At 48.3% G+C, this 115,343-nt stretch carries 101 protein-coding genes (2 of these 101 only partly in view); 67 read left to right on the top strand and 34 right to left on the bottom strand.

Annotation, left to right across the window (positions count from 1 at the left end; translation table 11 throughout):
- Window positions 1-27, bottom strand: partial view of a Leu/Phe/Val dehydrogenase gene (locus tag FHS16_RS05240; protein ID WP_183559735.1) — the start only. The gene continues 993 nt to the left of window position 1, outside the view; 27 of the gene's 1,020 nt are visible here — the first part of the coding sequence; its start codon is at window positions 25-27; its stop codon lies beyond the left edge, outside the window.
- A 150-nt stretch (window positions 28-177) separates the two neighbouring features.
- On the opposite strand from FHS16_RS05240, the gene FHS16_RS05235 reads away from it, so the two are divergent.
- Complete coding sequence (locus FHS16_RS05235; protein WP_183559538.1) at window positions 178-972, top strand: phosphotransferase family protein; 795 nt, start codon at window positions 178-180, stop codon at window positions 970-972.
- A 27-nt stretch (window positions 973-999) separates the two neighbouring features.
- Entirely contained in the window at window positions 1,000-1,530 is a 531-nt protein-coding gene (locus FHS16_RS05230; protein WP_183559536.1) for a hypothetical protein, read from the top strand.
- 35 nt (window positions 1,531-1,565) lie between these two features.
- Here the strand turns inward: FHS16_RS05230 and FHS16_RS05225 are convergent, their stop codons facing one another.
- The 6 genes from FHS16_RS05225 to FHS16_RS05200 all read right to left on the bottom strand — a co-directional run bounded on the left by FHS16_RS05225 (window position 1,566) and on the right by FHS16_RS05200 (window position 7,258).
- Complete coding sequence (locus FHS16_RS05225; protein ID WP_183559534.1) at window positions 1,566-2,108, bottom strand: TraR/DksA C4-type zinc finger protein; 543 nt, start codon at window positions 2,106-2,108, stop codon at window positions 1,566-1,568.
- Window positions 2,109-2,219: 111 nt separating this feature from the next.
- Complete coding sequence (gene ptsP, locus FHS16_RS05220) at window positions 2,220-3,968, bottom strand: phosphoenolpyruvate--protein phosphotransferase (RefSeq protein WP_183559531.1); 1,749 nt, start codon at window positions 3,966-3,968, stop codon at window positions 2,220-2,222.
- Window positions 3,969-4,018: 50 nt separating this feature from the next.
- Window positions 4,019-4,273 carry an HPr family phosphocarrier protein gene (locus FHS16_RS05215; protein ID WP_183559529.1) on the bottom strand — a complete coding sequence of 85 codons (255 nt, stop codon included), beginning with the start codon at window positions 4,271-4,273 and terminating at the stop codon, window positions 4,019-4,021.
- 13 nt (window positions 4,274-4,286) lie between these two features.
- The gene (locus FHS16_RS05210) at window positions 4,287-5,852 is read right to left on the bottom strand and encodes a PTS transporter subunit EIIC (protein ID WP_183559527.1); all 1,566 of its coding nucleotides are present in this window, start codon (window positions 5,850-5,852) and stop codon (window positions 4,287-4,289) included.
- A 19-nt stretch (window positions 5,853-5,871) separates the two neighbouring features.
- Window positions 5,872-6,378, bottom strand: a complete 507-nt coding sequence (locus tag FHS16_RS05205) for a PTS sugar transporter subunit IIA (RefSeq protein ID WP_183559525.1) — start codon at window positions 6,376-6,378, stop codon at window positions 5,872-5,874.
- A 28-nt stretch (window positions 6,379-6,406) separates the two neighbouring features.
- Complete coding sequence (locus FHS16_RS05200; protein ID WP_183559523.1) at window positions 6,407-7,258, bottom strand: PRD domain-containing protein; 852 nt, start codon at window positions 7,256-7,258, stop codon at window positions 6,407-6,409.
- 549 nt (window positions 7,259-7,807) lie between these two features.
- Between FHS16_RS05200 and FHS16_RS05195 the strand changes: the two genes are divergently transcribed.
- From FHS16_RS05195 to FHS16_RS05175, 5 genes are all read left to right on the top strand, one after another.
- Window positions 7,808-9,163 (top strand): extracellular solute-binding protein, encoded by a 1,356-nt coding sequence (locus FHS16_RS05195; RefSeq protein ID WP_183559521.1) that lies wholly within the window; start codon window positions 7,808-7,810, stop codon window positions 9,161-9,163.
- Window positions 9,164-9,271: 108 nt separating this feature from the next.
- The gene (locus FHS16_RS05190) at window positions 9,272-10,165 is read left to right on the top strand and encodes a carbohydrate ABC transporter permease (protein WP_183559519.1); all 894 of its coding nucleotides are present in this window, start codon (window positions 9,272-9,274) and stop codon (window positions 10,163-10,165) included.
- A 16-nt stretch (window positions 10,166-10,181) separates the two neighbouring features.
- Window positions 10,182-11,027 carry a carbohydrate ABC transporter permease gene (locus tag FHS16_RS05185; RefSeq protein ID WP_183559517.1) on the top strand — a complete coding sequence of 282 codons (846 nt, stop codon included), beginning with the start codon at window positions 10,182-10,184 and terminating at the stop codon, window positions 11,025-11,027.
- A 26-nt stretch (window positions 11,028-11,053) separates the two neighbouring features.
- Window positions 11,054-17,251, top strand: coding sequence for an alpha-N-acetylglucosaminidase TIM-barrel domain-containing protein (locus tag FHS16_RS05180; RefSeq protein WP_183559515.1), 6,198 nt, complete (start codon window positions 11,054-11,056; stop codon window positions 17,249-17,251).
- A gap of 288 nt (window positions 17,252-17,539) precedes the next feature.
- Window positions 17,540-18,103 (top strand): nucleotidyltransferase family protein, encoded by a 564-nt coding sequence (locus FHS16_RS05175; RefSeq protein ID WP_183559513.1) that lies wholly within the window; start codon window positions 17,540-17,542, stop codon window positions 18,101-18,103.
- Here FHS16_RS05175 and FHS16_RS05170 read toward each other — a convergent pair.
- Window positions 18,100-18,624, bottom strand: a complete 525-nt coding sequence (locus tag FHS16_RS05170; RefSeq protein WP_183559511.1) for a hypothetical protein — start codon at window positions 18,622-18,624, stop codon at window positions 18,100-18,102. The two genes, FHS16_RS05175 and FHS16_RS05170, sit on opposite strands and share 4 nt — an antisense overlap.
- Before the next feature lie 170 nt (window positions 18,625-18,794).
- On the opposite strand from FHS16_RS05170, the gene FHS16_RS05165 reads away from it, so the two are divergent.
- Entirely contained in the window at window positions 18,795-19,148 is a 354-nt protein-coding gene (locus tag FHS16_RS05165; protein ID WP_183559509.1) for a DUF3221 domain-containing protein, read from the top strand.
- Between the two features lie 11 nt (window positions 19,149-19,159).
- On the opposite strand, the gene FHS16_RS05160 is transcribed toward FHS16_RS05165, so the two are convergent.
- Both FHS16_RS05160 and FHS16_RS05155 read right to left on the bottom strand, forming a co-directional pair.
- Entirely contained in the window at window positions 19,160-19,672 is a 513-nt protein-coding gene (locus tag FHS16_RS05160) for a hypothetical protein (protein ID WP_183559507.1), read from the bottom strand.
- Window positions 19,673-19,711: 39 nt separating this feature from the next.
- Window positions 19,712-20,197, bottom strand: a complete 486-nt coding sequence (locus tag FHS16_RS05155; protein WP_183559505.1) for a YfbM family protein — start codon at window positions 20,195-20,197, stop codon at window positions 19,712-19,714.
- Between the two features lie 112 nt (window positions 20,198-20,309).
- On the opposite strand from FHS16_RS05155, the gene FHS16_RS05150 reads away from it, so the two are divergent.
- Window positions 20,310-20,597: a 4a-hydroxytetrahydrobiopterin dehydratase gene (locus FHS16_RS05150; protein ID WP_183559503.1), complete on the top strand. Its 288-nt coding sequence runs from the start codon at window positions 20,310-20,312 to the stop codon at window positions 20,595-20,597.
- Window positions 20,598-20,701: 104 nt separating this feature from the next.
- On the opposite strand, the gene FHS16_RS05145 is transcribed toward FHS16_RS05150, so the two are convergent.
- The 6 genes from FHS16_RS05145 to FHS16_RS05120 form a co-directional block, all read right to left on the bottom strand.
- Window positions 20,702-21,667 carry a serine hydrolase domain-containing protein gene (locus FHS16_RS05145; protein WP_183559500.1) on the bottom strand — a complete coding sequence of 322 codons (966 nt, stop codon included), beginning with the start codon at window positions 21,665-21,667 and terminating at the stop codon, window positions 20,702-20,704.
- Between the two features lie 221 nt (window positions 21,668-21,888).
- Window positions 21,889-22,743, bottom strand: a complete 855-nt coding sequence (locus FHS16_RS05140) for an SDR family oxidoreductase (protein WP_183559498.1) — start codon at window positions 22,741-22,743, stop codon at window positions 21,889-21,891.
- Window positions 22,740-23,831, bottom strand: a complete 1,092-nt coding sequence (gene uxuA / locus FHS16_RS05135; RefSeq protein ID WP_183559496.1) for a mannonate dehydratase — start codon at window positions 23,829-23,831, stop codon at window positions 22,740-22,742. Before uxuA ends, FHS16_RS05140 begins: the two co-directional genes overlap by 4 nt.
- A gap of 21 nt (window positions 23,832-23,852) precedes the next feature.
- Entirely contained in the window at window positions 23,853-24,530 is a 678-nt protein-coding gene (locus FHS16_RS05130; protein ID WP_183559494.1) for a GntR family transcriptional regulator, read from the bottom strand.
- Between the two features lie 177 nt (window positions 24,531-24,707).
- Window positions 24,708-24,878: a hypothetical protein gene (locus FHS16_RS05125; RefSeq protein WP_183559492.1), complete on the bottom strand. Its 171-nt coding sequence runs from the start codon at window positions 24,876-24,878 to the stop codon at window positions 24,708-24,710.
- A gap of 109 nt (window positions 24,879-24,987) precedes the next feature.
- Window positions 24,988-25,869, bottom strand: coding sequence for an alpha/beta fold hydrolase (locus FHS16_RS05120; RefSeq protein ID WP_183559490.1), 882 nt, complete (start codon window positions 25,867-25,869; stop codon window positions 24,988-24,990).
- Window positions 25,870-26,102: 233 nt separating this feature from the next.
- Between FHS16_RS05120 and FHS16_RS05115 the strand changes: the two genes are divergently transcribed.
- From FHS16_RS05115 to FHS16_RS05090, 6 genes are all read left to right on the top strand, one after another.
- Entirely contained in the window at window positions 26,103-26,267 is a 165-nt protein-coding gene (locus FHS16_RS05115) for a DUF1328 domain-containing protein (protein ID WP_138755342.1), read from the top strand.
- A gap of 56 nt (window positions 26,268-26,323) precedes the next feature.
- Window positions 26,324-26,722, top strand: a complete 399-nt coding sequence (locus FHS16_RS05110) for a YflT domain-containing protein (RefSeq protein ID WP_183559488.1) — start codon at window positions 26,324-26,326, stop codon at window positions 26,720-26,722.
- 149 nt (window positions 26,723-26,871) lie between these two features.
- Entirely contained in the window at window positions 26,872-28,014 is a 1,143-nt protein-coding gene (locus FHS16_RS05105) for a fused response regulator/phosphatase (protein ID WP_183559486.1), read from the top strand.
- Between the two features lie 124 nt (window positions 28,015-28,138).
- Window positions 28,139-28,756 (top strand): hypothetical protein, encoded by a 618-nt coding sequence (locus FHS16_RS05100; RefSeq protein ID WP_183559484.1) that lies wholly within the window; start codon window positions 28,139-28,141, stop codon window positions 28,754-28,756.
- 79 nt (window positions 28,757-28,835) lie between these two features.
- Window positions 28,836-29,168 (top strand): STAS domain-containing protein, encoded by a 333-nt coding sequence (locus FHS16_RS05095; protein WP_183559482.1) that lies wholly within the window; start codon window positions 28,836-28,838, stop codon window positions 29,166-29,168.
- Window positions 29,165-29,602, top strand: a complete 438-nt coding sequence (locus tag FHS16_RS05090) for an ATP-binding protein (RefSeq protein WP_183559480.1) — start codon at window positions 29,165-29,167, stop codon at window positions 29,600-29,602. The genes FHS16_RS05095 and FHS16_RS05090 overlap by 4 nt, the downstream gene beginning before the upstream one ends.
- Window positions 29,603-29,684: 82 nt before the next feature.
- Here the strand turns inward: FHS16_RS05090 and FHS16_RS05085 are convergent, their stop codons facing one another.
- A complete protein-coding gene (locus FHS16_RS05085; protein WP_376769649.1) occupies window positions 29,685-30,551 on the bottom strand; it encodes a CheR family methyltransferase in 867 nt (288 codons plus the stop codon).
- Entirely contained in the window at window positions 30,548-33,307 is a 2,760-nt protein-coding gene (locus tag FHS16_RS05080) for a response regulator (RefSeq protein ID WP_183559475.1), read from the bottom strand. Before FHS16_RS05080 ends, FHS16_RS05085 begins: the two co-directional genes overlap by 4 nt.
- Window positions 33,308-33,479: 172 nt before the next feature.
- Here FHS16_RS05080 and FHS16_RS05075 point away from each other — a divergent pair, with 172 nt between their 5' ends.
- The 3 genes from FHS16_RS05075 to FHS16_RS05065 are packed head-to-tail and all read left to right on the top strand — an operon-like array spanning window position 33,480 to window position 35,166.
- The gene (locus FHS16_RS05075) at window positions 33,480-33,908 is read left to right on the top strand and encodes a DUF948 domain-containing protein (RefSeq protein ID WP_183559473.1); all 429 of its coding nucleotides are present in this window, start codon (window positions 33,480-33,482) and stop codon (window positions 33,906-33,908) included.
- Between the two features lie 38 nt (window positions 33,909-33,946).
- The gene (rsbW, locus tag FHS16_RS05070) at window positions 33,947-34,387 is read left to right on the top strand and encodes an anti-sigma B factor RsbW (RefSeq protein ID WP_183559471.1); all 441 of its coding nucleotides are present in this window, start codon (window positions 33,947-33,949) and stop codon (window positions 34,385-34,387) included.
- Window positions 34,384-35,166 carry a sigma-70 family RNA polymerase sigma factor gene (locus tag FHS16_RS05065; protein ID WP_183559469.1) on the top strand — a complete coding sequence of 261 codons (783 nt, stop codon included), beginning with the start codon at window positions 34,384-34,386 and terminating at the stop codon, window positions 35,164-35,166. The genes rsbW and FHS16_RS05065 overlap by 4 nt, the downstream gene beginning before the upstream one ends.
- Before the next feature lie 77 nt (window positions 35,167-35,243).
- Here FHS16_RS05065 and FHS16_RS05060 read toward each other — a convergent pair whose 3' ends face one another.
- Both FHS16_RS05060 and FHS16_RS05055 read right to left on the bottom strand, forming a co-directional pair.
- Entirely contained in the window at window positions 35,244-35,384 is a 141-nt protein-coding gene (locus FHS16_RS05060) for a hypothetical protein (protein WP_183559467.1), read from the bottom strand.
- A gap of 4 nt (window positions 35,385-35,388) precedes the next feature.
- Entirely contained in the window at window positions 35,389-35,745 is a 357-nt protein-coding gene (locus tag FHS16_RS05055) for a YtxH domain-containing protein (RefSeq protein WP_183559465.1), read from the bottom strand.
- Window positions 35,746-36,055: 310 nt separating this feature from the next.
- Between FHS16_RS05055 and FHS16_RS05050 the strand changes: the two genes are divergently transcribed.
- The 21 genes from FHS16_RS05050 (at window position 36,056) to FHS16_RS31625 (ending at window position 60,771) form a co-directional block, all read left to right on the top strand.
- Window positions 36,056-36,634, top strand: coding sequence for a hypothetical protein (locus FHS16_RS05050; RefSeq protein WP_183559463.1), 579 nt, complete (start codon window positions 36,056-36,058; stop codon window positions 36,632-36,634).
- A gap of 50 nt (window positions 36,635-36,684) precedes the next feature.
- Entirely contained in the window at window positions 36,685-38,169 is a 1,485-nt protein-coding gene (locus tag FHS16_RS05045) for a methyl-accepting chemotaxis protein (protein WP_183559461.1), read from the top strand.
- Between the two features lie 351 nt (window positions 38,170-38,520).
- Window positions 38,521-38,706 (top strand): YezD family protein, encoded by a 186-nt coding sequence (locus FHS16_RS05040; RefSeq protein WP_183559459.1) that lies wholly within the window; start codon window positions 38,521-38,523, stop codon window positions 38,704-38,706.
- Window positions 38,707-39,084: 378 nt separating this feature from the next.
- Window positions 39,085-39,675 carry a PadR family transcriptional regulator gene (locus FHS16_RS05035; RefSeq protein ID WP_183559457.1) on the top strand — a complete coding sequence of 197 codons (591 nt, stop codon included), beginning with the start codon at window positions 39,085-39,087 and terminating at the stop codon, window positions 39,673-39,675.
- On the top strand, window positions 39,672-41,498 hold the full coding sequence (locus tag FHS16_RS05030; protein ID WP_183559455.1) for an ABC transporter ATP-binding protein: 1,827 nt from the start codon (window positions 39,672-39,674) through the stop codon (window positions 41,496-41,498). Before FHS16_RS05035 ends, FHS16_RS05030 begins: the two co-directional genes overlap by 4 nt.
- A 33-nt stretch (window positions 41,499-41,531) precedes the next feature.
- Entirely contained in the window at window positions 41,532-43,295 is a 1,764-nt protein-coding gene (locus FHS16_RS05025; protein ID WP_183559453.1) for an ABC transporter ATP-binding protein, read from the top strand.
- A complete protein-coding gene (locus FHS16_RS05020) occupies window positions 43,270-45,153 on the top strand; it encodes an ABC transporter ATP-binding protein (RefSeq protein ID WP_183559451.1) in 1,884 nt (627 codons plus the stop codon). Before FHS16_RS05025 ends, FHS16_RS05020 begins: the two co-directional genes overlap by 26 nt.
- Before the next feature lie 74 nt (window positions 45,154-45,227).
- Window positions 45,228-46,172, top strand: a complete 945-nt coding sequence (cysK, locus tag FHS16_RS05015; protein ID WP_183559449.1) for a cysteine synthase A — start codon at window positions 45,228-45,230, stop codon at window positions 46,170-46,172.
- Window positions 46,172-46,303, top strand: coding sequence for a hypothetical protein (locus FHS16_RS32225; RefSeq protein ID WP_281378997.1), 132 nt, complete (start codon window positions 46,172-46,174; stop codon window positions 46,301-46,303). The genes cysK and FHS16_RS32225 overlap by 1 nt, the downstream gene beginning before the upstream one ends.
- Window positions 46,304-46,382: 79 nt before the next feature.
- A complete protein-coding gene (locus tag FHS16_RS05010) occupies window positions 46,383-47,330 on the top strand; it encodes an AEC family transporter (protein WP_183559447.1) in 948 nt (315 codons plus the stop codon).
- Between the two features lie 143 nt (window positions 47,331-47,473).
- The gene (locus tag FHS16_RS05005) at window positions 47,474-48,166 is read left to right on the top strand and encodes an ABC transporter ATP-binding protein (RefSeq protein ID WP_183559733.1); all 693 of its coding nucleotides are present in this window, start codon (window positions 47,474-47,476) and stop codon (window positions 48,164-48,166) included.
- Window positions 48,141-49,175: an efflux RND transporter periplasmic adaptor subunit gene (locus FHS16_RS05000; protein WP_183559444.1), complete on the top strand. Its 1,035-nt coding sequence runs from the start codon at window positions 48,141-48,143 to the stop codon at window positions 49,173-49,175. Before FHS16_RS05005 ends, FHS16_RS05000 begins: the two co-directional genes overlap by 26 nt.
- 57 nt (window positions 49,176-49,232) lie before the next feature.
- Entirely contained in the window at window positions 49,233-52,112 is a 2,880-nt protein-coding gene (locus tag FHS16_RS04995; RefSeq protein WP_312890777.1) for an ABC transporter permease, read from the top strand.
- A gap of 3 nt (window positions 52,113-52,115) precedes the next feature.
- On the top strand, window positions 52,116-53,000 hold the full coding sequence (locus tag FHS16_RS04990; RefSeq protein WP_183559442.1) for an ABC transporter ATP-binding protein: 885 nt from the start codon (window positions 52,116-52,118) through the stop codon (window positions 52,998-53,000).
- Between the two features lie 277 nt (window positions 53,001-53,277).
- Window positions 53,278-54,393 (top strand): NADH:flavin oxidoreductase, encoded by a 1,116-nt coding sequence (locus tag FHS16_RS04985; protein WP_183559440.1) that lies wholly within the window; start codon window positions 53,278-53,280, stop codon window positions 54,391-54,393.
- Between the two features lie 180 nt (window positions 54,394-54,573).
- A complete protein-coding gene (locus FHS16_RS04980; protein WP_183559438.1) occupies window positions 54,574-55,335 on the top strand; it encodes an SDR family NAD(P)-dependent oxidoreductase in 762 nt (253 codons plus the stop codon).
- Window positions 55,336-55,352: 17 nt separating this feature from the next.
- Window positions 55,353-57,224: a sensor histidine kinase gene (locus FHS16_RS04975; protein WP_183559436.1), complete on the top strand. Its 1,872-nt coding sequence runs from the start codon at window positions 55,353-55,355 to the stop codon at window positions 57,222-57,224.
- Entirely contained in the window at window positions 57,221-58,510 is a 1,290-nt protein-coding gene (locus FHS16_RS04970; RefSeq protein WP_183559434.1) for an ABC transporter substrate-binding protein, read from the top strand. Before FHS16_RS04975 ends, FHS16_RS04970 begins: the two co-directional genes overlap by 4 nt.
- Before the next feature lie 14 nt (window positions 58,511-58,524).
- Window positions 58,525-59,613 carry a LacI family DNA-binding transcriptional regulator gene (locus FHS16_RS04965; RefSeq protein ID WP_183559432.1) on the top strand — a complete coding sequence of 363 codons (1,089 nt, stop codon included), beginning with the start codon at window positions 58,525-58,527 and terminating at the stop codon, window positions 59,611-59,613.
- Window positions 59,614-59,620: 7 nt separating this feature from the next.
- Window positions 59,621-60,268 (top strand): hypothetical protein, encoded by a 648-nt coding sequence (locus FHS16_RS04960; protein ID WP_183559430.1) that lies wholly within the window; start codon window positions 59,621-59,623, stop codon window positions 60,266-60,268.
- 29 nt (window positions 60,269-60,297) lie between these two features.
- Window positions 60,298-60,771, top strand: coding sequence for a hypothetical protein (locus FHS16_RS31625; RefSeq protein ID WP_246431594.1), 474 nt, complete (start codon window positions 60,298-60,300; stop codon window positions 60,769-60,771).
- Between the two features lie 178 nt (window positions 60,772-60,949).
- Here FHS16_RS31625 and FHS16_RS04950 read toward each other — a convergent pair whose 3' ends face one another.
- From FHS16_RS04950 to FHS16_RS04940, 3 genes are read right to left on the bottom strand one after another with little or no spacing between them, the layout of a single operon-like run.
- The gene (locus FHS16_RS04950; protein ID WP_183559428.1) at window positions 60,950-62,125 is read right to left on the bottom strand and encodes a glycoside hydrolase family 130 protein; all 1,176 of its coding nucleotides are present in this window, start codon (window positions 62,123-62,125) and stop codon (window positions 60,950-60,952) included.
- A 26-nt stretch (window positions 62,126-62,151) separates the two neighbouring features.
- Window positions 62,152-63,363 (bottom strand): AGE family epimerase/isomerase, encoded by a 1,212-nt coding sequence (locus FHS16_RS04945; protein ID WP_183559426.1) that lies wholly within the window; start codon window positions 63,361-63,363, stop codon window positions 62,152-62,154.
- Entirely contained in the window at window positions 63,360-64,334 is a 975-nt protein-coding gene (locus FHS16_RS04940) for a glycoside hydrolase family 113 (RefSeq protein WP_183559424.1), read from the bottom strand. The genes FHS16_RS04945 and FHS16_RS04940 overlap by 4 nt, the downstream gene beginning before the upstream one ends.
- A gap of 314 nt (window positions 64,335-64,648) precedes the next feature.
- Here FHS16_RS04940 and FHS16_RS04935 point away from each other — a divergent pair, with 314 nt between their 5' ends.
- From FHS16_RS04935 to FHS16_RS04915, 5 genes are all read left to right on the top strand, one after another.
- Window positions 64,649-65,965, top strand: coding sequence for an ABC transporter substrate-binding protein (locus FHS16_RS04935; RefSeq protein ID WP_183559422.1), 1,317 nt, complete (start codon window positions 64,649-64,651; stop codon window positions 65,963-65,965).
- An 81-nt stretch (window positions 65,966-66,046) separates the two neighbouring features.
- Window positions 66,047-66,937 carry a carbohydrate ABC transporter permease gene (locus FHS16_RS04930; RefSeq protein WP_183559420.1) on the top strand — a complete coding sequence of 297 codons (891 nt, stop codon included), beginning with the start codon at window positions 66,047-66,049 and terminating at the stop codon, window positions 66,935-66,937.
- Between the two features lie 3 nt (window positions 66,938-66,940).
- On the top strand, window positions 66,941-67,771 hold the full coding sequence (locus FHS16_RS04925) for a carbohydrate ABC transporter permease (protein WP_183559418.1): 831 nt from the start codon (window positions 66,941-66,943) through the stop codon (window positions 67,769-67,771).
- A gap of 79 nt (window positions 67,772-67,850) precedes the next feature.
- Entirely contained in the window at window positions 67,851-68,609 is a 759-nt protein-coding gene (locus FHS16_RS32405) for a response regulator transcription factor (protein WP_183559416.1), read from the top strand.
- 138 nt (window positions 68,610-68,747) lie between these two features.
- Window positions 68,748-70,556 (top strand): ABC transporter ATP-binding protein, encoded by a 1,809-nt coding sequence (locus tag FHS16_RS04915; protein WP_183559413.1) that lies wholly within the window; start codon window positions 68,748-68,750, stop codon window positions 70,554-70,556.
- Window positions 70,557-70,618: 62 nt separating this feature from the next.
- Here FHS16_RS04915 and FHS16_RS04910 read toward each other — a convergent pair whose 3' ends face one another.
- Entirely contained in the window at window positions 70,619-71,458 is an 840-nt protein-coding gene (locus FHS16_RS04910; RefSeq protein ID WP_183559411.1) for a M23 family metallopeptidase, read from the bottom strand.
- A 233-nt stretch (window positions 71,459-71,691) separates the two neighbouring features.
- Between FHS16_RS04910 and lacZ the strand changes: the two genes are divergently transcribed.
- On the top strand, window positions 71,692-74,799 hold the full coding sequence (gene lacZ, locus FHS16_RS04905; RefSeq protein ID WP_183559409.1) for a beta-galactosidase, LacZ type: 3,108 nt from the start codon (window positions 71,692-71,694) through the stop codon (window positions 74,797-74,799).
- Between the two features lie 48 nt (window positions 74,800-74,847).
- Here lacZ and FHS16_RS04900 read toward each other — a convergent pair whose 3' ends face one another.
- The 4 genes from FHS16_RS04900 to FHS16_RS04885 form a co-directional block, all read right to left on the bottom strand.
- The gene (locus tag FHS16_RS04900) at window positions 74,848-75,537 is read right to left on the bottom strand and encodes an AIM24 family protein (RefSeq protein ID WP_183559407.1); all 690 of its coding nucleotides are present in this window, start codon (window positions 75,535-75,537) and stop codon (window positions 74,848-74,850) included.
- Window positions 75,534-76,022 (bottom strand): hypothetical protein, encoded by a 489-nt coding sequence (locus FHS16_RS04895; RefSeq protein ID WP_183559405.1) that lies wholly within the window; start codon window positions 76,020-76,022, stop codon window positions 75,534-75,536. Before FHS16_RS04895 ends, FHS16_RS04900 begins: the two co-directional genes overlap by 4 nt.
- Before the next feature lie 137 nt (window positions 76,023-76,159).
- Window positions 76,160-77,155: an aldose 1-epimerase gene (locus tag FHS16_RS04890; protein ID WP_183559403.1), complete on the bottom strand. Its 996-nt coding sequence runs from the start codon at window positions 77,153-77,155 to the stop codon at window positions 76,160-76,162.
- Between the two features lie 151 nt (window positions 77,156-77,306).
- The gene (locus FHS16_RS04885; protein WP_183559401.1) at window positions 77,307-77,669 is read right to left on the bottom strand and encodes a LytTR family transcriptional regulator DNA-binding domain-containing protein; all 363 of its coding nucleotides are present in this window, start codon (window positions 77,667-77,669) and stop codon (window positions 77,307-77,309) included.
- 164 nt (window positions 77,670-77,833) lie between these two features.
- On the opposite strand from FHS16_RS04885, the gene FHS16_RS04880 reads away from it, so the two are divergent.
- Together FHS16_RS04880 and FHS16_RS04875 are read left to right on the top strand one after the other, a co-directional pair.
- The gene (locus tag FHS16_RS04880; RefSeq protein WP_183559399.1) at window positions 77,834-78,931 is read left to right on the top strand and encodes a lactonase family protein; all 1,098 of its coding nucleotides are present in this window, start codon (window positions 77,834-77,836) and stop codon (window positions 78,929-78,931) included.
- A gap of 67 nt (window positions 78,932-78,998) precedes the next feature.
- Entirely contained in the window at window positions 78,999-80,228 is a 1,230-nt protein-coding gene (locus FHS16_RS04875) for an MFS transporter (RefSeq protein ID WP_183559397.1), read from the top strand.
- 104 nt (window positions 80,229-80,332) lie between these two features.
- Here the strand turns inward: FHS16_RS04875 and FHS16_RS04870 are convergent, their stop codons facing one another.
- Window positions 80,333-80,962 carry a transglutaminase-like domain-containing protein gene (locus FHS16_RS04870; RefSeq protein WP_221226257.1) on the bottom strand — a complete coding sequence of 210 codons (630 nt, stop codon included), beginning with the start codon at window positions 80,960-80,962 and terminating at the stop codon, window positions 80,333-80,335.
- Window positions 80,963-81,194: 232 nt separating this feature from the next.
- On the opposite strand from FHS16_RS04870, the gene FHS16_RS32400 reads away from it, so the two are divergent.
- From FHS16_RS32400 to FHS16_RS04850, 4 genes are all read left to right on the top strand, one after another.
- The gene (locus FHS16_RS32400) at window positions 81,195-82,574 is read left to right on the top strand and encodes a DUF2087 domain-containing protein (RefSeq protein WP_183559395.1); all 1,380 of its coding nucleotides are present in this window, start codon (window positions 81,195-81,197) and stop codon (window positions 82,572-82,574) included.
- 31 nt (window positions 82,575-82,605) lie between these two features.
- Window positions 82,606-83,850, top strand: coding sequence for an MFS transporter (locus FHS16_RS04860; RefSeq protein ID WP_183559393.1), 1,245 nt, complete (start codon window positions 82,606-82,608; stop codon window positions 83,848-83,850).
- Window positions 83,851-84,237: 387 nt separating this feature from the next.
- Entirely contained in the window at window positions 84,238-85,221 is a 984-nt protein-coding gene (locus FHS16_RS04855; RefSeq protein WP_183559391.1) for an S-layer homology domain-containing protein, read from the top strand.
- A gap of 5 nt (window positions 85,222-85,226) precedes the next feature.
- Complete coding sequence (locus FHS16_RS04850; protein WP_183559389.1) at window positions 85,227-91,709, top strand: Athe_2463 domain-containing protein; 6,483 nt, start codon at window positions 85,227-85,229, stop codon at window positions 91,707-91,709.
- Between the two features lie 2,045 nt (window positions 91,710-93,754).
- Here FHS16_RS04850 and FHS16_RS04845 read toward each other — a convergent pair.
- Complete coding sequence (locus tag FHS16_RS04845; RefSeq protein ID WP_246431593.1) at window positions 93,755-94,984, bottom strand: ROK family protein; 1,230 nt, start codon at window positions 94,982-94,984, stop codon at window positions 93,755-93,757.
- A gap of 229 nt (window positions 94,985-95,213) precedes the next feature.
- Between FHS16_RS04845 and xylA the strand changes: the two genes are divergently transcribed.
- Both xylA and xylB read left to right on the top strand, forming a co-directional pair.
- Window positions 95,214-96,527: a xylose isomerase gene (xylA, locus tag FHS16_RS04840; protein WP_183559385.1), complete on the top strand. Its 1,314-nt coding sequence runs from the start codon at window positions 95,214-95,216 to the stop codon at window positions 96,525-96,527.
- A gap of 20 nt (window positions 96,528-96,547) precedes the next feature.
- A complete protein-coding gene (xylB, locus tag FHS16_RS04835) occupies window positions 96,548-98,044 on the top strand; it encodes a xylulokinase (protein ID WP_183559383.1) in 1,497 nt (498 codons plus the stop codon).
- Between the two features lie 107 nt (window positions 98,045-98,151).
- Here xylB and FHS16_RS04830 read toward each other — a convergent pair whose 3' ends face one another.
- Window positions 98,152-99,057, bottom strand: coding sequence for a helix-turn-helix domain-containing protein (locus FHS16_RS04830; protein ID WP_183559381.1), 906 nt, complete (start codon window positions 99,055-99,057; stop codon window positions 98,152-98,154).
- Between the two features lie 181 nt (window positions 99,058-99,238).
- Here FHS16_RS04830 and FHS16_RS04825 point away from each other — a divergent pair, with 181 nt between their 5' ends.
- The gene (locus FHS16_RS04825; RefSeq protein WP_183559379.1) at window positions 99,239-99,649 is read left to right on the top strand and encodes a hypothetical protein; all 411 of its coding nucleotides are present in this window, start codon (window positions 99,239-99,241) and stop codon (window positions 99,647-99,649) included.
- A gap of 105 nt (window positions 99,650-99,754) precedes the next feature.
- Here the strand turns inward: FHS16_RS04825 and FHS16_RS04820 are convergent, their stop codons facing one another.
- Window positions 99,755-101,008, bottom strand: coding sequence for a BaiN/RdsA family NAD(P)/FAD-dependent oxidoreductase (locus tag FHS16_RS04820; RefSeq protein WP_183559377.1), 1,254 nt, complete (start codon window positions 101,006-101,008; stop codon window positions 99,755-99,757).
- Window positions 101,009-101,071: 63 nt separating this feature from the next.
- Here FHS16_RS04820 and FHS16_RS04815 point away from each other — a divergent pair, with 63 nt between their 5' ends.
- The 9 genes from FHS16_RS04815 to FHS16_RS04775 all read left to right on the top strand — a co-directional run bounded on the left by FHS16_RS04815 (window position 101,072) and on the right by FHS16_RS04775 (window position 108,579).
- Window positions 101,072-101,908, top strand: coding sequence for an alpha/beta hydrolase (locus FHS16_RS04815; protein ID WP_183559375.1), 837 nt, complete (start codon window positions 101,072-101,074; stop codon window positions 101,906-101,908).
- A 121-nt stretch (window positions 101,909-102,029) separates the two neighbouring features.
- Window positions 102,030-103,697 (top strand): ATP-binding protein, encoded by a 1,668-nt coding sequence (locus FHS16_RS04810; RefSeq protein ID WP_183559373.1) that lies wholly within the window; start codon window positions 102,030-102,032, stop codon window positions 103,695-103,697.
- Between the two features lie 129 nt (window positions 103,698-103,826).
- A complete protein-coding gene (locus FHS16_RS04805) occupies window positions 103,827-103,967 on the top strand; it encodes a hypothetical protein (RefSeq protein WP_183559371.1) in 141 nt (46 codons plus the stop codon).
- 13 nt (window positions 103,968-103,980) lie between these two features.
- Window positions 103,981-104,352 carry a DUF3905 domain-containing protein gene (locus tag FHS16_RS04800; protein WP_183559369.1) on the top strand — a complete coding sequence of 124 codons (372 nt, stop codon included), beginning with the start codon at window positions 103,981-103,983 and terminating at the stop codon, window positions 104,350-104,352.
- A gap of 102 nt (window positions 104,353-104,454) precedes the next feature.
- Window positions 104,455-104,889 (top strand): BrxA/BrxB family bacilliredoxin, encoded by a 435-nt coding sequence (locus tag FHS16_RS04795; protein ID WP_183559367.1) that lies wholly within the window; start codon window positions 104,455-104,457, stop codon window positions 104,887-104,889.
- Window positions 104,890-104,904: 15 nt separating this feature from the next.
- A complete protein-coding gene (gene nadE, locus FHS16_RS04790) occupies window positions 104,905-105,714 on the top strand; it encodes an NAD(+) synthase (RefSeq protein WP_183559365.1) in 810 nt (269 codons plus the stop codon).
- Between the two features lie 189 nt (window positions 105,715-105,903).
- Window positions 105,904-106,290: a ribosomal maturation YjgA family protein gene (locus FHS16_RS04785; protein WP_312890775.1), complete on the top strand. Its 387-nt coding sequence runs from the start codon at window positions 105,904-105,906 to the stop codon at window positions 106,288-106,290.
- Window positions 106,291-106,310: 20 nt separating this feature from the next.
- Complete coding sequence (locus FHS16_RS04780; protein ID WP_183559364.1) at window positions 106,311-107,261, top strand: hypothetical protein; 951 nt, start codon at window positions 106,311-106,313, stop codon at window positions 107,259-107,261.
- 127 nt (window positions 107,262-107,388) lie between these two features.
- Window positions 107,389-108,579 (top strand): MFS transporter, encoded by a 1,191-nt coding sequence (locus tag FHS16_RS04775; protein ID WP_281378996.1) that lies wholly within the window; start codon window positions 107,389-107,391, stop codon window positions 108,577-108,579.
- A gap of 58 nt (window positions 108,580-108,637) precedes the next feature.
- Here the strand turns inward: FHS16_RS04775 and FHS16_RS04770 are convergent, their stop codons facing one another.
- Complete coding sequence (locus FHS16_RS04770; RefSeq protein ID WP_183559361.1) at window positions 108,638-108,856, bottom strand: YczO family protein; 219 nt, start codon at window positions 108,854-108,856, stop codon at window positions 108,638-108,640.
- 321 nt (window positions 108,857-109,177) lie between these two features.
- Here FHS16_RS04770 and FHS16_RS04765 point away from each other — a divergent pair, with 321 nt between their 5' ends.
- Entirely contained in the window at window positions 109,178-109,522 is a 345-nt protein-coding gene (locus FHS16_RS04765) for a DUF3243 domain-containing protein (RefSeq protein WP_183559360.1), read from the top strand.
- 88 nt (window positions 109,523-109,610) lie between these two features.
- On the opposite strand, the gene FHS16_RS04760 is transcribed toward FHS16_RS04765, so the two are convergent.
- Window positions 109,611-110,777 (bottom strand): SGNH/GDSL hydrolase family protein, encoded by a 1,167-nt coding sequence (locus FHS16_RS04760; RefSeq protein WP_246431592.1) that lies wholly within the window; start codon window positions 110,775-110,777, stop codon window positions 109,611-109,613.
- Between the two features lie 151 nt (window positions 110,778-110,928).
- Here FHS16_RS04760 and FHS16_RS04755 point away from each other — a divergent pair, with 151 nt between their 5' ends.
- The 3 genes from FHS16_RS04755 to FHS16_RS04745 all read left to right on the top strand — a co-directional run.
- Complete coding sequence (locus tag FHS16_RS04755; RefSeq protein ID WP_183559357.1) at window positions 110,929-112,560, top strand: hypothetical protein; 1,632 nt, start codon at window positions 110,929-110,931, stop codon at window positions 112,558-112,560.
- Window positions 112,561-113,121: 561 nt separating this feature from the next.
- Entirely contained in the window at window positions 113,122-114,969 is a 1,848-nt protein-coding gene (locus FHS16_RS04750; RefSeq protein ID WP_183559355.1) for a cache domain-containing sensor histidine kinase, read from the top strand.
- Window positions 114,944-115,343, top strand: partial view of a response regulator transcription factor gene (locus tag FHS16_RS04745; protein ID WP_183559353.1) — the 5' end (the start) only. The gene runs 647 nt beyond the window's last position; the window shows 400 of its 1,047 coding nt (coding positions 1-400); its start codon is at window positions 114,944-114,946; its stop codon lies off the right edge, out of view. The genes FHS16_RS04750 and FHS16_RS04745 overlap by 26 nt, the downstream gene beginning before the upstream one ends.

Below are 115,343 nucleotides of genomic sequence, written 5' to 3'. Positions count from 1 at the left end.
GATGAGCTGCTCATAATTTTGATTCATAAGGTTCAAGTTGACTCCTCCTTTGAAGCAGGTTTGCCATGCTTCCTGCTCTCAGCATATTCAAGCCTAGCGGTCGATGGCACATGAGAGACGACCTGCATTATCGCAGGCTGTTAGGAGGAGCAAGCATTCTGAGAGGGGGCTACGAATATGGTTATGGGAGAACGTATAGGCAAGGGAATGACCGCCGAGGTGTTTGGATGGGGAGAGGGTCAGGTTCTGAAGCTCTATTATGATTGGTTCCAGCTGGAGTGGGCCCAGCATGAATGGCGAATAGCAAAAGCCGTCAATGATGCGGGATCACCTTCTCCAAGGCCAATCGAATTGATGGAGATCGATGGGAGGCTTGGGCTAATATATGAACGAATTAAAGGGTCTTCTATGCTAGCCCTCATGCAAGCCTCCCCGCAAGAAGCGGTGAAACTCGCACGTGAAATGGCCAGATTGCATGATGAAATACATCGCTGCGCAGCTACAGGGCTTCCGCGCCAGAAGGAGATCATGGATAAGGCCGTACGTGATTCCGCTAGCCTATTGAAGGATAGAGCGTCGAAGGTTTGTGCATACCTCGATGCCTTGCCGGAAGGAAATCAGATTTGCCATGGAGATTTTCATCAAGGCAACATTATGTTGTCAGACATCGGTCCGGTTGTAATCGATTGGAATAATGCGACCAGCGGTCAACCAGCCAGTGATGTCGCGCGAACGAGCTTAATGCTGCGTTCACCTTTCGTATCTGAATTAGCAGGTGAAGGAATAAAAGCTGTGCAATATGAGATGCACCGGGCCTACATCGAACAATATATGGAGCTGTCTGTGACTTCATTGGCTGAGGTAGAGGCATGGATGATGCCAGTTGCTGCCGCAAGGCTTCGAGAAAATATACCAGGCGAGCGAGTTTGGCTGTTGGGCATGATTGAGGAGATGCTGCAAGGCAAAGGCTAAAAATAGATGAGTGAGAGGAGTGTATATATGGACTACTTGAGAGATTATGCTATGTATGCGGCGATATTCGGCATGTTTGGTTTTTGTTGGTTTGGCTGGGCGCAGGAGAATCCAAGAAGCAGCTGGCGCAAGTATATTGGAATGGCGTCAGCATTGCCGTTGTTAGTCAGCCTGGTGGGTATCTATTTGAGCGTGACAAACTGGCAGGAGGCTACGGCATTATCCGAGTCCGATACATTCAAGAACTATTTAATATTCGTGTTCATCGAGTTCTTATTAGCAGCAATTGGCGCTGTTCTTTTCATTATATTCAAAAAAACCGATTATGTAGCGCCATGGATTCTATTTATCGTCGGCATTCATTTTTTCTGGTTAAAGGATGTATTCAAGGATGCTAGCCTGTACGTATTAGGTACCCTTCTTGTGGTGATATCCATCTTTTCTTTATGGTCAGCCAAAAGACTGGGTGTGGCTAAGAGCGCCATCACAGGAATTGGCGGCGGCACTGTGCTCCTTGGCTTTGCAATTCTTGGACTCGTTCGTTTTTTTTCGATATAGCTCGCTCTTCCACCTCAGGCAAGAAAAACCCGATGCTAATCAGCATCGGGATTCACGGTGTCGCTAGCGTTTCCATACTGCTGGACGGAGCTCCATGCATCGGCTTCATCGAAGTGGCCGGCTGCCCGCTGCCTTCCCGCCCCTACGCCTGCCGGCGGCGTGGTCATGACTTGCTCTTCCACGGGCCTGGCGTTAGTCATTCCAGTATGTTCGGCATGCTCTATGCAGCGCGTCGTGGTAGGAACGGCTAGCAGCCGCTCGTAAGGAATAGACGTTTCGCATACGTCGCAGCTGCCATATCGTCCCATATCTATCCGCTCGAGTGCGCCGTTCACCTCTTCAAGCTGTCCGCTAAGCGTCTCATCGATGGCCATATCCCTGCTCTTCTCGAACGTCTCGGTTCCAAGATCAGCAGGGTGATTGTCATAGGATGAGAGCTCGCCCGCATCATCGGCAGACAAGCTGTTGATGATGCCCCCTGTTCCGTCATTTCCTGCGAAATGAGCAGACAGCTCGTTTTTTTCCTCCATGAGCATATGCTTCAAATCTCTCAATTGCTTATCTGTCAGTTGTTCCATTTGAATCGCTCCCTTCAGGCTTCATTCTCTTACTTACCACGAACTCAGGGAAGTGAAGCAGACAAAGGGGCAAGCTTAGTACCTAATTCCGACTTGCCTCTTCTTTTTGGTTTATCGTTTAAAAGGCTGCATGAACAATTCCGGAAAGCGGTGCTCGACATATCGGCGGACATCTGATGCATGGTCAAGGTCCATGACCTCCAAAGCGGACTGACGCAGATACTCTTTGTCCCAACGCTCCGACTGCAGGCTTAGTTGCCTACTGACGGACGATAATGCCTCGTTGCTTACACTGAAGGCGTCCAAACCCATTCCCAGCAGCAACGGCACAGCCGCCGTCTCGCCCGCCATTTCGCCGCAAATGCTCACCTTTTTGTTTCTGTCATGCGCAGCGCGGATGACACGGTGAATCAACCGCAGCACGGCCGGCTGCAGCGGATCGTGCAATTCACGGAGAGAGGGGGAGTTTCGACTGGCCGCCATCGTGTACTGAATTAAATCATTGGTGCCGATGCTGAAGAAGTCTGCTTCTTGCGCCAGCCGGTCCGCCATAATGGCGGCAGAAGGCACCTCAATCATAATCCCCGTTTCAATATGATGGTTAAACGCGGTGCCAGATCGTGAAAGTTCCGTTTTTACCTCCTCCACAATGGCTGTCGCCTGTTTCCATTCACCCATTGTAGCTATCATCGGGAAGAGCAGCTTGATATTGCCGTAAGCGCTTGCCCTGAGTGCCGCGCGTAGTTGTGTGCGAAGCAGATCCTGCCGCATCAGAGATATTCTCATACCGCGATTGCCGAGAAACGGGTTGTCCTCATCCTCCAACATTAACAACGCAAGCGGTTTGTCCCCGCCTACATCCATTGTGCGAATGATAATCGGCGATCCTGGGCCAAATGAGGAGACAATGGCGCGATACGTTTCAAATTGCTCTTCTTCCTCCGGGAAGCTATCCCTGCCCATAAATAAAAATTCCGTACGGAACAAGCCGATGCCGTCGGCTCCGCAGCTTTGTGCGGTTATGGCCTCGGATAGAGAGCTGATGTTGGACATCAGCAACGGTCTGTCACCGCCCATTGCTTGCATCGGCATGGGGCATACAGCCTGTTCACATGCAAATTCCGTTTCGGTTCGTCCATACTCTTCGAGCAGTCCTTCAGATGGATCTACGATTACGGTGCCGCTCGTTCCGTTGAGCAGCACTGGCTGCCCGTCAAGGATGTCATGCAAACCCATGCCGATACCGACTACGGCAGGTATGCCGATGGATCGTGCTATGATGGCGAAGTGAGAGGTAGCGCTTCCATAAACGACTGCTACTCCAACGATCGTCCGGGGATTTAGCAGTACTGCTTCGGAAGGCGACAAATGATCGCAAATGAGAACCAGACCTTCCGTACCGACGATTCCTTCCAGAACGCCTTTCTCTCCCCTCAATACGCGGATGATGCGATGAATGACATCTTCAATATCCATAGCCCGTTCTTTGAAGGTAGCATGATCAAGCTGACGTATGGTATCAAGTACCTCGGTCATCGCTTCCTCAAGCGCCGCTTGGGATGTATATTGCATTTGCACGATTTTGTCACGGGCCTTCCCGACCAGCTCCCGATCTTTCAATAGAAATAATTGAACCTCTATAATTTCAGCTTCTTCTATGCGGCCTTCCACAAGCAGAGAATGCTGGATAGACGCCAAGGCTTCGCCGGCTTGCCCCACTGCCGCATCGAACCGACTTAACTCAGCGGGAACGAGCAGCGGCGTAATCCTATGGGTATCGTGCTGCAGCTCCGATGCCTGTATTTGCAGCGCGCGACCCCAAGCGACACCGGCGGAAGCCGGAATTCCTTTCAATTGCATAAGCCAATGCCTCCCAGAATATATTTTGAACGGACTGCAAGAACCGATGCTTAATGCCGAGCCGTCAGCACGGCGCCAATCGCTTCGACAGCCGCTTCCGAATCCTCGCCCTCCGCTATGACCTCAATTTCATCTCCGAATTTGGCTCCGATGGAAATCATGTTGACCAGACTTTTGGCGAAGAACAAGCTGCCATCCTTGACCAAATAACTGTCCGATAGGTGCCGTGTGGCAGCTTCTACGATTTTGAGTGCGGGGCGCGCATGAATGCCCGTCGGATTCATTACGGTATATGTTTTTTTCATTCCACATGCACTCCTACAAAATGGCTTTAATACGATCTTTCAATTTCTCTGCTTCCATTCCGAAAATAGCATGAATCGAACCTTTGCCCAAGCGAATGACCCCGAGCGCTCCCAATTTCTTTAACCGGACATCATCGACCAAACTCTCATCATGCACGGTCAGACGCAAGCGGGTAATGCAGGCGTCGATGCTGTTAATGTTGGCTGCACCTCCCAAGGCTCCCGCAACGGCGACGGCGATGTCGTGCTGGTCGGCAGCCCCGCCTGTGTAAGTACTCAGACTTCCTTGCCGGCTTTGGTCAGCAGTGAAGCCTGCAACACCGCTTGAGCCGCCGCTTTGTGTATACGTTTCCTGTCCATTGCCTGAGCTGTCTGAAGCGTCAGCAAGCATTATTTCGTCCGTACTGTCTTCTGCATCGCGACCAGGGGTCATTAAATTAAATTTCGAGATGATAATTCGAAACAAGGTGTAATAGAAAACGGCGAACAACAGGCCGATCGGCAGAATGAGCAAAGGTTTGGTGGCCAATGGATAATTGATGACGTAATCAATGAAGCCAGCAGAAAAGCCGAAGCCGTGCCGCACGCCTAGCTCGACTGCAATGAAACCGCTGATCCCCGACAATATGGCATGTATGACGTACAATAATGGCGCGACAAACATGAACGCGAATTCCAGCGGCTCGGTAATCCCAGTCAAAAATGACGCCAGCCCAGCGCTCAAAAAGATAGCAGAAATCTTTTTGCGTCTTTTTCGGCTGGTGCTGTGAATGATGGCAAGGGCTGTTGCGGGCAGCGCAAACATCATAATGGGGAAAAAACCGGCCATCAACAGGCCGGCATCCTTGTCGCCAGCAAAAAAGCGATCTAAGTCTCCCTTATACATTTGACCGGACGGGTCGACGTAAGAGCCGATCTGGAACCATGCGATGTTGTTCAGCACATGGTGGAGACCGAAAGGAAGAAGCAGACGATTGGCGGTTATATAAACAAATGCGCCTATGCCCCCGAGGTCAATCACCCAGTTGCCGAAGTTATCCAGCGCAAGCTGGATGGGGCCCCAAATCATACCAAAGCCGACTGAGATGACAATCATAGAGGAAGCGGTGACGATAGGAACAAACCTTTTTCCGGAGAAAAACCCAAGCCAACCCGGGAGCTGAATTTGATGATAACGCTTGTAAAAATAAGAGGCCACAAGTCCCGACAATAAGCCGCCCATCGCACCCATATTCAGTTCTTTGTCCATTTGCGACCAGTCCGCAAACACAATCGGCATCTGCAGCAGCACATAGTCCAGCACAAGATAGCCGATGACCGCCGCCAACGCTGCAACGGCATCGCCTCCGATCCCGATTCCGATTCCGATCGCAAAGATGAGCGGGAGATTGTCAAAAATCGCGGACCCGCCCGCATCGAGAAACGGAGCGATATACCGGTTCAGCCACACGCCAAATTCACCCAGCCGAAAATCCTGTTCATAATCGATGTTGCCGAACCGGAGCAGCAGCGCAGCCGCCGGTAGCACCGCAACGGAGAGCATAAGTGATTTACCAATTTTTTGCAAAAAAGCGAGCATGCTCAGACCTCTCCTCAGCTCAGGTAATTTGCTTCAGCATAATCCGAAACGCGTCAGGCTCCCCGATGTATACATCCCGATAGTTGCATTCGATGGATGCAACAAGCTGTCCTCCTCCAATGACGATGAAGATGGCGCAAGTTGAAAAACCTGCCTTGCGAATAAGGGTAAGATCAAATTGGACAAGCGGCTGTCCCAACCGCACGCGATCGTTAACGTTAACCAGCATGTCAAATCCCTCGCCGCGCAAGTCGACTGTATCGATCCCGATGTGGATAAGCAGCTGCAGACCTGACGCATGCTTAAGCAGCAGTGCATGCTTGGCCTCGGCGATATGGCTGATAATTCCGTCAAAGGGCGCAACCACGCAGTCGCTTGCCGGTTCAATCGCTACTCCATCTCCCAGATAACCATGGGAGAAGTTGACGTCATTTACCTCTCGCAGCGGGAACAATCGGCCTGTAACTGGTGCAGCCGCACCGATGAGGACAGGCCGCTGCTTCCTAGCCCATTTATTCTGAAACACCGGCTATCCCTCTCTCTCTGTATGATCTCTAGAGCGGCTGGAATAAACGATGCAGGTGAATCGCCATATAGCCGATTTCGTCTTGCGATATTTCAACTTGCATTTCCTCATGGATCAAAAATGCAATATCGGAAGCCAGCGCAAAGGCTTCTGGATAATTCGCTTTCAGCTCGGTAATGATTGGATTAATAACCCGGCGCTCCTGCATTAACCGTTCAATAACCGCCCGCATATGCATCACGAGTCTAGCGTAGTCCTGACTTGTCCGATGAAGCGGAATGCCCCTGTTGCGTTCGATGTATTCGACAATTCGGTTGACTAGCCCATTCAGTTTGACCAATTGGCCGACGGATGCTGTGCCGACGCAGGAGTGAACGTGAAGGGCGAGAAAACCGATCTCGTCCTCGGGTATGGGGATGCTGAAGCGTTCACTGATCATGATGGCCGCTTGCGCTGCGATTTCATATTCCAGCGGGAAATTAATCTTTGTCTCATGCAGAAAAGGGTTATTGATCTCCATGCCGTTTCTAAGTCGGTACAAGGCGAACTGAATATGATTGGGGAGCGCGAAATACACCTTGGGCTGTACCGGCGTGCCTAGACGCTCCTTCACATTTTCTACAATTTTTTCAGAGATAGAAATGACTTCGGGATCAATGTTTTCTATTAAATCCTGATATTCTTTAATAGGCTGCTCATCATCCAGCCGATAACGTTTTTCAATTCGGGGATCGGTAGTGCTGATCCAGTCGCAGCCTTTGGAAGCAAAGCCGAGACCTTTGCCGAATAGCACATATTCTTTGGTCGTGCGGGGATCCACGGTCAGAATAACGTTGTTGCCAACGATGCGATCAATGCGCTGTATTTCTTTCCCGGCCAACTTTACCCCTCCTGAGGATGTATTTAAAGTTGAAGAAAAAACGGCTTGCGAAAAAACAGAAAAGCCGAAGATGCCTGCTTCACAGAAGGGAAGCGCAGCACTTTCGGCTCATGCCTAGTTAAACTAGTAGCACGCCTATAAGATTTACAATTATCTTTATGATAGATTAGATGACGTTAATCTGTCAATTGAAAATAACACATAATTGTAAGCGTTTGAATAAATTTGTAAGCGATTTATTTTGCTGAAATTATCAAAGATTTAATGTGTTGACAATATAGAAAATACAAGTTATGATTTTTTCAGCTGAATACGTCAGGAAACATAACGTGCTACCGAAAGGGCATGAGTTATGCAAGCAATGATCTGCTTGCGTGACTCATGCCCTTTTTTTCTTTGAAATATAGGAAAGTATTTGATTTCGCCATACTTTCTCTATGCTTCTCGGAACGAAACGCGCCACGCCGTTAATGGACGGCGCAGCCGTTTCGCCTTGCCGCACGTATTCCGGAGTTGAAGGCAATTAAACGAATGAGGGGTGCTTGGAATATGAAATTGAAACAAACTTTAGGTGGCGGACTTGCATTGATGCTGGTGCTGTTATCGGCAGCTTGCGGCGGTACGAACAGCGGAAATACAAATGGGGGAACACCAGATGCTTCGCCGACAGAGGTAGCGAGCAATAACGGTGCCGATAGCAGTAAAGGTCTGACGGGTGAGTTTGAAATCCAGTATTTCGTTGGCGGCTACGGAGATTCCTGGTGGAAGGAAGTGATTAGTGGTTTCCAGGCAGCCAATCCAGAGCTTAAAATTACGCAATCGGCAGGACCTAATATTAACGATCAGATGAGACCGCGTTGGATTCAAGGCGATACGCCGGATGTAGTATTCATTGACGGCGCAGGCTCCAATGAGCGTCAGATGATCGACGACGGTCAGTTGATGGATTTGACAGAGTTTCTAAAAGAGGCTGAAAACACAGATGGCGAGAAATTAACGGATATTCTGATTTCGCAGCCGACAGCTTACGAAGGAACCAAAAATTATACACTTCCGCTCGTGTTCGGTTCTTGGGGATTGTTCTACGACAAAGCCTTTTTCAATGAAAAAGGATGGAAGGCTCCTACTAACTGGAGCGAGTTTGTCGCAACGAACGAGCAAGTAAAGGCTTCGGGTATTTCGTCCTTGATCCATACCGGCGTATATCCCTATTATATCAATGGCGGTTTGGTAGATTCCGCAATAGTAGCTGGTAATGGGGGAGACGGCTCTATATTGACACAGCAAGCTAATTTGGAGGAGGGCAGCTTCTCCGGTCCTGCTGTACAGAAGGCGCTGGCTCAGGTTGTAGAGCTGGTTGATAAAGGGATGATCGATCCAGGAGCGGTATCGCTCAACCATACCGATGCGCAGATTCAGTGGCTGCAGCATAAAGCCGCTTTTATCCCGAGCGGGTTGTGGCTGGAGAATGAAATGAGCAAGGATATTCCGGAAGGATTTGAATTTGGCTTTATTCCTTCCGTTGCTCAGGGGGCAGGCGAGAACAACATCGTCATTCCTTATACCAATACAATTGCGATTGCCGAAAAGGCAAAAAATGTGGAAGCAGCCAAAGCGTTTGTGCAATATGCGTTTACGAAAGCCAACGCAATTCGCTGGGCCGAGCTGACAGGAGCTCTTATGAATATCAAGGCGGACCTGACCAACACGTCCGCGAGCGAAGTTGTAAAGGAAGCGATGGCGTTCTTTAACTCGGACACCACTACGGTTGCTCCGGTTGCCGTGTTGAATGCTGATGTGGAAAAAGCGAAGCAGGATGCGACAATCGCCCTGACAACAGGTCGGATAAAGGCAGAGGAATGGATGCAGCGCCTTGAAGCGGCTGCTGCCAAAGTTCGCAAGTAACGCAGTTGCGTAAAGCTAGGTTAATCAAATAAGGGAAGACGTCCCGAACGGGACGTCTTCCCTCACTGGCAGTCCGATTCAACGAATGCACGAAAGAAGGTAGACATTATGACGCAATCTGCTAGACGTAGAACTTTTTTTATTATTTTTTTACTTCCGACATTTTTGTTCTTCTGCCTTTTCACGCTATATCCTATTGTCAAAGGTGTCCAAATATCGTTCTTTGACTGGTCGGGCGGAACGAAAGAGATGGACTTTATCGGATTAGACAATTACAAGCAGCTGCTTCGCGATCCTATAGTCGGGACAGCAGTCGGTAATGACTACTTTCTTGTTGTAGGTAAAGTAATTGGCATCATGCTTCTGGCCACTTTTTTTGCGGTAGCCGTCACCAGACTGAATGTTTGGGGGAAAAACGTATATCGAGTGCTCTTTTTTATTCCGAATGTGATTTCCGTCGTCGTTATCGGTGTGCTGTGGAGATATGTTTACAATCCTAATCTTGGCTTTCTCAACTCGTTTCTCTCGCTGTTTACCTCTGAACGGGTGCAGACGGCTTGGCTGGGCGAACCCCATACAGCGATGATGTCGCTGCTGTGGCCGTCTATTTGGGCAGGGATCGGTTTTTATATGATATTGCTAGTAGCAGCAATTCTCTCCATTCCTGGGGAGTTGTACGAAGCAGCCGATTTGGACGGCGCCTCCCAATGGCGGCAGTTCCTATCGGTCACGTTGCCGCTTATGTGGGAACAGATGAAGGTGAGCATCCTGCATATTGTGATGACTACCCTGAACGGTTCGTTTATTCTCGTATGGATCATGACGGAAGGAGGGCCGGATAATTCAACTCAGGTAATGGGCTCCTACTTGTATCAAATGGGCTTTAGACAATACCATATGGGTTACGCGGCAACCATCGGCGTGCTTATTCTGGTGCTCTCCCTGCTGACCACCATCATTTTGCAGCGGGTATTGAAACGGGAAACGATTGAAATGGCATGAGGAGTGAAAATAACCGATGATGTTAACCAAGCAAAATCCTGCAGCTCGACTGGTCACATACATTCTGCTGTTACTGTGGACGATAGCTGTCGTGTACCCAATGGTATGGACGCTGTTCGGCGCACTGAAAGACAATCCGCAATTTATGCAGAAGCAGCCTTGGGCATTGCCCGAGTTTCCGCTTCTTTGGCAAAACTTCACTTATGTATGGGAAAGATACGGTTTTCAAAGCTATTTTGCGAATTCCATCCTAGTAACGGTTGGCAGCATCTTGCTCTCGTCCATTCTCGCTGCGACGACCGCATATGTATTAGCCAGATTTGCCATTAAGGGCGGACAAGTGCTGTATTACTTATATTTGTCGGCCATGATGATTCCGATGATTCTGGGGCTGATCCCGTTGTTTTTTCTATTGAACGACATGGGATTGATCAATTCGATTCCCGGCCTAATCTTGGTGTATACGGCAAGCGCGCTGCCCTTTGGCATCTTTGTATTGGTCAGTTTTTTCAAAACGCTCCCGAAGGAACTGGAGGAAGCAGCGTATATCGATGGCGCGGGATATGCCCGCACCTTCTGGTCGGTTATGCTGCCGCTGGCCAGGTCGGGCTTGATTTCCGTCGGCATCATGAACGGCTTGACTATTTGGAATGAGTATATTATGGGCTCGGTTTTTGTCAATAAGCCTGAATTGTATACATTGCCAGTCGGACTGGCCGTCATGCAAAATGAGATGCAATACCGCACGGAATGGGGGCCGTTGTTTGCAGGTCTGCTATTATCCATTGTGCCCGTGCTCATCATTTATATCATTTTCCAAAGACAGATAGCCGAAGGCGTCACGGCCGGCGCCGTGAAATAACCTTGTAAAGAAAGGAAGATGGGTTGATGCATACAAGATTCAAGTCATTAATCATAGGCTTAATCGCTGCTGTCTGTTTTTCAAGTATTCCCGTATATGCTGCTCCCGAAATTACATCTAATCCCGTAGATTTTCCTGTATTTGAAGATGGTTATGTTCGAAAATCAAGGAGTGCTACCAATTCCACCTACGAGAGTATTACGACAGCTCACGGGGCTCAATATGCGGGTCTAGGCTATACGGTCATCAATTCCAAATATACAGGATCAGATGAAATTATAGCGGCTATGAAGGTGAAATTGCCTACGAAGGAGGAAATAGAAGAAAAGGATTTGGACCGGTTTGATTTTGTTTTTAGTATATTCAAAAACCCAAATTATACATTGGGAAACCAATCCTATGTCTTTCATTACTCCTCAAACACGACCTGGAGTGAAGCATCCTTAACTTGGAGTAATAAGCCTTCCTTTATAGACAGAGCCGACACGAATTTGTTGTTTAAGTTCGATATTAAACAGAATGATGAATATGAAGTCAAGTCCAATGCGGCCAAAACGATCACGACGGATATAACCAACACCATTATGGGATTGGTCGATGAAGGCTTCGAAGAAATTACCGTATTCGCGACAGCGCAAAATAGTCTGGATACCTCCCTAATGATTCATAGCAAAGAAACCGGGGATGTGACAAAAAGGCCAAAAATCGTAGGGTCCAAAGAATCGGTCATCGATCCTGAGCCCACTGGTCCCCTTGATCCAAACGATCCTAATAATATCGCATACCAAAAGCCTGCAAGAAGCAATATTGCCAAGAATCTGGCGGAAAACGTTACGGATGGAAATTTGAGCACATCATGGTCCGGCATTTTTTATCCGTCTTATGTGGACATTGATTTAATGGATCAGTATGATTTGAGCGAGATTCAGCTGAATGTGCCGACTGGCAAAATCACCTACTATACGCTATATGGCAGTAATGATGGCGTAGATTATGACAGGCTTTATCAAAAGAGAACAAGAGCGGCCGCGACGGAAAGCGGAGACCGTATTGTTCTGGAGGAAGGGACTTCCTACCGTATTATTCGCGTCTACATGGAATATACGCAGGGTGAGAATACCGCATATCTGTCCGAAGTGAAGGCGTATGGCACCAAGACGGATACCAATACGGAGCCTTTAAGAACGGGAAGCATTGAAGAGATTCTGGGAATGAAAGACTTTAAGGACACGGATTACGCCAATGCCATTACGAATGAAGAAACCTATGACAATATTTATGGCATAGTCGAGCGTACGGTCGGCCCGCAATATCGCAATTGGTTTTCATTTGAAGTTGCGCCTAATACGGCCAATGACGATGATTACTTCGAGTTAAGCGACAGGGACGGAAAGATCCATATTAAAGGAAACAAAGGCATCTCGATCACAACGGGATTAAATTATTACTATAAAAATAATTTGAACGTTCATATCTCCGAACAGACGATGCAGGTAAACATGCCGTCCAGCCTTGTACCAATTGGGAATGCCGTGCGGAAAGAAACGGAATACAAAATCCGTTATGCCTTTAACTATTGCACGCTCAGTTATACTTTTGCTTTCTTTGGAGTAGAAGATTGGCAAAGAGAAAATGACTGGCTGGCACTTAATGGCGTCAATGTCGTATTGGATCTAGCGGGGCAAGAAGCGACTTGGGTCAAATTTTTAATGAATTTCGGTTACTCCTTTGATGATGCTAAGGACTGGCTGACAGGTCCAGCCTATAACGCATGGCAGTTCATGGCCAACATGGAGGCGTTCGGAGGCCCTGTTCCAGACGGTTATGTTATTGACCGTGCTGAGTTGGCCAGAAGTTCGCAACGATGGAAGAACTCTCTGGGCATGCAAACCGTTCTACAGGGGTATGCCGGTGTCGTGCCTACTAACTTTAATGAGTTTCAGCCTGCGGTAGAGGTCATTAAGCAAGGGTTATGGAACGGGTTCAGCAGACCGGATATGATCGCTACAGATTCGAGCTTGTATGACCAATATGCCAAGTTATTCTATGAAGCACAGGAATTTGTTTATGGTCAAACATCTGATTACTATGCAGCGGATCCGTTCCACGAAGGCGGTAAAAGGCCTTCTGGACTAAGCGATGGAACGATTGCGCATGAAGTGCTGAATTCCATGCTTGATTACGATAAAGATGCCGTATGGATTGTACAAGGATGGCAAAGCAATCCTACCAATGCTCTATTAAATGGTATGGGGGATCGAAGAGACGATCACGTATTGATTGTGGATTTGATTAAATACCCTCTTGCAAGCTTTACGAAATACAATCGAACCTCTTATGACAGCACAAAATTGGATGCAGTAGAGTTCAACGGCACGAAATGGGTATGGGGGCTTCTGGCTAACTTTGGAGGAAATCCTTCCATGCACGGCCAGATGGAGGTTATGGTTAACGATATTCAAAATGCCAAAAAGACAAGCAACCATATGGCAGGTCTGGGTATTATATCGGAAGCGCAATACGATAATCCCATCATCTATGATTTGATATTTGACCTAGCTTGGGCGGATGACGATTTTAATCTGGATCAATGGATAAATAAATATTTAGAAAGACGATATGGCGGCATTTCCGAGAATGCTAAACTGGCATGGGACATCATGAAGGATGCCAATTATAATTACGGAGTTCGATTTACGACTCAAATCTTCGGCATGAAAAATACGACTCCGCAAAACTATGGAAAACAAAACATAGCTTATGGAGCCGACAAGCTGGAGATGGCATTCCGTTTGCTGGCACAGGATTTTGATAAATTTAAAAACAGCGAAGCCTATCTGTATGACTTGACGGAAATTATGCGTCAGCTTGTAAGCAATTATTCCGTACTTGTCTATAATGATTTGCTGACAGCAAGAGATGGCAGAAACGTTGAGGCATTCAAGGAAGCAAAAGCTAAGTTTTTGAAGTCCTTCGATGTGTTAAACGCCGTACAAGCCACTCAGCGGGATCAGCTTGCCGGAGAATGGATTGGAAAAGCGCAGGATTTGGCAGCGCCTTACGATGACTTCTCCAATGATGCTTTTGAAATGAATGCCAAAACCTTGATTACCACTTGGGGTTCGAGGCAATCCCACGGAAGCCTGAAGGAGTATGGCTGGAGAAATTACGAGGGTATGTTTAACGATATTTATAAAAATGTCTGGGAAGAGTATCTGAACAAGGTCGAAGCCAATTTGGAGACAGGTGCTGCGATTCAGACTATCAGCGCTTCGGGATACTTTGATAAGTATTGGGACTGGGTTGTAGGCGTACAGAATTACACCAGGGATGCCAAGGATTCCGCGGAAGAGCTCATTGAAGTCGTAGATATGGTCATCGAAAATGTGATGTTGTCCGGAGAGCTTGACCCGAATATCGGAAACAGAGCACTTGGTCGCGTGACCAGTACGAATACAACGGATGTTCTTGGCAAATTGGTTGCAGCGACGGATGGGAAGACGGATTCAAAGGTATCGCTGCACGCAACTGACGAGATCAAGGAACCTGAGTTGATTGTCGACTTGGTAGGAAACTTCCAATTTTCAGAGATTCAGGTGTTGGTTGACGGCTTTTCGTTCGACGGTTATGAGGTGTATGTAAGCAGCGATATGAACACGTGGAAAAAAGCGGGCGAAATAGCTGCAAGTGAAATCTCGGACACTGTAGATAAATTTGTATTGTCCGACATAGAAGGAAGGTACGTAAAACTTGCAGCTGTATCAGCAGATGCTGAAGATGGCTTGGGTAAGGAGCTTGCCGTCAAGGAAATAAGAGCATACGGAGAACGAATCTTGCCTAATTTGGATCTGTTAAGTACTTTGGTGGGCTTTGCGGAAAAGATAAATCTTGGCGCAAGTGAACCAAATGCTGTTCAATCATTTAATACAGCCTTGCAGAATGCCAAAAATGCCATTGCAAATAGTGCTGCTGTAGATGAAGTGAACAGTGTCTACTGGAACTTATATGAGACAATCTTAAAGCTTAATCTAATGGGCTTGAAGAATCTGGGATTAGATAAACCGATAAAAGCACATAACGATCCTGGCGGCAATTCTCAAAGAGCGGTAGACAATAACAGGGATACTGTGTGGGATTCAGGAAGATTGAGTGCAACTGGTCAGCCATATGAAACTACAATTACACCAGGATGGGCTGCCATAGAGCTTGGCAATGTTTACAACGTTGGTGAAATTCAAGTGATATTTGGCAATAGCAATCAAGGCTACTGGCATAATTATGAGCTATATAGCAGCCTGGATGGAACCGCATGGACGAAAGTTGCGGAAAAAACATCAAGAACAATCCCGAATGAAGCGGAAGATTATCACGTCTTAGAAAATGTTAAAGCAAGTTATATTCGGATCGTTACAACAAATATACAAGAAGCAAGCGGCAGAAGATCCCCTTATCAGGTTGCTGAATTGCGGGTATTGGGAACAGAATTGGATGCAGTGACGGCAATCGCTGACGTTATCGATGTGCCTGTGCCTCAAGGCACGTCCGCCGAAGAATTGTTGGCGCAGCTGCCGACCACTGTCGAAGCGACGCTGGAGAGCGGCTCCACCAGATCGGTAGCTGTAAACTGGGACATCGCCGGCTCGGAATATGACGGCACATCTCCGGGAGAGTATACGGTAAACGGCACGCTCTCGTCCGACTTATACAACCCGGAAGGACTGACGGCGAGCGTGAAGGTCATTGTAAGCGAACCGGGCGAAGCGGAACCGCCGGTATGGCCGCAGGGCAGCGAATTGCAGGCCTCGAACATCGGCAGTACAGGACTGGTGTTGACATGGGCGGCGGCTGAAGATCAAGACAGCGTCACGGCTTACAACATTTATCGCGGAGCTGGACTTGCGGGTACGACAACAGGAGATGCCACAACCTATACGGTAACAGGACTGTCTCCCGGCACGACGTATACATTCAAAGTTGAGGCCGGCAACGAGCATGGCAAGTGGACGGCTGATGGACCATCAATCACCGTTACAACGGAGCGGGACAGCAATCCGGGCAACCCGGAACCGCCGGTCGTCACACCAGGGCCAAAACCAACAGAAGAGCCCGGGAAACCGAATCAGATTAACGTGAAGCCGGAAGCGGACGCTGATGGAATCGCGAAAGCTCGAATCGGTACAGAGGCTTACAACAAGGCGGCTGCCGGCGATGCCGAAGTCGTAATTACGGTAGATGAGGCGCCGAAATCAATAGGATATGAAGTCATCCTGCCGCCGATCGCGTTGGCAGATGGCGACAAGAAACAGGTGCTGGTCATTCGCACCCCGCTGGGCACGATTAAAGCCAATTCCGATCTGCTGCCTTCGGCAGCGGTCACGGGAGCGAAGGAAGTGTCCTTGTCGGTTGCAAAGGCAGAACGGGGAGCAGCAGTAGACATTGCGTTGAAAGTTGATGGCAAGGAGCAGTCATGGCATAACGCGAAGTCACCGTTGAATGTCATCCTTCCGTATACGCCAACAGGGGTGGAATTGCTTGATCTAGACCATATTATCGTGTGGTATATTGACGAAGAAGGCGTAGCGAAGGCAGTAGCATCAGGCAAGTACAACGCTGAACAGAAAGGCGTTACCTTCCTGGCAGAGCGTACTGGACGCTATGAAATTCAATATATCCATAAAACCTTCAAAGATCTTGAACGTTATGATTGGGCGAAACAAGCGATAGAAGCCATGGCATCACGCGGCATTATTCATGGCACGACAGCTGAAACGTACAATCCCTCTGCTGCAATCAAACGGGCAGACTTCATTGCTTTGCTGGTGCGCGCGCTAGATTTGAAGTCGACGTCGGAAGAAAGGTTCGATGACGTTGCGGCAGATGCTTATTATGCAGAGGAAGTGGCTGTTGCGAAGGCGCTGGGTATTGCGCAAGGCAAAGGCAATAATCAGTTCAAGCCGGAACAAACCATCTCCAGACAAGAGATGATGGTGCTCATCGATCGCACACTGACGCTGCTTGGTAAATCGCATGCGAGTGGAACATGGAGCGATCTGGATAAATTCAATGATCGTGAGGAAATAGTCGGTTATGCCGAGCAAAGCATCGCGAATCTAGTAAGTAGCGGCATTGTAAAAGGCAAAGGCGATGGCATCGACCCGACTGGGCGGGCTACACGGGCTGAAATAGCGGTGTTAATCGAACGGTTGTATTATTACGTATCATAGATGATTACATGGCAAGAGGCTGCCCTGGGGGTGAACTGCACCCCGTCAAGTATGCAGTAAAAAAAAATGAAATGAGTTTAAGCGGCCTTCGTCCTGTATTCCATAGGACTGAGGCCGTTTCATGTTGCTTGCAATCGTTCGTCATTGTAAAAGATATAGTCCACAATGTCCAATTCGTGCTCTTCAAAATCTTTTTATTACGCTAGAGAATAGAATGCTGGATTGGCTTTACAACGGCGGTCGCCTTTTATAAGATGGGAATACATGTTCTTGTTAAGGGGGAGTTATATGTTGCTTAGCAGTAGAGAGGATATTGTTCGGCTTATTCGTGCTGATGAATGGATGATGGATATCCTGAGGGCGTCCCAATCGTTGAACCTCCCTGATTGGTGGGTTTGTGCAGGTTTTGTGCGTTCGAAAGTCTGGGATACGCTTCACGGGTTTACGGAACGCACGCCGCTTTCGGATGTGGATTTGATTTATTACGATGCATTCAATACAGATGAAGCTGCCGAGAAACAACTTGAAATGCAATTGAAACAAATGCTGCCTTACGTACCTTGGTCCGTCAAAAATCAGGCGCGCATGCATCTAGTCAACAATATCCCGCCCTATTTGTCTTCCGTTGACGCCATTTCAAAGTTTCCAGAAACCGCGACCGCTTTAGGGCTAAAGCTAGACGACCAAGGCCATATTGTGCTGGCTGCTCCGTGCGGAATAGACGACGTTCTTCAAATGATCATTAAACCGACCCCTTTTTTCTCGGCTAGCAGCGATCGTAGAGCTATATATGAAAAACGAATCTTTCAAAAGAAGCTAAAAGACAAATGGAACCAGGTTACGGTCGTCTAGCTCCAGGCTACAAACGAGTCTGGCGAATGACGGATGGTTGCACTTAAGCGCTCCATTGTTCCAATACTGGCTTGGGCGAAACGTACATAGGCCGACTCAAAGTAAATACGAAGCTCAGTGTCCGTCTCCAGGTCAGCACGGGATATATCGGTAATGTCAGCCAGAAGTATAGGATGGTTGCGGGTGCGAAGCATAACTTCAATGTCTTGTAAAAGCGAGAATAGTTGGAGATCCCCTAGCTGTCGCACTTTCTCGTTAAGCGCAGTCCATCTCGCCTCGTGAGCGAGAAAATAAGCGCTCCACCAGTATAGTTCCTGTACCGACTCTATGACATGGCTGTAATAGGTTTTGAAAACGAATAAAGCTTGTTGACCGGAAGTCAGCTTGTCATAAAAACCGGCTATATTCCCATTTTTGCTGCTTACTTCTTTGTATGTTTGAATCAGTGGCGTAAAACAGGCAGTTAGCAAAGATTTATCATCCATCCTGTCAAAAATCTCACGCTGCATGGTTGCTAACATGTTCCAACCGCTCCTTTATTCCGATAGTAGATGCACTACTTCGTCATCGTCAAGTCAATGGTCATTCTATGGCGGGTAACCATTTGCATGAAAACGCAACAAATGTACGCGGAATTCGTCTACTGAAGTGAGTGTAATGAAAATTCGGGTTGCAAAGAGGAGTGACGTTATTGCGGAAATTTGCTTTAGGAGCAGTCATCATACTTGCCATATGCATGCTTAGCGTGTGCACTTCGTCCGAAGCCAAAAAGGGCAATTATATTATTTCGAAGGAAGATCAAAGAGTCTTAGTAGCGAACCGGATTTCCCAAAAGGATTCTGAAACAAAGACCTTTGCTGCCCTCAAAAAGAATAACGTCCAATTAATCAACTATATCATTGAAGATATCGCGCTCTATAATGAACTTAGGGAAGGCGACAGAGTCATTGTAACGCCGGAAACAAATGGTACAGGTTTATATGTTGTGATGCAATCATACCCACCTCAGATTGTAGCTGGTGAAATTGTCGTACAAAAGGATTGATACGCTTATGGCTATCGATGCTCATAGCTCCATAACTCAAATAAAGGACCGACCGTTCCATATACGGGGTCACGGTCAGGAACCGGTACCTTTGCGATTTCGATTAAGTCGGCAGAGCGTTCCGCAAGCGTCCCTCGCCTCGTATTGTAATTCATCCCATTTGGATAAGCGCCTACGACTTTGAAGTCCGAACTTGCTTTCATCCGTTTATGGCCAGTCCCGGCAGGAAGCAGAATAACATCTCCTGCTTGCACCGCAAAGGTCTGGCCTTTCTCGCCGCCAATGAGGAGATCAGCTATGCCGCTATATATGCCGAGCACTTCATGGCTGTTGCTATGATAGTGGTGGAAGTCATACACGCCATTGATCCAGCTGTTTCTCCAGTTGTTTCTATTGAAAATCCTTTCTATTTCATCGGTCTGATCGGATAAAGCTCCTCTATAAACAATAAGCGGCAATCTTGGATGATTCGGTATATGTCCGTCATCTTCGAAATAATACGCGGCATGGCTTGTTTCAGGCATAGCGCTTCCTCCTCTTCCTCATTACGATAATCAAAGAACTTACAGCAGATATAGCAGCATCCCATAGCCTTTGCTCGCTGCGCTTCTATAGTAGTCAGCGACCGCTGTGTAGTAGCTGAGCACATACTCTTTATCATCCTCATCATTCCAGTCCGAATTGGATGGATAAACGGATTCGGCGCTAAGTCCCGCGGGATCAAAACGTGATTCAAGCTCATCGCTGCTAAGCTGTGCGAGAGCTGCCGATACGTCATTCACTTGCTCTGCTGTTAAATATCGAGCTGGTCCGTAGCCCTCGTCCGCCCCGATCGGAGTGCCTCCGAGTATGACATTCTCGTAGGGCTCTTTTCTCCCGAAGGAGCTGCCATTAAGCAGAAAATGAATGCCGTGCCAAGCTTTGTCGATGTCAAGCACCTCTTCTTCGAACGGCTCGTGTATGATTACGCCGCCAAGCTCGTCAACACGAGCAATCAGCGAATTCAGCTGTGTCATTGGAAGCTGCTGCAAGTATCCTATCATTCCCATTTCATATCCCCCTCTATCATCGATAGTCCCATTTATTAATATCCGAATTATACCATATTGAATCTGATCGCTTATCGTATAATAGACCTAAATGAAGGAGGGATATCCGGGCATGAGACTAACGGATGTTGAAATAGACGAGAGCTTGTCAGCAAACGAAGGATGGAAGCGGGAGGATGGCAAGTGGATAGCGAAGAAGTATCGCTTTGCTGCTTTTATGGACGCCATTGCATTTGTAGATCGGGTAGCGATAGCGTCCGAGCTGCTCAATCATCACCCCTTTATTGCCATCGATTATAAAATAGTCACACTTCGTCTGACGACATGGCGCGGAGGCGGGCTTACAGCGCTGGATTTCCAGGCTGCTGAAGCTTTCAACAACGTATACACTTCGGAATAAGCGATCACAAGGGCACTTTTTTCTAGTGAAAAGCTTAATGGATAACGCATGCCAATGATGGAGCTGCTCCCATCCACTTTGAATCTGCTTATCAGAGTAGCAGCTTATTTCAAATTCCTAAGCAGCAGAGGAGCGATCAATTCACGGAACACATTGGATGGATGCCGATCCTTTTTCCGTTTATCATCTGTGAGAACGACAACGATATCCAAGCTGGGAATATTATAAATGAACTGACCGGCATATCCTCTAGCATAATAGTAGTCAAAAGAATTCGACGATGAGGAGCTGGCAATTGCTTCGTTCATTTCCGAGCTAACGCTTTCTGTCCACCAATGCCAGCCGTAAAAACATGAATTCGGCGAACTTACCAGGATGGATGGCTGCACGGAACGAATCACACGGGTACTGGAAATCAGGTGCCGTTGTCCCCAACGTCCCTGCTGCAGGTATAACTGTCCGAAGCTGAGCATGTCCGCTGGACGCAGCCGCAAGCCGTATCCGCCTGTATGAATGCCTTGTGGATCGGCCTCCCACTTATAGTCAACGATGCCCAGCGGGGAAAACAGATGCTCCTCGGCAAAACGGGCAGTAGACATGCCAGATCTTTGCACAAGGATGGCAGACAGCAGCTGGGATACTCCGGAACTGTACTCCATGCGCGTTCCAGGAGAGCCTTCCATAGGCTGCTTTAATACAAAATCAACCCAATCATCGGATCTTGTCATTCGTGGAAACGACTTTTGGCCGCCGAACTCGGTCCAGTCAATGCCAGATGTCATCGTCAAAAGATGCTCTAGCGTGATTTCCCGTTTCCTTGGATCGGAATCCGCGAGAAGCTGCGGGAAAAACTCGGTAACCTTCGTATGCGGGCCTGGTATGATCTCAAGATCCATAGCGATACAAATCAAAGCCGACAAAATGCTTTTGGTGCAGGAGTTAATTTTGGCGATTTCTGCCGGAATGGATGAATTTCGATAATGCTCAAACAGCATCCGGTCGTTTTGGGTGATCAGGCAGCTTCTTAAGTTTATAGGCTCAAGCGCTGATGATAGTTCTGATAGATTCATGCATTCCATTCCTTTAATCTCGTTTTATGCAAAAGTACATTAAGAATAGCTCAAAGGAGATAGGGGATCAAGTTGTTTGGGGGAGAGTGAAGCGAATGCTTGCTCGACAGGGATGTTTGTGTGGCCCTTATTTATTCGTATGGATGTGACATGTTTACAAATAGAACAGCGGAAACCAAAGGCTCTACTTTCAAGTCTAGGGCTTCCGCTGATCGTCATGCTTAGACGCCGGAATAAGCTAGAAACCCGCCGTCGACAGGAATGGTTGTCCCGGTTACGAATCCAGCCGTTGTTTCGTCTGCGAGCCATAGCAATGCGCCAAGAAGGTCCTCAGGCTTGCCGAAGCGGCGCATAGGCGTATGGGAAATGATTTTACCCGAGCGTTCCGTCAATGAGCCGTCTTCGTTCAAGAGGAGCTTGCGGTTCTGCTCCGTGAGAAAAAAGCCAGGTGCAATGGCATTGACGCGAATGCCCGAATCCGCGAGATGCACAGACAGCCATTGGGTAAAATTGACGATGGCTGCTTTGGCTGCGCTGTATGCTGGCACTTTGGTCATGGGAGAAGGAGCGCTCATGGAAGATATGTTAATGACAACCGCTCCTTGTCGATCGAGCATTTGCTCTGCGAATACCTGGGTAGGTATAAGCGTGCCGACGAAGTTTAAATCCATAACGCTGCGGAAGCCTTCCACGCTGAGATTGAAAAAAGTAGTCGTATCGGCAGCATGAAGATGTTCGGGCTTGAAGGTCTCATTCGTTGTATTCGCACTCGGATGGTTGCCGCCGGCGCCATTAATCAAGATATCGCAAGGGCCAAGCTGGTCCAACACGGCAGCACCAGCTGCTTGGGTGCTTTCTGTGCTCGTTACATCGCATGCCACAGCGATTGCTATGCCGCCGGCTGCTTTAATTTCCTCGGCAACTGCCGCGCCTTTCTCCAACGTACGGTTTAGAATCGCAATACTTGCTCCCTGACGGGCAAGCTCAAGCGCCATAACCCGGCATAACACGCCCGCGCCGCCGGTAATGACAACGACTTTTCCCTTGTATGACTCATGCTTCGGAAATGGGGTCATGAACCTGCCTCCTTGTCGCCGTTCGTAGCGGCTGCGTGCACATAACCATCCCATAATCCCCACAAATACATGATTCCTAGCGCACGGTCATAAAGACCGTAGCCAGGCCGGCATTGCTCATCCCAAATATGGCGGCCGTGATCAGGCCGGGCATAACCGGTAAATCCGATGTCGTGATAAGCCTTTACGATGCCGGAGATGTCGACTGTGCCGTCCTGCGTACGATGCGAGGTTTCAATAAAATCGCCGTTTTCATATACCCGCACGTTGCGAATATGGGCAAAGGGTATGCGGTCCCCGAACTCATGAATCATTGAAACAATATCATTGTTCGGATTGGCGCCAAGCGATCCGCTGCACAGCGTAATTCCGTTGGAGGGGCTGTCATAAAGCTTCAAAAAGGTTCTGAAGTTTTCTTGACTGGTCATGATTCGCGGCAAGCCGAACACGGGCCACGGCGGATCATCCGGGTGAATAGCCATCCGAATGCCGCTGCGTGCAGCGACGGGTATAATTTCATTCAGAAAATAACGTAAATTTTCCCATAAGTGTGTCTCTGTGACGCCTTTATACGCTTCGAATAGACTAGTCAGATGCTGCAGCCGCTCTGGCTCCCAGCCTGGCATCGTAAGGGCGGAGTTCGCATTGATTTCCTCTACTAATTGAAAGGGATCGGCGTTTGCAATCCTGCTGTTCTCATAAAACAATGCCGTAGCGCCGTTGCCCATCGGCCTATGAAGATCGGTTCGCAGCCAATCGAAAATCGGCATGAAGTTGTAGCAGATTACTTTGACTCCGACGCTTCCGAGCTTCTCAATCGTCCGTTTATAGTTCTCGATATACAAGTCGCGGGAGGGAAGCCCAAGCTTAATATCTTCATGAACGTTAACGCTTTCAACGACATCGATATGTAAACCGGCTTGCTCGGCTTGCTGCTTTACTTCCATAGTTCGCTCAATCGGCCATTCTTCGCCTGCCGGTACATCATGCAGCGACCAGACGATGCCGTCCGTGCCGGGTATTTGTTTAATGTAGCTGAGCGGTACAGTATCATTGCCTTCGCCAAACCATCTGAACGTCATTTGCATGCGTGGTGATCCTCCTAATGGTTACTTATAATAGTCCGGATATTTCTCTTTCAGCAGTGCTTGATCGGCGATGTTCAAACTGAGATGCTCGACCATTAATTCCTGAGCGCCAATGCCGTCCTGCTTCTTAATGGCTTCAGCCATCCGGGCATGCTGCTCGAAGAGATCCTTCCAATCGTGGTCGTCAACGAGCCTTAGCATGCGGCTGCGGTTCAAATGCGCGTTCATTTGCTGCATAATCGACCAAATATTCATTTTGCTGCACCCATCAAACAAAATGCGGTGGAAAGCCTCATCAAGCTCGAACATGCTCTTGTCATCCTTGCTGCTGACGCATGCCTGCTGCTCAAGCAGGTTTTGTTCAAGGGCATTAAGGGAAGCCGGAGGAAAATGGCTGCAAGCAAGAAGGATAACTGCCTTCTCCAGCTGTTCCCTCATAAAGCGGGCTTCTTCTACGAGCGCGGTATCGATCAAGGAGACGAAGGTGCCGCGCTGTGGAAGCACCTGTACAAGGCCTTCTTGGGCGAGCCTAAGAAAGCTCTCCCTGACTGGCGTGCGGCTGACCTTGAACAAAAGCGAGGTTTCGTTCTCCGAAAGGGGCGTGCCGGGTGGCAGTTGAAGCTTTAATATTTGCTCCCTGAGCTCCATATAGACTGCTTCTCTTGTAGAAACCGGCTGAAGGCGTTGATTGAAATTCATGTACTCATTCCTTTCGGATTCACACTACCATACTACCATACAAGTTCAAAATTGGGAAATAGAAATCAAATAGAACATCCATAGAACATCCATAAAAACGACGGAAGGGCTGCCCTGAAAGTAGACTTTCTACTCTCTGGGCAGCCCTTCAATATCGTTCATTTTCGTTATTTTACGCTAATCGGCATTACTCCAATTTGTTTCATTACCGCTAATAGGACAAGCAGGGAATCTTTCTCCCTCTTGCAGCTTATTTTCCTTGCCTGATTCTGAAATGTAAGTCCCAGCATGCTTTACAATTTCTCCCGTTCGATAAGAAGTATCTGTACTATTCTTTGTCTGGCTCATAGTAGCTAGCACCTCCAGTTATTTTGTAGCGGATAGATAGGGGGTTATCCGCACATGGCTATTTACCCTTTATTTGCGATTATGAAACAGTGCAGCAGTTTCAATTCCTTTATTTCTCTGTTTGCAGCTCTTTTTTCCCTTCGGTTCTCGTCTTCTCACGCTCATCCAATGTTTTCAAATAAGTGGACATGACCCGGGCAAGCTGATCGGATACCTCGACTAAGCTCATATGCGCCACATCCTCGAAGGTTGTTTCGAGAATATGGGGATATTTGTAGGTGGTTTCTGGCTGATCAAGGCTCGTCACTGTGAACGTATCGTCGGGCTTAATGACGGCATCCTCGGCACCAGCGACAAGCAGTACCGGATATTTAGCTTCTGCCAGCACATGGCTACGGTCGGGACGCTGCATCATGCCTTCTAATGTCGCAATGACGGCGCGAGCTTCCATCTCTTGGCCTACGCCAATGAGATCGTTGACCTCGCTGCGCAGTTCGGCAAGCTTTTCGTCCGTAAAAAGATTAGGGATGATGCCATAAAGGTATTTGGAAATGCCTTTCTCGCGAATCGCTTCCATATCAGCCAAGCGCTTCTCTTTCGTTTCCTCGGAATCCGGCATGACGGTGGAATGAATAAGGCCGAAGCCGGAAAGCTTGTCTGGATATTTTTCTGCAAAGGCAGCCGTGACATAGCCGCCTAAGGAGTGGCCGAACATGACTACCTTCTCAATATGAAGCGCTGCCAAGAGCTCTGCCATGTCATCAGCCATTAGATCCATGGTGTACGTTCCCTCGGGGGCCGAGGAACCGCCGTGACCACGAAGGTCTGGCATAATGACGCGATATTGCTCACTAAGCAAAGGACATATTTTTGACCAGTACCCCGATGAGCCGCAAAAGCCGTGGAGCAATACGATCGCTTTCCCATTACTACTTCCACATTCTTCATAGACTAAATCGATGCCGTTAACGTGAACACGTTGCTTTTCCATCGATCATCACCAGCCTTTTCTATTATCGATTTGTTTGGTGTAGTTTCTTAACCTCATCCAAAGCATCTGAAACAGTATAAAAAAACATATATTTATTTCTTCATTAATAGCTGTGTATGAGCATATGAAGCTTGAAATTCGGCTGTTTCAAAGGTACTGGCACTGGTTAATAACATGACAAGTTAGCAAAACAAGCAATCAAAAACAAGAATGAAGAGGGAAGGATGATTCCAATGTTAGGATGGGCATTATTATTTTTTATCTTTGCAATTGTCGCTGGCATATTCGGCTTTCTCGGAATTGCTTCCGCGTTAGCTGGTATAGCGAAAATATTGTTTGTCGTATTTATCGTACTCTTTATCGTATCGCTTATTGTAGGCAGAAGACGAGTCAGTTAACGACGCTCCTGAAATGAAATGTACGCAATAATAAGAAAATAATAGGAGGAATTAACATGAATAATCTATCCAATACGAAGGTGCACACTGTAAATAATGTCGTTGAGGTACAGGAACAGGTTTATAAATTCCAAACAGAGGGTTACCACAAGGACAAAATCTTTGTTCTCACCCATGACAAGGATCGGACGAAACGGATCGTGGAAAACACGGATGCCGAAAAAATCGGGGTAGCTGAGGAAGGCTTCGGGTCGGCGATTGCGAACATTTTCCGATCCAACGGGGATGAGCTCCGCGCTAAGATGAGGTCGCTCGGCATTTCGGAGCAAGAATCGCAGCGGCTTGAACGCGAGCTGGATCAAGATAAAATTCTCGTTATCGCATGGGGCGGCAAGGAGTATACGGGCGAAGAGTTCGACCCGGCCGTTTACTACTACCCTCATTACGTTGTTTAAGAGCAAGAGAAGCTGCTTAAAGAACGACAATTCAAGACCTATCCGCGAGGGTAGGTCTTTATTGGTCTATTTTCCTATAAAAAGTTGACTCTCCTTGCGGTTAAGCTCAAAATATGAGTAGAAGGTATTGGAGTTAAAGGAGCCTAGATATGAGTATTATAATCGTAGATGATAACACTACAAACCAGATTATTATCAAAGCCATATTGAACAAAGAGGGCTATCAGGACTTGAAAATCGCCTCCTCGGCAATGGAACTTTACGATATGCTGGACATAGATAACGCATGTACGGCAGAAACTAACGTAGATCTTATTCTCATGGATATGATGATGCCTGAGATCGACGGCCTGGAAGCATGCAAGCGCATATTGCAGGTAGAGAGATATAAGGATGTACCCATTATATTTGTTACCGCGCTAGGCGATTCGAACAAGATGGCAGAAGCGCTCGATGCTGGTGCAAGCGACTATGTTATGAAACCGATCAACAAGATGGAGCTCTTAGCCCGTATTCGTTCCTCTCTTCGACTGAAGAGGGAGATTGATTGGCACAAAGAGAGAGACATGCAGATGAAGACGAAGCTGGAGCTTGCCAAAAAAGTTCAGCGGAATGTATTGAGCCAGCCTATCAATGACGATCAAATAACGGTAAGCGCGGTCTACCAGCCTTCCTCAGAGCTGGCCGGCGATTTTTATGCATGGTACCGCATAGACCAGAGCCGATATGGTGTCATCCTACTCGACATGATGGGCCATGGCATTTCTTCTTCACTTGTATGCATGTACATATCGTCGGTACTCAAAGATACGATTATGCGCATTACGGAGCCAGACCTAGTCATGCATGAGCTGAACCGCTACATGAACCAGCTCTATAAAAAGGAAGAGCTGCTGAACTATTATTTCACGGCTATTTATATGGTTATCGATACGGATAAGAAAATTATCGAGTACGTTAACGCGGGACACCCGCCAGGAAAAGTGCTAACGGGCGGCGATGAGCTTTTGCTGACGGAGGGCTGTTGTGCGATTGGATTATTCGAGAATATTGACATCAGAAAAGGGACCTTTGCATACGAAGGGCAAATGAAGCTATTTCTATACACGGATGGATTAAGTGAAGCGCTTGGGGATAATGAAGAGGTTAAGCTTCATTTGCTCGTTGAACGGTTGCGAGGTGAGGAAGTATGTGAGCATACGGCAATTGTAAGTGATTTTCTATCGGAATTTAACAATGAAAGCCAGAAGGACGATATTTGCGTCGTCATGATCACGACCAAAGAAAGATGAGCCCGCTCAGCGGGTTCATCTTTCTATTTAATTAAATATCAATGACCTGTTTCAAACTCTTCGGATTGGTTTATACATAAATATGTGAAACAATAAGGACATTCCCGCATAGGAGGGAGACCATATGAAGAATTTCATTTTAATTGGCTGTTTGATTGGAGGAATTGTTGCTTACTCAGGTAACTTGGCTCCAATTGCTTCGAGCTATAAGCAAGCGTTGGTTACGAACGCCGTTGAAGCGCCGCCGTCCTCTGTTCAGTCAGTTCATGAAATAGAAATAGCTTCTATGCCTCCCGCAACCGTAGCTAATACGACCTATTCGGTAGAAACAACGAAGGTAAAGGAAGCAGTGAAACCAAGCTTTAAGCTTCAAAGTGTAAATGGTATTACTCTCTTTGATGACCCAAGCGCAGTAATCAAGAAGCTTGGTGAGCCTGTGCAGATCGTAGAGGATCCTTATCTCAAGGAATTGTACACGTACCAGTATCCGAATATGGCGATTGTCTTCAACGACGGAATTCTTTATTCGCTAGAAATTCCGGAAAATGCCCAGACGATAATCATTGATGGCATCCAGCTTGCTGCGACGGTCAAAGCGTTAGAAGAAGCACTGGGACAACCGGATTATGAGACGGAGGATGGAATCGTATTTGAAAGCGGCGATGCATTGTTGAAGCTATTCATCGATGTCGATTCGAATAAGCTGACGTCCATTCATTATTTCCATCGTGCCTCGATGTAGGTGTTCGTTTGTACAGCTTGTACAATCAGCAGGATCTTGATAAGCTATTTATTAAACAAACGCGAGCGGAGTGAATGAAATGAAGGCTGAGCAATTTCAAGTAGTACAGGAAGAAACATTAGACCAATTTATTCTACATGTAAGCGGTGAGTTGGATTTGTCCATGGTTCCGCAGCTGCGAATGGCTTTGGAACCGGTTATGAACCGCACGGACAAAGCATTGATCCTAAATCTCAAACAATTAAAATATATCGACAGTACCGGTATCGGCATTATCGTTTCGGTGCTTAAGCTGCGCGATGAGCTGAAGGCTCCTTTTTTCGTACGCGAAATACCGCCTTCCGTCAAACGGTTATTTGATTTGACAGGGATTTCACGATATCTAATAGAGGGGACAGAGGCCCAAGCATGAATGCCATTCGCTTACAAATACCGGCCCATGCGGACTATATCGATATGGTCAGAATCTGTCTTTTTGGCATCGCATCAAAAATGAACTATGCATATGAGGAAATGGAAGATATGAAGGTTGCTGTGTCGGAAGCCTGCAACAATGCAGTCATTCACGGAGAATTTCGTGAAACGTCCAATGTGATCGACATCAGCTTCGAGCCTAAGGATTCCGGCCTGACCATAAAAGTGAAAAACAACGGTGTCTCTACGTTTGTCGGTGAAGCGCTTGAGAAAGCATCGCCGCTTCCAGACGTTGATGTCAGCGGGCTCCGCGTCGGCGGGTTAGGTATCTATCTGATGCAGGCGCTGATGGATGAGGTGGAGGTAAACGCCTCCGAGAGCGGCACCGAGGTCGTTCTAACCAAATATTTGGATGCTGCGGCAGAGCATTAGACCATGCATTGCTGTTTATTTTAACAAAAGGGAAATGACGCTATTACGTCATTTCCCTTTTTGTTGTGTAAGCTTAATTAAGTTAAACAATTATTTTCCTGAAAATGCGTTCTGAGGTGTTGACATCCTCATACTGCGATTTGTGAAGGGAGACGATCGATTCCATATTGCCTAAAGTTAAGAAGCCTTGGGCAGCTAAGCTTTCAAAAAACAAATCATGAACGCGGCTTTGCAATTGCGAATCAAAATAAATAAGGACATTGCGGCATAAAATAACGTGGAATTCATTAAATGATCGATCCGTAGCCAAATTATGCTGTGCGAACATCATGTTCTGTTTGATAGATGCATGGAACATTGCATGTTCGGCATCTGTCGTATAGTAGGAAGAAAACTCCTTGCTGCCCCCAGCCTGCAAATAGTTTTTCGTAAAGGTTTGCATGCGTTTAAGCGGGAACTTGCCTGTTTTTGCACTCTGAATGACCTGCTCGTTCATGTCTGTTGCGTAAATTTTTGTTTTCTCCAGCAAGCCTTCTTCATGCAGCAGGATAGCCATCGAATAAACCTCTTCTCCGGTCGCACAGCCGGCATGCCATATACGGATTTCAGGCAGGTCCCGTAAAAAAGGGACAACCTGGCTGCGAAAAGCGGAAAAAAAACTTGGATCTCGGAACATTTCCGTTACTTTAATCGAGAAATCATTTTGTAGTTTTTCGATAAAACCCGGTACATGAAGAACCTTTTCTAGCAAGGAGGTAATCGTACTCAGGCCTTCTAGGTTCATTCGGTGCTGGATGCGCCGGCGTAGCGAAGAACGCAAGTAATTCCTGAAATCGGAGCCATACACTTGGTATATGCCATCAAGGAGCAGCCCGATTTCGATTTGCTCCAATTCACTAAATGATAATTCATCTATTCCTTCTGTATCTTCATGTGATGCTTGATTCAATGTTCCACCTGCTTTGTCAGCCATACTCGCATAAGCGAGAAGAGCTGGTCCATATTTAGAGGTTTGCTAATATAATCGGATGCTCCGGCTTCTAAACATTTATCACGATCGCTCTTCATGGCTTTGGCTGTGAGCGCGATAATGGGCGTATATTTAATTGCTGAATCAAGCCGTATAGCTTTCATCGTCTCATAACCATCCATGATCGGCATCATTATATCCATAAGAATCAAGTCAAAATCAGTCTGCTTGCTCATTACTTCCAAGCACTGTTTGCCGTTATTGGCTACAGTTACGTTCATGCCCTTGTTCTCTAGCGCTTTCACAAGCGCGAATATATTGCGTGAATCATCCTCAACGAGCAGGATTTTTTTGTCTTTGAACAATTGGCCCTCATATTCAGTAGATTCCGACACGGTATAATCCACAATATCCGGTGCAGATACAACTGCGGGAGGTTCAAGCTTAGTCTCCACAGCCGCTGCAACCTCTTGATTTCGTGCGACGAGCTGTTCCTTCTCCATGTCGGGAAGACTTGGGACAAAGAGCGTAAAGACGCTTCCCTTGTCCGGGGTGCTGTCTAGAATAATGCGTCCGCGCAGAAGCTTCGTAAATTCGTTGCAGATGGACAAGCCGAGACCGGTGCCGCCATATTGGCGGTTCGTTTCGCCGTCTACTTGCTGGAAGGCTTCGAATATAAGCTGCTGCTTGTCCAGTGGAATGCCTATTCCTGTATCGGAAACGGAAATAGCTAATACATGCTTGTCGATTTGATCTGGGATATACTTCTGTATGTCCTTAGGGTCAGCGTTTTGAATATTCATGGCTACTGAGCCTGTTTCCGTAAATTTAATAGCATTGGACAATAGGTTTTTCAGAATCTGCTGAAGCCGCTGACCGTCCGTATAGAGCACCGGTGGCACGTTGGCGTCTACATGGATATCAAATGATAAGTTTTTATTATCGGCTACGGGATTAAAGAGAAGATGCATATGCTCAGGTATTTCACTGATATTCACTTCGTCCATCGTCAATATCATCTTGCCTGCCTCGACCTTAGATAAATCAAGGATATCGTCGATAAGCGCTAATAAGTCATTGCCTGACGTGTGGATTACTTTAGCATACCCTGCTTCATCTGAATTAAGCGTGTTGTTCTCATTCTCGGCAAGCATCTGGGATAGTATAAGAATGCTGTTCAATGGCGTACGAAGCTCATGCGACATATTGGCAAGGAAATTTGATTTGTATTGCGAGCTGCGTCGCAACTGCTCCGAATACGTTTCAAGCTCTTCCTTCGCTTTTTCCAATTCCTTTGTTTTCTGCTCGGCGAATAGGTTTTGCTCCTCCAAATGTTCGGTAGTCATGCGCATTTCCTCTTGCTGCATCTGGAGCTCCTCGGATTGCGTTTGGAGTTCCTCCGTTTGGGTTTGAAGCTCCTCCGTGAGCACTTGCGACTCGCTTAGCAGTCTCTCGACCTCCATACGGCCTTGTACGTTGTTGATCGCAACGCCGAAATGGCTTTCGAGCTGCTCAAGCAGCTTCAAATGCTGTGAGGTGAACGATTCCACAGATGCAAACTCAACGATTGCCTCCACCTTTCCTTCGAACTCGAAAGGGATGATTAGAATGCTCTTTGGCTCAAGTTTGCCGAGCCCCGTTTGTAAGCTTACCTTATGATCAGGAGCGGCATTTAATAAAAATGTCCGTTTCTCAAGTGCTGCTTGTCCGATTAAGCCTTCACCCAGCCGGAAGCTTGCATGACCTGCCTCGTCACCGAACGCGGCGTAGGAGGCGGATTTCACAAGCCGCTGCTGATCACCCGTGCCTGTTCGGATATAGAACACGCCGTAGGCCGCATCAAGCATAGGAGCAAGCTTAGTAAGGAAGGATTTGGCTAATGTTGGAATATCATTGATGCCTTGGTTCATCGTGGCCACTTCAGCCACCTTTTCTTGAATCCAATATTGGTCGTTTAAATTGCTAAGCAGATGGTTGGTTGCTTCGGCAAGATCCTTAATTTCATCGCGTGTGTTAACCTTTATCCTTGTTGACAAATCTCCGCTTGAGGAGGCAATTTCGGAAATGGTCTTTACGACATCCTTAATCGTTTTGACAATCGTGCCGGACACGTACGACACGATAATAAAAGAAATAATGGAAACGATAATCAACATGAGATATAAGCTAATGATTAACATATCATTTCGATTCTTCAGGTCCAGAATATGATCTCTCGTAGATGTTATTTCCTTTTGACGGAGAGTCTCCAATTGCGTACGAAGGTCATCAACTTGCTGTTTGCCTGTGTCTTCATTGAAAAAGTCGATGATACCCTGCGTATTATTAGCTTTTCTCATGGCAATCGTCGGCTCTCCGGCTTCGGATATCCAATTTTGTATCGTAATCTTGATTTCCTCCAAGCTTTTGCGAGAGCTTGGGTCATCTGAGAGATATTGGTAGAGTGTATTATAGTTGGCTTCCCATTCTGCTTTCCCTCGGGTATAGGGCTCGAGGTAAATCTCGGTTCCTGTGATGACAAAACCGCGCTGGCTTGTCTCCATGCTCACTGCATTGTATCTAAGGGTAGTAATAAGATTGTGAATTTCTATGTCCCGGCTGGTGATGGTCTCAATCTCGAGCTGAAGCGAAGATATTCGGTTGCTGACGACTAGGATGGAAGTGCCGACGCAGCATATGATCAAGAAATAGCCGATTAATATTTTCCACTTAATATTTATCCGTAGATTACGCAATTTAATAGGCTCCTTTTATATGATTGAATATCTATTTTACTATATCTATCATTATACCATGAATAAGCGAAAGGACAATTTCCGTCCCAATAGAATGATAATCGAGCTGGTTGTTTCAAACGGCCCAGGAGCGGGTAATTAATGAAAAAAAGAAAGTAAGGAAGTGATGAGAATGGATTTGTTAATGCAAATCAGTGTTGCAGTCATAGCAGTTGCGTTTCTAGTTCTTTTATACTCTCTCATTCAAACGTTGAAGGTTCTTCGTGGAGCACTGGATGAGATGCGTCAAACAGTAGGCTCACTCCGGACAGAGGTAACGCAAATTAGTGTTGAAGTAAAGGAGGCTATTCACAATACGAACGCAATGACGCTGGATGTGCGGACAAAGCTAAGCTCGTTGGATATATTGTTTGCTTCGGTTAACGATTTGGGACATGCCCTTCATTCGTTTACGGGCGCGGCGAAGGAATCGGCTGCAAGCGTAGTTGCTACGATCAAGGGACATGGCAAAAAAACAGCAGGCGAGCCCAGCATGATTAGTTCTTTGTACGATGGTGTCATATCAACGATTAGGGTGTGGAATAAAGTTAAAAAAATATGAGGTATAATAGGAACATACAAGAGAGGATAGAAGAAACTATGAACTCATTCATTCATTTGACGATACCGGCAAGAGCCGAATTTATCGATATTGTCAGACTTACATTGTTTGGTATCGCGAACAAAGCAGGGTTTTCCTACGAGGAGATCGAAGATATGAAAGTAGCGGTAACGGAGGCATGCACGAATGTTGTGCTTCATGCCTACAGTAATGCACAGCCCGGCGTGATCGATTTGAGCTTCGAGCTTGAGCATAATGGAATCACTATCCGCATCAAGGATGAGGGAAGCAGCTTTAAATATAAGCCTGCCGACAGCAAAGCCGCTACGCTCCATGACAAGGAATTAAGCGAAGTAACAGCAGGCGGACTCGGCCTTTTCATGATGCACGCATTGATGGACAAGGTGGAAGTGTTCTCTGAGAGAGGTACAGAGGTGATTCTCACCAAGCTATTTGGTAGGAAAGAGGAGATGGCATGAACGCGAATTCATCCTTCCTGGATCCGAAAGAAACGATTGCTAAGATGAAGATCTATCAAGAAACGAATTGCAATGATATCGCAACGGAGCTGCTGCAGCATTATGAACCGATCGTAAAGATGGCAGCCTCCAAAATGTCACGTAGCCGCCCTGATCTGTACGAGGACTTGTATCAGGTCGGCCAGCTGTCCATGCTCCGCTTATTCAGGCAGTTTGACAGCTCGCGTGAAATCCCGTTTGAGGGCTATGCGATGAAGAGCATCATTGGGCATCTGAAAAACTATTTGCGAGATAAATCTTGGTATATCCAGGTACCTAGGCGTATCAAAGAAAAGGGCCTGCTCATCCAGCAGGCTATCGATCACTTAACCGTTGAGCTTGGGCATTCGCCTAAAATGGAAGAGATAGCTGCTCATCTGGGGCTTTCGGTGGAAGAGACGATTGAAGTTCTTTCCTGCCGTGAATCCTACCACTATGTTTCGCTGGATACGCCGCTGTCGAGCGAAGGGGAAAGCGCCGCTACGATAGGCGATCTTATCGGCTCAGACAAAGACGATTATCAGAACGTTGATAATCGTCTTGATCTAGAGGAAGCGCTCGACCAATTGAAATCGGAAGAGAAGACGGTGCTGCTGCTGGCTTACCATAATGGCAAGTCGCAGCGTGATATCGCTGACCAGCTGGGGGTATCGCAGATGAGCGTTTCTCGTATCCAGAAGCGCGCAATCGAGAAGCTTAAACTTCTGCTGGCCGATCATCAGCCGGAATTTGGTACGTAAACGTTCTTTTGTTCTAAATAGGTTTCAAAAAAGCACCCTCTCCATCTTGATGATGGAGAGGGTGCTTTACTGTGTATTTATTGAGCCGGGTCAGGAACCAACCCTTTCTCGATAACCTCAGCGTTCGTGTCCATGTTTTCCATATCCTCGCCGAGCTTAATCATTTCTTCCTCGGTGGGGGCCATCGAGTTTGTCGTTGCATCAAGATCGGCTTTCATTTCATTACCTCCCAGTAGTGGCAAGTTCGTCCTTGACATCTTCTTTCTTAGAGGAAAAGTTGTCCATGATTGTTTGATTCGATTGTTTGGCATGGTCGATTAGATCGCCGGCCTCGTCCTTAATGTTGGTTGCCAGATCCTTCGTATTCTGACCGACAGTAGCTGCCAGGTCTTTGGTCGTATGACCGACTGTAGTGGCGATATCCCTTGTTTTGTCGCTAATCGCCTTAAACTTGCTTGCAAGATCCTCGCGAAGATCCGTGCCCGTTTTTGGTGCAAAAAGCAGAGCCGAAATGGCACCGATTGCACCTCCTACAATTGCGCCTACCAATACGCCGTTACTAGAGTTTTCTCGTGACATTTGTCATCTCTCCTCAATTTTTATTTGTCGATCTGGATGATCAACGTTTATGGATTTCTTAGTTATATATAAACGAAAGGTCGATTTTTGAAACAAAATAAACAGGAAATTATTGACAACTGACTAGCGGGAATGTTACGATCTGTTTCAAATTCTCACTTTCTCACTAGGAATAATAAGGGAAGCTTCATATGTTATTTCTGTGAAAATGGTAAATTATTGCGTATATTATTCCGATAAATAGGTTGCCTACATCTAATTTAACTTCAAAGAAACCTGCGAGAAATTAGAGAGATAAAGGAGAAAAATCATGTTTAAAAAAGTGGAGAACGAGCTGGAGTTGGCTATGTTTAATGGCATCTGGACTACGGTCTGGATGGAGAAGGGCTTTGAACTTGAATTTTCCGAACAGACTCTTGAGAAATTCATCGTTGTGACGGCAGAAGGACATTATGTAGGGACGTCCGAGATTAAGCCATACAGCTTAACCTCGAGCGTTATTAATGAGGCATGGCCTTTCCAAAAGAACCAAAAGGTTATCGATGCTGGCGGTGCCGTCGCGGAAATTGACAAAATGGCGCTGCTCAGACCATACCGTGGGCATTATCTTTCGGATTTGCTTTCTTCGGCTGTTTATATCGCCGAGAAGCTGCAGCTGAAATATTTCGTTTCTCTGCTTGAGCCGATATTTCTGCGGGCGCTTCGCATTTCTTACCAAGTTCCTTTAGAGAAGGTGGGAGAGAAAATATTTTATAAGGGCGACGACGTTGTTCCGGTTTTATTCGACATGGAGCAGATGTATCGCAACAAACAACGCTACGAGTGGCTTGTTTATCCGCAAGAGGCCGTGCTAGCTGCAAATGGAGCGGGAGGAGCAGGGCACAGGTAGGCGGTTAAGCTTGCGCAACAAATAGTTTAATCAGAAAAGGCGGAAATGTCGTGAAAAGAGAATTGACAGAACTAGACAAACGCAATCGATTGTTAATCAAAATTCTATGGAGCCTTCTAGCTCTTGGAATCGCAACGGATCTTGCTATCGGGCTTGGGGCAAACATGGTTCTCTTGCTTGCCGGAGTCGGTACATTTTTGTGCGGGGCAGCCACTTTCATGACATACCGGGGCATTCTGACGGCCTATATCAAGTATTTCGTGCCGATTATTCTAACCATTATCGTAAGTCTATTAATTTTGTCTGATCCGAACCCGATCGTAAGCACCTATTTCTTAGTTTATGTAAATCTAGCTATTATTACGTTATATGCCGATCATAGACCGATCATATTTACAGGCATACTCGGATCAGCGCTGAGCACCTATTTATTTCTAGATCCTGTGCTACAACCGAAGCTGTTTCCTAACGAATCACTCGTTTATTTATTCTTGTATTTGGTTTTTGCTACGGTTGCGCTTGCATTCTCCGCGGGCTTCAGCGGAAAGCTCCAGCGGCAGGTAACAGATAAGCAGCGGGAGGCGTTGACCTCGAAAGACATGGCGGAGGCTTTGCTCGCTAAACTCAATTCCTCGATTGCCGTGTTATCGGAATTCAGCAGCAGCCAGCAATCGACCGTTCGCTCCACAGGTGAGATTTCCAAGGAAGTTACGGTTACGTTCTCCGAGATGTCGGCAGCAATTGAGAAGCAAACCGGAACCATATTAAACATTAGCGAATCCTCGCAAATTATTGATGCTTCAGTCAAGCAGCTTCTAGAAGGCACCGAGCTTCTGCAGCAATACTCGGCTGACAACGCTGGGTTGACGGTGCAAAACCGCGAGCAGATGTCAACACTGTCCAAAGAGGTGGAGAGCGTTCGCTCGATTATTACACATACCGTCGAGATGATGAAGCAGCTAAACGAACAAAATGACAAGGTCAGCTCCATTGTGAGCACAATAAGCGATATTGCAGAGCAAACCAACCTGCTTGCACTTAATGCGGCTATTGAAGCCGCTCGCGCCGGTGAGCATGGCCGCGGGTTCGCAGTCGTATCCGGCGAGGTTCGGAAGCTGGCGGACAACTCGAGAATTGCCACAAAGGAGATCACGGATATTTTAACCGATATCCGCTACCAGATCAGCGCCGTGCATGAGCAAGTTGAGAATGGACAAGCGGCTGTAGCGACAAGCCGTGACGTATCCAATCAAGTGGAGCAGCTTATTGATCGCATCAATGAAAATACAGAGCTTGTGAAACGACACTCTGATGCGGTAGGCAGCTCTGCCTACGAGCTTCACAGCCGTTACTCCAGCATGGCGGATGAGATGGTTAATATCGCTGCTACAACGGAGCAAAACATGGCTTCCGTTCAAGAGGTGCATGCGAGCATGGAAACGCAGGATATCAAAATTCATACGATGGTAGAAGAGTATGAGCAGCTTGATCAATTGCTGGTAGAGCTCAAGCAGCTGGCAGGCACCAAATCATAGAGGCATGAAGGAAAGCGCCAAGGGCGACGCGAGACTGCTTAAGAATACAGCAGCCTCGCGTCGACTAACAGGCGTTTTTTTAATTTGTTTTACAGAAATGCCCGCTAAAAAAGTGGGATAAGTGTTGACGAATGAAAAACATCATGTTAAATTTAATTTATCCTATTGAATTAGTCGGAAATAAATAATGTTGCTTGCATAAGCCTTTATGGCATAACGAACGCTATAGGCTCAGCAAGTTGCGCCCGCTAGAAAACTGGAGGCGCATGCCAATCGAAGCTACATTCGTTTGACGTGCGCCTCCTTTATTTTCTATAAGCTACACCCATTACTTTAGAGAGGATGTTGATTATGTCCCGAACGGTTGAGGTTGCTGATGAATGGCTGCAACGAATTAAAGAGCAGTTGGTAGGCGTACAATATGGCGTTGTTCAGATCACGATTCACAATGGTCAAATCGTGCAAATCGATCGGACCGAGCGCAGCCGCTTTGATACGGAGAAATCCCCTTCCTCCGTTAAACGGCAAAAATCCTAATCATCGATTCCCATTTCCCGGAAAAACGAGAGGTAGCGTATGGCGAAGGGAGAAAAAAAGTTTCTATCCTTCGGCAGAAGAAACCTCGTTATGGAGTTAGGCTGTTTCGTTGCCTAGTAAGACAAAGAAGCAAGTGCCGTATTGGCAGCTTGTTAACTATATATGGCTGTATGTAAAATCGACAGGATTACCGGAGACATGCTTTGAGAGATGTCTCTTTTTTTTGCCGAAAAACCATATATTATCAAAGTTTCGCCGCGGTTTCCACCATTGATGAAATAGGAATTGGTTTCTTCTGTAAGTCGATATTGTAAGTTAACGATATATCGTTTAGAATCTAAATCAATACGATATATCGTTAATGAAGGAGATTTCACAATGACAGATGAATGGCAGCAAGAGGAACGATTATTTCTACATCATGGTCATGGAAGAGAGGCAAACGGCTCCGGCAGACGTTTTTTTAGCCGCGGCGGGGTGAAATATGCGCTGCTGGAGCTGCTGGAGCAGGAGAGCATGCACGGCTACCAGATGATGAAGGCGTTGGAGGAGCAGTCGGGTGGGACCTATAAGCCGAGCGCTGGCTCGATTTATCCAACGCTTCAGATGCTGCGAGATCAAGGGCTGGTGGAATCCTCGAAGCAGGACGGCAAGAAAATATTCGAAATTACCGATAGTGGCCGCGATTATTTGCTTGAGGAGAAGGAAAATGGTATCCCGTCGCCGGATCGGCGCGAGCATATGTTTCTGGATGAGGAAGGCGTTCCATGCGAGCAGCGCAAACCGAACCGCCGGCTAACGCCAGCAGGCAAAGAATTGCTGCATTTGCTGAAGGCGGCGGAGCGCGCTGTTGTCAGCGACAGCAGGAAGGCAGCCCAGCTCCGTACAGTGCTAGACCATCTGCGTGTATCGCTTAGGCAAATCGCGGTTGACACGGAAGGCAACAGCGTAGAAGGTGACGGCTCATGAGTGATCCATACACTCCAGCACCCACATTTAGACCTGGAGGCGGAGCAAAAAGATTCGGAACCGGAGAAAAGGCGAAGCCGGCCAGCATTTACAATATGTTTGCCCGGATATATACGCATGCAAGGACGCAGCTTCCTCTGCTCATCGGTGCAGTTCTTTGCGTAATCGCCATCTCGCTCCTCGAGTTCATCGTCCCGCAATTAACGCGCTATACGATCGACCATATCATTCCGAATCGGCTGTTTAACAAGCTGCTGCTCATCGGCGGCGGCGTATTGGGTGCTGCGGTTGCGCTTGGCGCTCTGCGCTATGCAAGCACCTCGCTGATGGCCTCCATCGGCCAGCGTGTGCTTTATAATCTTCGCAATGATTTATACCGCCACATGCAAAGCTTGGATGTGTCCTTTTTCGACCGCAACCGAACGGGCGATCTCATGTCGCGCGTTACGAACGACGTAAGCATACTTCAGCAAATGATTTCCTCAAGCATGATGCAATTATTTACTGACTTCTTCACCTTTACCGCTATTGCCGTATACATGCTGTGGATCGATTGGAAGCTCACGCTAATGCTGCTAGCAACCTTTCCGTTCATGCTGCTTACGACTAAGGTGTTTGGCAAGAGGATGCGCTCCTCCTTCCGTACGGTACAGGAGTCGGTGGCAGACGTCAGCGATCATCTTCAGAATACGTTGACCGGTATCCGGCTCATTAAAGCGTTTACTGCCGAAGAGTACGAATCGGAGCGCTTCTCAGAGCGGACCCAAAAGAATATGGATGCGAACATTCAAGTGACCCGCTTGCGGGCAGCTTATGAGCCTATTATTGATTTTTTAAACTTTCTCGGCCTTGCAATCGTGCTCGTGTTCGGCGCGTGGCTCGCGATGAAGGATCAAATGACAGTAGGTACAATCGTCGCGTTCATCGCGTATTTGCGCCTTCTGCAAAATCCGATCCGCCATTTCAGCCGCATCATGAATACAGTTCAGCAATCAGCAGCCGCATATGAGCGAATAATGGAGGTCATGAACACCAAAGCGGAAATCGTGGAGAAGCAGCACGCAGCCATCCTCCCGCCGGTGAACGGGCATATCGTTTTCGATCATATCGACTTTGCTTATTCCAATGATTCAACCTTGCTTGAGCGTTTTAGCTTGGAGCTAGAAGCTGGCAAGGTAACGGCGCTTGTCGGCTCATCGGGCTCGGGCAAAACGACAATCGCACATCTTATTGCTAGATTCTATGATCCGCAGAACGGAGAAATAACGATTGACGGCTATTCGATCAAAGATATTACCTTGGCTTCATTAAGGGAACAGATCGGAATCGTCTCGCAGGATATCGTGTTGTTCAACGGCACTATCGCGGAGAACATCCGTTATGGCAGCCTGCAGTCGACAGACGAGGAAGTCATGGCAGCGGCCGAAGCGGCGAATGCCGCAGGTTTTATCGAAAGTTTCCCCCACGGCTATGGGACGCAGATCGGCGAACGGGGAGTAAAGCTGTCCGGCGGGCAGAAACAGCGGCTCTCGATAGCGAGGGCAATTTTGAAAAATCCGCGGATCATCATTTTGGATGAAGCGACCGCCTCGCTCGATACAGAATCGGAACAGCATATCCAAGACGCTTTGGCCATGCTGCTTAAAGGGCGTACCTGCATGGTAATTGCCCATCGCTTGTCTACGATTCAGAAGGCGGACCGGATTTATGTGCTGGAGAAGGGGAAAATCGTCGAGTTTGGCGCGCATGACGAACTGCTGCGGCTGGAAGGACGCTACAGCCAGCTGTATGAGCTGCAGTTTCCGCAAACGGATGTATCTTAAGACAAATCCTTCATTATAGGAAGTGATCGTTTTTTGAAACCAAAACGGATACTGGCAGATTTTTTTCGGAAAACGTGGCCGATTTACCTGATCTCTACTTTGTTTCATTTGCTTTCTAATTTAATCAACGTTTTTTATCCGAAGGTGTTGGGACAGTTTACGGATAAGCTGCAGATGAACGGGCTGACAAGCAGCCTGATTGTTGACTATAGCTTGCTGCTGCTTGTCATCGGAATAGGCCATGTGCTGTTCAACGGCATTGCGATGTATTTGATCATGTATGTCGGTAGAAAGTTCGAGTTTCTGGTACGCAGAGGCCTATTCAAGCATTTCACTGAAATGGGCGAGCGGTTCTATTCGAAGAATGGTGTCGGCAAGCTGCTGAGCTACTTTATGAATGACGTAACAGCGGTTCGAGAGTCGATCTCGATGGGCTTCAACGCAACTGCGAATGCTACCATGCTGCTTATCGCGGCGGTTACCATGATGCTGCTGAGCCATATTCCCTACTATCTGATATTGGCATCGGTATTCCCACTGCTTCTCATTCCAATCATCGTCGTATACCTAGGCCCGGTTATCCGCAGAAGATCGCTTGAGGTGCAGGAGGCGCTTGGCAAAATGACCGAAACCGCCGAGGAGCAATTCGGCGGCATTCGGGTTACCAAGAAGTTCGCGGTAGAAACGATTATGAACGAGCGGTTCGGCAAAACCGTCGACCAAATCAGGCATCACCAACTACGGCTGGTGCGGGTCTCTTCCTTCTTCCAAGCGTTGATTCCGTTTCTTGGCGCGATTGCGCTGGTCGTAGCGCTTGCTTTCGGCGGATATTTAACGATTACGAAGCAAATTACGCTTGGGAACTTTGTCGCTTTGACGCTGTATATCCGCATGCTGATGAATCCGCTGCAGCAAATTGGCAACGTGATCAATACGATCCAGCGCTCGCGAGCTTCTCTTGAGCGATTGAATGGACTGCTATCGCAGCAAGCGGATATTGTTGAGCTGGAGAATGCCAAGGAAATGGATTTGGCTGATGCCAGCATTTCGATTCAAGGTCTTACGTTCGCATATGAGCAAGGCTCGAATCCGGTATTGAAGGATATTAACCTAAGCGTCAAAGCAGGCGCTATGCTTGGTATCATCGGACGAACAGGAAGCGGGAAAACGACCTTGATGAAGCTGCTGCTGCGCACGATCGACCCTCCGCAAGGAGCGATTCGGTACGGAAATACTGATGTAAGAGAGCTTACGCTTGCGAGCTTGCGCAGTCAGCTTGCCTATGTTCCGCAGGACGGATTCCTGTTCAGTACGACGATTAGAGAAAATATCGCTTTTTCCAATCGGGAGCTTCCGCTGGACACCGTTGAAGCCGCCGCGAAGCATGCACAAATCTATGACAATATTGCCGAGCTGCCGAATCAATTCGAAACGAGGCTCGGTGAGCGGGGATTAACGCTATCAGGCGGTCAACGCCAGCGAACGAGCCTTGCGAGGGGGATCATTAAGGATGCCCCGATTATGATTTTGGATGACAGCGTCAGTGCGGTAGATGCCGTGACCGAAAAGGATATCATCGACGCGCTCCAAAAGCAGCGGAAGGATAAAACGACGATTATCATTGCCCATCGCATTAGTGCGATCAAGCATGCGGATGAAATCGTCGTGCTCGATGACGGTGTGATCGTGCAGCGCGGCACGCATGCCCAGCTGCTCACGCAGCAGGGACTCTATGCGACACTTCATGCGATACAGGAGGAGGGGAGCCAACATGCGACCGGCACAAGCCATTCATAATTGGCAGGCGGATCAGAAGGGCGATCCGGGCTTGCCTGAACAAAAACCGGAATACGTATCGGCGTTTCGAACGCTTTACGGCTACGCGAAGCCTCATATGTGGGGATTTATCGGCGTGTTCTGCTGTACGCTGATCGCGATTCTTTCTGATTTGCTTCAGCCTTTTTTAATGAAAATCGCGATTGACGATAATCTATTATCCGGTAAAAACGATTATAAAGGGCTGCTTACGATTTGCGCGATTTATTTGGGGCTATCGCTGTCAAGCCTGCTTTTTACTTATTTGCAAAGCAATATGCTGCAAAATATAGGGCAAAGCATCGTATCACGCATTCGCAAGCAGCTTTTTGGCCATATTCTGAAACAATCGATGCGCTATTTCGACCGCATGTCGAGCGGAAGCCTCATCACCCATGTCTCAAGCGATACCGAGGCGTTGAATCAGTTTTTCAATCAAGTGCTGCTCAGCCTGTTCCGGGACGGCTTGACACTGATTTTCATCATCGTCTTGATGTTCCAGCTGGATACGCAGCTTGCGTTGTACTGCTTGATACTGCTGCCAATAATATGGGCCATTGCCATTGCCTTCCGTTCCTTCATGCGCACGACCTATCAATTAGCGAGAACGAGACTGTCGCGATTGGTCGCGTTCGTAGCAGAAAACCTGTCAGGCATGAATTTGGTGCAGGTGTTCCATCAGCAGAAGGAGCAGGAGAAGCAGTTCAATGAGCGCAATAGCCAATACTTTCAAGCGAACCTTAGAGAAATTCGCACGAATGTCGTGTTTGGCCGAACGTTTGATATTTTAAGCAATTTATCGATTGCTTTTGTGACCTGGATCGGCGGGAACGCGGTGCTTGGCCAGCATCTGGAGTTCGGGGTGCTGTATGCGTTTATTACGTATATTCGCCAGTTTTTCCAGCCGATTAATACCATAACGCAGCAATGGAATACCTTGCAATCCGCAACGGTTGCGATTACGAGAATATGGAGCGTATTCGCCAACAAGCCCGATGTAATGGATCGCGAGCTGGCGCCTGTCGATCTTCGCAAGGAAGAGCTGAACGAAGACGAGGATGAACGCCAAGCCTCGCTGTCGAGCTTTAGCCTGGAGCAGGTAAAGGGCCGAATCGACTTCAATCGTATTTCCTTCTCCTATGAAGAGGGGATTCCGATTATTCGCGATTTGGACCTGCATATAAATTCCGGCGAGCTGATTGGCGTCGTGGGGACGACCGGAGCGGGCAAAAGCTCGTTGATCAGCCTGCTATGCCGATTCTACGATGTAAAAGCAGGCAGCATTCTGATTGATGAGACGGATGTGCGAGATATACCGCAAGCGACGCTGCACCGGCTTGTGGGGCTGGTGCAGCAGGAGCCTTATCTCTATTCGGGCAGCATTATCGAAAACATTAGGATGTTCGACAAGTCGATATCCCGCGAGGATGTTATTCGCGCGTGCGAGTTCGTCGGAGCGGATACGATTATCAATAAGCTGAAGGATGGCTACGAGACAAAGCTGTCGGAGCGCGGCAGCGGGCTATCGGCAGGCGAGCGGCAGCTCATATCCTTCGCCAGAATTATCGTGTTTAAGCCTAAGGTGCTCATCTTGGATGAAGCGAGCGCGAATTTGGATTCGCATACGGAGCAGTTAATACAGAATGCGCTGCAGGTCGTCTCGCAGGACCGGACGACGATTGTTATCGCGCATCGACTGTCCACCATTATGCAAGCCGACCGCATCATCGTCATGAGCCACGGCGAGATCGTGGAGCAGGGCAACCATCAGGAGCTGCTGGAGCATGACGGGCATTACAAAGAGCTGTATGAGCATTCCCAGGGCAACGTCGCAGTTTAGATCAATGGACCAGCTTCATCTTACTTAATCGGCACGAGCCGCAAGGCCATTATTATAGCAGGAGGTAGATCGTTATGAGTCTAGTAGTGTGCAACATTACCGATCTGATAGGAAATACGCCGCTTGTTCGCCTGAATAAGGTCGTGCCGGAGGGCAGCGCGGAAATTTACTTGAAGCTGGAGTTTTTCAATCCTGGCAGCAGCGTAAAGGACCGGATTGCGATAAGCATCATTGAAGAGGCGGAACGAGAAGGCAAGCTGAAGCCAGGCGATACGATCATTGAAGCAACAAGCGGCAATACGGGCATCGGTATTGCGCTTGTCGCAGCGGCAAGAGGGTATAAGGCGATACTTGTCATGCCGGAAACGATGAGCCTCGAGCGCCGCAATCTGCTGCGGGCATACGGTGCCGAGCTAGTGCTGACGCCAGGTCCGGAAGGAATGAAAGGCGCCATTCGGACAGCTCGGGAGCTTCAGGAGAAGCATCCGGAATATTTCCCGGCATTGCAATTCGATAACCCCGCGAACGTAAAGATTCACCGCGAAACAACGGGTCCCGAGATCGTAAGAGCGATTGAGTCGCTGGATGGCAAGCTGGACGGCTTCGTTGCAGGCGTGGGCACGGGCGGCACCATTACGGGAGCAGGCGAAATATTGCGCGAGCGCTTCCCCGGCATCCATATTGCGGCAGTGGAGCCTACTTCTTCGCCCGTACTCTCGGGTGGGCAGCCTGGACTTCACAAAATCCAAGGCATCGGGGCGGGTTTCGTCCCGTCGATTCTGGATACAAAGGTTTATGATGAAATTATCCAGGTGACCAATGAGGATGCGTTCGAAACGGCAAGAAGAGTGGCCAAGGAGGAAGGTATTCTAGGCGGAATCTCTTCAGGAGCTGCGGTATTCGCCGCGGTCCAATTAGCCAAGAAGCTAGGCACAGGCAAACGCGTCGTTGCGGTCATTCCGAGCAACGGAGAGCGCTATCTCTCTACTGTGCTATACCAACAGGAGCAGCAGCTCTAGTGACAGCGAAAAACGAACAGCCTCCCGGGAAATCATGCCGCGAGCTGTTCGTTTTTGCTTTTGCTGCTTCTCCAAAGCAAGCATGCCATGCGAAAGAGATCGATGCGCACGCTTGCTTAATGAATCCATAACCTATTAAAATGGGTGAAGCGATAGTAGGAGGCGTTCTCTTATTTTCACACTATATAATAGAAAGAAGCAGATGCAGCGATGAGTATTTTCCTTCATATCCTTATGAATAACGTACTGCCGATGGTCATTATGATCGGTCTCGGCATTGTTATTCAAAGGGCGTTCAAGCTAGATATCAAAACGTTGTCGAAGCTCAACTTTTATTTGTTTTCTCCGGCCATCATGTTCGATTTGCTTTATAAAACCGATATTTCGGCTTCCGTAATCGGCAAGATTTTATTTTTCTTCGTATTGTTCATGGTTACCCAATATATAATCGTCGAGGTCGTTATTCGTATCAGAGGCTACGGTCCCAGCATGAAGAGCGCGATGCGCAACAGCGTCCTATTCTATAACAGCGCGAATTACGGCATTCCGCTCAATCAGCTTGCTTTTGCAGGAAATGAGAAGACGCTCGCTATTCAAGTATTGATTATGATGGTGCAATCGCTCGTGCCTAATACATACGGTATTTATAACGTCAATGCGCATAAAGCTGATATGCGGGCCATCTGGCGGACGATATTGTCGATGCCGATCATCTATGTCATACCGATCGCCTTTTTATTAAGAGGCTTTGAGGTTACGATTCCACAGCCGCTGGCCACCCCGCTTGAGTACTTGTCCTCTGCCTTTATTGGAACAGCGCTTATTACGCTAGGCGTTCAGCTTGGAAACATGGAGTGGAAGATCAAGCGCTCGCTGCTTATAGACGTCAGCTTATCGGGTATGCTGCGGCTTGTCGCAGGACCGCTTCTCGCCTGGCTGATTGTGTGGCTGATGGGTTATGCGATGCCGATCGACAGGCTGACAGCCGCGGCGCTCATCGTTTCCTCGGCCGTTCCGACCTCGCTAAGCAGCGTTCTGCTCGCGGTCGAGTTCGATAATGAGGCGGAGTTTGCCTCGCAATCCGTGTTCGTCTCTACCATCTTGAGCATCATTACGGTAACGGCTGTAATCTTCTTCTTGCAGCTGGAAATCGGATAGAAGAGAAAGCCTATTGGATTAGCTGATCCGGTAGGCTTATTTTCCGCTTGTACATCAACTGGAGCAAGGTTAAAATGGAAAAAGACATACGTGTAAGCGGTTTATATGGAAATGGTAGAATGGAAACGGAGGTTTACTTTAACATGCTGCCAACGACGCATGATATGATTCATGCAAGCGCTTTAAAAAGGACATTTGGCCGAGGAAGCGGCGCAGTCACCGTTTTAAAGGGAGTAGACCTGTCCATTCCCTCTGGGAAGCTGATCGCGTTTAAAGGAAGGTCTGGTTCTGGGAAAACGACGTTAATTAATTTGCTCAGCGCGCTAGATCGACCGACCGAGGGAAAAATCACGTTTGCTGGACGCGATTTGACTGCCATGTCGAATCAAGAGAGAGATCAGGTACGCCGAATGGAAATGGGGCTTATTTTCCAATCCTTCGCGCTTATTCCTCTTATGTCCGCCTATGAGAATGTGGAATTCATATTGCGCGTTTCCGGCATGCCGGCGAGCGGCCGCAAAGAGGCAGCCATTCAAGCCTTGGAGCAGGTCGGATTGAAAGGTCGCATGCATCATCGGCCATTCGAGCTCTCAGGCGGAGAGCAGCAAAGAACCGCCATCGCAAGAGCGATTGCCCATAAGCCGAAGCTGCTGCTTGCGGATGAGCCGACTGCCGAGCTAGATACCCGCACAGGCTTGCAAATTATGAAAGTATTTCGCGATTTGGTAGAAACGGCTGGCATGACCATCATTATAACGACGCATGATCCCGCTATTATGGAAATCGTTGACCATGTTTATGAATTGGAGGATGGACAAATTGCCGCAAAAGCTTAAGCCGCTGCTCGGCTGGTCATTCGCGCTGCTCCTTGGCGCTTCACTTACAGGCTGCTCGCTGCTTCCCGCAGAGGAGGAGGCGCTCAAGCCCCCGCTCGTCAAGCCCGCGCAAGAGAATTATCGAACGGTAACGGTAGAGAAGGGAACGATAACGCAAGAGATTAAAGGCAGCGGAAGCCTTGAATCAACGAAAACGGAAATCGCGCAGTTTACGGGCCAAGGCGGACGGATCGCGAAGATGCTTGTAGCTTCCGGGGCGAAGGTGAAAAAAGGCGACGTGCTCGTTCAACTGAACGTGGACGGACTGGATATTCAATTAAAGGAGCAGCAGTTGTCGGTTGCGCGGGCAAAGCTGGCGCTAAAGCAAGCGAAGTCTGGCGCTGACGACGATGCGATCCAAATTGCAAAGCTTCAGATGGAGATTGAGGATTTGAAGCTGGCAAGGCTGATGGAAACCTTCAACAGCAAGCAGCTGGTGGCGGGAATGGACGGGCAGGTAACCTTTGTCGAGGATTTGGAGGAAGGCGATTTCGTAGAAGCCTATCAGACTCTCGTCATTATCTCGGATCCTTCGAAGCTCCGCGTTGCGCTTAGGGTCGAGTCAGGATCGGAAATTAGCGGTGTAGACGTTGGCTATCCGGCTTTCGTTTCCTTTGGCTCGCAGGAGGTGCAAGGGAAGGTTGTGCAGACGCCATCATCGGCACCGTCCACTTTAAATGAGCAGTTAAAGGAGCGATATTCCAAAACATTGTTTATCGAAGTGGCTAAATTGCCAAGCGATGCAGCAATTGGCGCGTTTACCGATGTCAAAATCATATTGCAGCAGCGTGACGATATTTTGAAAATACCGCGCAGCGGCGTGCGCAGCTTCTTAGGCAGAACGTTCGTCAGAACGCTTGAGGATGGCAACAAAATCCGCGAAATCGATGTTGAGACGGGGATTAAAGGCTCGACTGAAATGGAAATAACGAAGGGCCTAGAGGAAGGCGCGATCGTCGTACTTCAATAACGATAACGGATTTTGCCGATTGCTTATCTTCAGCCGTTAAGCTTGGGAGGTTGTGAAGTGGCTTTGTTTGTCATGATTATACGTAAAATGGTTCAAAACAAGTGGTTAGTGACAAGCTTGTTCATCGGCTTGGTTCTCTCCGTCGCGCTCGTCAGCAGCATGCCGATCTATTCGGAAGCCATTTTATCGCGGATGCTGGTTAAGGACCTGGAGACCATGCAGACAAAAAGGAACGTCTATCCTGGAAGCCAATACAATAAACTGTTCTACACGAAAGAAACGCCGGAGAAAATGAATGCTATCTATTCGAAAGTGGATCGCTACATTCACGAACAGGCGCAAGCCAGCTTTCAGATTCCCGTACAGGAGCTTGTCGTTGATTTTCAATCAAAGTCGATGAAGATTAGGCCGGAGAACGATCCCGAGCCCGATTCCAAAAAATCGCTTAAAACGATGTCGCTTCGTTCATTCTCTGGTCTGGAGGAGCATATTAAGCTCATTGACGGAAGAATGCCTGCGGAGCAGCAGCCTGTTGACGGTGTATACGAGGTGCTCGTAACGGAGCGAGGCTTGATTCAGTTCAAAACGGTGCTGGACTTGGCGTTCACTGTCGATGACGATAAAATTGCCGGGGAAATAAAATTCAAGCCAGTAGGTGTATTCCAAAAAACGCTGGATGATGATCCCTATTTCAGGGATACGGACTTAAGCGAGCTAAGCGGCAGCTTCATCATCAGTGATAAGGTTGCGAAGCAGCAGCTTATGCAGGAGGCTCGTCTGCCTGTCGCGTCCGTTGGCTGGTTTTTCGTATTGGATTATTCGAAGATGGAGCTAAGATATGTTGATGACTTCGTCCAAACTACGAATAAAATAAAAAATGTGCTGTTGAACAATGTGTCCTTGTATCAAACCGTGTCAGAAACGCCGGCGCTGGATACAATCTCCAAATATTTGGAGCGAGCCGATCAGCTTCGTACGCTTATGTGGTCGCTTAACGTCCCGGTGCTGATCATGCTGGGCTTCTACATGTTCATGGTATCGAATCTGATTGCCGACAGGCAGAAGAATGAGATTGCAGTACTTCGGAGCAGAGGGGCGGCACGCTGGCAGATCATTACCTCCTATGCGGTGGAAGGCCTAATTCTATGCGGCATCGCATTCGGCATCGGACCGCTGATAGGGGTAGCTCTGACGGGTATGCTTGGCGCTTCGAACGGCTTTCTTGAATTCGTGCAGCGCGTCCGTCTGCCAATTAGGCTGACCGAGGAAGCCTACCGCTATGGCGCTATCTCATCGGCCGCTTGCTTTGTCATCATGCTTATTCCCATTATTATGGCGACACGCGTCTCCATTGTCGGGCATAAGCAGCAGCTGGCGCGTCTCTTGAAGTCGCCGCTATGGCACAAAATGTTTCTAGATGTCATAGCGCTTGCGCTTGCCATCTATGGTCTCTACACGTTCAAGAAAAGATTGGCTGACCTGCAAAGCTTGGGGCTTAACGCGGGTGATCTAAATATTGATCCGCTGCAGTTCGTCGTGCCGGCCTTGTTTATTATGGGAGCAGGCTTGCTGCTGCTCCGCCTGTATCCATGGGTGCTGCGGTTTGTCTACTGGCTCGGCAAGAAGTGGTGGCCGCCTTCCGTCTATGCGACACTGATACAGGTCGGAAGGTCAAGCACGCAATATCAATTCCTAATGATCTTTCTAATTATGACGATTGCGACAGGCGTATTCAGCGCTTCTGCGGCCAGAACGATCAATAATAATACGGAGGACCGCATTCGCTACGGCAACGGGGCCGAGGTCGTATTGACATCGCAGTGGATGAACGACGCCCCGCCGCCGGCAGGCCCAGGACAGCCGCAGGCGGAGACGCCGGCCGTGCAAGCGCCGGTGCATTATTTGGAGCCTGCATTCGAGCCTTTCCGGACGCTTGAAGGAGTCGAGCAAGCGGCTAAAGTGTTCACGAAGGATACGACCTTCAGCGTGAACGAAAGCACGGGGGCAGCAACGCTCATTGGCATTGATACCGATGAGTTCGGTGAAACGACTTGGTTCCGTGACAGCTTGCTGGATTATCCGATCAATGACTACTTGAATCTGCTTGCCGCAGACTCGCAGGCGGTTCTCATCTCCAAAACGCTAGCGGAGCAAAATAAGGTGAAGCCGGGAGATACGATCTGGGTCGGCTGGAGCGACGTTCCACAGCAGCCGTTTAAAGTATACGGCATTATTGAATATTTCCCGACCTTTAATCCGAACCCGGCGATAGGGAGCGTGGACGTAAGCGACGAGTCCTCTAAGGGAAATGCGCCGATGCTGATCGTGGGACACTTGCCCCGCATTCAGGTACAGCTGGCTTTGGAGCCGTATGACGTATGGATAAAGCTGAAGCCGGAGACGACAACGGCTGCGTTCTACGAATCGCTCAAGCAGTCCAAGCTTCCCGTTACGAATATCGTAAATACGAGAGAAGCGCTTGTGGCAGCCAAAAATGATCCTTTTCTTATGGCGCTTAACGGCATTCTGACTTTAGGCTTCGTCCTATCGATTCTAGTAAGCTTTATTGGGTTTTTATTGTATTGGGTCTTGTCGCTGCGGGGTAGAACACTGCAAAACGGCATTCTGCGAGCTATTGGCTTGTCGCTTAAGCAGCTTATCGGAATGCTTGCCGTTGAACAGCTCCTGACTTCGGGCGTTGCGGTTCTAATTGGCATTGCCGTCGGCAATATAGCAAGCCGGCTGTATGTACCCAACTTCCAGATTGCCTTCAACCCAAGCAGCCTTGTACCGCCGTTCAAAGTCATGTTCGATGCTTCCGATCTCATGCGGATTTATGTGCTTGTAGGTTTCATGCTTGTTGTTGGACTTGGCATACTCGCTTACATGCTGTCGCGTCTGCGCATTCATCAAGCGATTAAGCTAGGGGAGGATTGACGGATGATTCATTGCGAAGGGCTTGTCAAAATATATAAAACTGCCGATCTGGAGGTATTCGCTCTGCAAGGTCTCGATCTCCAAATTGAGAACGGCGAGCTGATGGCGATCATTGGCAATAGCGGAAGCGGCAAGTCGACGCTGCTGAACATGCTGGGCGGTCTGGATCGTCCGACAGCCGGCAAGCTGACGGTTGACGGTCGGGATATGCTGAAGTTCAAGGAACGTGATTTCGTACGCTACAAGCGGGAGAGCGTTGGATTCGTGTGGCAAAATAATGCTCGGAATCTGATTCCGTATTTGACAGCGCTTGAAAATGTCGAGCTTCCCATCCTGCTTACAGGCAGCCGCAAGCGGTGGCGCGCCAAGGAGCTGCTCGATGCCGTGGGACTTAGCCACCGGGCATCCAATAAGCTGTATGAGCTGTCGGGAGGGGAGCAGCAGCGCGTTGCGATCGCGATCGCACTCGCTAACCATCCCAAGCTGCTGCTGGCGGATGAGCCGACAGGTTCCGTCGATTCGCGAATGGCTAATCAAATTCTCGATTTGTTTCGCGAGCTGAACCGTACGATAGGCATTACGGTCGTGATCGTCACGCATGATCCGGAGCTTGCGAAGAAGGTGGACCGGGTAGCCGCAATTCGAGACGGCAAAATCTCGTCCGAGATGCTGAGGAAGCGTTCGTACGCCGAGGAGCTGGCTGCGCTGGAGGAAGAGAACGCGGAAGAAGGGACGCATGTGGAGTATGCTGTACTCGATAAAGCAGGCCGCTTGCAGGTGCCCGCGAATTATTTGGAATCGATTGGCGTAAAGAACTCGAATAAATTGCGGGTCGAGCTGGGGGACGGGAAAATCGTGCTGCTGCCTCCCGAGGAGAAAGCTGAATAACGGTTAAAAGAGCTGTACAAGGTCAATAATGACCTTGCTGCAGCTTTTTTTAAAATATAGGAAAGTATATCATTTCGCCAACTTTCTCTATATTTTCTACGCGAAACGTAAGCTTAGCCGCCAGAGGACGGCTTCAGCCGTTTACGCTTGTGCCTTTTTCAGGTGGCGGATGCGATTGTTTTCATTAAAGGACTGGGAATAGACGGAAATACATGATATGATATACAGGCATGTAACTGTAACTAAAAAGTATACCGAATATAAAGGAGGAGTCCATATGTCAAGTGCAAAAAGCGAAGCATCGGTTGAAGCGTTATTCAAGCCTTTTAAGTCTAAAAATCTGGAGGTGGCCAATCGCATTGTGATGGCGCCAATGACAAGAGGATTCTCTCCGAACGGCGTGCCGACAGAGGATGTCGCTGCTTATTATCGACGCAGAGCCGAAAACGGGGTTGGGCTTATCGTTACGGAAGGAACGCTGATTAATCACCCTGCTGCGGGAGGCAACCCCAATATTCCGAATTTCCATGGCGAGGCAGCGCTTCAGCACTGGGCCAATGTGGCGAAAGCCGTGCATGAGGGAGGCGGGAAGATCATTCCTCAGCTATGGCATATCGGGCTGACGCGCAAGATTGGAGATCTCCCCAATCCCGAGGCTTTGCCAATCGGCCCATCGGGTCTCAATCTGACTGGCGAGAAAATAACGGAGCCATTGACCGAGAATGAGATCGCTGACCTGATCTCTGCCTTTGCACAGGCCGCAGCCGATGCAGCAAGGATCGGATTTGACGGTATCGAGCTTCATGGGGCGCACGGATATTTGATCGACCAATTTTTCTGGGACAAAACCAATAAGCGCACGGATCGCTACGGCGGAGATCTTGCTTCACGCACCCGTTTCGCCGTAGAGATTATCGAAGCTTGCCGCAAAGCGGTAGGTCCGGACTTTCCAATCGTGCTGCGATTCTCGCAGTGGAAGGCTGGCCAGTACGAGGCAAAATTAGCTGAGACGCCAGAGCAGCTTTCTTCGTTTTTGGCCCCGCTCGTTGATGCGGGCGTGGATGTGTTCCATTGCTCGACAAGGCGTTATTGGGAGCCGGAATTCGCGGGCTCAGAGCTCAATTTGGCAGGCTGGACGAAGCAGCTGACCGGAAAACCAACCATTACGGTCGGCTCCATCGGTCTCGATAACGAGTTCCGGAGCAGCACAGGCGATTCCGCGCATCCCGCTTCACTTGCAGGCGTGCTCGAAAGATTGGAAAACGGAGAGTTCGATTTTGTGGCGGTGGGAAGAGCGCTGCTTGCGGACTATGAATGGGCGGCCAAGGTACGTGACGGACGATCCGATGAGCTGAGAAATTATGATACGGCATTATTGAGCGCTTTGAATTAATACCGGTTGGGAGAAAGCGTGATGCTTCAGGGCATCGCGCTTTTTTTCGTTCGCCCCTCCACTTGACGAGCTGAAGCGTTATTTTTTTGAATACGCTTTATAAAAGGTTGTTTTTTTGGTAGCATAATTATATAGAAATAATCTAACAAATCTCTCTCCATTAGAAGGGTGAATCAGACTATGCAAATCGATCTTTCGAATAAAACAGCTTTAATTACTGGGGCAACCGGCGATTTGGGCCGTGTTATGGCTCGTACGCTTGCCGGTTGCGGTGCTAACATCGTACTGCATTACAATAATAACGAAGCGAAGGCTAGAGAGCTGATGCAGGAAATAACGAATCTCGGCAGACGCGCCATGATCGTTCAAGCGGATGTGACTAACGAGCAGCAAATGAATGAGATGAAGGCGGCGGTTGCTGAAGAGCTTGGTCACGTTGACATCGTAGTTGCCAATGCGGTCATACAGTATCAATGGACAAGCATTCTGGAGCAGCCGATCGCGGATTACGTCAGCCAATTTGAATCCTGCGTGCTGCAAAGCGTCTTTTTGGCCAAAGCGTTCGTGCCTGCGATGATAGAACGGAAAGCGGGCCGGGTCATAGGCATTAATACGGAATGCGCAATGCAGAACTTTCCGAACCAATCTGCCTATACGGCCGGCAAGCGCGGAATGGACGGTCTTTACCGCGTACTCGCAAAGGAAGCGGGAGAGCATCAAATTACGGTGAACCAAGTTGCACCGGGTTGGACAATCAGCGATCGCGACCGTGCGAGCGGAATAGACGAGAACAACCCCTATGCGCAGAGTGTTCCGCTTAAACGAAGAGGAACCGATCAGGAGATTGCGAATACGGTCGCGTTCCTGGCATCGGATCTTGCGAGCTTTATAACAGGGGCATATATTCCAGTGAACGGCGGAAACGTTATGCCTGCCATCTAGATTAAGGGAGCATGAGGATGAGTCCAAAAAAACGATTGTGGCGCATATGGGCGGCTATTGGCGGCATGAGAATGGAACGGAAGCTGTTTATCGTCTTTCTGCTTCTGATTACGCTGCCGTTATCGTTTATCGGCTACATCTCCTATAGCAACTATTCACGCTCAATCGAAGAGAAAACGATCGTATATTCGACTAAGATGCTTGAGAACATGATGGTTCGCGTCGACGATTATATCGAGGATATGGTGCGCATATCCTCGATTCCCGCTTATCAAGACGATATTAAGCAAAATTTGATGCGCTCCAATGCGTATTACGAGCAGCGGCAGCAGGCGGCGGGCGATAACGGCAGCCAGCTGCCCGATGATTTTGACCAGCTGCTCGTTATTCAGCGCGGGATTGAAGGGAACATCTCGTTTATCAATACGATAAAGCGAGGCGCCAATTCCGTTTATATATTTGACCATTTCGGAAATGGCTATTTTTCGACTGCCGGCGGCGGTATTCGGCTGAACGTGAAGGAAAGCTATGAGAACTGGCGCGAGAACGTGGAAAGCTCGGGAGGCGAAGCGCTGTTATTCAGCACGCAGAAATATACGAGCAATTTGCAGAGCACCAAATATGCGTTCACGGTTGTTCGCAAAGTCATCGACAAATCGTTGAAGACGCTTGGCCTCATTGCCGTGGATGCGAATATTAGCGTCATTGAGGATCAGATGAGTGAGCTCGACAAGGTAACGAATGGAGATTCGGTTATTATTGATGAAGCTGGCAATGTCGTGTATGACAGCGACAAGTCGAGGATGGCGACGAATATCGCGAATGATCCGACTGTCGCGCTCGCCAAGGGGACGAAGGGCAGCTTCTATTACGAACGAGACGGCGCAAAACGCTTATACATTTATACGACGTCGCCGAATACGAAATGGAAGGTTATGACGTCCATCGCGAACAGCGAGCTGACGAAGGACGCGGTCGTGATCCGGCGAGTGACATGGATTGCTACGATTATCACGATTATCGTAGCGCTCTTTATTTCATTTATCTTTTCGTTCGCGCTCACGAATCCGCTTCGCAAAATGATGCGTTTGATGCGGAATGTTCAAGAGGGCGATTTCAACGTGCAGTTTCAGGTGAAATACCGGGATGAGGTTGGACAGCTGGGTACCCAGTTTAACCGAATGATTGTACGGATCGACCATCTTATTCAAGATATTTATGTCATTGAGAAGAAGAAAAAGGAAGCCGAGCTTCATGCGCTGCAGAGCCAGATTAATCCGCATTTCATGTATAACACGCTCGAATCGATCCGCATGGCAGCAGAGCTGAATGACGACCAAATTGCGGCAGACATGATCGCTATTCTAGGAAAGCTGCTGCGTTACAGCATTAGTGATCTGCTTGAGGAGGTCACAATGGAGAACGAGCTGCTGCATATGAGAAATTATGTGGAAATGCTTAATTACCGTTATCCGGGCCGCTTCCAATTGGACATCCAGGTAGCCGAAGCTCTGTACCGGTATCCGATTATTAAGCTCGTGCTTCAGCCTATCGTAGAGAACGCCATCTATCATGGGATGGATGACAGCAAGCCTTTCATGCGGATTAGAATTAGCAGCGAGCAAACCTCGCAAATCTTCTGGCTGCGTATCGAGGATGATGGCGTAGGCATGGATGAAGAGACTTTGGATCGGCTTAATCGTTCGCTCGCTGGAGCGGAAGAGCCTGGCGTGAAAGGGAAGTCAGGCGGGATTGGCTTGAAAAATGTAAATGAGCGCATCAAGCTTCATTACGGGAATGCTTATGGGCTGAAGGTAACCAGTGAACGGGGAACAGGCACCGTGGTGATGTTACAGCTTCCAATCGAATTAGGGAGAGAAGCGGAATGAATAAATACAAGTCCATTGTCATGTTCGTTATTCTTGTATTGGGCTTATGCATAGCGGGCTGCGACAATAATTTGCCGGGCGGCGGGGCGGAGAGCGAGCCTACGGACAAATCGGAGCAGGCGGAGTGGGCTGCGACGTTGACCGTATTGACCAATCGGGTTGACCTTGTGGAGAATGGCGTATTCCAAACGTATGCCAATCGATTCGCTGAGCTGCATCCCGGCGTTACGGTCAAATTCGAAGGCGTGCCTAATTATGCCAGCGATATTATGGTTCGTTTGTCTACACGCAATTTGGGAGATGTGCTGCTGCTGCCCAACAATATAAAAAATGAGAATTTGCCGGAATATTTCGAGCCGCTCAATGACAGTCTCTTCGAAAATGTTCGTTTTGCCGATTTCAAAGCTTTCGGAGGGGCTCGTTACGGTATTGCGACGGGGGCGTCCACAACGGGCATTGTGTATAACAAAGAGGCTTTTGCAAAGGCTGGTATTAAGGATGTACCGACGACGCTCGACGAATTTTATGAAGCCTGCGAAAAGCTCAAGGCAGTAGGCATTGTTCCGGTCTATTTGAATTATGGCGCCCAATGGCCGTTGATGACTTGGGGCGAGGATTTGGTTAGCTATATAACGGGAGACGCCGATTATTTGAATAATATGGTGAATGAGGACAGTCCGTGGCAAATCGACAATCCTTGGGGACAAGCCATCTCCATCGCAAAAACGTTAATCGATCGGGATTACGTGGAGAAGCAGCTGCTCACGAATCAGTGGGAAATTTCCAAAACAGAGCTGGCGAGCGGGAGAGCAGGCATGTATTTGATGGGAAATTGGGTCATTAATCAAGTGATCGCCGCCGGCGCCAAGACGGAGGATATCGGTTTTTTTCCATTCCCATATGATAATGGCGAGAAGAGGTATGCGCCTTTAAGTCCGGACTGGTTTTTGGGCATAAGCAAGTTTAGCGAGAATAAACAGCTTGCTGAAGCGTGGGTACAGTTTTTTGTCAATGATTCCGGTTATATTGATGATTCCGGATTCCTGCCTGTCAATGAAGCGAAGACTCCGTCCTTGCCGCAGTTCCAGCAGTTTTTGTCCTTCAACAGCGAGTTTCTAGAGCGCCGCGTTCCCAATGACCTGCTGCTCGAAATCTCAAATACGGCACAAATCGCATTCTGGTCGGGCGATTTCATTCAGGATTGGATAGCGGCTCCCGACTTGCAGGAAGTGTTCGACAAATATAACGAGCGGTGGAAAGCAGCACGAACCATTACCGAAAGTTAAGGTGGAGTTTTTCAATGTCAAAAAAGGTTACCATGCAGCAAATTGCCGATTATTTAGGTGTCTCTAAGTTTGTTGTCTCCAAGGCGCTCTCCGGCAAAGGCGGAGTTAGCGAAGCAACGCAGGAACGCGTCATTCAGGCGGCATCACAGCTGGGTTATTTCTCCCAAAAAAACGCGTACGTCAAAACGATGAAGCTCGAGCAGCTGCCTAAGACGCCTGCCGCAGGCAAGCAATCGGTGCTTGTGCTCATGCCGAACATTCGTTTCCAAACGAAGGAGTCGCTTTATTGGGGACGGATTCTCGACGGCATTGCAGCCAGGCTGGAAGAGGGCGGCTATGGGATGGTCATCGTCTCCGAGCAAAGCGTCGATCATTTCTTGCATTTCCTCAACCCGAACGGCATTCTCGGTTTAATTGGCGTTGGGGAAATATCGACGCCGCTGCTGCTTGAGGTACACCGAATCGGATTGCCGATGGTATTGGTGGATCATGAAGATATGCTCATTCCTAGCGATACGGTTTTTACGAACAACTATGAATCCATGTACCGTCTGACCAAGCATTTGATCGGAAAAGGTCACGCGCAGCTGTGCTTTGTAGGAGATATTCATTATTCCCGGAGCTTTAAGGATCGTTTTCTCGGCTTCCGAAGCGCGCTTGAGGAGCATATGGAGGAAGCATCGCGCTTCTCGATAAGCGGTGACTATTATTTATCTGTTGAGGGCTTCGAGCATGAGCAGTTTCAAGAGCCGATTAAGCAATGGGCGGTCAAAAGAATAAAGGCAAAAACGCTCCCAACGGCGCTGCTTTGCGCTAATGATATGATCGGAATCAGTGCGGTAAAAGCGCTGCAAGAGCTCGGCATCAAGGTGCCGGATGAGGTGTCGGTTACCGGCTACGATAATATTGACGATTCATTCCGAATGTCGCCTGCGCTTACGACCGTGCATGTGCCCAAGGAGGCGCTTGGCAAACGTGCCGTCGACCGTCTCATTGCTCGTATTGAGAGCAAGCAGGAGCCCATGGAGAAGCTATTGGTTGCAGGAGAGCTGCTTTACCGGGAATCGACAGGGCAGGCGAGCGCCGCGTTTATAGGGAGCTGAGGTATTCATGTTATTTAAGAATCTGTTCTCGAAATGGAAGTTAGCAAGCCCAGTATCTGCCCCCATAGAGAAAGCACTGCTCGTAATTGACAGCACGCCAGATTTGCCTCAGGAATTCGGCTATAAGTGTCAATGGTTTGCTGTTAATACAACGGATACAGAGCGCGTTGCGGCTTTTCTGAAGGGGAAAGGTATCATTGCAGCGAACTGGAAAACAGGCATGGCAGCTGCGTATAACGGCAGCTGTTTTATAACGCCTCAAGTGAATGGTTGGACGTTTATCATCCAACCATTTATGCGGGAAATAGAAGATAGCTCGAGTGAAGGAGCAAGAAATAAAGCGCAGGCTCTAAGCGCTCTTTTCGGGGAAGCCTATTACTTTGGAAATTATAGGGTTTCCAGCTATTATGCTTGGTGCAAGGCGATTAATGGTCACGTTGTCCGGGCTTTCGGCTATGGCGATGGCGAAGTTCTTATAGATGAAGGCGATTTGACGGCGGAAGAGCATCAAATCGCCTTTTTTACAACCGGAGATGAAGAAGGGTGGCTGAGCGAGGAGGATGTGTTGACGCTCGCTGAGCTATGGACAACGTCAACCGTTAGCATTGATGGCGATTGCAAGCCGGGAACCGGATTTTTAGTTGCGTTTGATTAAGTCGGGTTGGTTGTTTGAAAGGAGGGAGAATGCAATTGCGGAAAATGGGATCATATATAATCGTTATATGGATCTTAAGCGCTTTTACTCTTACAGGAACGGTCCATGCGGATTGGGCAAGACATTTCGTTGTCTATGACGGAAATTCCTATTCCATAACCGATATCCCGGTCGACGCATCTCAAATCGGCAACGAGCTGGGCAAGGTTACGTCGTATTCCGATGAAGAAGGAATCTATTCGGGACATTTCTCTAACTATTATCCGGTAGGTACACCATATTACGCCATTCAGAAGATAGAAACCGATGAAGCGATAGCGGTCAATGGTAGCGATGGCATGTTCATTAGAGCGAGCTACGAAGGGGCATATGGAGGCGGAATCATTAGTTGGGGGAAAGTGGGGCGCTATGTGGCGGGCTCATTCGCTGTCATCATCGTAAGTCTGCTTATTTGGAACAATTGGGGCAGGGCAAAAAGGGAGGTTGGAAATGAGGAGCTTTGATCAGTCGGAGTGGATCATGCCATGCAGCTTTTCCGATAACGGAGGAGATATTAACCCGCTTTCTGAATGGATTCGAAGCCCCGGCAGGTGAAGGGGAACGTATCATTGACAATGATTGAAAAAGAAGTGTCCATTAGATGCCTTAGCACCTGATGGACACTTCTTTGGAATAGATGGATTAACCTTGAAGCTGCAGATTGCGGTCGATCAACGCGATACGCTGCTCTACGCAAGCATATGAGCGCAGCGGGTCCTCCGGCGTATTCAGGCAATAGTCAAGCAATTGGTCAACCGTTGTGGCAGCTACATGGCAGCGAGTGTCCGAAGAAGCATAATAGATGTATACGTCGCCGTTGTCAAGGGCAATGACGCCGTTGCAGAACGCAACGTTCGATACGTCGCCGACGCGCTCTATGCCTTCCGGCGCAAGCAAGTGGCCGCCTGGGCGATGGGTTACTTTACTTGGCTCCTGCAGATCGGATAGGAATGCGTAAAGGACGTAGCGCAAGCCTGCCGCCGTATTGCGAACGCCATGAGCGACATGAATCCAGCCTTTTTCGGTCTTGATCGGTGCAGGGCCCTGACCGTTCTTCACTTCTTTAATCGTATGGTAGTGGCGCTCGTCTATAATAACCTCGCGTTCAACAACCGCATTCTCGATCGTATCTGATAGTCCCCAGCCAATGCCGCCGCCTGAGCCCGTATCGATGAAGCCATCCTGCGGGCGTGTGTAAAAGGCATATTTGCCGTCTACAAACTCTGGATGCAGCACGACATTACGCTGCTGATTCGATGCCGTTTTGAGATCGGCAAGGCGTTCCCATTGCTTCAGATCCTTCGTTCTTACAATGCCGCATTGTGCGATTGCGCTGGACAAATCGCCTTTTGGGGCAGCGGGATCCTTTCTCTCGGTACAGAACAAGCCGTAAATCCAGCCATCCTCATGCTGAACAAGGCGCATATCGTACACATTTACGTCGGGATCGCTCGTCTCTGGCAGAAGAATCGGATGCTCCCAGAAGCGGAAGCCGTCTACCGGGCTGCCGCTCTCGGCAATCGCGAAAAAAGACTTCCGGTCATTGCCTTCAACGCGGGCAACCAGATGGTATTTGCCGTTCAAGAATATCGCACCGGGATTAAAAACGCAGTGAATGCCAAGGCGTTCCATGAAAAAAGGATTCGTCTCGGGGTTGAAGTCATATTTCCAAGCGAGCGGTGCGTGTGCCGCCGTAAGGACTGGATGCACATAACGGTCGAATACGCCGTTGCCCAGTGCTTCAGGCTCGTTCTTTTGCGTGACAAGAGCTTCGTACCGCTCTGTCAGCAACTGCTTGCGTTCATTAAATTTACTCATGTATATACCCCTCCATTTAAGTTGAATTAGTGTGCCGCTGCTGAGCCGCTAAGGCGTTCGATCATTTCAAAGCAAGCGCGTCCATTGTGATACGGACATTTCCAAGGGCTGACCTTCTCGTCGTTGTCGCTCGGAGAACCGTCCCGGTTAACGCTCCAATGCCATTCGCCATAGGTTTCATCGACAATAAACCGTTCAATAAACGACCAAGAGCCTATAGCTGCGTCACGATATTTCTCTTCTCCGGTCATTTGGAAGGCGTTGTAGAACCCAACGACGGCTTCGGCCTGCGGCCACCAGTCCTTGCGCGTATCAATCAAGCCATGGGGACCAGCCTCGTTCAGTAATCCGCCATCGCTGTCTACGCCTTCGTTCAATGTAGCTTCAGCCATGCGGATTGCAATTTTCTTAGCTTCCGCAAGCAAGACCTCGTCGCCAAGCACCTCTGCTGCTTCTACAAGCAGCCAGCTGCCTTCAATGTCGTGACCGTAGGAAATATGCTCGGATTTATAGTTCCATTGCTCGTCGAAAAATAAAATGAAGTGCGCATTCACCGGGTTAATGATGTGCTTGATCGTAATTTCAATGAGCGATTTCAGCTTGGCATGCAGCTCATCGGATTTCCAAATGCGGTACAGGTTCGTATAACCCTCCATCACGTGCAGATGCGTGTTCATGGATTTTTTCTCATTCAGATCCTTTTCACTCAGGCTGTTATCATCGGTTTCCTGCCATTCGCGCGTAAGCGCCTCGAAATAACCTTGATACTGATCGTCATAGCTGTAACGCTCAAGCGTATGAAACAGCTCAATCGCTTGCTGCAGCGATTCCTCGTTACCGGTAGCCCGGTAATACTCGGAGTAGGCATAGATGGCAAAGGCTTGGCCGTAAACCTGTTTTTTGGTTTCGAGCGGCTGTCCTGCCGAATCAACCATCCAATATAGCCCGCCGTATTCAGAGTCGACAAAATGTTCGTTGACATAGCGGTAAGCACGGTCGGCAATCTGCAGATAGGCTTTGTTCCCGGTCAAGCGGTATGCGGAAGCAAAGGTCCATAATATACGGGTGTTAAGCACCAAGCTTTTGCTAGCCTCAGGGTTAACGGTAAGATCACGGCTCATATAGCCAAAGAAACCTCCGTTTTTCTCATCGACCGTATGTTTCATCCAGAAACCGAGAATGTTGGTTTCAAGCTCTTGTTGAATGCGGTTTAACCACTGCTGGTTGCTTTCATTCATGAAATCGTTCCTCCTACCGTTGATTCAGCGATCTTCTTTGCGTAATAATCGTGAACGGTTTTTTCAGCCTGCTTGCCATACATGCAGTAATCATCGTTAGCTGCCGCATCGCTTTCCTCATAAAGCCGAGCCGGCCAATCCCAGAGCATGAAGCCCCCGACCCAGTCCCGCTTATCGGACTCACCGAACATCGTTTCGTAGAATTGCCGCTGGACTTCTTCGCTTGGCTCACCCTGCAGGCCCCAATCATTCGGAATATGCTGCGAGCCTTCGCGGCTAGGGCAGCCTGCTTCCATGAAGAAGAATGGCTTGTCGTAGGCAGAGACAACCTTCTCAATGCGATTAAGCTGTTCCTCCCAATCCCCAATTGGATAGTAGCCGCTGGAGGAGATAACGTCGACAGCGTCCCACCATTTCACTTGGCCTTCTTGGTATTTGTCGCAGTTGTACGTAACAATTCCGGAATAGACCTTGCGGACCTCCGCAATCAGCTGGCGCCACTCCGTTTCCCGGCGATCGGTTTGAACCATCTCGCAGCCGATACAAAACATCTCGCAGCCTGTTTCCTCTGCGATTCGCGCATAGTGCAAAATGAATGCGGTGTAGGAAGCGAACCAATCCGACCATTTGGGCTCGCAAGGAACATCGAGATCGAAGAAGTTAATATGAGCGCGCCATGTTCCATCCGCACAATTGACCACGGGCTTTAAGCAGACTTTTAGTTGAAGTGCCTTAGCTTGCTGGATCGCAGCAAGCACCTCGTCATCCGTAACGGTAGGGGCTTCGCCAAATTTGATTTCAGTCGCCTGTGCATGGTCTTGAAGAGCGCCAAGCGCTATTGCCGTCCAATTCACATTTAATCGCTCAGCCATAAGCGTCATGGATTGCTCCGCTTTCGGTCCGGTCCAAGTACCGCGTACGCCTGTCCAGCCCCAAGTCATGCCGCCGATATAGGCCGTTTGGTTCGTCATTTGTGTCGCCTCGCTTTATGAAATATTTTTGTTATTGCTAATAAATGTTTTTGTTATATAACAAGTAAACATGATTTAAGGAATGTTTGCAATACCTTTCTTAGCTATTCGGAGGTTGGGCTGCTTTGCTTCATTTAATAGCGCAAAACAGGACCGCCTTTTGTTAATATTTCAGCTTTCAGGCGAAAGATAGCGTTTTCAATCAATGTCAGTTGAAGACTATAAATCATATTTTAAACCATTTTAGATCTGCTTGTTATGGGGTATTATCAATTTGTAAGCGGAATCAAAACGAACTAAGGGGGATTTTGAAAATGAAAAAAACTGTTTCGTTAGCACTTGCTTCTGTAGTTATGCTAACAAGTCTTGCTGCTTGTGGCGGAAATAATGCTAATACAGAAGAAACGGCAACAAACAAGCCAAGTACGAATGATGCGGCAACAAACAAGCCAGAAAATGGCGGTACCGAGGAAGCAGCTAAAATTACGGGAGATGTCGTTTTCTTAACGAACCGAACAGATATGATCGACAAGCAATACGTGGATTATGAAAAACGTTTTGAAGAGAAATATCCTGGCGTTGACCTTAAGTTCGAGGCGATTACCGACTACGACAAAACACTGAAAATTCGTATCGCTTCCGGCGATTTCCCTGATGTTGTATTCACGCCGACGATTCCGAATGCAGAGCTTCCGAATTATTTCGCTCCGCTCGATGATATTGCATTCTCAGGCGATATCCATTTCAAGGATTTGAAAGCGCAGGAAGGCAAGATGTACGGCATTTCCTCCGGCGGTTCGACGGTAGGTATCGTATATAACAAGAAAGCATTCGAGAAAGCAGGCATTACCGCTCTTCCGAAAACATACGACGAGTTCCTTGCAGCATCCCAGAAGCTGAAGGATGCAGGCATCGTGCCGCTCGCTTCCAACTTTAAAGACAAATGGCCGTTAGACGTTTGGGTCTACGATATGCCAACCCTGCTAGCTGGCGCTTCTGATCACCAGAATAAACGCGCTGAGAGCGACACGCCTTACACAATGGATAACGCATACGGCAAATCATGGAGCATTATCCGTGAGATGCATACCAAAGGGTTCCTTGAAGCAGACGTGAACTCAACAAACTGGGAGCAATCCAAAAAAGACGTAGCATCCGGTAAATTCGGTATGTATCTGCTTGGCAACTGGGTCATCAATCAAGTTATCGAAAACGGGGCTCCTGCCGAGGATGTTGGTTTCTTCCCATTCCCTGTCGACAACTCTGGCGAAGCAAAAGCACCGCTTAATCCGGATTTCTTCTACGCAGTGAACAAAAACGGCAACGTAGAAGCAGGAAAAGCATTCGTTCAATGGATGATCGAGGAATCAGGCTATGATGATTTCGCAGGCTTCATCCCAACGCTGAAAGATAAAGAATCCAAGCTTCCGCAGCTTTCGGAGTTCAATACGTTCAGCCCTAAATTTTTCGAGCCGGCAGCTCCAATCGACGCTGCAACGGAAATTCAAAACAAAGCGCAGCTTGACCAAGCCGCAGTTGTTCAAGAATTCGTATTGTCGAAGGATCCGCAAAAGGTACTCGATAAAGTGAACACGGCGTGGGCAAAAGCGAAAAAAGATCTAGGTCTGTAAAGGATGCAGGCAGGATGGGTATTCCGGTTGTCCATCCTGCCCATTCCGATTAGAAAGAAGCAGGGAGGATGGGGTTGTCTCATGTTTAGCAGATTGCCTTTCAAAACACAGAAAAATTACGTAGTCATTGGATTCGTCGCACTGCCGCTGCTGCTGCTGCTGACATTCGCCTATTATCCGGCGCTCGAACTCATTCGGTTAAGTTTCACAAGCTGGGACGGACTAAGCTCCAATAAACCATGGATCGGATGGTCCAACTACAAAGAAGTTTTTGCCAATCCGGCTATCTTCGGCGTATTCAAACATAACTTTGCCTATTTCGCTGTCGGAATCGTACAGAACATCGCGGCCATCTATTTTGCAGTCGTGCTGAACAGCAAGCTTAAAGGGAAAAACTTTTTTAGGCTGCTGCTATTTTTACCGTACATCCTAAACGGCGTTGCTGTAGCATACTTATTCGGTTACGTATTCGATACGACAAACGGTTCCTTGAACTACCTGCTTGGACAGCTCGGTTTCGATGCTCTGTCCAAGACGAGCTGGCTCGGCAGCGGCTCATTTGTCAATTACACGCTGGCTTCCATCGGCTTCTGGCGGTTCATGGGCTTTAACATGGTTATTTATTTAGCGGCGCTTCAATCGATCCCGAACGACATTTATGAAGCGGCATCCATTGACGGGGCAAACGGCTGGCAGAAATTCAAAAGCATTACGCTTCCTAACATCTACAAAATCATTGAGCTCAATTTGTTCCTCACGGTTACCGGTGCATTGGAGGTCTTCGATCTACCGTATATTTTGACCAAGGGCGGACCTGCTGGTTCAAGCGAAACGTTCGTTATGAAAATCGTCGAGACAGCCTTCCAGTTCAACAATTACGGTCTTGCATCCGCGATGAGCGTAGTCTTGCTGCTCTTTGTTGTCATTGTCTTATCGATTCAGCGCTTTTTGTTGAAAGGAAAGGGGGAATAATCGATGAATAAATCCAATAAGCTTTGGGACACAGTGAAATATTTCAGCCTAGTATTGGCGGCATTTGCGATTTTATTCCCGCCTTATATTATCGTGGTCAATGCATTCAAGACGAAGGATGAATTCCATACCAAGTCTACGATCGATATGCCGGATAGCTTTCTTTACTTGAAAAACTTCGCCCAAGCGTTCAAGCAGGCGGATATGCTGCATGCATTCGGAAACACGCTATTCATCATTGCGGTTACGCTGATTTTGAATATTTTGATCGGATCGGCCTTCTGTTATGCAGTCGGACGCTTTGATTTCAAATTCAAGGGAGCGATCGTCGGCCTGTTCCTGTTCGCAACGATCATTCCGGCGATTACGACACAGGTGGTCAACTATAAAACGATCCAAACCCTTGGCCTAACGAATAACCTGATGGGGCCCGTTCTAATTTATGTAGGGGCGGATATCCTTCAAATCTACATTTACCTGCAATTCATTCGCAATATTCCGAACGAGCTGGATGAAAGCGCGATGCTGGAGGGTGCTTCCTTGATTCGGATCTTCCGATCCATTATATTCCCGCTGCTCGCTCCGGCTACGGCGACGATTGTTATTCTGAAGACGATCAGTATTTACAATGATATGTTCATCCCGCTGCTTTACCTGCCGCGAGCCGAACATGTCGTGGTCTCCACCTCGCTCATGCGATTCTTCGGAGTGAACAGCGGAGACTGGCAAATGATTTCCTCAGCGATACTTATCATTATGATTCCAACGGCCATCCTTTATCTTTTCTTGCAGAAATATATATTCGCGGGTGTGACAAGCGGTGCGGTGAAATAGCCGTCCGCTTTCTTTCCGTTGCGGTCATGCGGATTTTAGCGCAAACTAGAGGAGGATCACGCGAAGGGAGCGAGCATGAGTGAACATTATTATCGCGGACGATGAGGAATTCATTAGGCTCGGCCTGCAAAAAATTTTGACGAAGATGGACTTGGATATCCAAGTCATCGGTTCTTACAGCAATGGGATGGATGCGTGGGCTCATATTTCCAAGCTGGGTGAAGGTGAGCTCGACGTGCTTATAACAGATATCAAGATGCCGATGATGGACGGCTTGAAGCTTATCGAGCATCTGCGGGATAAACCGATTGCAACGATCGTGCTAAGCGGATTCAGTGAATTCGAATACGCGCGCAAGGCGCTTCGCCATGGCGTACGCGACTATTTATTGAAGCCCGTAGACAAGTCGAATTTATATGATCTGCTTATCAAAATCAAGCAAGAACGCGGTGAAGCGCAGCCTGGAGAAGCGAACGATACCCAGCAGCCAGCTGAAGCGATCTCCAAGGAAAAAGAGCATCATGTTATCGAGCAGATGAAATCCATTCTGGAGCAGGAATACGGCAAAAACTTCGAGATGGAACGCATGGCTGAAACGGTCGGCATGAGCGCCAATTATTTGAGCCGTCTATTCAAGCAGGAAACGGGGATGACGCTAACCGATTATTTGATCGACATTCGGATTGAGAAAGCCAAACAATTCCTGACGGATCATCCGAATTTGAAAAACTATGAGATATCGCAGCTGGTTGGCTATAGCGACCCCGTTTATTTCAATAAGCTGTTTAAGAAAATGACAGGTGAGACGCCAAAGGATTATAAAGGCAAGCATCGGTAGGCCATTGGCCAAAAAGAATACAAGAAGTGCAAGAAAACATCTTTACAGCTGCACAATATGAGCGTAATATTGTGCCGTAGCGCTTAGAATAAACACGCGTTTATAAACGAACAGAGCTACAGAGGGATGGGTAGAGCAATGTCAGAGAGAGTGGAAAAAGCCCGCTTGAGCGCAGCTGCAAAGGGGCTAGCCAGCACGTTCGAAAATGCATCGCTGGAGCAGGATGCGAGTCCGTTGAAGTTTTTGTTTTCGCTATACAAAGGAAATTTCGCAAACCTGTTTGTTTCGTTGTTTTTTCTGCTGATTAAGAGCGCGCCGATATACGTGCTGCCAATCGTTACTGCGAACATTATAAACATTGCAACAAACCCGGCGAAGCATTCGATCAGCGGAATTTGGATTAATTTCTTCATCATCCTGATTGTCATTTTGCAAAATATACCGACGCATGCCGCTTACATATCCTTTCTAAGCCGCGCGGTGAGATACGTGGAAGCGGGGCTTCGCAGCGCGCTTGTCCGGAAGCTCCAGCAGCTTTCGATCAACCAGCATCGCGAGCTGCCTGCAGGCAAGCTTCAGTCCAAGGTGCTCAGGGATGTAGAAGCGGTTGAGATGATGTCGAAGCAATTCATGATTGCGCTCGCTCCCGCTGTCGTGAATATTATCGTTTCCTTTGCCATTACGCTGAACAGCAGCTGGGTCGTTTCTTTGTTCTTTGTCCTTACGATTCCAATGTCGATTACGATTGTGACGATCTTCCGCCGCAAAATCAGAAAGTCGAACAAGGAGTTCCGCAAGGAAATCGAACAAATGTCCTCGCGCGTGTCGGAGATGGTGGAGATGATTCCAATAACGAGGGCACATGGATTGGAAAAGGTAGAAATCGAGCGGATCGACTCGACCCTGCGCAATATCCAAGGCAAGGGCTACCGGCTCGATTTGGTAGAAGCCTATTTTGGATCGACGAACTGGGTTACATTCCAAATCTTTCAGGTCCTTTGTTTGATCTTTACCGCTTATCTGGCTTATAACGGTGAAATACAGGTTGGCGATGTAGTCATGTACCAAGGCTTTTTCGCTATGATCTTGGGGTCTGTTACCGGACTAATCAATATTTATCCGCAAATTGCCAAAGGGCTCGAGTCCATTCATTCGATCAAAGAAATATTGGTATCGACCGATATCGAGAATAACAGCGGCAAGAGAAAGCTGGCTGGCGTGCGCGGCGAATTTTCGTTCCGCGGCGTTGAGCTGTCTTATCCGGGCAGCGAGCATCATGTGCTTGAGGACGTAACGCTTGACGTGGAGGCTGGAGAGTGCATCGCATTCGTTGGCGCATCCGGCGCGGGCAAATCGACGGTTCTCAATCTCGTCATCGGTTTCCTGCAGCCTACTGGCGGGAAAGTGATAATGGATGGCATTGATCTCGCGGATATCGATCTGCGCAGCTATCGCAAACATCTGGCTGTCGTGCCGCAGACGAATATCCTGTTCTCGGGAACGATTCGCGACAACATTACTTACGGACTGCGCGATATTACGGATGAGCAGATACAGCGCGTGGTTGATATGGCCAATCTCTCCGAGTTTATCGGACAACTGCCCAATGGTTTGGAAACGATGGTTGGCGAGCATGGCGGTAAGCTCTCCGGCGGCCAGCGCCAGCGGATAGCGATCGCTCGCGCGCTCGTGCGCCAGCCGAGCATTATCATACTCGATGAGGCGACATCCGCTCTCGACAATGAGTCGGAGTTTCATGTGCAGAAGGCGATGCAGGAGCTTATTAAGGGCCGTACGACTTTCATCGTTGCACATCGCCTCTCAACGATTCGCGATGCTGACCGCATTGTCGTGATGAAGCATGGCCGGATTGCCGAGGTTGGCACATTCGAGGAGCTAATGGCAAGCAAAGGGGAATTTTATAACCTCAAACAGCTTCAGCTGTAAGGAGGAGAAGAAGGGTCGATCAGGCGATAAAGCCGGATCGACCCTTTTGATTGTTTGGCAGCTTATAGCGACCACCATTTGAGCATGAGGTAGGGATCAATCGAGTGGTAGCTGGGCGAGCTTTTATAAACACCGAAGTGTAGGTGCGGAACGAATTTCCCCTCGGTGCCCTCAGGTCCATAGCCGGTGCTGCCCACATAACCGAGCAATTGCCCGGCTGACACTTTGGCGCCTTCCTTGATGCCTGCCGCGTATTTGGACAAATGCGCGTAATAAAACGTGGTTGCGGCATCGACACGGACGGTTACCCGCCAGCCTCCGTACTCATTCCAGCCAGCATTAACGATCGTACCGGGGAGAGCGCTGTAAACGGCAGTACCTTTGGGAGCCAAAATATCGACGCCTTCATGGCTTCGGACTTCGGAGCCGTCCGTCGACCAGGTACGAGCATCCGCATAGGTGTTGGAAAATGGCGTATAAGTGCCTTTGGGCAGCGGAAACACACCGTTTGCATATTGGCCGGGCAGCTTTGGAATACGGATATCAAGGCCGGCCCATATGTTGTTCGGGTTCGGGAGCTGCGGATTGGCAGCGATCAGCTTCGGAAGCGGGATAGCTGAACGTTTAGCAATCTTCCACAAGGTATCGCCTTGCAGAACCGTTGCGGCAACAAATTCCGGCGGGTCCGGAACGAGCAGTTTTTGACCAATGACAAGCGAGTCAGAGGTCAATCCGTTTTGTTTTTTCAGTTGCTGAACGGTCGTGCTGTGCTTGGAGCCAATGATCCATAGAGTGTCGCTCGGCTGTACGGTGTAGGATGCGGCGGAGCTGAACGAAGGAGCTGCGGTTAAAAGAGTGAAGACAGCGGCGCTGTAAAGCAGCTGTTTCATGCCTTTTTTCATGGGGTCTCATCCCTTCTATGTATAAAGATGGCCTGCTCTTCCATTCTAATAGAGTAAGCGCTTTATTTTTAGCGGTAAATGCTGGGTAGAATGTTGGGAACCAGCGAGAGTTGAAAATAATAAGAGATTCATATTTTTATATATAATATTAAAATTCTTTTATTAAACGTACATTCCTAATGAACTATAATGTGAATATCATTTAATTTAAACGTAATGAGGTGCTTGGATTTATGCGAAAAAAGCTCGTTTACTCACCGCCTGCAAACGGTTACCCGGAATGGAATAACAACCCTGAAATTTATCGGATCGACCGAATGGATGCTCATGCTTCATTAATGCCGTTTGACACGGTTGAGGAGGCGCTTGAAGGCAGCCATAACAAGTCAGCCAACTATTTCACGTTGAACGGCGAATGGAAATTCGCGTTTGCGGCCAATGCCGATGCACGGATTGCCAACTTCTATGAGGCGGGCTTCGACCATAGCGATTGGGACAGCATTAAGGTTCCTGCCCATTGGCAATTGCAAGGCTACGATTACCCGCAGTATACGAATATTAGATACCCATGGAATGGCAATGAGGATATTAAATCGCCGTTTGCTCCCACGGCATACAACCCCGTTGGCTCGTATGCGCGTACGTTTACGGTTCCTGCCGGATGGAGCGGGCAACCGGTATTTATCAGCTTCCAAGGCGTAGAGTCGGCATTCTACGTATGGTTGAATGGGGAGCTTGTCGGCTTCAGCCAGGATACGTTTACGCCGTCTGAATTCGATTTGACGCCTTACCTCGCCGAGGGAGAAAACAAGCTTGCAGTAGAGGTATACCGCTGGAGCGATGCGAGCTGGCTGGAGGATCAGGATTTCTGGCGGATGAGCGGTATTTTCCGCGACGTGTATTTGTATACGACGCCGGAAGCGCATATTTACGATTATTTTGTCAAAACAGAGCTGGATGAGCAGTACCGCAATGCGGAGCTTGTCATTGATGCGAAGCTGCTGAACTATTTCGTGAAGCCGCTCGGAAGCCTGACCGTGGAAGCTGTGCTGTATGACGCGAATGGCAGCGCCGTGTTTGAATCTCCGTTGACCGTACAGTCGCCGGTTGAAGGCGAAGGATTGACAGCGGTCCAGTTGAGCAGAACGGTGGACAACCCGCTTAAGTGGAGCGCGGAGCATCCGAATTTATATACGTTGGTGCTTAGCCTGAAAGCAGAAGACGGAACGTTATACGAGGCGATCAGCTGCAAAGTCGGATTCCGCAAGTTCGAAATTAAAGACGGGCTTATGCAAATCAACGGACGGCGCATTATGTTCAAAGGCGTTAACCGCCATGAGTTTTCCTGCGATACGGGCAGGGCGATTAATGAGGCGGACATGCTGAAGGATATTCTGCTCATGAAGCAATACAACATTAATGCGGTGCGAACCTCCCATTATCCGAACGATTCGCTTTGGTACAGGCTTTGCGATGAATACGGCTTGTACGTTATCGATGAAACGAATCTGGAGACGCATGGCGCATGGTCCTATGACCAAAAAGAGCTGGGAGAGGCTGTTCCAGGAAGCTTGCCGGAATGGACGGGAGCTGTGCTGGATCGCTGCAATTCAATGTTCCAGCGTGATAAGAACCATGCCTCGATCGTCATCTGGTCGCTTGGCAACGAGTCTTTCGGCGGCGACAACTTCATTAAGATGCATGACTTCCTTCGGGATGCGGACCCGTCTCGCGTCGTTCATTACGAAGGCGTCTTCCACTGGCGTGCTTCGGAAGCGGCGTCGGATATTGAAAGCCATATGTATACGAGTCCACAGGGAGTGGAGCAATATGCGCGCAGCAATCCGAAGAAGCCGTTCATTCTGTGCGAATACAGCCATGCGATGGGCAATTCCTGCGGAGGCCTGCATGTTTATTGGGAGGTATTCGAGAAATATCCGATTCTGCAGGGCGGCTTTATCTGGGATTGGATCGATCAGGCAATTCGCGTAACGGATGAGAACGGGCAGTCCAAAATGCTGTACGGAGGAGACTTCGGCGAGTCGCCGCATGATGGCAACTTCTGCGGGAACGGTATTATTTTTGCGGACCGGACGATATCGCCTAAGCTTCAAGAGGTTAAAAAGGTTTACCAGAACGCGAAGTTCGAAGCGGTTGACCTGAAGAGCGGGTTAATCCAAATAACCAATCGCCACTTATTCAGCTCGCTTGATGAATTCACGCTTGCATGGCAGGTTGCCGTTAACGGAGAGGTTGTTCAATCGGGTACTGCGCTAGCCGGAGCCGCGGCTGAACAAGTGGAATCGCTTGCGATTCCATACGAGCTGCCTGAGCTTGCACGAGCAGAAGACGATGCGGTGTTAACCGTTCAGCTTCTCTTGAAGGAGAAGACGCTTTGGGCTGAAGCTGGCCACGAAATGGCGTTTGAACAGTTTGTATTGCCAGCACCGGTTAAGCGGGTGATTGGTGCGGCAGCGGCCAAGCCAACCATTCAAGTGGAACAAACCTCCGAAGCGCTTATCTTAAGCGGAGAGAGCTTCAAAGCGCAGTTTGAGCTGGCGAGAGGGAACTTGAGTACGTATCAATGGAGAGGAAAGGAGCGTCTGTCCAAGGAGCTTGCGCCGAACTTCTGGCGCGCCTACACGGATAATGACCGCGGCAATCAGCAGCATGAGCGCTGCGCGACTTGGCGTGAAGCGGGAGCAGAGCGCGAGCTGCGTGCGATGACTTGGGATGCCGGGGCCAGCAGCGTTACGATACGTGTGCAATACGGCTTGCCGACGACAGCTGTATCCTTGTTGACTTTCATTTATACGGTGAGCGGAGACGGTGAAATCAGCGTGTATGAAGAGCTGCAGCCGGGAGCGAATTTGCCGGAAATACCAGAGGTAGGCGTTCTGTTCCACATGCCTGCCGAGTATAACCAAATCAGCTGGTACGGCAAAGGTCCTGACGAAACCTATTGGGACCGTCAGACGGGCGGAAAGCTTGGGATATACAGCGGCAAGGTCCGCGATCAGTTCGTGCCTTACATCCGGCCTCAGGAATGCGGGAACAAGATGGAGGTACGCCACGCGTCGATTACGAATGCGGCAGGCGAAGGGATTGTCCTGAAAGGCGCGCCGCACTTCGAGTTGAACGTGCTCCCTTACACGCCTGCTGAGCTTGAAGCGCATGATCATATCCATCTGCTGCCAGAAATCGACAAAACGGTCGTTCGCGTCAATCATAAGCAAACAGGCGTAGGCGGGCATGACAGCTGGGGTCAGCGTCCGGAGAAAGAATATACGTTGTATGCGAATCAGAATTACGCGCATCGGTTCACGATGCAAGGTATTTAACTGAAAAAGAGGCAGTCCGCTCGTCTGATGACGCGGGACTGCCTCTTTTTATTTGATATAAATACCGCCAAAGGGGAGCACCTCGCGAAGGATTCTTCGGATGAAACCGCCGTTCTGAAGCTGCTCCTCCAGCTCGGTATCGCGAGAGCCCGTTTGAATAAGCACCGGCCCTGAGCCGCGTATTTCCCACTGGACGTTCATATGCTGGCTTGCCAGCTTATTGCCATAGACCGATAGCTGAATGGAGGCATTCTCGGGGTAAGCGACAAGAGCGCCCGTCTCAACGTATAGCGGACGATCGGGCTGCAGTTGTATCGATTTCACATCACCGGCCGTTATAAGGCCAAGCTGGCCGGGACCGGAGAAGCGCATTCGAACGAACTCCTTGGTAATCCAAGCGTTCTTGAGCTTCTGGATGACCGATTTCAGCTTCATCCCGTCAGAGAAGAAGATCACATGGCGGAAATCGAACAGCAGGTCGCTTTTCTCCTCGATATGGACCGTTTCAAGGGAGCAGCCTGCCGGCAAGCCGATAATAAATTCGGATGGACCGGACAGGATCGAACGAATCCAACGTTTCTTGCGATACATGCCTGCGAGATCCATGAATCGGTCTTCCCGGCTTTGCGGGTCCCCTTGATAGGCGATAATGGATTTGGGATGGAGGACATGAAGCTTGTCCGGTTCAGAAAGTTGAATATGGACATGGCCCGTCTGGGCAGGTACGGTTATGTTCATCCGCTGATGCCTCTGCCGCGCGTGCCCCGCTGCTTGCGCCATACCAGGTAGCGCCAGATTCGTATGGAGATGATATAAGCGGCAAATACGGCTGCTAGGATGACGACAGTGTAAATCAGCTTGCTCACAAAGGATTGGCGCTCCTGCTTCATACGCGCCATCTCGGCCTGCATATCGGCATTTTGAGCGATTAGCTGCTCGTTCTGCTGTCGGAATTGCTCATTCTGTTCGAGCAGCGTTTGCTGCTTCAAAGCATATTCCTCTGCGGCTTTGGCAGATTCGACAAGCTTCTGCTGCTGCGCTGCCAGCTCTTCTTTCGCTTCGATATACTGCTGTTCGAGCTCACTGATTTTCTCAGGCGTGTTGTATATGTCTTTAATCCTGTCAAAGAAGCCTGCATGGACAGCAGGTTGAGGAGCTGTTATATGGATTACGGATATGAGGCATGCAAATACGAGAATCTTCCATATGGATGATCGCATCATGGTCTCCCTTCAATTTTCGACATAGAGGGGGTGATTCTTACATTTTACAGTCTTTCAGGGCAATAGTCACTCTCGTCCTTTAGCGTAAAAAAAAGGATAGCAGCGAGGTTCGCTGCTATCCTTGGCAATTGGTTTATTTATTTCACGTATAAGCGGCTTGTCTCTTCCCAAATGCCGCCTGCCTCAAGGGAAACAAGCCCGATTTGTTCAGCAGGCAGATCAACGTTCGGTGCGTTGACCAGATTAAGCTGCGGCTCTGGGCAGAAAAAACCTGGCGTTGCTTTGTTGTTCCAGATCATCCATTGTTTATAGGCCGTTCCGATATCATAAACCAGCTTGACTCCCGTGCGCGTATCGGTCAGCTCCATGAGATTGCGGCCGTTCTGCGGCTCAGTTGTGTAATGGTTGTCCATCGACGCCCAGAATGGCGAAATGCCCGTCGTTTTCATCGCTTCCTCGTCAGCCAGCAGCGGTTGGTAGCTGCCAGTCGGAAGCATGCGCTCGCTAAGCTCCCAGCGCTTGCCGGTTGTTAGCGTAAAGCGATAGTCGTCGGCAGTGCTGCCTGGAGCGAACGGCGCATTGATTGTCGTGTGGAAGCCGATCAAGCAAGGCATTGCTTCGGTTCCTTCGTTATGTACCGATACATGCTGAAGCAGTCCTCTTTCGTTCAAGGAGTAGCGGAGCCTCACGGAGAAGCGGTGCGGCAAGTAAGCATAGATGGGATGTGTTTCATCGATAGCAATTTTGAGCGAAACGTAGCTTTCCGTCTTATTTGTGCCGAAATCCTCAACGCTCCAAGCGGCAGTATGCAGAAACCCATGCAGGTGGTTGCCGGTTGCCGCTTCATTCACTGGGAAAGTGTAGGTTCTGCCGTTCCAAGTGAAGGTACCATCCTCGTAGCGGTTAGGGGGGAATAGGACCGGAATGCCATGAACGCCTGGACTCGCGCGGAAGCTGTCCATTTCCTCAAGAGAGGGCTCACGTAAAAATGTATATTGGTTTACTTTATCGCGGAAGGCGATCAGATTGGCGCCTACTGCCGGCAAAACGGCCGCTTCGTAAGCACCCCATTGCAGCCAAACGGCTTGCTCGTCATGAAATAATTGTTCGAAAGCTTTTCCTTGCGCAGACATGGAAATCCTCCTAAAAAGTATTGGAATAAAAGCTTAACGCGTCACAGCATAAATGCAAAAAAAACGTATCCAACCTTAGAATAGCAGGACGGAGCCAAACAAACAACCGCCCTAAGCCGCTTACTGCGGATTAGGGCGGCTGCTCAGCCTACTATTGCGTGATTCGTAAATCCTTGTTCGTCGCGCGCTGCGAGAACAGCTGCTGAATGACGAATTGCTTGCGGCGGTTGACAGGAAGCTGCTTGGAATCGGTAATCTCTGAATCGAAGAAAATGGACCCGCCTTCGATCATCTTGATTTTACCGATATTAATGTAACAATTGGAGCTTACCGGATAGAAGCTGCGCTCGCTGGTGAGCTGTGTAATCTGCTCGGCAGTCATTCTTTTCTTTATATTGTAGTTTCTGCCGTGAAAGCTTACGAGCCCCTGCGTACCTAGCTTGAAGTAAAGCACATCCGACTCCAGCTCGAAATCCTCATACACGTTCCGTTCGCTCAGTACAACATTCATCATCTCAATTCCCCCTTTAGAAATGTGAACCACTGATTGTTAGCGCTTACATTGTAACATGTCACAATAGTATTTGTGAAGTCTTTTATAAAAAAAAGACATTGTTTGCTGAAGCGGCATGTGCTATGGTCACTGTAATGCCAAAAAGCCAGAAAGGTTGGATATCAATGAGCAATGAAAATGGACAACCGACAAGCGTGCAAACGCTATATATCGGATCATACGGATCGGCTGAGGAGCATACTATACATGTTTGTTCTTTCAATGAAAAGAACGGAGAGCTTGCTATTATTCAAGCAGTGAGCGGTCTAGAGAATGCCTCGTATTTGGCGCTGCATCCAAACGGGGGAGTTTTGTACGCGGCAAGCGAAACAGAAGCGACAGCGGATGCGAGCGGTGGCTCGGTTGCTGCATTCGAGATTGAAAAAGAAACGGGGACGCTCGCTAAAACGCAAAACCGGGTTCTGACTTACGGTGCGCATCCTTGTTATATTAGCTCGGATTCCGCAGGGAAGGTGCTGTACGCTGCCAATTATACGGGCGGGAATGTCGCTCTTCTTCCGATTGCGGCGGATGGGAAGCTGGAAGCTGCGGCATCGGTTCGGCAGCATGCAGGCGAGCTTGGTCCTAACGCGGCGAGACAGGATGCGCCACACGCGCATTGCATCGTGCCCCTGAGTGGATCGCCTTTCGTTTGCGCCGTAGATCTGGGCATCGATGCAATCGTTCTTTATCGCTATGATGAAGTGAAGCGTTCGCTATCACCTCACGGCATCAGCAAAGTTCATCGCGGAGCAGGTCCGCGTCATTTGATTTTCCATCCTTCCTTGCAAACAGGGTATGTGATGAACGAACTGGATTCTACGATTACCGTATTGAACGTGGATGCTGAGCAAGGGATTCTTACAGCAGGAAAAGCAATCTCAGCGCTTCCGGCCGATTACAGCGGCTACAACGATGCGGCTGATATTCATTTGGGCGCTTCCGGCCGTTATTTGTACAGCTCGAACCGCGGACATAACAGCATAGCTGTATTTTCCGTTGATCAAACAACTGGCGAGCTGAGCTTGATCCAGCATGTGGATTGCGGCGGCGAATCGCCGAGAAACTTTGCGATTACGCCTGACGGCGGCCATTTGCTGGCAGCGCACCAGAAATCAGGCAACATTGCGGTATTTGCGGTCGATGCGGAGAATGGAACATTAACGAAGACGGCAGCTTCGCTTCAATTGCAAAGCCCGGTATGCATCAAATTTGCAAAATAGGTTAAGCCCAGCATGATCCGAACACGGAAATGAGGGCATTTCGACAAGAAAGGAAGGACTTGCGATCATGTCAGCACCGCTTGCCTCACAACATAGCAGCAAAGAGGCGGTTAAATCCGCGACGGTTTATGCCATTTTGATCTGTATCAGCTCCGTTCATCTCATGAACGATATGATGCAATCAGTCGTTTCCGCTTTATTCCCGGTGCTCGCGGAATCGCTCAAGCTTAGCATGGCGCAGATCGGCTGGATTGCTTTTACCCTTAATATGACCTCTTCGGTCATGCAGCCTGTGGTTGGATTAATTTCGGATAAAAAGCCGAACCCTTGGATGCTTCCGATCGGAATGCTTTCCAGCATGGCGGGAATGGTCGGCTTGGCATTTGCTCCAAACTTTTATTTGGTGCTGCTGGCCGTTGTATTCGTGGGGCTCGGCTCAGCCGTATTCCATCCGGAGGGCTCGCGTGTCGTGCACTTAGCGGCAGGGTCACGCAGAGCCTTCTCGCAATCCATTTATCAGGTCGGCGGCAATTTTGGCCAAATGCTCGGTCCGTTAATGACGCTCTGGATCTTTATCCCACTAGGTCAAAAAGGCGCGGTATGGGGAACGCTGCTGGCTGCTGCTGCCATCATTGTATTGATGAAGGTTGTGCCTTGGTATAAGTCACAGCTGGCTCAGCAGGCGGCCAGGATAGAGCAGCGGAAAGCAAGCGGCGTTGCTCCGAGAGCTTCTCTGGCGCCTCGTGTTGTCGGCTTCGCACTAGCGATTCTGTTTTTTATCGTGTTTGCTCGTTCCTGGTATGCCGCTGCCATCGGCAATTTCTATCAGTTCTTTTTAGTTGAATCCTACGGCATTACGATCAAGCAAGCACAGATTCCACTGTTTTTGTTTATGGCAGCCGGTGTAGCAGGCACTTTTCTGGGAGGAATTCTGGCAGACCGGATTGGGCGCAAAAAAATGATGCTGCTGTCTATTCTTGGAGCGGCGCCTTTCGCGCTGGCGCTCCCACATTTGCCACTTCCGCTCGTTTATCCATTGATTGTGCTGCTCGGTTTCATCCTTCAATCAGGCTTCTCCGTCAGCGTCGTCTACGCGCAGGAGCTTATGCCTGGCAAGGTAGGCACTGCATCGGGCCTGATTACGGGATTAGCGTTCGGCATGGGCGGACTTGGCGCTGTTGTGTTGGGACACCTAGCAGACAGCCGCTCGCTCAGCTTTGTTATGATGGCATGCAGCGTGCTGCCGCTTATCGGCATGTTAGCGATGCTGCTACCGAAGGATAGGAAAGAGTCGTAGTTTCCGAACGGAGATTGATCTTTATTTTGAAAATGCTGCTGACATTGACGAGAAAGTATCGTTCATGGCAGCAGCATTTTAGTTATTATGTTTACCTGTTATCGCTATAATTGACTAGGAAGACTGTGAAGATACATCGTTTTGCAATCCGTATTTTGCCGTAATGCCTCGATTGTCTTATGGTTTGGCCGTCTGAAAATGTAAGGATAATCGACTTCGCCATATTCAGGTCGAATTGGAAATGCGAGCTTCTCCGTATCTATTGAAAATTCGGCATGCACCCCTTTTTTATTTCCCCTTGCGTCAAGGCGTATCCATTGGTCGTACTTGGCGATATAGACCCCATTCAAAGCATGAATGCAATAACCGCTCTCCGGTGTGTCCCCCAACGTTAGCCGCTGATAACAAAAGCCGGCGGGTATACCTGCTTTTCTCAATAGTGCACTCAGCAGGTTAGCTTTTGCATAGCAAATGCCCTCTTGATATAGCAACGTCTCAGAGGCTGTACAAGTGACTCTTGAACTCTGGATATCCCATGAATGATTAATTTCGTCACGAACATACTCGTAGCTATTTTTAACAAAGCCAATTGGATCGTTTGACGATCTGACCAATGAAGAGAATAACGCAACGATTAACGGATGGTTATAATTCACTTCGGCTGTTTCGGTTAAGTAATCGTCTAGGTTATCTGATTCACATAGAAGCTTAATAGCCTTCACCTCCTTTTTCAAGCTCAACCTCTTTTTCTTATATGAAAATAATCCTCCAAAATGATGCGTCGGAATAATTATGCGATATTATGAGAATTTATGCAATGAGACAAGAAGCTTTGCTTAATGGCGTCTATCTGGCTTATGCCTGATTTGTGTGAAATAAGATGTTTACCGAATTGTATTGAAAATAAACAAACGAAATTATATAATGTCTATAAATTAAACAAACGAAATGACGAGGTGTTTGTATATGAATTCGGATGAACGGTTTTGGAATGCTTCGATTGAGGAGTTGAAGCAGGGGTATGTCTATGAGGAAGCGGAGGGGTATTATTATTGCCTCATATGCGGAGAAGGCTTCGAGGACGGGGAGATTTTCCGGGAGGAGCCATCGGGGAGATGGTTTGAAGCGAGAAAGTACGCCGGACATCACGTGAAACAGTCGCATGGCTCCATGCTTGATTATTTACTGGAGCTCGACAAGCGGCAAACCGGCTTGACCGATTTGCAGAAGGAACTCATCCGCGGCTTTTCCAAGAAGCTGTCGGACCAAGAGCTCATGAGCCTTAGCGGTGCGGGCAGCACGTCAACCATTCGCAATCATCGCTTTGTCCTGAAAGAGAAGGCGAAGCAAGCAAAGCTGCTGCTCGCCATAATGGAGATGATGGAGCAAGGCGCGGCTGCTCCGCGATTCGTACCCGTTCATCGTACTGCCACGCAGGTGGATGAGCGTTATGCCATAACAGAAGATGAGAATGCAGCGTTACTGAAGCAATATTTGCCGAAAGGGCTGAATGGGCCTCTTGCTTCATTTCCACGCAAAGAGAAGCGGAAAATTGCCGTCCTGCGCCATATCGCTTCCTTTTTCAATATTGGAACCAAATATAGCGAGAAGGCAGTCAACGAAAAGCTGGTTGCGTTCTGGGAAGAGGATTACGTAACGCTGAGACGTTATTTAATTGAATACGGCTTCCTTGACCGAAGCGATGATGGGCGTGCTTATTGGGTGAAGGATGCAGCTGACAGCAGCACTGGGGCAGCGGCGCCAAAGAAAAAAGATCTAGAAGTACAAGGCGCTGCATTGAAGCAGGAAACGAAGGCTAAACAAGGAAAGCAGAGCAAACAGAAAGAGCAGATCAAACAGAAAGCGCAAAGCAAGACAGAGCAGCAAGAAGACAAACGAAAGGATGAAGTGAAAATGGATAAAGCGAAGCGCAAGCAATTAACGGCTGAGTATCAGGAGCGCGAACGTGTGATGGGTGTATTTCAAATTAAAAATAATGCCAATGGCAAGCTGTATATCGGAGGCTCGACCAATCTGGATGCACTGTGGGGGAGAGAGCAATTCATGCTGAATATGGGTACCCATGCGAGTAAAGAACTGCAGAAAGAATGGAAGCAATTCGGGAGTGAAAACTTTTCTTTTCTCGTTCTTGAGACCGTTAAATTGGATCAAAAGATTCGCTATGATTATAAAGACGTTTTGGATCCGGAGGGCCGTCAGCCCGTTGATATGGTACGTCAATACAACCGGGAGGTCGGTGCATTGAAGGAGCAGTGGCTGGAGAAGCTGCAGCCATTTGGCGAAAAAGGCTACCATGCCGGAGAAGTGAGCGGGAACGCGGAATAATTTTGAATGAATAAGGGGTGTGTTTTGAACAATGTCTGCAAAGGGAGTAAACGGAGCTGGAGGAAGCTTGCTCCGCAACACGTTTTTTCAAACGATTTTGCTATCCAACGTATTGCTGCAAATCGGGATTTGGGTAAGAAACTTTGCCATTCTTATGTATGTGACAGACAAAACGAACGAGGATCCGTTTGCTATTAGCTTGATGGGCTTTGTAGAGTTTTTGCCGATCTTCGTATTCTCGTTCATTGGCGGAACGTTCGCTGACCGATGGAAGCCGAGGCTCACGATGATATGGTGCGATTTCTTATCCGCGATATCCGTGTTGATCGTGCTGATTACGCTGCTTTACGGCTCGTGGCATATGGTCTATTTCGCCACTTTCGTATCCGCAATATTGTCGCAGTTCTCGCAGCCCTCAGCGATGAAGCTGTTCAAGCAGCACATTCCGGCGGAGCAATTGCAGTCAGCCATGGCGATGTTCCAGTCGCTGATCGCGATCTTTATGGTGCTTGGACCGTCGCTTGGCGTTATGTCGTATCAAAAATTCGGCATCGAGGTTTCGATTGGCGTGATGGGCGTTGCTTTTCTTCTATCAGCAGTCGTCTTGTTCCGAATCCCGCGTGACCGCGAGGTCGAGCGCACGGAAGCGGCTGCCGAACGACACTTCTGGCAGGAGCTGAAGGATGGTTTTGCTTATGTATGGCGCAGTCCTGTATTGAAAGCATTAGGAGGCACCTTCGCGCTGGCTGGAATAGCAGTTGGTATCGCGAACACGCTCGGCCTATTCATCGTGCTGGAGCGTCTCGGTCAGCCTAAAGAATTTTTGCAATACATGCTCATGGTTAACGGCGTTGCGATGCTTGTCGGTGGCGGTTTCGTAATGGTGGTTGCGAAGAAGGTTGCGCCGCAGAAGCTGCTCGCGCTAGGCATGTTAATCAGCTCGCTGACCATGCTTGGCATAGGCTGGTCGACGAGTATTCCTCTTACGCTGGTGCTGCAGTTTATTGGAGGCTTGGGTTTCCCAATGATTCAAATCGGGATAAGCACCATGATTCTGCAATGGTCGGAGGAATCCTATACCGGAAGAGTAAACGGAGTTCTTACACCTATGTTCATGGGCATGATGGTGATCATGACATTAGTCGCTGGACAGCTTAAGCTGGTTTTTCCGCTCGTCGGTATTTATACGGCAGCCGGTACGGCTATGTTTTTGGGGATGCTGCTCTTGGTTCCTTTATTCAAGCACAAGCCGCTTATCGCGCAGACGAGCGCTTAGTGAATTGGCGGATATTGACAGATCGCATGACCTGAAGTAAAATTTGTTGTAGTTGAAACAAGGTATAGCGAAGCACGCTTACACCCTCGTTAGAGGGAGGGGCGTGCTTTTTTGCGTTGATTCGGCGATGTCCTTGGGAGAGTGGCATACCGAGTGGGGGAATGAATGGCCAAGCGATGTTTGTGAAAGGATGGGGAGCATGAGAGGGAGAAAGGAGGAAATGAATGCTTTAGCAAGAATTGATAAGCTGAGAATGTAAATAATTGTGAGATTATAGAGAAAAAAGAAAATGATTGACGAATATAGTGAAAAAAGCAAATGAATGACGATTATATTGAAAAAAGCAAATGATTGACGATTATAATCAAAAAAGAGGAGTGGTTGTATATGCAAAAAACAAAAGGAATGTTGGTGGCTCTAACAATAGCAGCTGCGCTGCTGACAGGTGCGCAAGGGGCAAATGCGGCTGCTGCTTTCACCGATACGAAAACGCATTGGGCGAAATCACAAATCGATTCGGCGGTTAGCCGAGGCTGGATAAACGGGTACGATACGAATACGTTTAAACCTAATGCCAATATGACGCGTGCGGAGTTTTTGAAATCTTTGGTTGCATCTTTGAAGTTGAAAGTGGAAGACACCGATACGCCTTTTGCCGATGACAAAGGTTGGTTTCGTGCTTATATCGCTGTCGGTTTGAAACAATCGATGATTAAAGTTGGCGATTACAAAGAGAATAATTTTGAACCCAATAAAATGATTACGCGCGAGGAGATTGCTCGTATGACGATACGTGCGCTGGGTAAAGAGTCTGAGGGCGTGAAGTCCGGGTACTTAGCCGTTGCTAAGAAGCTAGAGATTATGAAAGGTTATCCGGATGGCACAATGGGCGGGGATAAGAATGCTACTCGGGCAGAGGCTGTAGTGATGGTTTTGAATACGTTGAAGGTGAAGAATCCTGTTGAGGTGGTTGATTATCCTAAGTCGAAAGAAGAGTTAAATTCTTTGATTCAGTCTTTGCCTAGTTTTAAGGGGAATACGACTTTTGGAAGGAATCAAACTGTACTTGTAAATACGAAAGGGACAGATGTATTTGATGACAATACATTAAGAGTAGAATATTCATTAGATTTAAAAGTCACAAAAATAAATATCTATGAACCTACCAATGACAATAAAGCAATAGTGAAAGATCTTTTGAAGCACTTTTACCCAAAATCCTATGAGAAAGCATATGAGAGTTACATTAGAGTAGATGGAATGAAATTTGTAGAGGGGAGTAATATCATAATTACAAGCTATGACAAGATTTCTTTTGAAACATACAAAGGAAATGATAATAAAGCGGTTGTCATATGGATTGGGGAGTGACAAACTTGAAACAGAAGAAAATAAAGATAGGTTCACTTGTTATTTTAATTCTTTCTTTATTCTTAACATCCACTTCTTACAGTTTTAAAGTTGGTGCAACGGAAGCAACTGATTGTTTGTCTTATAGCTATAAGGATGATGCTGAAAAAATTAGAGCACAAAATTATCTGAAACAATTAGGAATTTCTGAAACAAGTAACGGAAAAAGCCTGAACATAGGATTTTTATTAAATAAATGCGGAGTTGGAGAGGCAGTCATTGTTTATGGGAATCCAACGCACAGTGCTCTCATTAATTCGAACACTTATGATCAAGGGCAATGGAGATATCTAGGTTGGGATAGGGAGGGGAACTTATATCGAAATTGGAAGTTTAGAAGTGATTCAAGAGCAACTTTGCACGTTGCCAAAAATTGGGTGAAGAATCCATGGGACACATCAACTGGGAAGAAAAAAGGGGTTTTAAATACTTCCTATTCTGATAATGAAGCCTTAGCAGCATCTTGGCTACAAGACATGACCGACCCCTACGGAGAATCAAAAACCTTTCTTCAAAGCTATAACAAAAGAAGAGGCACCAATTGGACAGGTGATACTATACTCGACTATGCAATAATTCAGCAACCACGAACACAGTTTAGCCCCGGGGTCGTACAAATGTGGAACATATGGGAACCGGATGGGTCATGGTGGTATGAGATGTTCACTATCCCGCCGCCTGAATTACCTAAATATCAGGAATTTCCCGATCTCGTCATTACAGAAATTAAAGCTGATCCTTTAATTGCATCATCATCATGGGTTGGGGATAGCGTTACCGTAAATATCACGACTAAAAACGAAGGTCAAACAAATACAGGAGCATTCACGGTTGGTGTCGATGGCACAAGCATAAAATCAGAAATCATCCCAAACGTTCCTCCTGGTCAAATAAAAACCGTAGCTATAAAAGTATCATCTTCTACAGCAGGAATCATTAAGTACACAGCTAAGACCGACTTTGGATTAGCGATTACCGAATCAAATGAAAACAACAACACGATGCCATTTCAAATTGTGTATAGCAAAAAGAATGAACCGACAATACCCATCGCCATTATCTCTCACCTTGAGGGAGACCATCGAACAACCCCCGAATTAACCTTTAAGCCTGCGGGAGATCCCCAGCTTGATGACAAACTCTCCTATTCGCCAGGCAAGGAAGCCATCACCATTCGAGAATGGAAATACAAAACACCATCAGGTACAACCCTTCAAAAAAAACCGACAGCAAAGGATTTCTCTCAAGAAGGAAAATACCTTGTTGAGCTACGTGTAACCAATAGCGCAAAAAAGGTGTCTGAGTGGGCACAGCTAACGATCAATGTCGGTGAGTTTGCAACGCCAGCGCCAAGTGCAGAGCCTACACCAACACCGAGACCTGAGCTGAAGGCCGCTATTCGTTTTGTACCCGACAAGATCTTAGCTGGCGAAACTTCATCATTGCTCAACAGCTCAGACGGATTTGATTCGTTTACATGGAATTTCACTTCTAATTTAGATCCTATCTTTACAGATAAAAGTAAATACGAGTATTACGATCAAACCTTTACACAACCAGGTACATACCGCGCAACCATTCGGGTGAGTGATAGTAGTGGAGCGGCTACAGCTGATGCTACATTAACCGTCATTGATCCTAAGCCGGTTGCCGTTGTTTCTGGCGCGTCAAAGGTTATAGAGGGACGATCGTTTCCGTTTCCTTATCACTTGAATCATTCGTATACACCTTTAGCGGATCGCGGCGTTACCATTGACTATAGCAAATCAGAAAAAAGGTTCAAAAAAGTGGATGGATCTGGTTACACGTTAGACTTTCCGATAACCAATAATCTTGCACTTGGAGAATATCTATTTGAAGGAAAGGTTTATGACACAACAGGCAGGGTAAGTGATTGGGCTGACCTTCTCGTCGAAGTAGTTCCTGATTTACCTCCAACCATCGAGATCGTGGCTCCAGAAGAAGCTTATCGGAGCAACGGGTTTATGCTCTACATGGAAGCTGAAAGCCCTGATTATGATAAGTTGGAGCACTTAATGCTCGAAGAGCGATATGACGCAAACGGGAATGGGAATTTTGACGAGGAAGCTTGGAAAGTCATTTATGACGGTGCCTATAAAACAACTCATTCCCTGAAATATGCAGCCGTGGGAAAAAGGCAATATCGAGCTACTGTAACCGAAGATTATGGGAAGTCGAGCAATTCGGGAATTGCCGCAACGGATATTCTAAACTATGCACCTTCTGTAAACTTCAATGCTTTTGGAGTCACGCAGCAACCTGGACAAGATGAAGATAGCGGCCCACCTGTAACGAACTACACTGCACAATCGATTCTCCGCTCATGGGTAGCTAAGCGGCCATATTTGGGTGGAAATGCTGACAAAGTAGCTTGGAAAGCGGATAGCTCCATCATAAGCACGAAGGTCGGTCAGCCAGTTAACTTTAACCTTCGGTATCCGGAAGCTGGAATGGGACTTAACAATCGAAATAAATACACACTCCCGTCGGATCTTGTCGTTAAGCCCAAATGGGAAATACAACCATATATCAATGGTAGTTATGATCTCGACACCCGTTTAGCTTCAACGCATATTTTTAACAATAATCGAATTTATACGTATTATCGGGGCCTAACTAATTCTAATTATCAATATACAATAAGAGATGCTGTTACAGGTGCGCAATTAGATCCATCTTTTACTCTCGATGGAGGCACATGGGATACGGAATTACAAGAAGATGAAAAGTTCTATCGAAGAGAATTAATCGATCAATCATACGTTAAAATAACGAGTTACGCTGACAGAGGACAAACAAAAGAGGTGCATACGTTTAATCTAACAGGCGTTGATAGCAGACGGATATCCTTAACATCGTTTAAGTTAACACCTGATTTTAAATCAGCTATCATTGCGGTTGTTCATAATGATAGAAACTATGGTAAGGTTCAAACTAACTATTACAAATATAGTTTTGAAAATCGTGCTGTCGTATGGGTTGCTATGGGTGCCGAATACAGTAAAGATGCGGGTGGTAGTTACTCTTTTACTCCGGAGATTACTTTCGCACCTGATGGAACCATTTATATCGCGGGAACGGTCATTACAAAGATTTCGCCAAACGGCGTTAGAATTGATTCTCCAATTGTAGACGGTCATTCAGCAGGTTCACCTGTAACGCTGAGTGATGATGGACAGTATGTTTATCGCGTCAATGTTTCATCCATTAGTGGAGACGAAATGAGATATACACTGACTACTTACAAAGCAAGTGATCTAAGTGTCGTTAATAAGTACGCAAACAGTGATTATTACGACAGATACGACGAATCGCAATATGGAAACTTTAGTCCAGTAGTAAGGACGGATGGAAATCTTCTATTAACGAATCGGAGTGCGCAATATCTTTTTACAAAGACCGGAACGTTGCTTCTAAAATCCAACTTGTTTCGTGAGTACGATTATAATTCATATTTAAACATTACGTACCAACCAGGCGTTTTACCTAATGGAGATGTATTCAGTCTTGAAAGAAATAGGATGATGTTTTATGGATATGGAATCTATAATATCACGCAACAAACAAATATCGTTATGGTAAATACGGCAATAGGACCTGATTGGGCAGCAGGTGGCGGCTCGGTTTATACAACACCTATTCTACCTAATGGTTCAGTGTTTTTTATAGACACTCATCATTGGCCTCATACTGTAGTTCCTATGGTATCGCAATCTGGAAACACAAACTTACAAGATATTGATGCTAATACGGTAGGTGTATTCGATGATCATTGGGGCGGATTACTGTATGATGCTGGAAGCGTTATGAAAAATTATGCTTTCGAATTTAATGTCAGTGTGAACGATATAAAAAACGATAAGCTTATCGGAGCTGGCTTCCACATTCAAAACGAAAAGAACATGTACAGTGTTGAATGGAGCAAAACACATTTGATTCTGTACAAAGCTGTAAATGGTGTAAAGACGGCACTTCAGTCCTTGCCATTAACGCTTTCACCGTTTACCACCTATTTATTCAAAATCGAAGCAGCAAATGGCAAGCTAAGCGTATTTTTAAACAATAATAAACGAATAGAAGTGACAGACACCACCTACACAAAAGGGGCAGTTGGAATCATGTCACTTGGCCAGTCATCGGTTTCGTTTTCGAACGTAAAGAAAACCAATTACGGTGATACGTATACGCAAGAAACGTACGACTCGGTACTCGTTAATGATTCAATTTCTTATGAGAGATTATTTATTGATATCGAAAATGACCCAATGGCGACCGAAGAGTGGAGCTATAGCCATAACCCGAATTTTTTCGAAAATCCAGAAGGAATGAGCGTGCATCATGCCAAAACCTACGGAACAACAATCAATGCCCTAGAAAAAGCTGGTGTTTACGAAATAAAGTTCCGTGCACAAGACAATCCTGGATTAACAAATTATCGCAAATGGTCAGAGTCTGTGAAAAAGCTGCTTTATGTCCATCGCCGACCGGTTGCTCAGCCGGATGTCAGATTTACAGGGAAGGTTTTTGCTGAAGGTGAAGCACTCGATTACGAAGCATTCGATTCCTCTTACGATCCTGATATTGCTCATATTTTAGCGGACAAAGTTTTCCGGACACGTTGGGCGGACCAAGACACATGGACTGCTGGAAAACGCGAGTATTATAACCGCCCGGGCGTGGAGCTTATCGTTCAGGAGCAAGTAAGAGATATACATGGCGCATGGTCCTATTGGGGACAGTCGATCGTTTATAAGGCTGCAATAGTTCCCGTTAATCAGACGAAGCCGGTCATGACGATCACCTCGCCCGCGGGCTTGACGGCGTCGTCGCCTACTGTCCTGACCAAAGAGCCTGTCATTCATTGGACTTACTACGATGCGCAAAATGATCCGCAGCAGAGCTATCGTTTAGTTCTAGCGTATGCTGACAACAATGAAACCGCTCTGTATCTAGAGCATGAGGGCAACGCACGTTCATATTCGATAGTGGAGGACATAATCGATCCGGGTCGTGTCGTGAAGGTTTATGGACAGGTCAGTTCCTCAGGAGTCTGGTCGAACATAAGCAATAGCAGATATTTTGTGCTGGATCTCCCTCCGAAAACCTATTTGCTATCTTTTAATGGGGAGGATGCGAATCAGCCGATCTACACGAAGAGCAGCCGTCCATTGCTGCGAGTATTCACGGTCGACCCGGAAAACCATCCGATTAAGGCCATTGACTATGAAGTGTTTCATGCCGGCACGGGAGCAAAAGTAGCAGATAGCGAATTAGCTACAGCTGCTGCTAGTTATTCACCTGCTGCGTTAGCTGAAGGATTGCATTATTGGAGAGCAAGGGCCAACGACAGCTATTTATGGGGACCCTATTCGAGTAACGGGTTTTTCTTCGTCGACACCGTAAAACCAGCTGACGTTAACGAACAATTGGCAATTGAGCCAACAGCTGTGTCGGTTAGCTTTGAAACATTCAAAGATGCCAGTCCGTCCTCCGGACATGCGTCTCGGATGTTCTATTTGCAGAAGGTAAATGCAAACGGGAGCGTAACCAACATCGATTTGAACCGTGACGGCCAAGCCGAGTACAGCGTGCCGCTGGCTCTTGAGAGCACAGAGTATCGCGTAGCCGGATTGGAAGCAGGGCAAGAATACCGTCTAACAGTCATTGATCATGATATCGCAGGCAACGAAGGAAAGTTTGCCTATATTTATTTCGTTACCAATCGTCCGCCGACGGCCGATTTCGATTGGACGCCGAAGCCTATATATGAGGGAGATTTAACCTCCTTCATGTCGATAGCAAGTGATCCCGATGGAGATGCGCTCTCCATTTTCTACGAGTTAACGAACCCTGATGGAAAGAAAAGCAGCTATTCCTATGTAACCGCCAGTCCGGGTTTCAAGGGAGCAGGACCAGCGCTGAAGCTAGATATATCAGGCATGTGGAGAATGACCCTAAGCGTAAATGATGGAGTAGCTGCACCTGTGCAAGTGACGAAAACAGTTCAAGTGCTGCCGCTTCAACTGACCGGTCTCGTGAAGCATACCGAGCAGTGGAAGCAGCGCCGCAAAGCTTTCAATTTTAAATCGTCAGGTAACGAGAATAAACCGCGCGGCCAGTCTGTTTTTTGGGCTGGCGAAAAGTTTATGCTTGAGGCAACTACGACATTGACGGGGACCGCAACGAAGGCAGAAAAAGTAGTGGTTAAGGTGGATGGCTATGAGGCTGTGTTGACGCCTGTAGACGCTGTATCTCGCGATATGTGGAAGGGAGAGCTGTGGAATGAGGAGTTTTCAAAGTTGCCTAATGGTGATCTCCGTTTTGAATATATCGTTTATTATAATAACGGCACCATGAAGACAGATTGGGTTCCCATAACCATTGAGGGGCAGTCGCTGCAATTGGTTGGCGTACACCGCGTACAGTAACAATGCTTCGTACCAGATTATAAAAGATAATACCGAATAGAGGAAAGGCCGGAGTATGGGAGCTTCCGGTCTTTTCCTGTTTGTATTTCAAATTGAATGTTAATGAAAATACTAATGAGGTATCTATTGTACTTACTGCAGCGTAGAGCTATCCAGATGGTGCGGATCATACGAGGCAACTCGGATATACGCAGTAAGGTCCGCCCTACGTTGCACTTTCTACAGTAGAATGACCAATTAGCACACCAACACCCACTCTACATTGCAGTTCCTGCAGTGAAATGGACAGATTCTAGTTTGTATCAGCGAAATTTCCGGTTTTCGTTGTACTTTGTACAACGTAGCCCCTTGGATACTGACTCGTGTGAGGTTTCTATTGCACTTTCTGCAGCGTAGCTACCCAGATGGTGCAGACCATGCGAGGCAACTCGCATATACCCAGTAACGTCCGCGATACGTTGCAGCTTCTGCAGTAGAATGACCAATTAGCAGGCAACCCCCACCCTACAGTGCACTTTCTACAGTAGAATGACCAATTAGCACACCAACACCCACGCTACATTGCAGTTTCTGCAATGAAATGAGCAGATTCTAGTTTGTTTCAGTGGAATTTCCGGTTTTCGTTGTACTTTGTACAACGTAGTCCCACGGATACTGACACGTGTGAGGTTTCTATTGCACTTTCTGCAGCGTAGCTTCCCAGATGGTGCAGACCAAACGAGGCAACTCGGATATACCCAGTAACGTCCGCGATACATTGCAGTTTCTACAGTAGAATGACCATTAGCAAACCAACACCCACACTACATTGCACTTTCTACAGTAGAATGACCAATTAGCAAGCCAACACCTACTCTACATAGCAGTTTCTGCAATGAAATGGACAGATTCTAGTTTGTTTCAGCGGAATTCCCGGTTTTCGTTGTACTTTGTACAATGTAGCCCCTCGGATACTGACATGTGTGAGGTTTCTATTGTACTTTCTGCAGCGTAGCTTCCCAAATGGTGCAGACCAAACGAGGCAACTCGGATATACCCAGTAAGGTCCGCCCTACGTTGCACTTTCTACAGTAGAATGACCAAATAGCACACCAACCCCCACGCTACATTGCAGATTCTGCAATGAAATTTACTGCAGCGTAGCTTCCCAGATGGTGCAGACCAAACGAGGCAACTCGGATATACCCAGTAACGTCAGCGATACGTTGCAGCTTCTGCAGTAGAATGACCAATTAGCAGGCAACCCCCACTCTACATTGCACTTTCTACAGTAAAATGACCAATTAGCACACCAACACCTACGCTACATTGCAGTTTCTGCAATGAAATGAGCAGATTCTAGTTTGTTTCAGCGAAATTTCCGGTTTTCGTTGTACTTTGTACAACGTAGCCCCTCGGATACTGACACGTGTGAGGTTTCTATTGTACTTTCTACAGCGTAGCTTCCCAGATGGTGCAGACCAAACGAGGCAACTCGGATATACCCAGTAACGTCCGCGCTACGTTGCAGTTTCTGCAGTAGAATGACCAATTAGCAGGCAACCCCCACTCTACATTGCACTTTCTACAGTAGAATGACCAATTAGCAAGCCAACACCTACTCTACATTGCAGTTTCTGCAATGAAATGAGCAGATTCTAGTTTGTTTCAACGGAATTCCCGGTTTTCGTTGTATTTTGTACAACATAGCCCCTTGGATACTGACACGTATGAGGCTTCTATTGCACTTTCTGCAGTGTAGCTACCCAGAGATGGTGCAGACGATGAGAGGCAACTCGGATATACCCAGTAACGTCCGCGCTACATTGCACTTTCTACAGTAGAATGACCAATTAGCAAGCCAACACCTACGCTACATTGCAGTTTCTGCAATGAAATGGACAGATTCTAGTTTGTTTCAGCGGAATTCCCGGTTTTCGTTGTACTTTGTACAACGTAGCCCCTCGGATACTGACATGTGTGAGGTTTCTATTGTACTTTCTGCAGCGTAACTTCAACAATAGCCCAGGCAAAGCTAGGTTACTCGCTAACCACGAGGAGCATACCTATTGTCCGCTTTTTATTTTGGAGAAAAACGTGCTGATCGCGTAATAAGCGGCACCACGCACGGCGGATTGATCTTTAAGCTCAGCGAATAATATTCGCATCCGCTCGCGGTGATAGGGCAGCGTACGCTGGTCAACGGCTGCTTGCACAGCAGGTTCCAGCCACTGCGCCGCGCGGCTCATACGATTGCCGATGATGACCACGTCAGGATTAAAGACGTTGACAATATTGGCAATGCCAGCGCCTAAATAATCGCCAATGGAGCGAATGAGCGCCACGACGCGTTCATCGTCCTCGGCAGCTGCTTCCAATAACTCCTCGAGGCTTTCATAGCCGAGTAAGGAAGCACGCTCAAGCAGCGCATTTTCAGATGCATACAATTCCCAACAGCCCCTGTTCCCGCAGCTGCAGGGTTTGCCGTCATACTCAATCGAGAGATGCCCGAGCTCGCCGGAAAAACCCGAAGTCCCTTTATAGAGCTCTTTATTCAGTATAATTCCTGTTCCGATTCCGATACCCACACTTACATAAATTTGATTGGGGATGCCGCGGCCTGCTCCGTACTTCTGCTCGCCCTGCGCACCTGCATTTGCTTCGTTGTCGATCGTAACAGGCAGGCCAAAGCGCTCCTCAAGCTGCTTCTGCAGCTCAACCTGACGCCATTTCAAATTGGGAGCGAAAAGGATAGTGCCGTTGTCGTCTACGATCCCGGGAACGCCAACCCCTATTCCTACGATGCCATATGGACTATTGGGAGCTTCTTTTATCAACAGCTCGATGCAGGATGTTAGCTGGTCGATTGCCTGCTCGGCATTCTGCAGATTGAGTCCACGCTGCAGCTCGGCATTCTGCAGATCGAGTCCTCGCTGCTGCTCGGAATTCTGCTTGAGTCCTCGCTGAAGCTCGGCAATGACATTGCCTTCCATGTCTACAAGCATACCGCGGATATAATTAACGCCAAGGTCTATGCCTACCGCATAGCCAGCCGTACCGTTGAATAGCAGCATGACGGGCTTGCGCCCTCCGCTCGATTGTCCGGGTCCATTCTCGAGAACGAGATGGCTGTCGATTAAGTCCTGGACCAAGCTTGACACAGTCGCTTTGTTAAGCCCAGTCAGCTCGGATATTTGCGCCCGCGAGAGCGGGGCATGCTTCAGTACGGCTTCGAGCACGATGGCCGTATTGATCTTTTTGATGAGCGCTAAGTCTCCTGTTGGTTTGATTTTCAAAAAATAAGCCTCCGTCCAAGTCACAATATCTATCATTGTATCACGAAATGTCGAATATACGGCTTGCTGGCTTCGCATACTGAATACGGCGATGCACAAAAATGCAAGGTACGATTAGTTTAACATAAAAACTTAGTTTGTTTAATAGACAAACTAAGTTAAGGCATGTTATTCTAAATGTAAGCACTAACAAAAATATCGAATTCCGATAAGGAGGATTTCAATTTCTATGAGTTATTTCAAAGAAATCAACACGATCCAGTTTGAAGGTAAAGGTTCCGATAATCCGCTGGCATTCAAACATTATGATCCTAAACAAGTCATTCTAGGCAAAACGATGGAAGAGCATCTTCGCTTCGCTGTTGCTTACTGGCATACATTCAACGCTAACGGTACAGACCCGTTCGGCGCACCGACTATGGTTCGCGGCTGGGATCAATATAACGGGCTTGACCGTGCGAAAGCTCGCGTAGAGGCTAACTTTGAATTTTTGAACAAATTGAACGTGCCTTACTTCGCGTTCCACGACGTGGACATCGCTCCAGAAGGCGCAACGCTGCAAGAAACGAACAAGAACCTGGATGTTATCGTTGAACTAATGAAGGACAACATGAAATCCTCTGGCAAGAAGCTGCTTTGGAACACGGTTAACATGTTCTCGAACCCGCGCTTCGTGCACGGTGCAGGAACAGCGGTTAACGCCGATGTTTATGCTTATGCAGCTGCACAAGTAAAGAAAGGCCTAGAAGTCGGCAAAGAGCTTGGCGCGGAAAACTATGTTTTCTGGGGCGGCCGCGAAGGCTACGATACACTTCTTAACACGGATATGGGCTTTGAGCTTGATAACCTTGCTCGCTTGTACCATATGGCAATCGCATATGCGAATGAAATTGGATTCGATGCGCAATTCCTGATCGAGCCTAAACCGAAAGAGCCAACGAAGCACCAATACGACTTCGACGCGGCAACAACGATCTCATTCTTGCAAAAATACGGCTTGAAAGACCACTTCAAGCTTAACCTTGAAGCGAACCACGCAACGCTTGCCGGTCATACATTCGAGCACGAGATCCGTACGGCTGCAATCAACGGCGTGCTGGGATCGCTTGATGCGAACCAAGGCGACTTGCTGCTAGGCTGGGATACGGATGAGTTCCCGGTTGATCTGTACTCCACAACGCTAACGATGTTTGAAGTATTGAAAGCAGGCGGCATCGGCCGCGGCGGAATTAACTTTGACGCGAAGGTCCGTCGCGGCTCATTCGAAGCGGAAGATCTGTTCCTAGGCCATATCGCAGGCATGGACAGCTTCGCTTGGGGTCTTAAAGCGGCAGCCAAGCTTACGGAAGAGAAAATTCTCGACAATATCGTTGACAACCGTTACCGCAGCTTCAAAGAAGGCATCGGCGCAGAAATCGTATCGGGCAAAGCAACGCTTGCGTCGCTTGAGCAATATGCGCTTCAAAACAACCCGATCAAAAACGAATCAGGCCGCCAAGAGCGCATCAGCCTGATCTTGAGCGAAGTTATTTTCAGCGTTTAAGTCGGGAGGCTTTTGAGCATATGAGTTACGTAATCGGGATAGATTTGGGTACGAGCGCCGTAAAGGTGCTTCTCGTTGATAAGAACGGCACGGTGGCTGGGGAAGCATCCCGCAGCTACCCGCTGTTCCATGAACACACCGGCTGGAGTGAGCAGCGTGCAGATGATTGGGTTGAAGGAACGGTAGAGGCGTTGAGAGAGCTGACATCCGCTGCAGGCATAGATGCCGGCAAGATTGAAGGAATTAGCTTCTCCGGTCAAATGCATGGACTTGTGCTGCTCGATGGCGATGGCAATCCGATTCGCAACGCTATCCTTTGGAACGATACTCGTACGACGGGACAATGCCGCGACATTGAGCAAAAGCTTGGCGACAAGCTGCTTAGCATTACGCGCAATCCTGCTCTGGAGGGCTTTACGCTCCCTAAGATCCTTTGGGTGCGCGAGAATGAGCCGGAAGCCTTTGCGAAAGCAAAGCTGTTCCTTCTTCCGAAGGATTACCTGCGTTATCGGTTAACGGGCGAGTTGCATATGGATTATTCCGATGCGGCAGGCACGCTGCTGCTTGACGTAGCTGGAAAAGCCTGGAGCGGCGAGGTGCTTGAAGCATTTGAGCTTCCAGCGAGCTTCTGTCCGCCATTAGTGGAATCCCACGGCCTGGTCGGTAACTTATTGCCGGAGTTCATCGAAAGTACCGGACTCCCGGCCACTACGAAAGTGTTTGCCGGCGGTGCCGACAATGCATGCGGAGCGATTGGCTCGGGCATTCTGTCCGAAGGCTTGACGCTGTGCAGCATCGGTACTTCAGGTGTCATTCTCTCGTACGAGAATGACAAGTCGAAGGACTTTGCGGGCAAGGTTCATTTCTTCAACCACGGCAAGGAAGACTCTTTCTATGTCATGGGCGTTACACTGGCTGCAGGCTATAGCTTAAGCTGGTTCAAGAAAACATTCGCGCCAAACGAATCCTTTGACCAATTGCTTGAAGGCGTTGGCGGCGTGAAGCCGGGAGCAGGCGGACTGCTGTTTACTCCGTATCTCGTCGGAGAGCGTACTCCGCATCCGGATTCCGTTATCCGTGCAAGCTTTATCGGCATAGACGGCTCGCATGAGCGGATTCATTTTGCCCGTGCGGTTATGGAGGGCATCACGTTCTCGCTTAATGAGTCGGTTGATATGTTCAGGAAAGCGGGCAAAAAGGTCGACACCATCATTTCGATCGGCGGCGGCGCTCAGAATCCGGTTTGGCTGCAAATGCAGGCAGACATCTTTGATGCGAAGGTCGTTTCGCTTGCGAATGAGCAGGGGCCGGGACTCGGTGCGGCTATGCTGGCAGCCTACGGCTCCGAATGGTTCGAGAGTTTGGAAGCTTGCGCGGACAAATTCGTGAAGCATGCGGAATCGTATTCTCCGAATCCAGAGGCAGTTGCTGCTTATGCGGGTATCTTCAACGTATATCAGCAGGTTTACGAGCAAACCAAATCACTGAACGAAGCATTGGCGCCATATCGCGGATAAATAGCAAAGAGCGGCTTGTCTCAACAGAGACAGACCGCTCTTTTTTTGTTATTTTCAAAAAGCCGCTGCTTGAAGGTTTAAGGTGTCAAGAAAGAATGAAGCAGCGATTAGTGCTTATAGCTGCTCCAAATCATTTCCGGCCGTACCCCCAGCTCGCCTGCGATTAGCTCCGCGGTTAGGCGTTGGGGCTTTTTTATTTTGCCATTGCGAATTTTGGAAATTGTCGTTAAGGAGATCAGGGTTGATTGCGCGAGCGAGGTGACGGATATGTTTTTGCTCAGCATGAGCATGCGGAGCTTATAGGAGGGATCCTCGTCTTGGTTGTTCACATTCAGAGACGTAAGAATGACGACGAAGTTTTTGAAGCTGCGGTTCCCGTTATAGAAAGGCTGAATTACCGCTTCGGCGCTGTAATAGCGGTCTCCGAGCTTGAGCTGAAAATCAACGGCTTCATCCGTGCGGTTGTTTTTGGCATAGTCGAGCACTCGCTTGAGCTTGCTTCGGTCATGCTCGGCGACAAGGTCGAATATCAACTTGTTCACGTACGAAGACGAGGGCTGCTGCACGGGAGCATAATAATGCTTTAGGCTTAAGATGCTGTATCGTTCGTTGATGAGGGACGATATCATTATTTTTTTGTGAGTGATATATTCATCAATCCACTTGGCTTCGCGCATATCCTTGCAGATCAGCACATAGACGGTTTGCTCGCCCATTTGCAGCTTACGGCATGTGAGACGGACATCGGCGGGCTGAGAGGCTTTGGTTACCAGCTTGCATTCCAGAAGTGGAGAAATAGCGAAATCATCTGACAGCAGGTGAATAGCTTGATCGAAGGTCAGGCCGTTTTCCTCAGTTGAGATGAGAGAAGAAGGGTCAAGCAGCATAAGATCTGATTTCTTGAATCCGGAAAAAACAGCAAAGGCTTGATTGACATCGCGAATGGACCAACGGGATTCGTCGGACTCGATGATAAGCATAGGATCTGAAAGCAAATAAAATAAATGATTCATCGGTGACACCCTCCCATCGAATCACGTATGCAGCATACGCGTATGTAATGATTATGTCATAAAACCTAACATAATCATATAGTTAGTTGTGACTATATCTTGTCATGCGTTTTTAATGCATAGTACATAATTGATTCATAGCTGGGCAAGCTATCCCAAACGCTAGAAAGGATGATCGGACATGCCCAGCAATTCCGCATTACTATTTGATTTCAATGACGCTCAAAGCGCTGCATTGGCCTGCGATACGCTTAGGGAGCTCGGCTATGAGACGGTTCTCCATGATGGAAGCCGCATGCATGTCCACACTGCGGGAAGCGACCTGACCTCGGCGCTTGAGATCGTCCAGTCGCATGGTGGACAACTGGTGGATCACGCTCAAATTGATGCCGATGCCGTTACGGGCAGCGCGTATTCACTAGATGCAATTGCGATTCCGGCCCATCTTGTCAATGAGGATTGGATAGACGGAGATCAGACGCTAGTTGATGATGAAGAACTTCGCAACCGCGACGAGGACGCGGACTGCCGTGACGAATTTCTTCCTGATCCAGGCACCTATGATCATTTCTCGGGAGATGTTCGGATCTAATCCTATTGACCTCCGGCATCTAACCTTTCTGAATAACAGCCGGTAAACGGCAAAAAAGGCTGTCCAATGTCTGAAGACATTAGCGACAGCCTTTTGCATGTGCAGTTATAGTACCGCATGTAGTCCTGCCGTATAGCCTGTGGAGAATGCGGCAGTAATGTTGTAGCCTCCGGTATATCCGTGAATGTCGAGAATTTCTCCGCAGAAATAAAGGCCGTTCATCAGCTTCGACTGCATCGTTTTTGGATCTACTTCCTTCAGGTTGATGCCTCCGCCCGTTACGAACGCATCTTCTATTGAAAGCGAGCCGTACACCCGAATCGGGAAATGCTTGATGAGCTGCGAGAGGGCAAGCCAGTCCTGCTTTGGAATGTTGTCATAGGTGAGGCTGTCGGGCAAACCTGCCTTCAGGAGCAGAAGCGGAATCATTTTTTCGGGCAAAATGCCTTTTAGCACGTTTTTAATCGTTTTTTTGGATTCGTTCTCGGCAAGCAGCAGCGTCTCCTGGTACACCTCGTCTTTGCTTTTGTCTGGCATGAGGTCGATCGCTACTTCAATATTGCCCGTGCCGAATTGCTTGAGCGCTTTGACGACAAACTGGCTGCACCGCAGCACGATGGGGCCGGAAATACCGAAATGCGTGAACAGCATATCGCCGTGATGCTTGATCAGCTGCTTTCCCTTCGGACTCCAGACGGACAGCCCTACATCCCTTAGGGAGAGGCCCTGCAGCTCCTTGCTTACGATAAAAGGCTCGTTCGATGTAAGTGGCACCTCCGTTGGGAAAAGCTCGGTAATCGTATGGCCCGCTTTTTCCGCCCAAGCATAACCGTCTCCGGTTGAACCGGTCTGCGGAACCGATTTGCCTCCTGAAGCGACGATTACGCTTTTGCTGCTGAAGTTTTCACCAGATTTTATGCGAACACCAGTCACTCTTCCGCCTGCATACATGATATGATCGACAGGAGCGTTCAATATGATTTTGACGCCTTGCTTGCGAACCTGATTAATTAACGTATCGACTACCGTTTTTGCTTTGTCTGACACGGGGAACATCCGACCGTTATCCTCTTCCTTGAGGGCAATGCCGAGGTTCTCGAAGAAAGCAATGATATCCTTGTTGTTGAAATTGGAAAAGGTGCTGTGCAGAAAACGCCCGTTTCCCGGAATATGCTTGATCAGCTCATCCAAATCCTTGTTATTCGTTACATTGCATCTGCCTCCGCCGGAAATGCCGAGCTTGCGGCCTAGTTTCTCGCCTTTGTCGAGAAGAAGCACTTTCGCTCCTTCCTTGCTTGCGGCTATGCTGGCCATTAGTCCGGCGGAGCCGCCGCCTATTACAATTGCATCATATTGCATCGCTATCCACCTGCTATATTATTAGTAGGTTCTATCATACCACAAAAGAAAGGCGGCGTTCGGATGCTGCGTGAGGAATGGGTAATTATAGGAGCCAAAGGGGCGTCGCTATATGTTAGGGGATGGACGCCCGTTACGGGCAAGCCGAAGGCCGTTGTTTGCCTGATACATGGTATGGGGGAGCATGGCGACCGCTACGGCCATGTTGCTGCCCGATTCGTCGAGGCGGGAATTGCGGTAGTTGCACACGATCAGCACGGTCATGGACGATCGTCGGGCAAAAGAGGGCATTTGCACTCGCTAGGCGCAGCAGCAAGCGACGCTGGTTTAGTCATTGAGTCCGCTGCCGAACGTCACCCTGGTCTTCCTATCTTTTTGTATGGACACAGCATGGGCGGCAATGTCGCCATTAATTGCGCGCTGCGACTACGTCCCCGCATTCAAGGTCTTATATTGACCAGCCCCTGGCTGCAGCTGGCCTTCAAGCCTCATGCGGCGGTAGAGTGGCTTGGCCGCAAGCTGGCTGCTTTCATGCCGGCACTGCAGCAATCGACAGGTCTGAAGCCCGCTGATCTGTTCCGCCCCGGCTACGAGCATGCTGCGGCGATTGTAGGCGATCCGCTCTGCCATACCCGGATCACGCTTCGCACCTTTAAGGAAATAAGCGATGGAGGCGAGTGGGCGCTTGCCAATGCGTCGAGCCTTCACGTGCCAATGTTGCTTCTGCACGGCACATCCGACCGCGTCACTTCAATCGGAGCAAGCGAGCAGCTAGCGGGTGTGCTTGGAGACATTTGCAGCTTTAGGCGATGGGAGGGCGGGTACCATGAGCTGCATAATGATATCGAAGGGGAGCGGACGATAGGCGAGCTTATTTATTGGATAGAAGAACAATTGTAAATACATGTATTTTGTGTTTTAATCGGAATAATAGGATTATATTTATGATAACGCTTTATTAAATAATAGATAATTAAATATGTGGCATGCATTCGAGGCGCGGCAGGGGGAACCGATCGTTGTGTTAAAGGAATTGCTGTTACAATTTATCGTGTCCTTGGTACCCGTATTTGCTTTCCAGCTTTGGTTCAACAAAGAGCAAAGCTGGAAGGGAATGCCGGCATTTATGGGTATTTTATGCGGTCTGTCTATGATACTGTGCATGTTGACAGCCACGACCGTATTTGGCTATGAAGCCGACTTTCGTCTGATTCCCTATTTGATAGGCGCTCTTTACGGAGGCGGGCCTACGCTAATCTTGTTAACGCTCTTATACATAGGCATTCGAATTCCGATGCTTGACAGTATGTGGGAAATAATTAGCTTCAGCATATTCGTTGTCGTATTCGTTCCGATCATCCTTATGGCTACTCGACGCTTTCAACGCATTTCTTCCGATCGCAAAAAAATAAAAGGGCTTCTGATCATGTCGGGTATGATGCTATTCTACTCGATTACGATCATAGGCTTCATCTCGATCATAGAGGAAAAATGGTCGCCTATCATGCTGCTTGTGCTGTTAATCTCTACGTCAGCGACATTGTTTGCGACTTGGTTGTCTATATTTATGATTGAGAATGTAAGGGAGAAGCAGCAGCTGTTTGACGAAGTGAAGCATTTATCCGTCAAATACCGCAACGAAGTCGAGAAGCTGCAGCAGTTTATTGATGAAACCTCCTTTGGCGTTATCATCGTGGATGGGGATGGAGCGATTACGCATTTTAATGAAATTGCCAAAACCTTACTTAGCCTGAAGCCCAAATACATAGGGGCAAGGGAGCTGCTCGGCACTTCCTTCCCACTCGTATTCCAAAGCGGTGAAGGCGAAACCTACGTGAATTTGCTTAATCAAGCGCTAAGCGGGGAGAAATCATCCCAGATTCCTTTGGTTAGCGGTGAAAAAATGCTGCTGCTGACCACTATTACGCTTCGCATGCCGCTCGATGAGCAAAATTCGGGAGCCGCCTTGATTGCTCAGGACGTAACGGAGCTGCGCCATCTTCAGGATGAAGTAGGGCGGATGGAGCGGCTAAGCTTGGTTGGCCAGATGGCTGCCAGCATTACGCATGAGATTCGCAACCCGATGGCGGTCATCCGCGGCTTTGTTCAGCTCATTCAGGAGCGCAGCCCCAAAAGCCATGAGGAATATTTCCGCATTGTAATCGAGGAACTGGACCGCGCGAATATGATTATTAGCGATTTTTTATCACTTGCCCAGAATCGGGCGCTTATTATGGAGCCTTCGTCACTCCACGATATTATTAATGAGCTTGTACCGCTGCTTAATGCCGATGCGAATTTGCGTGGACAATTGCTCGAAGTCAGTCTGTGCGAGGATATGCCGCTGCTTATGATGAATAATAGGGAGATTAAGCAGCTGTTCCTTAATCTCGCTCGCAATGGGATGGAGGCGATGGGGAATAAAGGTTCGCTTCATATAAGCACCCGTTGTCTCGGTGATAAAGTCGAGCTTCGAATTGAAGACCAAGGCATAGGCATTCCGCCTGAACAAATGAAGCATTTGTTCGAGCCTTTTTTTTCAACGAAGACTCAGGGAACGGGGCTGGGACTTCCATTGTGCCTAAGCATAGCCGAGAGGCATAATGGCTGCATTGACGTAGAATCACGCGAGGGTGAAGGAACAACGTTCATTGTAACGTTCTTTTTATCCCGGGTGCTGGCAAGCTAAATGAAGGAGAATGGCTGCGGTCAACATCATCTTACGGGGATTTATAAGGAAGCGCCTGCCTGCGCATACTACCTAAGAAGGATAACCGTCTCATGCGGTTAGATACGTTCTAGGGAGGAGGCATTGGCAATGACATCTAATAATGAGAACAAAGGACGTTCTGCGGAGCAAGCAGAGCAGGAAGCAAAAAATAAGGCGGGCAGCGGTGAACAGCCCGAATCTGCTGCATTTGACAAAAAGCTGGACGGACCTAACCGTCCTTCCGTTTAGGACGGTGGGATCGATGGCTGAGGGCGAGCAAGAAGAGAGCCGGCAAGTAGACGACCCGGCGCTCGATCCGTACGAGATTGCGTTTCTTCCGCAGTTTCGCGAGGGAAGAGGCAATCGTGCTCCATTCGTGAACAAATATGGCGTAATCATTGGCGACCATGTATATGAATCTCCGGATTCTCCTTTGTCGCAATGGAGTGTGGAGACGGATCCAGCCGTCATGGCTGGTGATGAATGGATACATCCGTTCAAAGATATAGGATTTCTGACAGCCGAGAACCGTGATATATTCGAAGAAGGCTTGCCGCCGCAAGGGGGAATATTTACTCACCCTGACAAAAATGCATCACACGGATTGGATGAGTCTAACGAGTCCCGCGACTGAATAGAAAAAGAACAGCCGGAGCGAGTGCGCTCCGGTTGCTTTATTTTGACTACGGACGGTATAATAGTAGCTAAAATAAAGTAATTAAAGGAGTGTGTTTCGATGTCGATGTCATTCGAACGATACATGTTAGATATGGTGCAGCCTATGCGGGACGATCTTACTCGCATCGGTATCCAGGAGCTTCGCACACCTGAGGAAGTAGAAGAAAAATTGCCTCATGCTAAAGGCACGGCGCTTGTTGTCGTGAACTCGGTTTGCGGTTGCGCAGCAGGCCAATGCCGTCCAGGCGTTGCGGATGCGCTGCAGCATGATATTACGCCGGATCATTTGTATACGGTATTTGCCGGTCAAGACAAAGAAGCAACAGCCAAAGCTCGCGAATATTTTGCACCATACCCGCCTTCCTCCCCTTCCATCGCTTTGATGAAAGACGGAGAGCTTGTACACTTTATCGAGCGCCACCAGATCGAGAATCGCTCCGCAGCAGACATTGCCGCTGATCTTTCGGACGCTTTCGATCGGTTCTGCCGCTAATTTAGGAAGGTGACTATGAGCTTACAACAAGAAATTATTGAGAGATTGGGCGTTAAGCCAGAAATTGATCCTGCAGCCGAAATTCGGGCTCGCGTTGATTTCTTGAAGCAATATGTAACCCAGTCAGGTACGACTGGGTTGCTGATTGCGATAAGCGGAGGCATTGACAGCGCGGTTGCAGCTGGTCTTTGCAAGCAGGCAACGGATGAGCTGAGTACAGAAACCGGCAAGGATTATATGACGCTGGGTGTGTTCCAGCCCTATGGCGATCAATCGGATATAGCTGACAGCTACGCCGTTGCGGAAGCGTTCAAGCTGAAGCATCGCGCGGAGACGAATATTGCGGAAGCGGTCGACGAGATCGCAATCGAAGTGGAGCACAGCTTCAAGTCGCTCGGTATTCCTCGCCATTTGAGCCGCGGAGGCAAAGGAAACGTAAAGGCAAGAACGCGTATGGTTATGCAGTACGCGCTTGCGTTCGATCTGAACCTGCTTGTAGTCGGAACAGATCATGCTTCCGAAGCGATCACAGGCTTTTATACCAAATGGGGCGATGGTGCGGTAGATGTGACACCGCTCAGTACCCTTAACAAGCGTCAAGTGCGTCAGCTGGCCTCGCATATTGGCGTGCCGCAAAGCGTGCTGGATAAAGCGCCGACAGCTGGGCTTTGGGATGGACAAACCGACGAGGATGAGCTTGGCATCACCTATGGTGACAATAGCGATTACCTCGAAGGCAAGGAAATCGGTGCTGAAGCGCGCGAGAAGCTTGAGAAGCAATATGTGAAAACCGAGCATAAGCGGTCCCCGATTCCGGGTATCTAAGCTGCAGCTTACGTAAGCTTGCAACACAACATACGGACTGTCCAGCCACCGATCAATCGGAGCGGGACAGTCTTTTTTATTACAAGTCTTGTCCAAAAAGGGATTTGGAAGCTTTCTTGTTTGGAAGCTTTCTTGTCAGCAAGCCGAATCAGCATCTTTGGTGCGCACGGAGCGGGGGAAGCGCAGAGCGTGAATGCAAGAATAAGTTACCTAATTGCAGCATTAACGACGATGCTCCTTGGATATGGCTCAAGGCGGTACGCCGAAAGTCTTCCCGCATTCGTTTCGGTGCATATGGGCGATGCGCTTTGGGCAAGTATGGTTTATTTCGGTATTCGCATGCTTGGCGCTTCAGTGAGCTTGAAGCGGTCAGCGCTGCTGAGCTTCTTATTTTGTTTTGGCATCGAGTTCTCTCAGCTGTACCAGGCTGAGTGGATAAACGCGATCCGGGGAACTACAATCGGCGCGCTAGTGCTTGGAAGCGGTTATTTGACGGTGGATTTGGTTCGTTATTCAGCAGGAATCGGAATTGCGATGTTATTGGACCGCTTACTGCTGCAAAAACGAAAAACATGAATACGGAGGGTTGCAGGAGCATGCCGAATCAGAACCTATTAGAGGAGGGGCTCGCCATCCTCTCGCAGTGCAAGCAAGAAACCGGAGACATATGGCATGCGCATTATGGGGCGGCAGCGATCGCCGGTTATTTTTTTGCCCAAGAGCATGAAGGGGACGGGATACTTTCTCAAGCGATTGTTTCGCAAACGGAGGCTATGCTGAACAAGCATGGCACAGCCTCCCTATATGTGAATAGCGAGCGATGCGAGCCTGCTTATGCGGAATCGACCATTTTGGCTGCTTTGGAACAAACGATTGACGAGCTCCACTGGGTCGGTCATAACGTTATTTACAGCGCGGTTAGCCTGATAGCGATCCGCGAGCTGCAGGGCTGGGGAACGGAAGAACAGATAAGCGGCTTATCCGAGCTGGTCCTCTCTTTCCGGAAGACCATTCCCGGGCGTTCATGGATCGGCTATAGCGTAGCGGAGGTAAAGAGGCTGGATTTGTCAAGCATGGATCAGCTTCAGCTCCCACGGGAGCCTAAGGAGCTCTCCGCGTACGTGCTGGAACAGCTGGCAGCCTTCTCCATCATATATGAGGCAGAATCACATCATGACCTTATCGGTCATATGCTGACGTTCTCCCATGCATTGAATCTCCTATACGATATGGGGCATCGCTCCTTTTTTCAGAGGGGACAGCTGCCGCTGCGCAGGCTGGTTAACGTTTTACAGGCAAGCCACCATCTCAAACCAGGCGAGGCCATTAAGCTTTACTCGGCTGTTGACCGTATTCCACTGGAGCCCGCTGAACGATCGGAGTATTTGCCTACCGAGCTTGGCTATTGGGAGAAGGGGCGTAGCAAGAATGAGTGGGATTTCGGACATGCTTTTAAATTCCCATTCAGTTTTTATGATCATTTGAAGCGAGCAGGCAGCGATGAAGCGCGATTCATCGAAAAATTCCGGTACATCATTGGTCGTTAAGCGGCTGATTTGAAAACTTGGCCGGGCAGCAGCTGGAAATGAAAGGACGGTTGTCAGTTTTGGGCGAGGCGTTTACAATGTGTAAGGAGAAAATAGATGAATTGTTTAAGCAGGGAGTGCGACAGTCTTGTCACCTAGTGTTATTGCTTCAGCTTCGCTTTCCTCTTTTCGTTTCCGCTTAATTACGCTGCTGCTTGTTGTTGTAATTGCGGGAATGAGTCAAGGACTGCTGCTTCCGCTGCTATCCATTATGCTGGAGGATTCGGGCATTTCCTCCGATCTTAATGGCATTAACTCGGCTGCGATGTATATTGGCATTTTCTGTACAATGTTTTTCGTGGAGAAACCGGTGCTTCGTTTTGGCTACAGAAATGTAATCATTGCCGGAATCGCGCTGGTGACGCTCGCCAGTCTTTTATTTCCATTCACCCATTCGCTGTCGGTATGGTTTATGCTTCGGATGCTGGTCGGCGTGGGCGACAGTTCGCTGCATTATGCGACTCAGCTCTGGATCGTAAGCTCCAGTCCCGCGAATAAGCGAGGAAGGTATATTTCCTTATATGGGATGGCGTACGGACTGGGTTTTAGCCTAGGACCGCTCGGCATCAATTTGCTTCCGCTGGGAAGGGCGGTTCCGTTTGTTGTTTCCTGCTGTTTCTTCAGTGTCGTGCTTTTACTCGTACTGCGCATGAAGAACGAGCTGCCTGAGCGCCATGTCGGCGACGCCGCAGCGGAGAACCGTTTCGTTAGAACGTACCGCGTCGCATGGTTCGTACTGATCCCAGGTTTTCTGTACGGCTTGATGGAAGCATCAATGAACAGCAGCTTCCCGCTCTATGGCTTGCGGATCGAGCTTAGCCAGCACTGGATTTCCCTGCTGCTGCTCGCATTCGGGGCAGGCAGCCTGCTGCTTCAATTGCCGCTTGGCATTTGGAGTGACAGAATTGGCCGCAAGCCGATCTTGATCGCTTGCGGCATCATAGGGTCGCTGGTATTTTTCGCTGTGCCTGCGGCAGGAAGCAACGTGGCTTTATTGTTTGTCTTATTCGCAATCGCGGGTGGTGTGGTGGGGTCGTTCTATTCACTCGGTTTGGCGTATGCGGCGGATATATTGCCGCGTTCCATCATGCCGGCAGCGAACGTCATTGCATCCATTCATTTCAGCATTGGCAGCATCATGGGACCGACGCTTGGCGGTTACGGCATCCGTTATTTATCGTTGCACAGCATCTTCTTGTTTCTTGGAGCCGCTTTTCTTGCTTTCGCGATGCTTGGGTTCCGCTTTCGTCCGAAGGAACGGACGGAAGAAGCGGCATGAAGCCTATTTGAACGGCAAAAGGACGCCTTGTCTAGAGGCGTCCTTTTCACCATGCCGGTCACTTATATTTGTTCTCGCTTGAGGAGCTTTGCTTCGTTTCTTCTTTGCGCTTCTCGTCTTTCACCTGGATGTTCAAATCCTCGACCGGAATCGGATCGACTGTCTGCTGGCTCTTGAATTTATCGAACAAGCTTTCGTTCTCAGTGGGGTACTGCTCGGGATGGTCACGCTTGCCTTTCCTCGAAACGCCGTCTGCATCCTTCTCGAATTCATTCATGCTTGCTCACCTCGTTTTATCGAATTTATGATTTAATTACCCAAACGGCGAGCTAGCCAAACAATTGAATGTCCCATGAATTACATGCTTATTTTATTTTGTTGGATTCGTTAATCGGCGAGTACAATGCTGTGCAGAAAATAGTCGAAACTCGATTTCACTCGATAGATGAGAGAGACCGGTGAAGTTCAGCCGTTTCTTGCTCTTGCAGCTGTCATTGACTTGCTTGATTAGCTTCTATTCGCCATGCCATGTTTGGTTCTCACCTTGAAGGGGTATAAATAGACCGATACCAAATTTACCATACGAGGAGGAAGTTATATGTCAGAAATCAACCATGTCGTGGATAAAGATGGAGAGCTGGAGATCGGAAAAATCGATCAAACATTGGATCGGATGGACTCGGATAAAAAGGAAGAGATTTTGCAAAACTTCGAACAATTCAAAGGTTATCTTGCCAAACGAATCGAGCTTGCCGAGAATATCGGCTTAAACGAGGAGCAGTTGGCTTTGGTCGCACAGAAGGTAGCCGGTTATCTGGCAAAGCACGAGGAGCCGCGCAACCGGGAAGAAAAGCTGCTGCAGGAGCTATGGAAGGTCGGCAACGAGGCAGAGCAGCATAAGCTGTCCCATCTGCTCGTGAAGCTGGCTCAAGCTAAGGCGTAAGCAAGAGATAAAGAAGGCTGTCTCCGAGGGTTTATTAACCCAGGAGACAGCCTTTTGTTTTTTGAAGCACGTTCTGTGAGGGGTTGATCTAGTCGGAAGAAACGAACTCACTGTTTTGGCCCTTGTACCAGGCAAGAAAAGCATCGGCTACAGCAGTGCCGGCTAGTCCATTCGGATGCGGATCGTTATTCGGGCTCATGTACGCCGCCTGTACGAGCTGGTCCTGCGGCTCCGGCTGTCCAAGCACCTTTGCGATGTCGAAGATGCCTGACACGCTGTCTGCGGCTGTATGGCGGATCCAGTCGTTGACGGTACGCCACACAATCTCCTGGCCACCCTCAAAGTTGAAAGCCGGCAGCGTGCATAACCAAAGCTTGCAGCCTGGCTTATTGCTTTGCAGCTGCTTAATAACGGAGCGGAGATCGGCAACTAATTGCTCCGCGCTGCGATTGGCCGTGCCGATATCATTAACGCCGAGGCAGATCACAACCTCGTCGCCCTGCTTCGCTTTGGATAGCCAGGCGCTTTCATTAGTCAGATCATATGCGCGGGACCAGCCGCTTCCTATATTCCAGACGCCAACCTCCGGACCGAGTCCGGCTGCGATCTTTGCTGCCCAGAAGGCGTATCCGTCCTGCTCTGTCCTGACGCCTTGCGTAATAGAGTCCCCGAGAAAGACGATATGCTTCGATACCGGTTTCTTATAGACGAGCAGGGAAGGGAGCACTTGACGGTTGCCTGCCGGAACGAAGCCTTCTCCCGCGGCTTGCGCAGCATGGCCGCCTTCCGCCTCATAGGCGCTTGCGAGCAAGCTCTCTGTATTATAGGGAAGCCCGTTCATCGGGCCATCTATCGTTATGGTCCAGCTGAATGCCAGAAAATGTTGGTCGGGTATATGAACCGTGACGGAGTCGCTCCAGAACTGCTCGCCCTGCTCCACATTTCGCGAGGTTTCTCCCTCAAACGTTAGGGTGCGCTCGCTGCCCGCAATCATACTTCCGTCCGGTAGAGGACCGCCATCTGCGACGACGCATTGTTCAATGCGCCAACGCCCTCCATGATCGTTAGCCCTCGATTCAGAGCCGTCTGCCCAAGTCGAATCGACCGTGTTGCTATGCCATAGCTTTATTGGAAGCTGGCCGAATTCCCGGGGACGAATATAGGTACGGAAGGTTATGGTTGTTTTGTGCTCCGGCCTCCACATAAAGTTAGCTGCACTTGATAGTGCGGTTAGTGATGTCCATTCCTTAAGCAATGACTTCAGCTCCTATATATGTATTTCGGATTAAAGGGATCATTTCTTTCAACCTATCATGATTTGATAGGGAACACAACGAGAGGTTTCAAAGGCTAGCCATATTAGATATGATAAGAAGAAAACGATGCCATGGAAGGGGAACTGAACAATGAGCTATATAGCTAGGCAAAATGAGATCATGCTCCGAATTGCAGCAGCAGCGCAGCAGCTTCCCGTGTTAAGCAGCGGTCTTTGGTTCCATCACGATATCCGCGATAACTTCTATTATGCGTCCTATCTCTTTGCCGCAGCAGAAAATCAGCAGGGACAAGTTTCAATCGGCTCGGCAGCTGCTAAGCAAACGGCTGAGGCCGTGCTGCTTGCGGTTCTAAATCTACAGGACAAGGAGCAAGGCAGCGCCACCTACGGTCATTGGCCGCTGAATCTAGGCGCCGATCCGCGCGAAGCTGCTCCGAATCCTCTGCCCGTTGAGCTGATGGGGAGCCTGATGGCTTATTTTGTTAACCGCTACGGCTCTCGGTTAAGCATGCCGCTGCAGGAAGCTTTCGCTTCTGCATTGAAGCATGTCTATCAAAGCAGGTTCTATCTGCAAACCAATGTTTTCGGCCACCATGACGCCAAGTACACATCCGCCAAGCTTATATTCGGCCAACTGTTCGATGACAGCGCTCTGCTTGAGGACGGAGCTCGCAATCTGAAGCGTACGCTTGCCCATATTCGCAGCCAAGGCATGTCTGAGTACAATAGCTTGCCTTGGTTCTGGCACTGGGTGCAAGCCTTTACATGCGCTTGGCAATTGATAAATGACCGATCCATAAAGCAAGAGCTGGCCGACATGCTGGATTTTCTGTGGCTGGAACGGGCGAGCTTCTATTTGAAGGGCGCTTTTGTCGGCGCCCATTGCCGTGCGCAGAGACATGATATTCCGCTGGATAGCAATGTACTGCATGACTATGTGCAATTCGGTGATTTCGCACTGCCTGCCGTGATGCCTAGAACCGAATATGCCGGTTTTTTGTTTTATGAGGCATCATCAGGGACGCGAAGCATAGCGATGAATCGCACGGAGCCCGCAGAGGTCAAAAAACGCATTGCGAAGCAAGCGGAAGCAGGCGCTTCAACGCTTCACAGCTATGCGTATATCACGAATGATTATGCCGCAGGAGGCATGTGGGAGCGTTCCTCGGAATTCGATAACGAGCAGCATCGCTGGGACATTTCACTGCCTTTAAGCAAGCAGGCCGGCGTGAACCAAGCTTATTTCTTCCATCCTTCGGATTTGAATGCAAAGGAAGACCCGAGGCATCAAACGGGGCATTCAGAGGTTTTATTTTACAGAAATACGATTATGGCTCTTTATTCTATCCCAAATGGAACATTGGATCGTATATGCGGCATATTGCCGCCAATCGAATGGTTGCAAGAGCCAGGCATGCTGCTTGGTCGGTCGAAGCAAGTATACTTTGTTGTTTACAGCATGCAACCCTGCGAGCTTGAACGAGAATCTGACAGGGTCAGCGTGTCAAGCAGCGGGCAGCATAATGGTGTTGTTATCGAGGTAATCGGCGCGGAGGAAGCGCAGCTCAGGGGCTTGAACGGCTTTGAGGCATTCGCATCAGCGGCTAGAAGCAGAAAGCCGGAATGGTCTGCAGTCGATAGCTTGAATGTACGCTATATAACCGGCGATCATGTCGAACTTATGCTTGATATGGATGGGAATGGCGGCGCAGAAAGAAATATAAACGGGCAAGCCGTCGATTTCACGCAATATACGATATAAAAAGGAATTAAAGAAAAAGAGCAGGTTATCGAAAAGATAACCTGCTCTTTTTTTGCATAAAAAAGAAAAAAAGACCGGACAATCCATGTGTCAAAATGCATCTTGAGCCGCACTCCATTGCTGGTGTAACGGTTTGGTGAATGCGGCGTGCAGGCACTCCCGTTAAACGTTTCTAATCCAGTGTAACGAGTGAATGCGATTGCGCCGCTGCTGTACGATATTTCTCCCGGCAGGGCAGAGCCGACAAGCGGAACTGAAGCTAGCCCCAGTAGTACGACTGCGAATATGAATAAAAGTTTTAGAGAAAATAACGAAGACAATATCCGTTCATTTTCGTTTATTTTTGAAGCGCTGCTGTAGACCGCACTCTCAATATGTCATTTTCATAATGGTATTTGGTATCTCATCCACCCATTCATCATCCATGTCATAATCATCAGTTTTATGTCAAAATCATGATCAATCGCAGGGTGTAAACTTAAATCGGTCTCGTCCTCTAATTTATCCACTATAATGGGTAGCATAACTTCATAGCTATGGATGGCAAAAGGGGCAGACGATATGGGATTTTTCATGAATGCTTCGCTTCAGAAGAAAATTATTTTTTTAATGCTGCTGCTATATGTGCCGCTTCCGCTGCTTGGCCAGTTCTGGTATGAGAAATCATACAAAGCAATTAAGGAGAATGCGATCGGCTCAAGCTACCAGTTAGTGAATCAGGTAAATGATCATTTGGACACGTATTTTAAGGAGATCCAGCGGTTAATGTACCCGGTTCTGGTCAATGACTTGACCTCGGATTTCTTAAACGGGAGGATGGCGGATTCCTTTGAACGCTTCAGGCTGTCCGAGCAGGTAGAGCGCAAACTGCTGAATCCCCTTATGACCAATAGAGAGGATATCCACGGCGTTTCGCTGGTTTCCGGCAAAGGCATTGCTGTCTCCACCTCCAGCTTTATGTCGGCAGAACGAAGGTTTGCTATCTATGATAAGCGGATGAAGGACATAGGCAAGTTTGTCATTATGGGACTGGAGCACGAAGAGGAGGGCCCAACCTTTCTCACGATGGCGATCAAATTCAGCAGCTTGAATTATGGCGATGAGGATAGGGGCATGCTGATCGTCGATTTGAAGCTGGATGAAGTGATTAACATTACCCAGAATGTCCGGATCGGCAAAACAGGCTATATATGGATCGCTGATCCCGAGCAGAAAACAGCCTATCATCCGAGCGGCTACGGAGCAGAAACGAGCATACCGGAGCATTACCTCATGGAAATGGGAGACCAGCGTCGCGGGACATTTACGATGCCTACGGATGAAGGAAACAAGCTGGTCGTATTTTTCCGCTCCGACAGTACCGGGCTAACCTTGTTCTCCGAGGTTCTCCTCGATGAGCTCAATTCCTCGCTGCTGAAGGTAAGCCGAATATCTACGTTCGTTTCATTATTCTTATTTTTTCTTGTCATGGTCGTTGCAAGCGCAGTCATGTACTCACTTAGCAACTCCCTGCTAACGCTGCTGCGATTGATGAAGCGGGCAGAGCTGGGCGAGCTTAGCGCACGTGCTCCGGAGAACAAGAATGCCGAGATAGGCAGCCTTTACCGCGGCTTCAATAAGATGGTGGGGGAAATCAAAAGGCTGGTCGAGATCGTTCACGTATCGGAGCTTAGGGAAAAAGAACTCGAGGTGAAGCAGAAGGAGGCGCTGCTGCATGCGATGCAGGCCCAAATTAATCCCCACTTCCTGTACAATACACTCGAATTCATCAACTCCAGCGCGATTGTCGAAGGAAATGACAAAATCAGCCGCATGATTGTATCTCTTGGAGATATGTTCCGTTACAATGTGCAAAATCCGAATGATAGGGTTACTTTATGGGATGAGAAGCAGCACATCGACGCGTATCTATCCATTCAAGCCGAGCGTTATGAATCATTGGCCTATTCGGTTGAGCTGAAGCCGGAGCTGGGTAACCGCGTGTTGTCCGTCCGTTCCATGCTGCAGCCGATCGTGGAGAACAGCTTCAAGCACGGCTTTCAAAAGCATAAAATACCGCCGAATTACGTCCGCGTATCCGTTACGGAGACGGCTGATGGCTGCTTGGTTACCGTGGAGGACGGGGGCAAGGGCATGACGGATGAGGTGCTTGACTCCTATAATCAGTTGTTCGATATGCCTATCAAGGAGCTGATGGAGCACAAGCCCTCGTCAGAAAATAAAAAGTCTATCGGATTGCTGAACGTGCATACTAGAATACGATTGCTGTTCGGAGAGCCTTATGGGCTGTTCATCGCCGCATCAGGCGCAGACGGTACCAGTATTGATATTTTGTTGCCCGTCAAGCTAGAACACCATCATGATGGAAGCAAAGGAGACGGCCATGAACTACCGAATTCTTCTCGTTGACGATGAAGCGATGAGCAAGAAAAGCTTATATAAAATTTTGACTGGCGCGAACGCAAGCTACCAAATCATCGGGGAAGCCTCTGATGGGGAGGAAGCGCTGCTAATAGCTCGGCGCGAGCTGCCACATATGGTTATAACCGATATCAGCATGCCGGTTATGGATGGCATCGAGCTCATACAGCGTCTGCGTGAGGATGGCCATGATATGGATATTATTATTTTGTCAGGCTACGGCGAGTTTGAATACGCGCAGGAAGCGCTGCGGCATGGCGTCGTGGATTATATTCTGAAGCCGATGAAGCCGGAGCAGGTGCTCGGGCTGGTAGCCAAGCGATTCGAGCATTTTATGAAATCCAGACAGACTGCCATCATTA

The organism is Paenibacillus endophyticus (assembly GCF_014192395.1).
GTDB classification, from domain to species: Bacteria; Bacillota; Bacilli; order Paenibacillales; family Paenibacillaceae; genus Pristimantibacillus; species Pristimantibacillus endophyticus.
Note: the sequence above shows the minus strand (reverse complement) of the source record. Positions and strands in the feature narration are given on the sequence as shown.

Bases quoted from the DNA above. Each gene is read 5' to 3' on its own strand.
- FHS16_RS05235 (WP_183559538.1), top strand. From the start codon at position 178: ATGGTTATGGGAGAACGTATAGGCAAGGGAATGACCGCCGAGGTGTTT.
- FHS16_RS05230 (WP_183559536.1), top strand. From the start codon at position 1,000: ATGGACTACTTGAGAGATTATGCTATGTATGCGGCGATATTCGGCATG.
- FHS16_RS05225 (WP_183559534.1), bottom strand. From the start codon at position 2,108: ATGGAACAACTGACAGATAAGCAATTGAGAGATTTGAAGCATATGCTC.
- ptsP (WP_183559531.1), bottom strand. From the start codon at position 3,968: ATGCAATTGAAAGGAATTCCGGCTTCCGCCGGTGTCGCTTGGGGTCGC.
- FHS16_RS05215 (WP_183559529.1), bottom strand. From the start codon at position 4,273: ATGAAAAAAACATATACCGTAATGAATCCGACGGGCATTCATGCGCGC.
- FHS16_RS05210 (WP_183559527.1), bottom strand. From the start codon at position 5,852: ATGCTCGCTTTTTTGCAAAAAATTGGTAAATCACTTATGCTCTCCGTT.
- FHS16_RS05195 (WP_183559521.1), top strand. From the start codon at position 7,808: ATGAAATTGAAACAAACTTTAGGTGGCGGACTTGCATTGATGCTGGTG.
- FHS16_RS05190 (WP_183559519.1), top strand. From the start codon at position 9,272: ATGACGCAATCTGCTAGACGTAGAACTTTTTTTATTATTTTTTTACTT.
- FHS16_RS05185 (WP_183559517.1), top strand. From the start codon at position 10,182: ATGATGTTAACCAAGCAAAATCCTGCAGCTCGACTGGTCACATACATT.
- FHS16_RS05180 (WP_183559515.1), top strand. From the start codon at position 11,054: ATGCATACAAGATTCAAGTCATTAATCATAGGCTTAATCGCTGCTGTC.
- FHS16_RS05175 (WP_183559513.1), top strand. From the start codon at position 17,540: ATGTTGCTTAGCAGTAGAGAGGATATTGTTCGGCTTATTCGTGCTGAT.
- FHS16_RS05170 (WP_183559511.1), bottom strand. From the start codon at position 18,624: ATGTTAGCAACCATGCAGCGTGAGATTTTTGACAGGATGGATGATAAA.
- FHS16_RS05160 (WP_183559507.1), bottom strand. From the start codon at position 19,672: ATGCCTGAAACAAGCCATGCCGCGTATTATTTCGAAGATGACGGACAT.
- FHS16_RS05155 (WP_183559505.1), bottom strand. From the start codon at position 20,197: ATGGGAATGATAGGATACTTGCAGCAGCTTCCAATGACACAGCTGAAT.
- FHS16_RS05150 (WP_183559503.1), top strand. From the start codon at position 20,310: ATGAGACTAACGGATGTTGAAATAGACGAGAGCTTGTCAGCAAACGAA.
- FHS16_RS05145 (WP_183559500.1), bottom strand. From the start codon at position 21,667: ATGAATCTATCAGAACTATCATCAGCGCTTGAGCCTATAAACTTAAGA.
- FHS16_RS05140 (WP_183559498.1), bottom strand. From the start codon at position 22,743: ATGACCCCATTTCCGAAGCATGAGTCATACAAGGGAAAAGTCGTTGTC.
- uxuA (WP_183559496.1), bottom strand. From the start codon at position 23,831: ATGCAAATGACGTTCAGATGGTTTGGCGAAGGCAATGATACTGTACCG.
- FHS16_RS05130 (WP_183559494.1), bottom strand. From the start codon at position 24,530: ATGAATTTCAATCAACGCCTTCAGCCGGTTTCTACAAGAGAAGCAGTC.
- FHS16_RS05125 (WP_183559492.1), bottom strand. From the start codon at position 24,878: ATGAGCCAGACAAAGAATAGTACAGATACTTCTTATCGAACGGGAGAA.
- FHS16_RS05120 (WP_183559490.1), bottom strand. From the start codon at position 25,869: ATGGAAAAGCAACGTGTTCACGTTAACGGCATCGATTTAGTCTATGAA.
- FHS16_RS05115 (WP_138755342.1), top strand. From the start codon at position 26,103: ATGTTAGGATGGGCATTATTATTTTTTATCTTTGCAATTGTCGCTGGC.
- FHS16_RS05110 (WP_183559488.1), top strand. From the start codon at position 26,324: ATGAATAATCTATCCAATACGAAGGTGCACACTGTAAATAATGTCGTT.
- FHS16_RS05105 (WP_183559486.1), top strand. From the start codon at position 26,872: ATGAGTATTATAATCGTAGATGATAACACTACAAACCAGATTATTATC.
- FHS16_RS05100 (WP_183559484.1), top strand. From the start codon at position 28,139: ATGAAGAATTTCATTTTAATTGGCTGTTTGATTGGAGGAATTGTTGCT.
- FHS16_RS05095 (WP_183559482.1), top strand. From the start codon at position 28,836: ATGAAGGCTGAGCAATTTCAAGTAGTACAGGAAGAAACATTAGACCAA.
- FHS16_RS05090 (WP_183559480.1), top strand. From the start codon at position 29,165: ATGAATGCCATTCGCTTACAAATACCGGCCCATGCGGACTATATCGAT.
- FHS16_RS05075 (WP_183559473.1), top strand. From the start codon at position 33,480: ATGGATTTGTTAATGCAAATCAGTGTTGCAGTCATAGCAGTTGCGTTT.
- rsbW (WP_183559471.1), top strand. From the start codon at position 33,947: ATGAACTCATTCATTCATTTGACGATACCGGCAAGAGCCGAATTTATC.
- FHS16_RS05065 (WP_183559469.1), top strand. From the start codon at position 34,384: ATGAACGCGAATTCATCCTTCCTGGATCCGAAAGAAACGATTGCTAAG.
- FHS16_RS05060 (WP_183559467.1), bottom strand. From the start codon at position 35,384: ATGAAAGCCGATCTTGATGCAACGACAAACTCGATGGCCCCCACCGAG.
- FHS16_RS05055 (WP_183559465.1), bottom strand. From the start codon at position 35,745: ATGTCACGAGAAAACTCTAGTAACGGCGTATTGGTAGGCGCAATTGTA.
- FHS16_RS05050 (WP_183559463.1), top strand. From the start codon at position 36,056: ATGTTTAAAAAAGTGGAGAACGAGCTGGAGTTGGCTATGTTTAATGGC.
- FHS16_RS05040 (WP_183559459.1), top strand. From the start codon at position 38,521: ATGTCCCGAACGGTTGAGGTTGCTGATGAATGGCTGCAACGAATTAAA.
- FHS16_RS05035 (WP_183559457.1), top strand. From the start codon at position 39,085: ATGACAGATGAATGGCAGCAAGAGGAACGATTATTTCTACATCATGGT.
- FHS16_RS05030 (WP_183559455.1), top strand. From the start codon at position 39,672: ATGAGTGATCCATACACTCCAGCACCCACATTTAGACCTGGAGGCGGA.
- FHS16_RS05020 (WP_183559451.1), top strand. From the start codon at position 43,270: ATGCGACCGGCACAAGCCATTCATAATTGGCAGGCGGATCAGAAGGGC.
- cysK (WP_183559449.1), top strand. From the start codon at position 45,228: ATGAGTCTAGTAGTGTGCAACATTACCGATCTGATAGGAAATACGCCG.
- FHS16_RS05010 (WP_183559447.1), top strand. From the start codon at position 46,383: ATGAGTATTTTCCTTCATATCCTTATGAATAACGTACTGCCGATGGTC.
- FHS16_RS05005 (WP_183559733.1), top strand. From the start codon at position 47,474: ATGCTGCCAACGACGCATGATATGATTCATGCAAGCGCTTTAAAAAGG.
- FHS16_RS05000 (WP_183559444.1), top strand. From the start codon at position 48,141: ATGGACAAATTGCCGCAAAAGCTTAAGCCGCTGCTCGGCTGGTCATTC.
- FHS16_RS04990 (WP_183559442.1), top strand. From the start codon at position 52,116: ATGATTCATTGCGAAGGGCTTGTCAAAATATATAAAACTGCCGATCTG.
- FHS16_RS04985 (WP_183559440.1), top strand. From the start codon at position 53,278: ATGTCAAGTGCAAAAAGCGAAGCATCGGTTGAAGCGTTATTCAAGCCT.
- FHS16_RS04980 (WP_183559438.1), top strand. From the start codon at position 54,574: ATGCAAATCGATCTTTCGAATAAAACAGCTTTAATTACTGGGGCAACC.
- FHS16_RS04975 (WP_183559436.1), top strand. From the start codon at position 55,353: ATGAGTCCAAAAAAACGATTGTGGCGCATATGGGCGGCTATTGGCGGC.
- FHS16_RS04970 (WP_183559434.1), top strand. From the start codon at position 57,221: ATGAATAAATACAAGTCCATTGTCATGTTCGTTATTCTTGTATTGGGC.
- FHS16_RS04965 (WP_183559432.1), top strand. From the start codon at position 58,525: ATGTCAAAAAAGGTTACCATGCAGCAAATTGCCGATTATTTAGGTGTC.
- FHS16_RS04960 (WP_183559430.1), top strand. From the start codon at position 59,621: ATGTTATTTAAGAATCTGTTCTCGAAATGGAAGTTAGCAAGCCCAGTA.
- FHS16_RS31625 (WP_246431594.1), top strand. From the start codon at position 60,298: ATGCAATTGCGGAAAATGGGATCATATATAATCGTTATATGGATCTTA.
- FHS16_RS04950 (WP_183559428.1), bottom strand. From the start codon at position 62,125: ATGAGTAAATTTAATGAACGCAAGCAGTTGCTGACAGAGCGGTACGAA.
- FHS16_RS04945 (WP_183559426.1), bottom strand. From the start codon at position 63,363: ATGAATGAAAGCAACCAGCAGTGGTTAAACCGCATTCAACAAGAGCTT.
- FHS16_RS04940 (WP_183559424.1), bottom strand. From the start codon at position 64,334: ATGACGAACCAAACGGCCTATATCGGCGGCATGACTTGGGGCTGGACA.
- FHS16_RS04935 (WP_183559422.1), top strand. From the start codon at position 64,649: ATGAAAAAAACTGTTTCGTTAGCACTTGCTTCTGTAGTTATGCTAACA.
- FHS16_RS04930 (WP_183559420.1), top strand. From the start codon at position 66,047: ATGTTTAGCAGATTGCCTTTCAAAACACAGAAAAATTACGTAGTCATT.
- FHS16_RS04925 (WP_183559418.1), top strand. From the start codon at position 66,941: ATGAATAAATCCAATAAGCTTTGGGACACAGTGAAATATTTCAGCCTA.
- FHS16_RS04915 (WP_183559413.1), top strand. From the start codon at position 68,748: ATGTCAGAGAGAGTGGAAAAAGCCCGCTTGAGCGCAGCTGCAAAGGGG.
- FHS16_RS04910 (WP_183559411.1), bottom strand. From the start codon at position 71,458: ATGAAAAAAGGCATGAAACAGCTGCTTTACAGCGCCGCTGTCTTCACT.
- lacZ (WP_183559409.1), top strand. From the start codon at position 71,692: ATGCGAAAAAAGCTCGTTTACTCACCGCCTGCAAACGGTTACCCGGAA.
- FHS16_RS04900 (WP_183559407.1), bottom strand. From the start codon at position 75,537: ATGAACATAACCGTACCTGCCCAGACGGGCCATGTCCATATTCAACTT.
- FHS16_RS04895 (WP_183559405.1), bottom strand. From the start codon at position 76,022: ATGATGCGATCATCCATATGGAAGATTCTCGTATTTGCATGCCTCATA.
- FHS16_RS04890 (WP_183559403.1), bottom strand. From the start codon at position 77,155: ATGTCTGCGCAAGGAAAAGCTTTCGAACAATTATTTCATGACGAGCAA.
- FHS16_RS04885 (WP_183559401.1), bottom strand. From the start codon at position 77,669: ATGATGAATGTTGTACTGAGCGAACGGAACGTGTATGAGGATTTCGAG.
- FHS16_RS04880 (WP_183559399.1), top strand. From the start codon at position 77,834: ATGAGCAATGAAAATGGACAACCGACAAGCGTGCAAACGCTATATATC.
- FHS16_RS04875 (WP_183559397.1), top strand. From the start codon at position 78,999: ATGTCAGCACCGCTTGCCTCACAACATAGCAGCAAAGAGGCGGTTAAA.
- FHS16_RS32400 (WP_183559395.1), top strand. From the start codon at position 81,195: ATGAATTCGGATGAACGGTTTTGGAATGCTTCGATTGAGGAGTTGAAG.
- FHS16_RS04860 (WP_183559393.1), top strand. From the start codon at position 82,606: ATGTCTGCAAAGGGAGTAAACGGAGCTGGAGGAAGCTTGCTCCGCAAC.
- FHS16_RS04855 (WP_183559391.1), top strand. From the start codon at position 84,238: ATGCAAAAAACAAAAGGAATGTTGGTGGCTCTAACAATAGCAGCTGCG.
- xylA (WP_183559385.1), top strand. From the start codon at position 95,214: ATGAGTTATTTCAAAGAAATCAACACGATCCAGTTTGAAGGTAAAGGT.
- xylB (WP_183559383.1), top strand. From the start codon at position 96,548: ATGAGTTACGTAATCGGGATAGATTTGGGTACGAGCGCCGTAAAGGTG.
- FHS16_RS04830 (WP_183559381.1), bottom strand. From the start codon at position 99,057: ATGAATCATTTATTTTATTTGCTTTCAGATCCTATGCTTATCATCGAG.
- FHS16_RS04825 (WP_183559379.1), top strand. From the start codon at position 99,239: ATGCCCAGCAATTCCGCATTACTATTTGATTTCAATGACGCTCAAAGC.
- FHS16_RS04820 (WP_183559377.1), bottom strand. From the start codon at position 101,008: ATGCAATATGATGCAATTGTAATAGGCGGCGGCTCCGCCGGACTAATG.
- FHS16_RS04815 (WP_183559375.1), top strand. From the start codon at position 101,072: ATGCTGCGTGAGGAATGGGTAATTATAGGAGCCAAAGGGGCGTCGCTA.
- FHS16_RS04805 (WP_183559371.1), top strand. From the start codon at position 103,827: ATGACATCTAATAATGAGAACAAAGGACGTTCTGCGGAGCAAGCAGAG.
- FHS16_RS04800 (WP_183559369.1), top strand. From the start codon at position 103,981: ATGGCTGAGGGCGAGCAAGAAGAGAGCCGGCAAGTAGACGACCCGGCG.
- FHS16_RS04795 (WP_183559367.1), top strand. From the start codon at position 104,455: ATGTCGATGTCATTCGAACGATACATGTTAGATATGGTGCAGCCTATG.
- nadE (WP_183559365.1), top strand. From the start codon at position 104,905: ATGAGCTTACAACAAGAAATTATTGAGAGATTGGGCGTTAAGCCAGAA.
- FHS16_RS04780 (WP_183559364.1), top strand. From the start codon at position 106,311: ATGCCGAATCAGAACCTATTAGAGGAGGGGCTCGCCATCCTCTCGCAG.
- FHS16_RS04770 (WP_183559361.1), bottom strand. From the start codon at position 108,856: ATGAATGAATTCGAGAAGGATGCAGACGGCGTTTCGAGGAAAGGCAAG.
- FHS16_RS04765 (WP_183559360.1), top strand. From the start codon at position 109,178: ATGTCAGAAATCAACCATGTCGTGGATAAAGATGGAGAGCTGGAGATC.
- FHS16_RS04755 (WP_183559357.1), top strand. From the start codon at position 110,929: ATGAGCTATATAGCTAGGCAAAATGAGATCATGCTCCGAATTGCAGCA.
- FHS16_RS04750 (WP_183559355.1), top strand. From the start codon at position 113,122: ATGGGATTTTTCATGAATGCTTCGCTTCAGAAGAAAATTATTTTTTTA.